At 64.5% G+C, this 111,997-nt stretch carries 113 protein-coding genes, 2 tRNA genes, 1 pseudogene and 1 other annotated feature (2 of these 117 cut by a window edge); of the genes and pseudogenes, 79 read left to right on the forward strand and 37 right to left on the reverse strand.

Features of this window, described 5'->3' with window-relative positions; genetic code table 11:
* From GVL61_RS05050 to GVL61_RS05095, 10 genes are all read left to right on the forward strand, one after another.
* Nucleotides 1-68, forward strand: the end of a protein-coding gene (locus GVL61_RS05050) for a PhoH family protein (RefSeq protein WP_159977639.1). The gene continues 952 nt to the left of window position 1, outside the view; the window shows 68 of its 1,020 coding nt (coding positions 953-1,020); its start codon lies off the left edge, out of view; it ends in the stop codon at nt 66-68.
* Nucleotides 69-129: 61 nt separating this feature from the next.
* Nucleotides 130-624 carry an rRNA maturation RNase YbeY gene (gene ybeY / locus GVL61_RS05055; RefSeq protein WP_159977641.1) on the forward strand — a complete coding sequence of 165 codons (495 nt, stop codon included), beginning with the start codon at nt 130-132 and terminating at the stop codon, nt 622-624.
* Nucleotides 625-642: 18 nt separating this feature from the next.
* Nucleotides 643-1,566, forward strand: coding sequence for a hemolysin family protein (locus tag GVL61_RS05060; protein ID WP_159977643.1), 924 nt, complete (start codon nt 643-645; stop codon nt 1,564-1,566).
* Between the two features lie 54 nt (nt 1,567-1,620).
* The gene (locus tag GVL61_RS05065; RefSeq protein ID WP_200844670.1) at nt 1,621-2,505 is read left to right on the forward strand and encodes a LysR substrate-binding domain-containing protein; all 885 of its coding nucleotides are present in this window, start codon (nt 1,621-1,623) and stop codon (nt 2,503-2,505) included.
* Between the two features lie 200 nt (nt 2,506-2,705).
* The gene (locus GVL61_RS05070; RefSeq protein ID WP_235037530.1) at nt 2,706-3,455 is read left to right on the forward strand and encodes a DUF2059 domain-containing protein; all 750 of its coding nucleotides are present in this window, start codon (nt 2,706-2,708) and stop codon (nt 3,453-3,455) included.
* A gap of 133 nt (nt 3,456-3,588) precedes the next feature.
* Complete coding sequence (gene bioF / locus GVL61_RS05075; protein WP_159977645.1) at nt 3,589-4,764, forward strand: 8-amino-7-oxononanoate synthase; 1,176 nt, start codon at nt 3,589-3,591, stop codon at nt 4,762-4,764.
* A complete protein-coding gene (locus GVL61_RS05080) occupies nt 4,761-5,399 on the forward strand; it encodes an alpha/beta fold hydrolase (protein WP_159977647.1) in 639 nt (212 codons plus the stop codon). Before bioF ends, GVL61_RS05080 begins: the two co-directional genes overlap by 4 nt.
* Entirely contained in the window at nt 5,396-6,187 is a 792-nt protein-coding gene (locus tag GVL61_RS05085) for a methyltransferase domain-containing protein (RefSeq protein ID WP_159977649.1), read from the forward strand. Before GVL61_RS05080 ends, GVL61_RS05085 begins: the two co-directional genes overlap by 4 nt.
* A gap of 7 nt (nt 6,188-6,194) precedes the next feature.
* Complete coding sequence (gene bioD / locus GVL61_RS05090) at nt 6,195-6,827, forward strand: dethiobiotin synthase (protein WP_159977651.1); 633 nt, start codon at nt 6,195-6,197, stop codon at nt 6,825-6,827.
* A complete protein-coding gene (locus GVL61_RS05095) occupies nt 6,824-8,107 on the forward strand; it encodes an adenosylmethionine--8-amino-7-oxononanoate transaminase (RefSeq protein WP_159977653.1) in 1,284 nt (427 codons plus the stop codon). The genes bioD and GVL61_RS05095 overlap by 4 nt, the downstream gene beginning before the upstream one ends.
* A gap of 4 nt (nt 8,108-8,111) precedes the next feature.
* On the opposite strand, the gene GVL61_RS05100 is transcribed toward GVL61_RS05095, so the two are convergent.
* The 3 genes from GVL61_RS05100 to GVL61_RS05110 all read right to left on the reverse strand — a co-directional run bounded on the left by GVL61_RS05100 (nt 8,112) and on the right by GVL61_RS05110 (nt 10,948).
* Nucleotides 8,112-9,152, reverse strand: a complete 1,041-nt coding sequence (locus GVL61_RS05100; RefSeq protein WP_159977655.1) for a hypothetical protein — start codon at nt 9,150-9,152, stop codon at nt 8,112-8,114.
* A gap of 89 nt (nt 9,153-9,241) precedes the next feature.
* The gene (gene map, locus GVL61_RS05105; protein WP_043978963.1) at nt 9,242-10,075 is read right to left on the reverse strand and encodes a type I methionyl aminopeptidase; all 834 of its coding nucleotides are present in this window, start codon (nt 10,073-10,075) and stop codon (nt 9,242-9,244) included.
* Nucleotides 10,076-10,120: 45 nt separating this feature from the next.
* Complete coding sequence (locus GVL61_RS05110) at nt 10,121-10,948, reverse strand: DUF4163 domain-containing protein (protein ID WP_159977657.1); 828 nt, start codon at nt 10,946-10,948, stop codon at nt 10,121-10,123.
* A 49-nt stretch (nt 10,949-10,997) separates the two neighbouring features.
* On the opposite strand from GVL61_RS05110, the gene GVL61_RS05115 reads away from it, so the two are divergent.
* From GVL61_RS05115 to GVL61_RS05145, 7 genes are all read left to right on the forward strand, one after another.
* Nucleotides 10,998-12,380, forward strand: a complete 1,383-nt coding sequence (locus GVL61_RS05115; RefSeq protein WP_159977659.1) for a M17 family metallopeptidase — start codon at nt 10,998-11,000, stop codon at nt 12,378-12,380.
* Between the two features lie 108 nt (nt 12,381-12,488).
* A complete protein-coding gene (locus GVL61_RS05120) occupies nt 12,489-12,797 on the forward strand; it encodes an SH3 domain-containing protein (RefSeq protein ID WP_159977661.1) in 309 nt (102 codons plus the stop codon).
* Nucleotides 12,797-13,720 carry an N-acetyl-gamma-glutamyl-phosphate reductase gene (argC, locus tag GVL61_RS05125; protein ID WP_159977663.1) on the forward strand — a complete coding sequence of 308 codons (924 nt, stop codon included), beginning with the start codon at nt 12,797-12,799 and terminating at the stop codon, nt 13,718-13,720. The genes GVL61_RS05120 and argC overlap by 1 nt, the downstream gene beginning before the upstream one ends.
* A 377-nt stretch (nt 13,721-14,097) precedes the next feature.
* Nucleotides 14,098-14,436, forward strand: a complete 339-nt coding sequence (locus GVL61_RS05130; protein ID WP_043978976.1) for a P-II family nitrogen regulator — start codon at nt 14,098-14,100, stop codon at nt 14,434-14,436.
* 138 nt (nt 14,437-14,574) lie between these two features.
* A complete protein-coding gene (gene glnA / locus GVL61_RS05135; protein WP_159977665.1) occupies nt 14,575-15,984 on the forward strand; it encodes a type I glutamate--ammonia ligase in 1,410 nt (469 codons plus the stop codon).
* A 306-nt stretch (nt 15,985-16,290) separates the two neighbouring features.
* On the forward strand, nt 16,291-16,923 hold the full coding sequence (locus tag GVL61_RS05140) for a lysozyme (protein WP_159977667.1): 633 nt from the start codon (nt 16,291-16,293) through the stop codon (nt 16,921-16,923).
* A complete protein-coding gene (locus GVL61_RS05145) occupies nt 16,920-17,318 on the forward strand; it encodes a DUF1801 domain-containing protein (RefSeq protein ID WP_159977669.1) in 399 nt (132 codons plus the stop codon). Before GVL61_RS05140 ends, GVL61_RS05145 begins: the two co-directional genes overlap by 4 nt.
* Nucleotides 17,319-17,347: 29 nt before the next feature.
* Here the strand turns inward: GVL61_RS05145 and GVL61_RS05150 are convergent, their stop codons facing one another.
* The 3 genes from GVL61_RS05150 to GVL61_RS05160 form a co-directional block, all read right to left on the reverse strand.
* A complete protein-coding gene (locus GVL61_RS05150) occupies nt 17,348-18,838 on the reverse strand; it encodes a SulP family inorganic anion transporter (RefSeq protein ID WP_159977671.1) in 1,491 nt (496 codons plus the stop codon).
* Nucleotides 18,839-18,903: 65 nt separating this feature from the next.
* Nucleotides 18,904-18,959 (reverse strand) — a sequence feature (sul1 is cis-regulatory element that is thought to sense ions involved in sulfur or methionine metabolism; They are found in Alphaproteobacteria).
* 92 nt (nt 18,960-19,051) lie between these two features.
* Nucleotides 19,052-19,888, reverse strand: coding sequence for an arginyltransferase (locus GVL61_RS05155; RefSeq protein WP_159977673.1), 837 nt, complete (start codon nt 19,886-19,888; stop codon nt 19,052-19,054).
* A gap of 215 nt (nt 19,889-20,103) precedes the next feature.
* Nucleotides 20,104-21,360, reverse strand: a complete 1,257-nt coding sequence (locus GVL61_RS05160) for a threonine ammonia-lyase (protein ID WP_159977675.1) — start codon at nt 21,358-21,360, stop codon at nt 20,104-20,106.
* 103 nt (nt 21,361-21,463) lie between these two features.
* On the opposite strand from GVL61_RS05160, the gene GVL61_RS05165 reads away from it, so the two are divergent.
* Entirely contained in the window at nt 21,464-22,372 is a 909-nt protein-coding gene (locus GVL61_RS05165; RefSeq protein ID WP_159977677.1) for an NAD(P)-dependent oxidoreductase, read from the forward strand.
* Complete coding sequence (locus GVL61_RS05170) at nt 22,369-24,135, forward strand: amidohydrolase (protein ID WP_200844671.1); 1,767 nt, start codon at nt 22,369-22,371, stop codon at nt 24,133-24,135. Before GVL61_RS05165 ends, GVL61_RS05170 begins: the two co-directional genes overlap by 4 nt.
* A 140-nt stretch (nt 24,136-24,275) precedes the next feature.
* Here the strand turns inward: GVL61_RS05170 and tatC are convergent, their stop codons facing one another.
* The 10 genes from tatC to GVL61_RS05220 form a co-directional block, all read right to left on the reverse strand.
* Complete coding sequence (tatC, locus tag GVL61_RS05175) at nt 24,276-25,106, reverse strand: twin-arginine translocase subunit TatC (protein ID WP_159977679.1); 831 nt, start codon at nt 25,104-25,106, stop codon at nt 24,276-24,278.
* A 10-nt stretch (nt 25,107-25,116) separates the two neighbouring features.
* Nucleotides 25,117-25,545, reverse strand: a complete 429-nt coding sequence (gene tatB / locus GVL61_RS05180; RefSeq protein WP_159977681.1) for a Sec-independent protein translocase protein TatB — start codon at nt 25,543-25,545, stop codon at nt 25,117-25,119.
* 20 nt (nt 25,546-25,565) lie between these two features.
* Nucleotides 25,566-25,811, reverse strand: coding sequence for a twin-arginine translocase TatA/TatE family subunit (locus GVL61_RS05185; protein ID WP_159977683.1), 246 nt, complete (start codon nt 25,809-25,811; stop codon nt 25,566-25,568).
* Between the two features lie 109 nt (nt 25,812-25,920).
* Nucleotides 25,921-26,547 carry an SMC-Scp complex subunit ScpB gene (gene scpB, locus GVL61_RS05190; RefSeq protein WP_255456481.1) on the reverse strand — a complete coding sequence of 209 codons (627 nt, stop codon included), beginning with the start codon at nt 26,545-26,547 and terminating at the stop codon, nt 25,921-25,923.
* Nucleotides 26,544-27,335 (reverse strand): ScpA family protein, encoded by a 792-nt coding sequence (locus GVL61_RS05195; RefSeq protein WP_235037540.1) that lies wholly within the window; start codon nt 27,333-27,335, stop codon nt 26,544-26,546. The genes scpB and GVL61_RS05195 overlap by 4 nt, the downstream gene beginning before the upstream one ends.
* A gap of 6 nt (nt 27,336-27,341) precedes the next feature.
* The gene (gene nagZ / locus GVL61_RS05200; RefSeq protein WP_159977687.1) at nt 27,342-28,355 is read right to left on the reverse strand and encodes a beta-N-acetylhexosaminidase; all 1,014 of its coding nucleotides are present in this window, start codon (nt 28,353-28,355) and stop codon (nt 27,342-27,344) included.
* Nucleotides 28,356-28,441: 86 nt separating this feature from the next.
* Nucleotides 28,442-29,227 carry an SDR family oxidoreductase gene (locus tag GVL61_RS05205; protein WP_159977689.1) on the reverse strand — a complete coding sequence of 262 codons (786 nt, stop codon included), beginning with the start codon at nt 29,225-29,227 and terminating at the stop codon, nt 28,442-28,444.
* Nucleotides 29,228-29,249: 22 nt separating this feature from the next.
* Nucleotides 29,250-30,005 (reverse strand): SDR family NAD(P)-dependent oxidoreductase, encoded by a 756-nt coding sequence (locus tag GVL61_RS05210; RefSeq protein ID WP_159977691.1) that lies wholly within the window; start codon nt 30,003-30,005, stop codon nt 29,250-29,252.
* A gap of 70 nt (nt 30,006-30,075) precedes the next feature.
* The gene (locus GVL61_RS05215) at nt 30,076-30,852 is read right to left on the reverse strand and encodes a carboxymuconolactone decarboxylase family protein (RefSeq protein ID WP_235037531.1); all 777 of its coding nucleotides are present in this window, start codon (nt 30,850-30,852) and stop codon (nt 30,076-30,078) included.
* Nucleotides 30,853-30,857: 5 nt separating this feature from the next.
* On the reverse strand, nt 30,858-32,330 hold the full coding sequence (locus GVL61_RS05220; protein WP_159977695.1) for an aldehyde dehydrogenase: 1,473 nt from the start codon (nt 32,328-32,330) through the stop codon (nt 30,858-30,860).
* Nucleotides 32,331-32,471: 141 nt separating this feature from the next.
* On the opposite strand from GVL61_RS05220, the gene GVL61_RS05225 reads away from it, so the two are divergent.
* The 3 genes from GVL61_RS05225 (at nt 32,472) to GVL61_RS05235 (ending at nt 35,477) form a co-directional block, all read left to right on the forward strand.
* A complete protein-coding gene (locus tag GVL61_RS05225) occupies nt 32,472-33,191 on the forward strand; it encodes a GntR family transcriptional regulator (RefSeq protein ID WP_159977697.1) in 720 nt (239 codons plus the stop codon).
* Between the two features lie 39 nt (nt 33,192-33,230).
* Nucleotides 33,231-33,632, forward strand: a complete 402-nt coding sequence (locus GVL61_RS05230) for a metallopeptidase family protein (RefSeq protein ID WP_159977699.1) — start codon at nt 33,231-33,233, stop codon at nt 33,630-33,632.
* 66 nt (nt 33,633-33,698) lie between these two features.
* On the forward strand, nt 33,699-35,477 hold the full coding sequence (locus GVL61_RS05235; protein WP_159977701.1) for a bifunctional UDP-sugar hydrolase/5'-nucleotidase: 1,779 nt from the start codon (nt 33,699-33,701) through the stop codon (nt 35,475-35,477).
* Between the two features lie 92 nt (nt 35,478-35,569).
* On the opposite strand, the gene GVL61_RS05240 is transcribed toward GVL61_RS05235, so the two are convergent.
* Genes GVL61_RS05240 through lgt form a run of 3 tightly spaced genes read right to left on the reverse strand, consistent with a single transcriptional unit; the run spans nt 35,570 to nt 38,053 of the window.
* On the reverse strand, nt 35,570-36,079 hold the full coding sequence (locus GVL61_RS05240; RefSeq protein ID WP_159977703.1) for a DUF2306 domain-containing protein: 510 nt from the start codon (nt 36,077-36,079) through the stop codon (nt 35,570-35,572).
* The gene (locus GVL61_RS05245) at nt 36,079-37,143 is read right to left on the reverse strand and encodes a class I SAM-dependent methyltransferase (RefSeq protein ID WP_159977705.1); all 1,065 of its coding nucleotides are present in this window, start codon (nt 37,141-37,143) and stop codon (nt 36,079-36,081) included. Before GVL61_RS05245 ends, GVL61_RS05240 begins: the two co-directional genes overlap by 1 nt.
* 10 nt (nt 37,144-37,153) lie before the next feature.
* The gene (gene lgt, locus GVL61_RS05250; protein WP_159977707.1) at nt 37,154-38,053 is read right to left on the reverse strand and encodes a prolipoprotein diacylglyceryl transferase; all 900 of its coding nucleotides are present in this window, start codon (nt 38,051-38,053) and stop codon (nt 37,154-37,156) included.
* A 213-nt stretch (nt 38,054-38,266) separates the two neighbouring features.
* On the opposite strand from lgt, the gene GVL61_RS05255 reads away from it, so the two are divergent.
* From GVL61_RS05255 to GVL61_RS05265, 3 genes are all read left to right on the forward strand, one after another.
* Nucleotides 38,267-41,020, forward strand: a complete 2,754-nt coding sequence (locus tag GVL61_RS05255; protein WP_159977709.1) for a [protein-PII] uridylyltransferase — start codon at nt 38,267-38,269, stop codon at nt 41,018-41,020.
* A 115-nt stretch (nt 41,021-41,135) separates the two neighbouring features.
* Nucleotides 41,136-42,281 carry a patatin-like phospholipase family protein gene (locus GVL61_RS05260; RefSeq protein ID WP_159977711.1) on the forward strand — a complete coding sequence of 382 codons (1,146 nt, stop codon included), beginning with the start codon at nt 41,136-41,138 and terminating at the stop codon, nt 42,279-42,281.
* 14 nt (nt 42,282-42,295) lie between these two features.
* Nucleotides 42,296-43,075, forward strand: coding sequence for a 3-hydroxybutyrate dehydrogenase (locus GVL61_RS05265; protein ID WP_159977713.1), 780 nt, complete (start codon nt 42,296-42,298; stop codon nt 43,073-43,075).
* A gap of 69 nt (nt 43,076-43,144) precedes the next feature.
* On the opposite strand, the gene GVL61_RS05270 is transcribed toward GVL61_RS05265, so the two are convergent.
* The 3 genes from GVL61_RS05270 to GVL61_RS05280 form a co-directional block, all read right to left on the reverse strand.
* The gene (locus GVL61_RS05270; RefSeq protein WP_159977715.1) at nt 43,145-44,173 is read right to left on the reverse strand and encodes an aspartate-semialdehyde dehydrogenase; all 1,029 of its coding nucleotides are present in this window, start codon (nt 44,171-44,173) and stop codon (nt 43,145-43,147) included.
* Between the two features lie 243 nt (nt 44,174-44,416).
* The gene (gene gltX, locus GVL61_RS05275) at nt 44,417-45,748 is read right to left on the reverse strand and encodes a glutamate--tRNA ligase (protein ID WP_159977717.1); all 1,332 of its coding nucleotides are present in this window, start codon (nt 45,746-45,748) and stop codon (nt 44,417-44,419) included.
* Nucleotides 45,749-45,780: 32 nt separating this feature from the next.
* Entirely contained in the window at nt 45,781-46,950 is a 1,170-nt protein-coding gene (locus GVL61_RS05280; protein WP_159977719.1) for a benzoate/H(+) symporter BenE family transporter, read from the reverse strand.
* Nucleotides 46,951-47,165: 215 nt separating this feature from the next.
* Between GVL61_RS05280 and GVL61_RS05285 the strand changes: the two genes are divergently transcribed.
* From GVL61_RS05285 to GVL61_RS05295, 3 genes are all read left to right on the forward strand, one after another.
* Nucleotides 47,166-47,561: a hypothetical protein gene (locus GVL61_RS05285; protein WP_235037532.1), complete on the forward strand. Its 396-nt coding sequence runs from the start codon at nt 47,166-47,168 to the stop codon at nt 47,559-47,561.
* 99 nt (nt 47,562-47,660) lie between these two features.
* Nucleotides 47,661-49,952 carry a TonB-dependent receptor gene (locus GVL61_RS05290; RefSeq protein WP_159977723.1) on the forward strand — a complete coding sequence of 764 codons (2,292 nt, stop codon included), beginning with the start codon at nt 47,661-47,663 and terminating at the stop codon, nt 49,950-49,952.
* Entirely contained in the window at nt 49,949-51,325 is a 1,377-nt protein-coding gene (locus tag GVL61_RS05295) for a PepSY domain-containing protein (protein WP_159977725.1), read from the forward strand. The genes GVL61_RS05290 and GVL61_RS05295 overlap by 4 nt, the downstream gene beginning before the upstream one ends.
* Nucleotides 51,326-51,622: 297 nt before the next feature.
* On the opposite strand, the pseudogene GVL61_RS25370 reads toward GVL61_RS05295, so the two are convergent.
* Both GVL61_RS25370 and GVL61_RS05305 read right to left on the reverse strand, forming a co-directional pair.
* A pseudogene (locus tag GVL61_RS25370) lies at nt 51,623-51,948 on the reverse strand (Arm DNA-binding domain-containing protein).
* Between the two features lie 118 nt (nt 51,949-52,066).
* A tRNA-Thr gene (locus GVL61_RS05305) sits at nt 52,067-52,142 on the reverse strand.
* Nucleotides 52,143-52,492: 350 nt separating this feature from the next.
* Between GVL61_RS05305 and GVL61_RS05310 the strand changes: the two genes are divergently transcribed.
* From GVL61_RS05310 to egtD, 10 genes are all read left to right on the forward strand, one after another.
* Nucleotides 52,493-53,152 carry a hydrolase gene (locus GVL61_RS05310; RefSeq protein ID WP_159977727.1) on the forward strand — a complete coding sequence of 220 codons (660 nt, stop codon included), beginning with the start codon at nt 52,493-52,495 and terminating at the stop codon, nt 53,150-53,152.
* Between the two features lie 96 nt (nt 53,153-53,248).
* A complete protein-coding gene (locus GVL61_RS05315; protein WP_159977729.1) occupies nt 53,249-54,085 on the forward strand; it encodes an alpha/beta fold hydrolase in 837 nt (278 codons plus the stop codon).
* Between the two features lie 28 nt (nt 54,086-54,113).
* Nucleotides 54,114-54,389, forward strand: coding sequence for a DUF1427 family protein (locus tag GVL61_RS05320; protein ID WP_159977731.1), 276 nt, complete (start codon nt 54,114-54,116; stop codon nt 54,387-54,389).
* A 92-nt stretch (nt 54,390-54,481) separates the two neighbouring features.
* Nucleotides 54,482-56,326, forward strand: coding sequence for an amidohydrolase (locus GVL61_RS05325; RefSeq protein ID WP_159977733.1), 1,845 nt, complete (start codon nt 54,482-54,484; stop codon nt 56,324-56,326).
* Nucleotides 56,327-56,491: 165 nt separating this feature from the next.
* Complete coding sequence (locus tag GVL61_RS05330; protein ID WP_159977735.1) at nt 56,492-57,385, forward strand: glyoxalase; 894 nt, start codon at nt 56,492-56,494, stop codon at nt 57,383-57,385.
* 3 nt (nt 57,386-57,388) lie between these two features.
* Entirely contained in the window at nt 57,389-57,814 is a 426-nt protein-coding gene (locus GVL61_RS05335) for a DoxX family protein (protein ID WP_159977737.1), read from the forward strand.
* Nucleotides 57,815-57,833: 19 nt separating this feature from the next.
* Nucleotides 57,834-59,177, forward strand: coding sequence for an alginate export family protein (locus GVL61_RS05340; protein WP_235037541.1), 1,344 nt, complete (start codon nt 57,834-57,836; stop codon nt 59,175-59,177).
* A 98-nt stretch (nt 59,178-59,275) separates the two neighbouring features.
* Entirely contained in the window at nt 59,276-59,965 is a 690-nt protein-coding gene (locus GVL61_RS05345) for a YoaK family protein (RefSeq protein ID WP_159977741.1), read from the forward strand.
* Nucleotides 59,966-60,242: 277 nt separating this feature from the next.
* Nucleotides 60,243-61,520 (forward strand): ergothioneine biosynthesis protein EgtB, encoded by a 1,278-nt coding sequence (egtB, locus tag GVL61_RS05350; RefSeq protein WP_159977743.1) that lies wholly within the window; start codon nt 60,243-60,245, stop codon nt 61,518-61,520.
* Between the two features lie 2 nt (nt 61,521-61,522).
* Nucleotides 61,523-62,515 carry an L-histidine N(alpha)-methyltransferase gene (gene egtD, locus GVL61_RS05355; RefSeq protein WP_159977745.1) on the forward strand — a complete coding sequence of 331 codons (993 nt, stop codon included), beginning with the start codon at nt 61,523-61,525 and terminating at the stop codon, nt 62,513-62,515.
* 60 nt (nt 62,516-62,575) lie between these two features.
* Here egtD and GVL61_RS05360 read toward each other — a convergent pair whose 3' ends face one another.
* The 7 genes from GVL61_RS05360 to GVL61_RS05395 all read right to left on the reverse strand — a co-directional run bounded on the left by GVL61_RS05360 (nt 62,576) and on the right by GVL61_RS05395 (nt 73,155).
* Nucleotides 62,576-62,878: a UBP-type zinc finger domain-containing protein gene (locus GVL61_RS05360; RefSeq protein ID WP_159977747.1), complete on the reverse strand. Its 303-nt coding sequence runs from the start codon at nt 62,876-62,878 to the stop codon at nt 62,576-62,578.
* Nucleotides 62,875-64,515 carry a cyclic nucleotide-binding domain-containing thioredoxin-disulfide reductase gene (locus GVL61_RS05365; protein ID WP_159977749.1) on the reverse strand — a complete coding sequence of 547 codons (1,641 nt, stop codon included), beginning with the start codon at nt 64,513-64,515 and terminating at the stop codon, nt 62,875-62,877. The genes GVL61_RS05360 and GVL61_RS05365 overlap by 4 nt, the downstream gene beginning before the upstream one ends.
* A 595-nt stretch (nt 64,516-65,110) precedes the next feature.
* On the reverse strand, nt 65,111-66,637 hold the full coding sequence (locus GVL61_RS05370; protein WP_235037534.1) for a hypothetical protein: 1,527 nt from the start codon (nt 66,635-66,637) through the stop codon (nt 65,111-65,113).
* 338 nt (nt 66,638-66,975) lie between these two features.
* Entirely contained in the window at nt 66,976-67,716 is a 741-nt protein-coding gene (locus tag GVL61_RS05380) for a tetratricopeptide repeat protein (RefSeq protein ID WP_159977755.1), read from the reverse strand.
* An 80-nt stretch (nt 67,717-67,796) separates the two neighbouring features.
* Nucleotides 67,797-70,124 (reverse strand): TonB-dependent siderophore receptor, encoded by a 2,328-nt coding sequence (locus GVL61_RS05385; RefSeq protein WP_159977757.1) that lies wholly within the window; start codon nt 70,122-70,124, stop codon nt 67,797-67,799.
* 636 nt (nt 70,125-70,760) lie between these two features.
* Nucleotides 70,761-70,836, reverse strand: a tRNA-Val gene (locus tag GVL61_RS05390).
* 174 nt (nt 70,837-71,010) lie between these two features.
* Complete coding sequence (locus tag GVL61_RS05395) at nt 71,011-73,155, reverse strand: hypothetical protein (protein ID WP_159977759.1); 2,145 nt, start codon at nt 73,153-73,155, stop codon at nt 71,011-71,013.
* A gap of 830 nt (nt 73,156-73,985) precedes the next feature.
* On the opposite strand from GVL61_RS05395, the gene GVL61_RS24730 reads away from it, so the two are divergent.
* Nucleotides 73,986-74,153 (forward strand): hypothetical protein, encoded by a 168-nt coding sequence (locus GVL61_RS24730; RefSeq protein WP_200844672.1) that lies wholly within the window; start codon nt 73,986-73,988, stop codon nt 74,151-74,153.
* A gap of 380 nt (nt 74,154-74,533) precedes the next feature.
* Here the strand turns inward: GVL61_RS24730 and GVL61_RS05400 are convergent, their stop codons facing one another.
* Together GVL61_RS05400 and GVL61_RS05405 are read right to left on the reverse strand one after the other, a co-directional pair.
* Entirely contained in the window at nt 74,534-75,592 is a 1,059-nt protein-coding gene (locus tag GVL61_RS05400; RefSeq protein WP_159977761.1) for a phage portal protein, read from the reverse strand.
* A complete protein-coding gene (locus GVL61_RS05405; RefSeq protein WP_159977763.1) occupies nt 75,589-77,448 on the reverse strand; it encodes a terminase family protein in 1,860 nt (619 codons plus the stop codon). The genes GVL61_RS05400 and GVL61_RS05405 overlap by 4 nt, the downstream gene beginning before the upstream one ends.
* Before the next feature lie 148 nt (nt 77,449-77,596).
* Between GVL61_RS05405 and GVL61_RS05410 the strand changes: the two genes are divergently transcribed.
* The 11 genes from GVL61_RS05410 to GVL61_RS05460 all read left to right on the forward strand — a co-directional run bounded on the left by GVL61_RS05410 (nt 77,597) and on the right by GVL61_RS05460 (nt 83,834).
* Nucleotides 77,597-78,415 carry a GPO family capsid scaffolding protein gene (locus GVL61_RS05410; RefSeq protein ID WP_159977765.1) on the forward strand — a complete coding sequence of 273 codons (819 nt, stop codon included), beginning with the start codon at nt 77,597-77,599 and terminating at the stop codon, nt 78,413-78,415.
* A 62-nt stretch (nt 78,416-78,477) separates the two neighbouring features.
* On the forward strand, nt 78,478-79,560 hold the full coding sequence (locus GVL61_RS05415) for a phage major capsid protein, P2 family (RefSeq protein WP_159977767.1): 1,083 nt from the start codon (nt 78,478-78,480) through the stop codon (nt 79,558-79,560).
* Nucleotides 79,561-79,609: 49 nt separating this feature from the next.
* Nucleotides 79,610-80,407 carry a phage terminase small subunit gene (gene gpM / locus GVL61_RS05420; protein ID WP_159977769.1) on the forward strand — a complete coding sequence of 266 codons (798 nt, stop codon included), beginning with the start codon at nt 79,610-79,612 and terminating at the stop codon, nt 80,405-80,407.
* Between the two features lie 116 nt (nt 80,408-80,523).
* Complete coding sequence (locus GVL61_RS05425) at nt 80,524-81,006, forward strand: head completion/stabilization protein (RefSeq protein ID WP_200844673.1); 483 nt, start codon at nt 80,524-80,526, stop codon at nt 81,004-81,006.
* Nucleotides 81,006-81,230 (forward strand): tail protein X, encoded by a 225-nt coding sequence (locus tag GVL61_RS05430; protein WP_159977771.1) that lies wholly within the window; start codon nt 81,006-81,008, stop codon nt 81,228-81,230. The genes GVL61_RS05425 and GVL61_RS05430 overlap by 1 nt, the downstream gene beginning before the upstream one ends.
* Nucleotides 81,231-81,234: 4 nt before the next feature.
* Nucleotides 81,235-81,579, forward strand: coding sequence for a hypothetical protein (locus tag GVL61_RS05435; RefSeq protein WP_159977773.1), 345 nt, complete (start codon nt 81,235-81,237; stop codon nt 81,577-81,579).
* A 2-nt stretch (nt 81,580-81,581) separates the two neighbouring features.
* A complete protein-coding gene (locus GVL61_RS05440) occupies nt 81,582-82,163 on the forward strand; it encodes a hypothetical protein (RefSeq protein ID WP_200844674.1) in 582 nt (193 codons plus the stop codon).
* Nucleotides 82,163-82,582, forward strand: coding sequence for a hypothetical protein (locus GVL61_RS05445; protein WP_159977775.1), 420 nt, complete (start codon nt 82,163-82,165; stop codon nt 82,580-82,582). Before GVL61_RS05440 ends, GVL61_RS05445 begins: the two co-directional genes overlap by 1 nt.
* Nucleotides 82,569-82,700: a hypothetical protein gene (locus GVL61_RS25245; protein ID WP_255456482.1), complete on the forward strand. Its 132-nt coding sequence runs from the start codon at nt 82,569-82,571 to the stop codon at nt 82,698-82,700. The genes GVL61_RS05445 and GVL61_RS25245 overlap by 14 nt, the downstream gene beginning before the upstream one ends.
* A complete protein-coding gene (locus GVL61_RS05455; protein WP_159977777.1) occupies nt 82,684-83,166 on the forward strand; it encodes a phage tail protein in 483 nt (160 codons plus the stop codon). The genes GVL61_RS25245 and GVL61_RS05455 overlap by 17 nt, the downstream gene beginning before the upstream one ends.
* On the forward strand, nt 83,163-83,834 hold the full coding sequence (locus tag GVL61_RS05460; protein ID WP_159977779.1) for a phage virion morphogenesis protein: 672 nt from the start codon (nt 83,163-83,165) through the stop codon (nt 83,832-83,834). The genes GVL61_RS05455 and GVL61_RS05460 overlap by 4 nt, the downstream gene beginning before the upstream one ends.
* A 34-nt stretch (nt 83,835-83,868) precedes the next feature.
* Here the strand turns inward: GVL61_RS05460 and GVL61_RS05465 are convergent, their stop codons facing one another.
* Nucleotides 83,869-85,104 (reverse strand): acyltransferase, encoded by a 1,236-nt coding sequence (locus GVL61_RS05465; RefSeq protein WP_159977781.1) that lies wholly within the window; start codon nt 85,102-85,104, stop codon nt 83,869-83,871.
* A 271-nt stretch (nt 85,105-85,375) separates the two neighbouring features.
* On the opposite strand from GVL61_RS05465, the gene GVL61_RS05470 reads away from it, so the two are divergent.
* From GVL61_RS05470 to GVL61_RS05550, 17 genes are all read left to right on the forward strand, one after another.
* Nucleotides 85,376-86,281 (forward strand): baseplate J/gp47 family protein, encoded by a 906-nt coding sequence (locus tag GVL61_RS05470; RefSeq protein WP_159977919.1) that lies wholly within the window; start codon nt 85,376-85,378, stop codon nt 86,279-86,281.
* Nucleotides 86,278-86,916: a phage tail protein I gene (locus tag GVL61_RS05475; protein ID WP_159977783.1), complete on the forward strand. Its 639-nt coding sequence runs from the start codon at nt 86,278-86,280 to the stop codon at nt 86,914-86,916. Before GVL61_RS05470 ends, GVL61_RS05475 begins: the two co-directional genes overlap by 4 nt.
* Entirely contained in the window at nt 86,916-87,956 is a 1,041-nt protein-coding gene (locus GVL61_RS05480; protein ID WP_159977785.1) for a hypothetical protein, read from the forward strand. Before GVL61_RS05475 ends, GVL61_RS05480 begins: the two co-directional genes overlap by 1 nt.
* Before the next feature lies 1 nt (nt 87,957).
* The gene (locus GVL61_RS05485) at nt 87,958-90,726 is read left to right on the forward strand and encodes a hypothetical protein (RefSeq protein WP_159977787.1); all 2,769 of its coding nucleotides are present in this window, start codon (nt 87,958-87,960) and stop codon (nt 90,724-90,726) included.
* A gap of 187 nt (nt 90,727-90,913) precedes the next feature.
* Entirely contained in the window at nt 90,914-91,732 is an 819-nt protein-coding gene (locus GVL61_RS05490) for a DNA adenine methylase (protein WP_159977789.1), read from the forward strand.
* A gap of 82 nt (nt 91,733-91,814) precedes the next feature.
* Nucleotides 91,815-92,369, forward strand: a complete 555-nt coding sequence (locus GVL61_RS05495; RefSeq protein ID WP_159977791.1) for a phage baseplate assembly protein V — start codon at nt 91,815-91,817, stop codon at nt 92,367-92,369.
* Nucleotides 92,369-92,710 (forward strand): GPW/gp25 family protein, encoded by a 342-nt coding sequence (locus GVL61_RS05500; protein WP_159977793.1) that lies wholly within the window; start codon nt 92,369-92,371, stop codon nt 92,708-92,710. Before GVL61_RS05495 ends, GVL61_RS05500 begins: the two co-directional genes overlap by 1 nt.
* A 14-nt stretch (nt 92,711-92,724) precedes the next feature.
* Nucleotides 92,725-93,900, forward strand: a complete 1,176-nt coding sequence (locus GVL61_RS05505; RefSeq protein WP_159977795.1) for a phage tail sheath subtilisin-like domain-containing protein — start codon at nt 92,725-92,727, stop codon at nt 93,898-93,900.
* 47 nt (nt 93,901-93,947) lie between these two features.
* Nucleotides 93,948-94,460: a phage major tail tube protein gene (locus GVL61_RS05510; RefSeq protein WP_159977797.1), complete on the forward strand. Its 513-nt coding sequence runs from the start codon at nt 93,948-93,950 to the stop codon at nt 94,458-94,460.
* 84 nt (nt 94,461-94,544) lie between these two features.
* Nucleotides 94,545-94,856 carry a phage tail assembly protein gene (locus GVL61_RS05515; protein ID WP_159977799.1) on the forward strand — a complete coding sequence of 104 codons (312 nt, stop codon included), beginning with the start codon at nt 94,545-94,547 and terminating at the stop codon, nt 94,854-94,856.
* 8 nt (nt 94,857-94,864) lie between these two features.
* Nucleotides 94,865-94,996 (forward strand): GpE family phage tail protein, encoded by a 132-nt coding sequence (locus GVL61_RS05520; RefSeq protein ID WP_159977801.1) that lies wholly within the window; start codon nt 94,865-94,867, stop codon nt 94,994-94,996.
* Nucleotides 94,996-97,431 (forward strand): phage tail tape measure protein, encoded by a 2,436-nt coding sequence (locus GVL61_RS05525; RefSeq protein WP_159977803.1) that lies wholly within the window; start codon nt 94,996-94,998, stop codon nt 97,429-97,431. The genes GVL61_RS05520 and GVL61_RS05525 overlap by 1 nt, the downstream gene beginning before the upstream one ends.
* Nucleotides 97,432-97,434: 3 nt before the next feature.
* On the forward strand, nt 97,435-97,848 hold the full coding sequence (locus GVL61_RS05530) for a phage tail protein (RefSeq protein WP_159977805.1): 414 nt from the start codon (nt 97,435-97,437) through the stop codon (nt 97,846-97,848).
* Nucleotides 97,845-98,867, forward strand: coding sequence for a contractile injection system protein, VgrG/Pvc8 family (locus GVL61_RS05535; RefSeq protein ID WP_159977807.1), 1,023 nt, complete (start codon nt 97,845-97,847; stop codon nt 98,865-98,867). Before GVL61_RS05530 ends, GVL61_RS05535 begins: the two co-directional genes overlap by 4 nt.
* Nucleotides 98,868-99,117: 250 nt before the next feature.
* Nucleotides 99,118-99,777 (forward strand): MT-A70 family methyltransferase, encoded by a 660-nt coding sequence (locus GVL61_RS05540; RefSeq protein ID WP_159977809.1) that lies wholly within the window; start codon nt 99,118-99,120, stop codon nt 99,775-99,777.
* Nucleotides 99,778-99,788: 11 nt separating this feature from the next.
* The gene (locus GVL61_RS05545) at nt 99,789-100,880 is read left to right on the forward strand and encodes a hypothetical protein (protein WP_159977811.1); all 1,092 of its coding nucleotides are present in this window, start codon (nt 99,789-99,791) and stop codon (nt 100,878-100,880) included.
* Complete coding sequence (locus GVL61_RS05550; protein WP_159977813.1) at nt 100,877-101,302, forward strand: type II toxin-antitoxin system VapC family toxin; 426 nt, start codon at nt 100,877-100,879, stop codon at nt 101,300-101,302. Before GVL61_RS05545 ends, GVL61_RS05550 begins: the two co-directional genes overlap by 4 nt.
* A gap of 27 nt (nt 101,303-101,329) precedes the next feature.
* Here the strand turns inward: GVL61_RS05550 and GVL61_RS05555 are convergent, their stop codons facing one another.
* Entirely contained in the window at nt 101,330-101,746 is a 417-nt protein-coding gene (locus tag GVL61_RS05555) for an HIRAN domain-containing protein (RefSeq protein ID WP_235037535.1), read from the reverse strand.
* Between the two features lie 8 nt (nt 101,747-101,754).
* A complete protein-coding gene (locus GVL61_RS05560; protein ID WP_159977815.1) occupies nt 101,755-102,417 on the reverse strand; it encodes a S24 family peptidase in 663 nt (220 codons plus the stop codon).
* Between the two features lie 84 nt (nt 102,418-102,501).
* On the opposite strand from GVL61_RS05560, the gene GVL61_RS05565 reads away from it, so the two are divergent.
* From GVL61_RS05565 to GVL61_RS05620, 12 genes are all read left to right on the forward strand, one after another.
* On the forward strand, nt 102,502-102,831 hold the full coding sequence (locus GVL61_RS05565; protein WP_159977817.1) for a YdaS family helix-turn-helix protein: 330 nt from the start codon (nt 102,502-102,504) through the stop codon (nt 102,829-102,831).
* Nucleotides 102,831-103,322, forward strand: coding sequence for a hypothetical protein (locus GVL61_RS05570; RefSeq protein ID WP_159977819.1), 492 nt, complete (start codon nt 102,831-102,833; stop codon nt 103,320-103,322). Before GVL61_RS05565 ends, GVL61_RS05570 begins: the two co-directional genes overlap by 1 nt.
* On the forward strand, nt 103,322-103,627 hold the full coding sequence (locus tag GVL61_RS05575; protein ID WP_159977821.1) for an ogr/Delta-like zinc finger family protein: 306 nt from the start codon (nt 103,322-103,324) through the stop codon (nt 103,625-103,627). The genes GVL61_RS05570 and GVL61_RS05575 overlap by 1 nt, the downstream gene beginning before the upstream one ends.
* 98 nt (nt 103,628-103,725) lie before the next feature.
* Entirely contained in the window at nt 103,726-103,932 is a 207-nt protein-coding gene (locus tag GVL61_RS05580) for a hypothetical protein (protein WP_159977823.1), read from the forward strand.
* Nucleotides 103,929-104,108, forward strand: coding sequence for a hypothetical protein (locus tag GVL61_RS05585; RefSeq protein WP_159977825.1), 180 nt, complete (start codon nt 103,929-103,931; stop codon nt 104,106-104,108). The genes GVL61_RS05580 and GVL61_RS05585 overlap by 4 nt, the downstream gene beginning before the upstream one ends.
* Before the next feature lie 3 nt (nt 104,109-104,111).
* The gene (locus GVL61_RS05590; RefSeq protein ID WP_235037536.1) at nt 104,112-106,841 is read left to right on the forward strand and encodes a toprim domain-containing protein; all 2,730 of its coding nucleotides are present in this window, start codon (nt 104,112-104,114) and stop codon (nt 106,839-106,841) included.
* A 17-nt stretch (nt 106,842-106,858) separates the two neighbouring features.
* The gene (locus GVL61_RS05595; RefSeq protein ID WP_159977827.1) at nt 106,859-107,359 is read left to right on the forward strand and encodes a hypothetical protein; all 501 of its coding nucleotides are present in this window, start codon (nt 106,859-106,861) and stop codon (nt 107,357-107,359) included.
* Nucleotides 107,360-107,373: 14 nt separating this feature from the next.
* Nucleotides 107,374-107,616, forward strand: a complete 243-nt coding sequence (locus GVL61_RS05600) for a DUF2312 domain-containing protein (protein ID WP_159977829.1) — start codon at nt 107,374-107,376, stop codon at nt 107,614-107,616.
* Nucleotides 107,617-107,812: 196 nt separating this feature from the next.
* Nucleotides 107,813-108,091 (forward strand): hypothetical protein, encoded by a 279-nt coding sequence (locus GVL61_RS05605; RefSeq protein ID WP_159977831.1) that lies wholly within the window; start codon nt 107,813-107,815, stop codon nt 108,089-108,091.
* The gene (locus GVL61_RS25375; protein ID WP_159977833.1) at nt 108,088-108,366 is read left to right on the forward strand and encodes a helix-turn-helix domain-containing protein; all 279 of its coding nucleotides are present in this window, start codon (nt 108,088-108,090) and stop codon (nt 108,364-108,366) included. The genes GVL61_RS05605 and GVL61_RS25375 overlap by 4 nt, the downstream gene beginning before the upstream one ends.
* 4 nt (nt 108,367-108,370) lie before the next feature.
* The gene (locus GVL61_RS05615) at nt 108,371-109,447 is read left to right on the forward strand and encodes a site-specific integrase (protein ID WP_159977835.1); all 1,077 of its coding nucleotides are present in this window, start codon (nt 108,371-108,373) and stop codon (nt 109,445-109,447) included.
* A gap of 222 nt (nt 109,448-109,669) precedes the next feature.
* Complete coding sequence (locus tag GVL61_RS05620; protein ID WP_159977837.1) at nt 109,670-111,463, forward strand: SLC13 family permease; 1,794 nt, start codon at nt 109,670-109,672, stop codon at nt 111,461-111,463.
* 39 nt (nt 111,464-111,502) lie between these two features.
* Here the strand turns inward: GVL61_RS05620 and GVL61_RS05625 are convergent, their stop codons facing one another.
* On the reverse strand, nt 111,503-111,997 hold the 3' portion of the coding sequence (locus GVL61_RS05625; protein WP_159977925.1) for a potassium transporter Kup. It continues 1,341 nt past the right edge of the window; only the last 495 of its 1,836 coding nucleotides appear in the window; its start codon lies off the right edge, out of view; it ends in the stop codon at nt 111,503-111,505.

Consider the following 111,997-nt stretch of genomic DNA (forward strand, 5'->3'; position numbering starts at 1 on the left):
CCGCCGACGTGGTGCGCCACCCGATCGTGGGCCGCATCGTCGAGGCTTACGAGGGTAAGGCGGAATGAACGGGAAGGAAGCGGGTATCCCGCTTCCTCTCACCTGTCCCACCCGCTAAGGGGCCAGCCCATGGACCTCGAAATCGACATCGAAGAACCCTGGGCTCCCGGCACGGACTGGGCCGACCTTGCGCAGGCCGCACTGGAAGCGCTGGTGCAGGTTGCGCCGGAACTGGACAATTCGCGCCTGATAACCAGCCTGCTGTTCACCAGCGATGCCGAGGTTCACGTCCTCAACCGCGAATGGCGGGCCAAGGACAAGCCGACCAACGTCCTCTCCTTCCCCATGCTGGAACGCGGCGACCTGCTGGATCTCGCGGACGATGGACCGCCCGAAATGCTGGGCGATCTTGCCCTCGCCTGCGAAACCTGCACCCGCGAGGCGGCGGAAAAGAACGTGCCGGTGGAGCACCACGCCAGCCACCTCATCATCCACGGACTGTTGCATCTGGCCGGCCTGGATCATGAGACCGGAGAGGCCGAAGCAGAAGCAATGGAAGCTCTCGAAACAAAGGCTCTTGCGATTCTCGGCATTCCCGATCCATATGGGGACCGTTTCATTTAGTAGGGATAATCAAGCAAGATGGCCGACAATGGCCGCCACGCCGAGCAAGGCTCGGGAGAAGGCGACAGTAGCGGCACGCTTTGGCGTGCTTTCCGCCGGCTTTTCCAGGGCGACGGCGACCAGTCGCTCAGGGCGCAGATCGAAGAGGTCATCAACGACCACGAAGGCGACGGCGAAGGCGCATCCGCCTCGAAGGGCGACCTTTCCCCGATCGAGCGCCAGATGCTGCGCAACCTCCTCCATTTCAGCGAGCACGATGCCGACGACGTGGCGATCCCGCGCGGCGAAATCATTGCGATCCCCGCCGCCGCCACCTGGGCGGAAGTGATCGAGGCCTTCGCCGAGCACGGCCACAGCCGCCTGCCGGTCTATGGCGAGACGCTCGACGAGATCAGGGGCATGATCCATATCAAGGACGTGTTCCCGCTTCTCGCACGCGGTACGCCGCCGCCCGAGGACTGGACCTCGCTGATGCGCCAGCCGCTCTACGTGCCCCAGTCGCGCGGCGCGCTCGACGTTCTGGCCGACATGCGCGCCCAGCGCATCCACCTTGCGGTGGTGATCGACGAGTACACCGGCACCGACGGGATCATCACCATCGAGGACCTCGTCGAGGAGATCGTCGGCAACATCGAGGACGAGCACGACGACGCCCCGGAGGATTTGCTGGTTGCAATAGATGCAGGTATGTGGGACGCGGACGCCCGTGTAGAACTTGACGAGGTGGCGCGGCGGATCGATCCGCGGCTCGCCGAAGTCGAGGAAGCCGTCGATACTCTCGGCGGCCTTGCATTCGTTCTGGCCGAGCAGGTTCCCCAGGTAGGGTCGATCCTGGAGCATGGCAGCGGCTGGCGGATCGAGGTGACGGACGGCAACGAACGACATGTCACCCGGCTTCGGCTGCATCCGCCGGTGGAAGAATTGGAGAGAGAGGCAAATTAATCGTCGCCACCGTATTTGCGTGTGGCGGCCATAAGTGAGTGAAAAGACAGAAAATTGCCTGTACGCCGTCTCCCCCCCCTGCGCGCGCTCGAAGCGTTCGTGCGCGTCGTGCGCCTTGGTTCCGCCAAGGCTGCAGCCAATGAGCTTGCGCTCAGCCCTTCGGCGCTGTCGCGCCGCGTAGCCGCGCTGGAGGACTTCACCGGCAAGCGCCTGTTCACGCGCCAGCACCAGGCGATGAAGCTCACCGACGAGGGCCTCGCCTTCTACAACGCCATCGGCCCCAGGCTGGAAGAGCTGGCCGAGGCGGTGGAAGCACAGATCGATCGCGGCCAAGTGCTGCGTCTGCATCTGGGCGTGCCCTCGCTGTTCGGCGGCCAGCGCCTGTTCCCGCGCCTGCCTGAATTGCGTAAACTGCACCCGCGCCTGCACATCGACATCGACACCGGTGCCCATCTGGAAGACCGCGTGGGCGACACGCTGGACGCCGCGATCATCCTCGCGAAGGAGCCGGACCCGCAGTATTACCGGGTCCAGCTGGACCACAACAAGGTCTACGCGTTCACCTCGACCGAGCTGGCCGCCGAACTCGGCCCCACGCCGGATGAGGCATTGCTGGCGCGCCAGACCTTCCTGATCCATCAGGACCTGCCCGACAGCCTTGAGGCATGGAAGGACGCGATCGGCCTGCCGGACCTCGACCCGGCCTCGGTCGACCGTTTCGATTCGGGCCAGCTGGTGCTGGAAGCCGCCGCGCAGGGCCTTGGCATCGCCATCATGCACGACGACCATTTCCGCCGTGCCCATGACACCCGCCTGGCGCGGCTCTACGACATCGACGTCGAAAGCCCCTACCGCTACTGGTTCGTCTGCCGCCCCAAGTCGCTGGAATCGCGCCCTGTACGCATCTTCCACGAATGGCTGCTGCAGGCCGGGCTGTAGGAAGGCTCTTCGCTTCAGGGAGGAGCCCCAAGAAGTCCTCCCTGAAGCCGCGGCTTCAACTCCGCTCATCCTGAACGGAAGGTCGGCAAAAGGCGCTTTTCTCGCCGTTTTTCGACAACCCCTCCTTTTCGTTTTCCCCATGCGCTTAACGGGTTATGCCTAGGCTTTGCCGCGTTCGTGCGATCTTAAGGGGAATATCCGTGATCCGTCCAATGCTTGCCTCCGCCTGCGCGGCCCTGCTTTGCGCCGCCGTTCCGGCCTTCGCGGCAGAGCCCGCCCCGGCTGTCGCTGCTGCATCTGCCGACCCTGCCCGCCTCGCCGCAGCACGCCAGACGGTGGACTACATCTTTCCACTGGGCACTTACGCGCGGCTGATGAACGGCACGATGGACAAGATGATGGACTCCATCATGGATTCCACGATGCAGATGCCGGTCAAGGACCTCACCGGGATCAGCGGCGTCGACACCGACAAGCTGGGCAGCGCCTCGCTGGCCGAGATCATGGCCATCTACGACCCCGCCTACAAAGAACGAATGCGCGTCTCCACCCGCACCATGATGGCCGAAATGTCGATGCTGATGACCGAGTTCGAGCCGGAAATCCGCGATGGTCTGGCCACCGCCTATGCGATCCGCTTCGACGCGGGGCAGCTGCGCGATCTTAACACCTTCTTCGCCACGCCGACCGGCAAGGCCTATGCCGCCGAATCCTACATGATCATGATGTCGCCCGAGGTCATGTCAAAAATGCAGGCCTTCATGCCCAAGTTCATGCAGATGATGCCCACCATCGTCGAAAAGACGAAGGCCGCCACTGCACAGATGCCTCCCCCGCGCCATTACGGCGACCTTTCCGATGCAGAGAAGGGCAAGCTCGCCAAGGTGCTGGGCATCTCGCGCAAGGAACTGGACAAGAGCGAGGCGGCAAAGGCGGCGCCAGGCGAATAAGGCGGGTAAGGGCGCCCGACGGGCATTGGGGAGAGAGAAGCCGGGTAGAAAGCCCGCCGGGCAGCCTCGTGATACCCCGCAAAGCGCGGTCAGCCCATTGTGCCAAGGGCCGGCTTGCCATACCGGGCGGATCATGAGCAGGCTCGATTCACACCTCGAGACGGCGCTGGCGCGGATCGAACGCGCCGGGCAACGCCGGACATTGCGCGCCGCCGCGCTGCTCCCCGAAGGTCGGATGGAACGCGGCGGGCGCACGATGCTCGATTTCTCCAGCAACGATTACCTCGGCCTTGCCCGGCACCCCCTGCTGGTGGAGCGCGCGGGCCAGTGGGCGGCAGCGCATGGTGCGGGATCGGGCGCATCGCGGCTGGTCACCGGCACAAGCGAGCTGCACCTGACGCTGGAAGCGCGGATCGCCGCCTTCAAACACTGCGAGGCCGCCCTGATCTTCGCCAGCGGCTGGCAGGCCAATGCTGCGGTGATCCCGGCGCTGCTGGCGGCCATGCCCAATACGCCCCAGGGCGCGGCGGTGTTCACCGACCGGCTGATCCACGCCTCGATGCATGCGGGCCTCGCGATGGCGGGCACCCGCCAGCACCGCTTCCGCCACAACGACCTCGATCACCTCGAAACACTGCTGGCCGAGAAGGGCGCAGGTGCGTCCGCCCGCCTGATCCTCACCGAAAGCGTGTTCTCGATGGACGGCGACCGCGTCGACATCGCCCGCCTGGCCGAGATCGCCGAGCGCCATGATGCCGCTCTGTTCGTCGACGAGGCCCATGCCACCGGCGTACTCGGCCCCGAAGGGCGCGGCCTTTCCGCACTGGTGCCGGGGCGGGTAGACCTTATCATGGGTACGTTCAGCAAGGCGCTGGGCGGCTTCGGTGCTTATGTCGCCGGCTCGCAGATACTGATCGACTACCTCGTCAACGCCGCCAGCGGCTTTGTCTTCACCACCGCGCCGCCGCCCGCCGTACTGGGCGCGATCGATGCAGCGCTCGACCTCGTACCCACCATGGACGCCGAGCGCGCACATCTTGCTGCGCTGGGCGACCGCCTGCGCTCGGGCCTTGCCCGCCTCGGCCTCGACCACGGTGCATCCTCGACCCAGATCGTACCGGCCATGATCGGCCTCGAGGACGAGGCCATGGCCCTTTCCGCACGGCTGGAACAGGCCGGCTTCCTCGCCTCCGCGATCCGCCCGCCGACGGTGCCGCCCGGCACCAGCCGCCTGCGCCTTGCGCTGCGCGCAGGCCATTCGCCGGCCGATATCGACGCGCTGCTGGCAGCAATCGAGGCGCATCGGTGAAGTTGTTTTTCGCGCATGGCTGGGGCTTCGACCGCACCTTCTGGGCGCCGCTCGCCGCGTTGCTACCCGCCTGGCCCCATGCCATTGACGACCGCGGCTACTTCGGCGCCCCGCATGAGGCGCGCGTCGAAGGGCCCTGCGTGGCCGTGACCCACAGCTTCGGCACCATGCGCGTCCTGGCCGCGCCGCCGCCGGGACTGGCCGGGATCATCGCGATCAATGGCTTCGAGCGCTTCACCGCCCTGCCCGGCCGCCCCGGAGTGCCCGCCCGCGTCCTCGACCGGATGCTACGCCGCTTCGAGATCGAGCCGCGCGCCGTGCTCACCGAATTTCACCGCAGCTGCGGCAGCGAAGCCTCTTTCGATGAGACAGATACCGAGAACGATATCGACCCGGCACGCCTTCACGCCGACCTCCTGCGCCTGCGTGACGCCGCGCCTCCGATCCCGCGCGTGCCGATACTGACGCTGCACGGCGGGCGCGACCCGCTGCTGCCTGCGGCCATGCGCGAGGCCACTTTCGCGGGCGCAAGGGTCAGCCGGATGAACCACGGCTCCGGCGGCCACCTGCTCCCCCTCGAAGCACCGCGGCTTTGCGCAGAGGCCGTGCGCGGCATGGTCGAGGCCTTGGCATGATCCCCCATCCCGACCAGCGCGCGCGCATCCGCAGCGCCTTCGCCGCCGCACCGGACTATGACGGGCACGCCCGCGTCCAGCGCGATGTGGCGGATCGCCTTGCCGCCCGCATTGCCGCGCTGGACCTGCCCGCTGCGCCGCGCGTGCTGGAGATCGGCTGCGGCACCGGCTTCCTCACCGGCGCGCTGGTGGATGCAGGCATCTGCGGCGACTGGCTGATCACCGACATCGCACCCGAAATGGTAGAACGCTGCCAGGCCCGCATGGCGCCGATGCAGCGGGGCCGCTCCTTGCGCTTTGCCCTGCTCGACGGTGAGCGCGGCGTCCCCCAAGGCGGACCGTTCGACCTCATCTGTTCCAGCCTCGCGGCGCAGTGGTTCGACGATGCGCCCGCCGCGCTTGCCCGCATGGCCGGGTGGCTGGCGCCGGGCGGGCACCTGCTCGTCACCACGCTCGGCCCCGGCAGTTTCGCGCAGTGGCGCGCCGCCCACGAGGCGGAAGGGATTGCCGCCGGCACCCCCATCTTCGCCCCCGTCGAAGGTTTCGCCGCGCTGGCGCCCGAAGCACTCATCGTCGAAGACCATATCGAGCGTCACGCCGATCCGCGCGCCTTCCTGCGCGCGCTCAAGGCCATCGGCGCGGGCACTTCGCATCCCGGCCACCGCCCGCTTTCACCCGCGCAGCTGCGCCGCGTCATGGTGCGCTTCGCCCAAATCGCCAAATCCCCCCAAACTGGATGCGAAGTGACGTACGAGGCCGTGACCTGCCACCTCCATCGCCCTAGGTGATCCGATCATGACTACCCGCCCCATCATCGTTACCGGCACCGATACCGAGATCGGCAAGACCGTCTTCGCCGCCGCGCTGGCAGGCGCGCTTGGTGCTCATTACTGGAAGCCGGTGCAGGCCGGGGTTGAGGACGACGGCACCGACGCCATGCGCGTAGCCCGCCTTTCCGGCCTGCCGCGCGGCCATGTTCTGGACGAAGCCTACCGCCTCGCCACGCCCTGCTCGCCCCACCTCGCCGCCGAGATAGACGGCGTGACGATCGACGCGGCAAGGCTTGCCCTGCCCGCAGTCGAAGGCCCGCTGGTGGTGGAGGGCGCAGGCGGCGTCATGGTGCCGATAACCCGCCACGAAACTTATGCCGACCAGTTCGCCCGCTGGGGCGCGCCGGTCGTGCTGGTGGCCCGCACGGTGCTGGGCACGATCAACCATTCCCTGCTCTCGATCGAGGCGCTGCGCGCGCGCGGGGTGCCCATCCTCGGCGTGGCCTTCGTCGGCGACCCGGTGGAGGACAGCGAGGCGACGATCTGCGCAATGGGCGGCGTCAAGCGCCTGGGCCGCCTGCCCCGGCTGGACCCGCTGGAGCCCGCCGCCCTGCGCGCCGCCTTTGCCGCCAACTTCCGGCTGGAGGATTTCACATGACCCTGCCGCCTGCTACCTCGCCCATCTGGCACCCCTTCACCCAGCACGGGCTGGGCGAGCCGATCCCGCTCGTCACCCATGCCGAAGGCGCGCTGCTGCACACCGCAAACGGCCGCACGGTGATCGATGCGGTCTCATCCTGGTGGGTGACCACGCATGGCCACTGCCACCCGCGCATCATGACCGCCGTTGCAGAGCAGGCGCAGAAGCTGGACCAGCTCATCTTCGCAGGCTGGACCCACGAACCTGCCGAGGCGGTCGCCGCCGGGCTGACCGCGATCATGCCGCCTGAACTGACGAGGGTGTTTTTCTCCGATTCCGGCTCCACCAGCGTTGAAGTCGCGCTGAAGATGGCGCTGGGATACTGGCACGTCCATGCCTCGGCAAAGGGAGGCACACCGCGCCACAGGATCGTGGTGATGGAGCATTCCTACCACGGCGACACCATCGGCGCGATGTCTGTCGGCGCGCGCGGAGTGTTCAACCAGCCTTATGAGCCGTTGCTGTTCGACGTGGGCCGCATTCCCTTCCCCGCCGCCGGGGCCGAGCAGGAGACGCTGGACGCGCTTGAGGCCCTGTGCCGACAGGCCGATACCGCCGCGCTCATCGTCGAGCCGCTGGCGCTGGGCGCGGGCGGAATGCTGGTCTACGGCGCCGATACGCTCAAGGCCATGGCCGATATCTGCGCCCGATACGGCGTCCTGTTCATCGCCGACGAAGTGATGACCGGCTGGGGCCGCACCGGCACCCTGCTGGCGTGCGAACAGGCTGGCGTCATCCCCGATATCCTGTGCCTCTCCAAGGGCCTAACCGGCGGCTCGCTGCCGCTAGCGGTGACGATGGCGAGCGAGGCGATCTTCGCCGCGCACTGGTCCACCGACCGGGCGCGGATGTTCTTCCATTCCTCCAGCTACACCGCCAATCCGATCGCCTGCGCGGCGGCGGCCGCCAACCTCGCCATCTGGCGCGAGGAACCGGTGATGGACCGTATTTCCGATCTCGGCCGGCGACAGGCCGCATGGCTGGAGAAGCTCGGCCGCTTCTGCCACTTCGACAATCCGCGTACACTGGGCACCATCTCCGCGCTGGACCTGCGGACACGCGGGCAAGGCGGCTACATGGACGGCCTCGCCCCCGAACTGATGGCCTTCTTCCGCAAACGCGACATCCTGCTGCGCCCGCTTGGCAACACCGTCTACGTGATGCCGCCCTATTGCATCACCGACGACCAGCTGGATCAGGTGTGGAATGCAATCGGGGAAGCCGTGATCTCGTTCTGACGATCTATTCCATGACGCTGGGCTTGCTGGAGCGTTCGACCATGCCAGTCGTGCGCTCGCCGTCCCAGGTGTAGAAGGCGTGGGCCTGCTGGACTATCGGCCAGTCCTTGGGCCAGTCGGGCGGAAGTACATGCCCGCCGCGTGAGCGGGTGTTGGCGAAAGTCAGCCCGCCGATCTCGATACGCCGGCCGTCCACCGTTTCCAGCACGCAGGACACATCCTCGCCGCCGGTCACCAGCTTGCGCAGCCAGGGAATGCCCACGGGCCGCGCGCCGGTGCGGGTGCCGTCCGCATCGATGATCCATCCCTCGCAGTAGCTGGGCGCCTCACCCTCTCGCGGCGGGTAGACGTTGAAGCCGAAGGCGCGGCCGCTCGGGAACACGGCGGACTGCCAGCAATGCCCCCAGAAACCCGCGAAAGCGCGGAAGCCGGTGCGGCGGATGCGAAGCCCGTTAGCCTTGAAGGGCCGTGCCGCGCCGTCAATCGTCAGGGTGCCGGCGGCGCGGAAAAGCTGCTCGTAGCGCGGGCTCATATAGTCGCCCTGCTTGCCGCCCAGTGCCTCTGCCGCTTCGGGCAGGATCGTGCCCGGCTCCCAGGGGACTGCGGCCATGTCCATCTGGATGTCAAAGGAAACCTCGGCCCATTGGCGCTCTGCAAAGCCGGGATTTTCGAGGATTTCCTGCGCGCTGGTGAGGGCCACCGGGCCTTCGAAGCGGGCGGTCCAGCGGCGGAACGGGTCGACGCATTCGAAGCGGATCGGGCCGGTCGCGCGCACCGTGGGCTTGCCGCCGGGGCCATAGGCAGACTGGCTCTCGCCGTCGCCCCGCCGCGAATAGAGGCGGCCATCGGCGAAAGCGATATCCAGCCAGAGTTCGTGACGATCCCACTGCGCGCCTACGGCTTCCACGCCGATACGCATGGCGAAAGCGCCGTTCCCTTCCTCGATCCAGACGTTCACCGCATCGCGAATGCCGTCTTCAGGCTTTTCGGCCACGACATATTCGCGCGTCACCGGAATGCCGCCGGACAGGTCAATCGTCGCCATCGCTCTCTCCCTTTTTACGGGAGGGAAGCTGTCATGGCCCGAGCGCCCGGTCACGCCTGCGACGGCGCGCCCGGGCGATCATTGGCAATTCAGACGTAGGGCGGCTTGTGGCGGCCAGTGGGGCTGGTGGTGAAGATCTCGCAGCCGTCCTCCGTGATGCCGATCGAATGCTCGAACTGGGCCGAGAGCGACTTGTCGCGGGTCACCGCCGTCCAGCCATCGGAGAGCAGCTTCACCGGCGGCTTGCCCAGGTTGATCATCGGCTCGATGGTCATGAACATGCCGGGCTTGAGCAGCGGGCCCGTGCCGGGGCGACCGGCGTGCACCACTTCGGGGGCATCGTGGAACAGGCGCCCCAGGCCATGGCCGCAGAATTCGCGCACAACGCCGTAGCGGTGGGATTCGGCATATTCCTGAATGGCCGCGCCGATGTCGCCCACACGGTTGCCTGGCTTGGCCTGCGCGATGCCGATCATCAGGCACTCATAAGTCACGTCGACCAGGCGGCGCGCCTTCAGCGGCACATCGCCGACAAGGTACATGCGGCTGGTGTCGCCGTGCCAGCCGTCCAGCAGCGGGGTCACGTCGATGTTGACGATGTCGCCGTCCTTGAAGGTCTTCTCGGAAGGGATGCCGTGGCAAACGACGTGGTTGATCGAGATACAGCACGAATGCGCATAGCCCCGATAGCCCAGCGTCGCGGGCACGGCGCCCCCGGCGAGCGTCAGTTCACGCACCTTGTCGTCGATGAATGCGGTGGTGACACCGGGCTGCACGAGCGGCGCGATCTCGTCGAGAATCCGGGCGGCGAGCGCGCCGGCGCGGCGCATGCCCTCGAAACCTGCGGGGCCATGAAGCTTGATGGTGCCGTCACGCAGGAGGGCTTCCTCCTGGCCGGGCTCTACGATCTGGTATTCGGTCATGAGACCCAGATAGTCCCTTTTGCCATAAATTGCGAGATAACAGAGTCAGGGCTGGACGGAAAAAGCACTGCGATATTGCGGCTTCAAGGCGGCCATCACCTTGCCATTCACCGGCAGCGTCACTTCGTAGCTGCCTTCCGCATAAGGCCCCGCCTCGTAAGGCGCGACCAGCACGCCGATGCGGTCGAAGGTGCGGTTGTTGGTCGATCCCAGGATCAGCGTCTGCGCGGTGGGATCGATACATTCGCTGAACATCTGCCCGCTGTCGCGTTCGACCGGTTCGCCGCGCTTTTTCGCGCGCTGCTTGTCGAGTGCATCGCAGAACGAGGCCTGGATCGCACTGCGCAGGGCGTCCTGCCCGGTGAACATATCCGCCGGCTTGCGTGCGGTGTCGGCACCGCGATCCCATACCAGCGAATCGAACACGGTCATCCCATGTGCGCCGCCCGAGAATTCGTAGTGCTGGGCAGACAGCGAAAGCCAGCCGGGCATGTTGGTGACGACCTTCCAGTCGGTCTGCCGTTCGTAGGCGTGATAGGGAAAGCCATCCTTGGCTGCATCCGCCTTGCCGCTGCGCGCCGACGATACGAGATCGCCCTTATCTGCGTCCAGGCGCTGGTCGAGCAGGTCGCGAAGGGCCGGGACTGCAGCGGCCGCATCGGGGTAGGAATAGCCGAAAGCGAAGACCTCGTTCTCTTCCTTTTCGGCCCGCCCCTTGGGCATTGGCGGCGCTTCGGTGGGCGCCTCGGAGGCAAGCTCGGGCTCGTCGGAAGGCGCCGCCACCGAAGCGCTCGATTGCGCCCCCGGATCGCCCGCACCGTTGCACGCCGTCGTCATCAGGGCCACAACTGCAACGAAACCGCCGTATCGCATCAAAATTCCTCTCGCACTCATGCTGGAGGCGAGGCTAAAGAATCAGGGCATGAGCGACAAGAACGCATTGATCCAACCCGATCGCGGTCAGAAAGCCGTTTCCATCCATCTCGTCGACAAGGACGGACTGGAGAAATTCGTCAAAGGCCTCGACATTCCGCAGCGCGCCGCGATCGCGGCCAATCGCTTCGCCGGCGCTGCGAACGACCATGCGATCATCCCCGACGGCGACGGCTGGGCCGTAGTCGCCGGCGTGGCCGACACCGCCGCGCTGACGACCTGGTGCATGGCCAGACTGGCCGAGAAACTGCCCGCAGGCACCTATCGCCGTGCGGGCGGTGAGCCGGGCGCGGCCATGCTGGGCTGGATCACCGGCCAGTACAGCTTCGAGCGCTACCTCTCCGATCCTGACGACGAAGGCCCCCGTGTGCTGCTCACTGGCGAGCCGAAAGGCATCGCTGCGGTAACGGCGGAGGCTGAGGCGATCATGCTGGTGCGCGATCTCGTCAACACACCGGCCGAGGACATGGGCCCGGCCCAGCTCGAAGCCGAAGCGGAGAATCTCCACAAGGCCTTCCGGGCCGAACTTCGGATGACCCGAGGCGACCTGCTGGAGCGCGATTTTCCCATGGTTCACGCAGTGGGCCGGGCCGCGAGCCGCTCCCATGCCCCGCGCATGATCGAACTGGAGTGGGGCGATCCGGCGCACCCGCGCGTCGCCATCGTCGGCAAGGGCGTGTGCTTCGATTCGGGCGGGCTGGACATCAAGCCCGGCGCGGGAATGCTGCTGATGAAGAAGGATATGGGCGGAGCCGCGCATGCGATCGCCCTCGCCCGGCTCATCATGGACGCGGGCCTGCCGGTGCGCCTGCACCTGCTGGTCCCGGCGGTTGAGAACGCCATTGCCGGGAACGCCTTCCGTCCGGGCGACGTGCTGAAAAGCCGCGCCGGCATCTCGGTGGAAATCGGCAATACCGATGCCGAAGGTCGCCTGATCCTGGGCGATGCGCTCACCCGCGCAGGCGAGGAAAAGCCAGACCTGATCATCGACTTCGCCACCCTGACCGGCGCCGCGCGCGTTGCGGTCGGCCCGGACCTTCCGGCCCTTTTCACCCGGCTCGACACCACCGCCGAAGCGCTGCTAGCCGCTGGCAAAGCCCAGGACGACCCGTGCTGGCGCCTGCCGCTGCACGAAGGCTACCGCGAATACCTCAAGTCCGACATCGCCGACATCAACAATGCCGGCTCCAGCGGGTTTGCAGGCGCCAGCACGGCGGCGCTGTTCCTCGACCGCTTCGTACCCAAGGGCATCGACTGGGCGCACTTCGATACCTTCGCCTGGCGGCCTGCCGCCAAGCCGGGCCGACCCAAGGGCGGCGATGCGCTGGGCCTGCGCGCGGCGTGGCACATGCTGCGGGCGCGTTATGCCTGAACTTGCGATCCAGCCGTGACCCGGCTAAGCGCGCCCATCTTTGCTTTTGGAGACGCACCGACGTTGGCACCTGTGGATTCGTATACCCGCCCTCCCCGGACCGAAGGCATGCTTGCCATGACCGGCCCGAGCGTGCGCGCGGATCCCGGCTGCCTTCCGGTGCGCGGTGACCTTGCCCATATCAAGCTGGCCGGACTGTACTTCGTGCCGCATTATGCCGCACCGATGCCGCACGCGCTCAGCGCCGGCGCCGTGCTGCGCGCCACCGGGCGCAATGACGGCGAGGCCGTGATGGACCTGCCCGCCGCCGCGACTTTCAACGTGCTCGACATCTCCGGTAACTGGGCCTGGGGCCAGCTCGGCGAAGACGGGCCGGTTGGCTACGTCGCGCTGTCCCAGCTCGAAAGCGCCATCTGATGGCCGCAAGTGTCTTCATCGACGGCGCCGCAGGCACTACCGGCCTCGAAATCGCCGACCGGCTTGCCGGTCGCAGCGAATTCGAACTGCTCGTGCTGCCGGACGACAGGCGCAAGGACGATGCCGCCCGCGCCGAGGCACTGAACGCCGCCGACTTCGTGATCCTGTGCCTGCCCGACGAGGCCGCCAAGGCCGCCGTCGGCATGATCGCCAACGACCGCACCCGGGTGATCGACGCGTCCTCGGCCTTCCGCACAGCGCCCGACTGGACTTACGGATTCCCCGAGATCGTCGGCCGCGATGCCGTCGCCTCGGCCATGCGGGTGAGCAACCCCGGCTGCTACCCCAGCGGCTTCATTGCTCTGGTCGCGCCCCTGATCCGTGCCGGACTGCTGCCCGCGCAGTGGCCTTACGTATGCCACGCCGTCTCGGGTTACTCGGGCGGCGGCAAGGCGTTGATCGCCCGCTTCGAGGCCGACACCGACATCGCCTTCCGCGCCTATGGCCTGGCGCTCGGCCACAAGCATGTGCCTGAAATGCTGGTCCATGCAGGACTTACCCACGCGCCGATCTTCGCGCCTGCGGTAATCCCGGCGCACCGCGGGATGCTGGTCGAAGTGCCGCTGCACCTTGAAATGATGCCTGATGCCGGCACGCCCGAAGCCCTGCGCGCCGCTCTGACGGAATTCTACGCAGACAGCCCGGTCGTGAACGTCGTCGACGACCAGCCCGATGAACTGCTCCTGCGCGCAGCGATGGACCCGGTCGACAGCCTGACCCTGCGCGTGCTGGGTGCCAAGGACGGCACGCAGGCCCGCCTCGTCGCCATGCTCGACAACCTTGGCAAGGGTGCCAGCGGTGCAGCTGTGCAGAACCTCAACATCATGGCCGGCCTGGACGAAACCGCAGGCCTGCGACTCTGACGCCTGATCGACCCGGATCTGCCGGCCCCGAAGAAGGCAGGCGATCCGGGACCGGCGAATCGGTTTGAGCCCGGTCCTCGCCATCGGCAACTGAACCTCCGCCCCCTGCCCAAAATCCCGCACTGCACAATTTTCAGGCACGGCCTGCCTTAATCTTGAACAGATCTTGTCCATGGCGGGCAGCGGACATTGCCACAGTCTGTCAACCAACGGGACAAATGGTGCAAATCCGGTCTTTTCGCGGTTGCACACTTCGCCTACCACTCGAGTAACGCATTGGCACGATTCTTGATAGGAATCGCGCGCGAGGCATCTGGTTCCCGGACCGGTTCCCTCTTAGAAACAGTCCGGGTGCAAGTGCAGGGGTCCAGGCAGGCGTGAAAAAGATCGAAGCCATCATCAAGCCGTTCAAGCTCGATGAAGTGAAGGAAGCGCTCCACGAAGTGGGTGTATCCGGCATCACCGTCACAGAAGCCAAGGGCTTCGGACGTCAGAAGGGCCATACCGAACTCTATCGCGGCGCCGAATATGTCGTCGATTTCCTGCCCAAGGTGAAGCTGGAAGTCGTCGTTCCCGATGCCCTGGCCGACCGCGTGGTCGAAGCCATCGCCGACGCCGCGCAGACCGGCCGCATCGGCGACGGCAAGATCTTCGTCGTCCACGTGGAAACCGCTGTGCGAATCCGCACCGGAGAACGCGACGACGACGCGCTCTAAAAGCGTTATCTGTTGAATTTACGTCCGGCCTCGGCCGGACCCGGGAATATGCCGGTGGGGGCCGGCTGAATTCCCGAACTGCCCACTCACCCCTATCCTCTTGCGCGGTGCGCACGAGTAACCTGGAGAACCAATACCATGGCAAGTGCAAAGGACGTCCTGAAGAAAATCAAGGACGAAGAGATCGAGTGGGTCGATCTCCGCTTCACCGACCCCAAGGGCAAGTGGCACCACCTGACCATGGTTTCGACGGTTCTCGGCGAAGATGAGCTGGAAGACGGCCTCATGTTCGACGGTTCGTCGATCGAGGGCTGGAAGGCCATCAACGAGTCGGACATGATCCTCAAGCCCGACCTTACCGCCGTCTACGTCGATCCGTTCTCGGCCACCCCGATGCTGATCGTGTTCTGCGACATCGTCGAGCCTTCGACCGGCGAACTCTACGCCCGCGATCCGCGTTCGTGCGCCAAGCGCGCCGAAGCGTTCGTGAAGTCGGCAGGCTTCGGCGACACCGTCTACGTCGGCCCCGAGGCCGAGTTCTTCATGTTCGACGACGTGAAGTTCTACGACGGCTACGACGGCAACGGCTTCAAGATCGACGACATCGAACTGCCGGGCAACACCGACAAGTCGTACGACACCGGCAACCTGGGCCACCGTCCGCGCGTCAAGGGCGGCTACTTCCCCGTCGCTCCGGTCGATTCGTGCACCGACATCCGCGCCGAGATGGTTTCGACCATGCTTGAAATGGGCCTGCCTTGCGACAAGCACCACCACGAAGTGGCGGCTGCCCAGCACGAACTCGGCATGACCTTCGGTACGCTGGTGACCACCGCCGACCGCATGCAGATCTACAAGTACGTCGTGTGGATGGTTGCGCAGGCCTACGGCAAGACGGCAACGTTCATGCCCAAGCCGATCATGAAGGACAACGGATCGGGGATGCACACGCACATCTCGATCTGGAACGAAGGCAACAACTCGTTCGCCGGCAACGGCTACGCGGGCCTGTCCGAGAACTGCCTGTACTTCATCGGCGGCGTCATCAAGCACGCCAAGGCCCTCAACGCCTTCACCAACCCGACCACCAACAGCTACAAGCGTCTGGTGCCGGGCTACGAAGCACCGGTTCTGCTGGCCTACTCGGCCCGCAACCGTTCGGCTTCGTGCCGCATCCCCTACGGTGCCGGCACCAAGGCGAAGCGCGTTGAATTCCGCTTCCCCGACGCGATGGCCAACCCGTACCTGTGCTACGCCTCGCTCCTGATGGCCGGCCTCGACGGCATCAAGAACAAGATCCATCCGGGCGAAGCGATGGACAAGAACCTGTACGATCTGCCGCCGGCCGAACTCGCCGAAGTGCCGACCGTCTGCGGTTCGCTGCGCGAAGCTCTGGACAGCCTCCAGGCCGACCACGCCTTCCTTCTCGAAGGCGGCGTGTTCACCGAGGACCAGATCGAAGCCTATCTCGAACTCAAGTGGCCCGAAGTGCTGCGCTGGGAAACCACGCCGTCGGCCGTTGAATTCGACATGTACTACAGCCTCTGATCCCCGCGATCTGAAGCTGGCGACCAGTTCGCCGAGTGGGGCGCCCGGAGAAATCCGGGCGCCCTTTTTCGTGGGGGTCGCTTCCGTCACCCGGTACAACCGATGACATTTGCCGCCCCGCTGCAACCTCATGCAGAATCCGCTTTCCTACAGACTGCGCTCAGGCTTAATCAAACGGCTGCCCGAAAAGGACCGGTCAGCACTAACGGCGGTAGTGAAGACCGCTTCCAACACATTCGGGCGCACCCGGGCAGTCACTTCTGCCCGCGATACTTCGTGCAGTCATGTCGTGAAAGGAAGTTGTTCATGAACAGAAAGCCCGTTTTCGATGCGGTTCGAAAGATGCTGGGCCGCAGCTTCACCCAGACCGAGGTCAACGCACTGGACAAGGCCATCGACCTTGCAGGCGGCGCCCTCCCCGCCAGCGAAGCCCCGGAACCTGCGCCGACGCCCGCGCTTGCGCCTGCGTCCACCGGCGCTTCGCTGGGCGCACCGGGCGCCAGGCTCATCAAGAAATGGGAGGGCTGCGCCACCCGCCGCGCAGATGGGACTTTCTCCGCCTACCCCGACCCCGGCAGCGCCGACGGCAAGCCCTGGACGATCGGCTGGGGCTCCACCGGCGCGGACGTGAAGAAGGGTGTGATCTGGGACCAGACCCAGTGCGATGCCCGCTTCGACATCGACATGGTCGCCTACGTGAACGAAGTGGCCACCTTCCTCGGCACGGCGGCAACCACGCAGAACCAGTTCGACGCGCTGGTTTCGTTCCACTACAATACCGGGGCGATCCGCAAGTCGACGCTGGGCAGCCTGCACAAGCAGGGCAAGTTCGCCCAGGCGCAGGAACAGTTCGGCAAGTGGATCTACAACGACGGAAAGCCAATGAACGGCCTCAAGTCGCGCCGCGCCGAAGAGGCCAAGCTCTACGGAACGCCATGACCGAGCCAGCCGAGGACCAGAAATCACCCGCCCGGCATATCGACGAACGCATCGCCGAACTGGGCGACTGGCGTGGCGATACGCTGGCGAAAGTACGCGCGCTTGTTCTCGAAGCGCTTCCGGGTGTGGTCGAGGAATGGAAATGGCGCGGCGTGCCGACATGGTATCACGGCGGCATCGTCTGCACCGGCGAGACCTACAAGGCCGCCGTCAAGCTGACCTTTGCCAAAGGAGCGGCGCTCGAAGACCCGAAGCACCTGTTCAACGCCAGTCTCGACGGCAACGTGCGCCGGGCCATCGACCTGCACGAAGGTGACGTGATCGACGAACCGGCGCTGAAAGCGCTGCTGGTGGAGGCCGCAGCGCTCAACGCAGTGAAAGGCAAGAAGCGCTAGGGTCGCCGCCTCCCCGCAATGGAAAAACCTCAGTGCGGGGCGGCGCCGATCTCCACCCCGGTCTTGTCGTGCAGGGCGAAGCGGTCGACGATATCGGCACTGGCTTCGTTGTAGCCAATCACCTCGACGCTACGACCTTCGCGGCGCAGGCGCGCGACGATCTTGTCCAGTGCGCCGACAGCGGAGATATCCCAGAAGTGGGCCTTCGACACGTCGATCAAGATGTGGCCGGGACTGTCTTCGGACTGGAAGGCACGGGTGAAGCGCTCGACCGAGGCGAAGAATATCTGCCCTGAGACGCGGTAGGTCGCGCCTTGGGGCGATATCTCGCGCTCCACTGCGAACATGCGCTGAACCTTGCCCGCAAAGAATATGCCCGAAAGCAGCACGCCCGAAAGCACGCCCAGCGAGAGATCCTGCGTGGCGACGACGACCACGACCGTCACCAGCATCACCACAGAGGACGTCGGCGGATGACGGCGCAGGTTGGTGATCGAACTCCAGCTGAAGGTCCCGATCGACACCATGATCATCACCGCCACCAGAGCCGGCATTGGCACCCGCCCCACGTAAGGGCCCAGCACCGCGAGCAGAAACAGCAGGAAAGCGCCCGCAACGAACGTGGAAAGCCGGCCTCGCCCGCCCGACGTCACGTTGATTACCGACTGCCCGATCATCGCGCAGCCGCCCATGCCGCCCAGCAATGCCGCGACGACATTGGCGCCGCCCTGGCCCATGCATTCGCGCTTCTTGTCGCTGTCGGTGTCGGTCATGTCATCGACGATCTGCGCCGTCAGCATGGATTCCAGCAGTCCGACCGCCGCCATCGTCAGCGAAAACGGGGCGATGATGCGCAGGGTCTCGAACGTCAGCGGCACCTGCGGCAGCGCAAAGCTGGGCAGGCCCTCGGGCAGCTTGCCCATGTCGCCCACGGTGTGAACCGGCAGGCCCATGCCGATGCTGATCGCCGTGAGCAGCAGGATCGAAACAAGCGGCGAGGGCACCGCTTTGGTCACGCGCGGAAACAGGTAGATGACCGCAAGCCCGCCCGCGACCATGGCATACGTCTGCCAGCCCACATCGGTAAGCTGGGGCATCTGCGCCATGAAGATCAGGATGGCGAGCGCATTGACGAAGCCGGTGATGACCGAACGCGAAACGAACTGCATCAACAGGTCCAGCCGCAGCAGGCCGGCGATCGCCTGGAACAGGCCCATCAGAATCGTTGCGGCAAAGAGGTATTCCACGCCGTGGTCACGCACCAGCGGCGTCACCAGAACCGCCACGGAGGCGGTTGCCGCGGAGATCATGCCGGTCCGCCCGCCGATGCAGGCGATGACCATGGCGATCGCCACCGATGCATAGAGCCCCACGCGCGGATCGACTCCGGCGATGATCGAAAAACCGATGGCCTCCGGGATCAGCGCCAGCGCGACGACCACGCCGGCCAGAACGTCACGGCGTACACCGACGCCATTTGTAAACCACTGCCGCCGATAGCGGGCAATCGAATTGGACATGGGAAAATTCCACAAGAAGCCACACGGCACGCATCTGGGCGCGCTTGAAACTGGGTGATGTGTGACGTTGTCCGGCGGATCGGCGGCCGGAATAGCCACCCGGATTTTCACCGGGTCCTTGCGAGTGACGTGCTGTTAGCGGAGCAGCGCGCCGTTTAGCAAGCCATTGCGAGCGTAACGAAGGAATCCAGCCTCTGCCAAGGACCGGGTCTGTCAGCCCTTGGTGATGGCAGGCATACCGTCCTTCGGACCGGCCGCGTCATCGCGGCTGCGGGGATTGGCGACGGCTGCCGCGATCAGGCGGTCCTGGTCGGCAGGGTCGATCCGTTCCCACCCCGAGCGACCGAGCTTTTCCATCGGCCGGTAGCGCACCTTGTACTGCATACGCGGTGAGCCTTCGACCCAGTAACCCAGGTAGACATAGGCCAGCCCCATCTCTTCGGCGCGGCGGATGTGATCGAGGATGATGAAATTGCCCAGCCCCTGCCGCCCTTCGTAGTGCGGATCGTAGAAGGAGTAGATCATCGAGAGCCCGTCGCACTGGCGGTCGGTCAGGCAGGCGCCGACGAGGCGGCCCGGCACGACGCCGTCGACGGAGGGTTCGCGGTACTCGATCACGTAGCTGGTGACGGGGGTGTGCTCCACCATGTCGGCAAAGTCGACTTCGTCCATCGTCGTCATTCCACCTTCGGGGTGGCGCACCGAGAGATAGCGCTGCAGCAACTCGAACTGCTCGCTGGTGGACCACGGCCGGCAGACGGTGGCGATCAGGTCACCATAGGCCTTGAGCGTGCGCTTCTGCGAGGACGAGGCGACGAACTCCCCGGTGACGACCCGCACCGATACGCAGGCGTTGCAGTCTATGCAGGAGGGGCGGTAGGCGACGGTCTGGCTGCGGCGAAACCCGATGCGGCCCAGCGCATCATTGAGCGAATCGGCGTGCGGGCCCTTCAGCTCGGTGAAAACCTTGCGCTCGCTACGCCCCGGGAGATACGGACACGGCGCCGGGCTGGTCACGAAAAAGCGTGGAAATCGAACCGGAGCCGTCACCGAACTTGGTCTTCCTCTTGCGTTATGCCGGCGCGTGGTCCGCCTCTACCCCCGAAATATGCATGCCGCTGCAGCGCGTTGCGAGTCTTTTAACTACAAAAACCGACCGGGCTGTATCCAAATCGCACCAGTCCGGCGGTAATGGCCTGTATCCGTGCCAATTCGGCACGTCGGGGCAGGCTAAAGATTAACTCACTGCCGGCCCCGTGCAAACTCTATTCGGTCTCGACCTGCTTCACTTCGTAGCCCTCACGCCGCAGGGCGGAGACGAGAGCGTCGAGCTGCGCCTTGTCACGCGCCTCGCATTCGATCTCGGTGACGAGACCCTTGGCGGGCAGGTGCGTGAAGATGCGCTGATGGAACACCTCGATGATGTTCACATTGTGCTCATGGAACACCTTGGCGACCTTGAACAGGGCGCCGGCGCGGTCCTGCAGGCCGATTTTGAGGCGGGCGAGACGGCCCGAGCGGGCAAGATCGCGCAGCAGCACGTTGGCAAGCAGGCGGGTGTCGATATTGCCACCCGAAAGAACGATGCCGACCTTGCGCCCCTCGAACAGCTCGCGATTGTTCATCACGGCGGCGAGACCGGCGGCGCCGGCGCCCTCTACCAGAGTCTTCTCGATCTGCAGCAGCAGCGCCAGCGCGCTCTCGATCTGGGATTCACTGACCAGCAGGAATTCGTCCAGCAGGCCGCGCAGCAGCTTGGAGGTCATCAGCCCCGGCACGATCACCGCGATACCCTCGGCCAGCGTATCGCCGCCGATCGGCAGGGTAGTGCCCTTGAGCAGATTGTACATCGAGGGGTAGAGCTGCGCCTCGACGCCGACCAGCCGGATATCCGGCTTGATACCGCGCGCCACGGTGCCCATGCCCGAGGACAGGCCGCCGCCGCCCACCGGCAGCACCAGCGTGTCGAGATCGGGCACGTCTTCCAGCATTTCCAGCGCGACGGTGCCTTGCCCTGCCGCCACATGCGGGTCGTCGAAGGGGTGGATGAAGGTCAGGCCCAGCTCGCCTTCGAGCTTGCGCGCGTGTTCATAAGCCTCGTCGAAACTCTCGCCGTGGAGTACGACCTTGCCGCCCACGCTCTCGGTCTGCATGACCTTCACCGTCGGCGTGGTCTTGGGCATGACGATGGTTACGGGCACGCCAAGCCGGGTGCCGTGATAGCTGAGGCCCTGCGCGTGATTGCCGGCAGAGGCCGCGATCACGCCGCGCGATTTCGCTTCTTCGGGCAGCAGCAGCAGCGCGTTGAGCGCGCCGCGCTCCTTGTAGGCGGCGGTAAACTGGAGGTTCTCGAACTTGAGCCAGATGTCGGCGCCGGTGATCGCGCTCAATGTCGCGCTGTGCAGCGTCGGCGTCCGCACGACCTTGCCCGAAATTCGCTCCGCCGCCGCGCGAACGTCGGCTGCGGTCAGCGGGGCGGCCTCGGCCGCTCCGGGAGCGATGGTGAGCACTGTCTGGTCCATGACGGCGCGACTACCGGAAACCACGGCGAATTGAAAGCACGCTTGCCCGCACGGTAGTGCCTGGGCGGTTTGCTTTTGCCCAAAACCCGCTAGAACGCGTTCCATGAGCGACACCACCATAGAGCGCCGCAAGGTTTCCTTCCTCGGGCTGGGGACGATGGGCGGCGCGATCGCGCGCCACATTGCCGAAGCCGGTCACGAACTGACGATCTACAACCGCTCGCCCGAACGCGCGCGCAAGTGGAATGCCGACAACCCGGGCCTTGCCCACCGCATCGCCGCCAACCCGGCGCACGCCGCGCAGGATGCCGATGTGGTCATCACCTGCGTGGGCAACGACGACGACCTTGCCGACGTGGTGCTGGGCCCCAACGGCGTATTCCGCATGCTGAAGAAGGGCGGCGTGTTCATCGACCATACCACCGTTTCGGCCCGGATCGCGCGGCAGATCTCGGTCGAGGCGCGTGATCTCAAGGTCCACTGCGTCGACGCGCCAATGACGGGATCGCAGATCGGCGCGGAAAAGGGCACCCTTACCCTGATGTGCGGCGGGCGCGACGACGCGATCGAGGCCGCACGCCCGATCATGGAAGGCTATTCCACCCGTATCGTCCATGTCGGCAAGCCCGGCTCGGGCCAGATCGCCAAGATGGCCAACCAGATCTGCATCGCCGGCAACGTCGCCGCGCTGGCAGAGGCCGTGCGTTTCGCGCAGGCATCGCACCTCGACATGGAAAAGGTCTACGAGGCCATTTCCGGCGGGGCCGCCCAGTCCTGGCAGATGGACAACCGCCTCAAGACCATGGACGCCGACGAATTCGACTTCGGCTTCGCGATCGACTGGATGCGCAAGGATCTGGGCCTCAGCCTTGAGGAAGGGCGCGGGCTTGGCGTCTCGCTGCCGGTGGCGGCGCTGGTCGACCAGTTCTTCGCCGACCTGCAGGCGATGGGCGGCGGCCGTCTCGATACCAGCGCGATCATCAAGCGCCTCCCCAAGAAGGGCAAGAAGTGAAGCATAGCATTGCGGCAGCCACTGCGCTGCTCGCCGGGACTGCCCTGACGGCTACCTTTTTCGCGTCTCCGGCCCTTGCCGATATCCTGGTCGACAACGTTGAAGGCGTCAGCGCCGACGGCAAGGGCGGCATTGATCATTTCGAAGGCTTCCTGATCGGCCCTGACGGCCATGTCCTGCAGGTCTTCCACCGCGGCGACAAGCGGCCCAAGAAGGTCGACTATCAGGTCGACGGCAAGGGCCGCGTGGTCGTGCCCGGCATGATTGATGCCCATGGGCACGTCATGGCCACCGGCTTTGCGAAAATGACGCTGGACCTTTCCGCCGCCAAATCGCTGGACGAGGCCCTGTCGCGCGTCGCGGCATGGGTAGCCGCCCATCCCGAGGCGCCCTGGGTGCTGGGCAGCGGCTGGAACCAGGCGAGCTGGAACAAGGACGGCAGCGGCCCCGACCGCATGCCCACCGCCGCCGAGCTGGACCAGGTGACCGGCGGCAAGCCCGCCTGGCTCGTCCGCGTCGACGGCCATGCCGGCTGGGCAAACTCCGCCGCGCTTTCCGCCGCCGGTGTAAGCGCCGCCAGCGCTGACCCGGCAGGCGGCCAGATCCTGCGCACGGCGGGCTCCAGGGCCCCGGCCGGCGTACTCATCGACGCGGCCACCGCGCTGATCGAAGCCAAGCTGCCGCACCCCCGACCCGATGACCGCGATTCGGCGCTGGGCGAGGCGCAGCTTGCGCTGCTCGCCGCAGGCGTCACCACCATCGCCGATATGGGCACCACGATCGAGGACTGGCAGGCCTTCCGCCGCGCCGCCGACAGGGGGGACCTGCGCGTGCGCATCGTCTCCTATGCGGCCGGGATCGATAACATGAGCCTGATCGGCGGCCCAAGGCCGACGCAGTGGCTTTATGAAGACCGGCTAAAGATGAACGGGGTCAAATTCTATCTCGACGGCGCGCTGGGATCGCGCGGCGCCTGGCTCAAGGCGCCTTACGCCGACGACGCCAAGGCGAAGGGCCTGGCCCGGATGAGCCAGACGCAACTGGGCAACCTGATGAGCCGCGCGGCGATCGACAACTTCCAGGTCGCCGTCCATGCCATCGGCGACGAAGCCAATGCGACCGTGCTGGATTCGATCGAAGAACTGTCCGCCACCTACAAGGGCGACCGGCGCTGGCGCATCGAACATGCGCAGATCGTCGACCCCGCCGATATTCCGCGATTTGGCCGCAACGGGGTGATCGCCTCGATGCAGCCCCAGCACGAAGCTTCCGACCGCACCATGGCCGAGGCCCGGCTGGGCCCTGCGCGGCTGGCCGGGGCCTATGCGTGGAAATCGATCTCGGCGGCAGGCGCGACGCTGGCCTTCGGGTCCGATACCCCGGTCGAACCGGCCCATCCCTTCGAGGGCTTCGCGGTCGCGATCAGCCGCACGGGCGCCGACGGTCAACCTGCCGGCGGCTGGCAGCCGCAGGAAGTGCTTTCGCGCGAGGCGGCGCTGGCAGCCTATACCACGGGCGCGGCCTACTCCCTGTTCGCCGAAGATCGCCTTGGCCGCATCGCCAAAGGATACCGCGCGGATTTCCTTTTCGTCGACAACGATCCGATGACGGCAGCGCCGGAGCAGGTCCGCTCGACGCGGGTGCTGGAAACCTGGATCGGCGGCAAGCTGGCATGGTCGGCGGCGCAGGACGGCGGCAAGGCCGGAGTGCGGCGCGAGCGTGACCCGAGGCCGGAACCCGCCAATGGCGCGCAGGGCCGCTAGACCGCAGCAACAGCTGTAGTCCTTCGACAAGCTCAAGATCAGCGGGGCAGGAGCGATTGTCGCCCCGTCCCCGCTGGCCTTATTCCCGTTATTCTGAAATTCCGCTCAGGCTGAGCCTGCCGGGGCACGGACCGGAGCACTTACTCCGCGACGGCCTTGCCGGCTGCTTCCGCGTTCTTCTCGATGGCCTTTTCCTCGGCTGCGCGCTCTTTGGCTTCGCGGCGTTCGGTGAACCACATGAGGACCAGCGTGCCCTCGAACAGTAGCAGTAGCGGGATCGCAAGCATCAGCTGCGAGATCACGTCGGGCGGCGTCGCCACGGCAGCGACGATGAACACGCCGACGATCGCATAACGCCGCGCCGCCACGCACTGCGCGCGCGTCACGATGCCCGCGCGGTTGAGCAGCATCAGCAGCACCGGCAGCAGGAAGCTGATCCCGAAGGCCAGGATGAACTGCATCACCAGCGCCAGATAATCACCGGTGCCGGGCAGTGCCTCCAGCTTGAGCCCGCCCTTCTGACCCTGGAAACCCAGGAAAAAGTGGAAGGCGGTGGGCATGACCACGTAATAGGCCAACGCTGCGCCCATCGTGAACAGGATCGGCGTTGCGATGAGGAAGGGAAGGAAAGCCTTCTTCTCCTTCGCGTAGAGACCCGGTGCCACGAAGGCCCAGATCTGGTTGGCGATCACCGGGAAGCTGACGAAGAAGGCCGCGAACATCGCGATCTTCACTTCGACGAAAAACGCCTCGTAGAGCTTGGTGTAGATCAGCCGGCCCTGCCCCGGCGGAAACGCCTCGGTCAGCGGCCGGACCAGGAACGAGAAGATGTCGCTCGAAAAATAGAAGCACACACCGAACGCCACAGCGAAGGCCAGGAAGGCGCGCAGCAGCCGGCCCCGCAGCTCGACCAGATGTTCGAGCAGGGGGGCCTGGGTTTCGTCGATGTCGGCTACGCGGAACGGCTTCATGGCTTTTGCCTCAAGGCGGCGGCGGAGGCAGGTGCATTTCGGCCTGCCGGGGCTCTTCGCTTGTCGCGTTCGCCCCGTCCCTGACCTTATGGTCCTGCAAAACGGCGTGGTCCTGCGATACCGGATCGTCCTGCATGTACGGAGCCGAATTGGAAGCCACCGGAGCCTGCATGTCGTCGGCAGTCGGGTTCATGCTGGGCAGCTGCGGGCTGGCCTTCATGATCGCCTCGTTCTGCTCCCGCCACTTGCGCTCCATGTCCTCGAGTTCCGCCTCGCGCACCATGGCATCAAGCCCGGAGCGGAAGTGGTTCGAGACCTTGCGCATCTTGCCGATCCAGCGGCCAGCCGTGCGCAAGGCCATCGGCATGTCCTTGGGACCGATGACGACGACCGCCACGATCACGATCAACAGCAGTTCGGATGCGCCAACGTCGAACATCGCCTGTCAGTCCGGCTCGCTCAAACCTGCTCGTTCTTGGTTTCGGTCGGCACCGCGACTTCATCCTGCGGCTTGGCAATCTGCACGGGCGGCGTCGAGGGCGTCGACGAAGCGGCCTTCTTGGCCTCTTCCTCGTTCATGCCGTCCTTGAAGCTTTTGATGCCCTTGCCGAAGTCACCCATGATTTCCGACACGCGGCCGCGTCCGAACAGCACGAGCACGATCACCAGAACGATCAGCCAGTGCCAGATCGAGAAGCTACCCATAACCTCAACTCCAAAACACATGGTCGATATCGACCGTCACGCCCCTCATCTAGGCGCTTTGTCGGCAAGTTGCCAGCCCGTCATGGTTATGACCTGCGCCCGTCATACCTTAGTCAGGATCGGATTCGGGTTCATCCGTCTTGCGGACATTTGCGGGCCCCAGAACCGCCTCGATCATGTCTTCGTCGACGGGATCGAGCAGGCCTGCGGCGCGCAGTTCGTCGATGCCGGGCAGTTCCCTGAGCGTACCCAGCCCGAAGTGATCCAGGAACACCAGCGTCGTCGCATAGATGACCGGGCGGCCGGGCACCTCTCGCCGTCCGGCCACGCGCACCCAGCCCGCTTCCATCAGCACGTCGAGCGTGCCCTTGGCGGTCTGCACGCCGCGAATCGCCTCGATCTCGGCGCGGCTGACCGGCTCGTGATATGCGACGATTGCTAGCACCTCGGTGGCCGCGCGGGACAGGCGGCGCAATTCCTCCTTCTCGCGGCGCAGGAGGTGGGCAAGATCGGGCGCGGTCTCGAAGTGCCAGCGCTTGCCGCGCTCCACGAGCAGAATGCCGCGCCCTTCGTAATGGCGGGCAAGTTCGGCAATGGCGGGACGCACCTGGCCCGCACCCTTTTCGCCGAAGCCGAGGTGGAGCGCGATCTGTTCGGCGCTCATCGGCTCCTCGGCCGCGAACAGCGTGGCTTCCACGGCGCGGACGAGGTCGTCGGGGGCTTCCGCAGCGATCACGGCTTCACCGCCCGGAGCCGCAGAGGTCCGAACGTCTCGTCCTGCACGATTTCCGCCTTGCCGGTGCGCGCCAGCTCCAGCGCCGCGACGAAGCTGGAGGCCAGCGCCGAGCGCCGCAGCCGCGGGTCGGCCCAGGTATCGTGCGCGGGCGGCAGGAAATCGCGCAGGTCCATCCAGTCGATCGCCACGCCCAGCATCGAGGACACCCGCTGGATCGCGCTGTCCAGCGTCATCACCATCCGCTCGCGTACCATGTGGACCACTGGTTCGGAGCGGACCTTCACATCGCCATAAGCCCGCACGAGGTCGTACCAAGAACACTGCCACAGCGACTTGCGATCGACGCGCAGCCCCTCGGGTGCGCCGCGCGCGAAGACATCGCGGCCCAGCCGGTTGCGGCCCATCAGCCGCCCCGCCGCCTCGCGCATGGCGCCCAGCCTTTGCAGACGCATCTGGAGGCGCAGGGCCATTTCCTCCGGGCTGGGATCTTCCGCCTCGTCGCGCGGCAGCAGCAGCGCGGATTTCAGGTAAGCGAGCCAGGCCGCCATCACCAGATAGTCGGCCGCCAGTTCCAGCCGCAGCGCCTCGGCCTGCTCGATATAGGTGAGGTAGGCGTCGACCAGTTCAAGGATCGAGATCGTGCGCAGGTCCACCTTCTGCCGCCGCGCAAGGTCTAGCAGCAGGTCGAGCGGGCCTTCCCAGCCGTCGATCTCCAGATAAAGCGCATCGTCCTGCGCCTCGGCGCGGTCTTCACCGCCCCAGCCATCGAACAGGCCCGGAGCCTCGATCACGCCTCAGGCCGCCCGTAGTGCCAGCAGCGAGTCGCGCTGCGCGATGAGAGTGGCGTGGTCGGCGCCCATGTGCGCCTCGCCAGTTGCCGCCAGCGCCGTGTCCAGCCGGGCGTGGCCTTGTTCGCTCATCACCGGCACGGTCTTCGCGATGCCGACCATGTCGTCCATCTTGGCCCAGCAGTTGAGCGCAAGGTCGCAGCCGGCCGCGATGGCGCCCGCCGCACGCTCGGGAACCGAGCCGGACAGCGCTTCCATGTCGAGGTCGTCGCTCATCAGCAGGCCGGTGAAGCCTATGCGTTTGCGGATCACCTCACCCACGACGAAAGGCGATAGCGTGGCGGGGTTTTCATCGTCCCACGCGGTGTAGCGGACGTGCGCGGTCATGCCGATCGGCGCCGAGGCGAGGGTGCGGAACGGCGCGATGTCCAGTTCCAGTTCCTCGGCGGAGGCGGTGACGGTGGGCAGTTCCTTGTGGCTGTCCGCCATGGCGCGGCCGTGGCCGGGGATGTGCTTGATGCATCCCGCCACGCCTGCACGGGCGAACCCGTCGAGGATCGCGCGGGCCAGCGCGGCGACGCGCATCGGCTCAGACCCCAGCGCGCGGTCGCCCACCACATCGTGTGCGCCCGGCTGGCGCACGTCGAGCGAGGGGTGCAGGTCGACGGTGATGCCCGCTTCGGCGAGGTCGAGGCCCAGCGCATGGGCATTGGCGCGCGCGGCCTCGATGGCGCTGGCGGGGGCCAGGTCGTAGAGCCGGTCGAACACTTCGCCGGGGGGGTATTTCGGCCAGACCGGCGGCTTCAGGCGCACCACGCGGCCGCCTTCCTGATCGACGCAAATGAACAGCCGGTCGCGCCCGTGAAGGCTGCGCAGTTCATCGGTGAGCCCACGCACTTGCTCGCGGCTCTGCGCGTTGCGGCCGAACAGGACGTAGCCCGCCGGATCCGCATCGCGGAAGAACGCACGCTCGTCGTCAGTGAGGGTCAGGCCGGAGAGGCCGAAAAGAGCCGGTACCATGTCCGGTTTGGTCGCAGAAACCGCAGGCGTTCGCAAGGAAGCGGGGTGATCGGGATGTGGATGGCTCGTCCTTTAAGGCCGCTCCTCTAAGGCCGCATCACCCAGCCACCGTCGACGTGCATGGTCTGCCCCGTGATCCACTGCCCCGCCGGCGAGCAGAGCAGCAGCAGCGTGCCGACCAACTCGTCCGGAGCGCCGCGCGGGTTGATGGCGCAAGCCATTTCGAGAAAGCGGATGAACGGCGAATCGTCCGGCACCAGCAGCTTGCCCGCATCCGAGGTGACATTGCCCGGCGCGATGGCATTGCAGGTGATGCCGTCCTTGCCCAGCTGCTTGGCGAGCGTGGTGGTCAGCCCGACCAGCGCCAGCTTGGAGATGCCGTAAAGCCCGCTCGCCGGGAACGCACCGCCGCTGGTCTGGTTGACGATCCGCCCGCCTCCGCGCTCGCGCATCGAGGGGATAACCGCGCGGGCGCAGAGCAGCGCGCCGTTAACGTTCACCGAAAACGCCCGGTTCCACGCGTCCAGGCTCACCGTCTCGCAGTTGTCGTAGCTGATATCGACCATCAGCGCAGCATTGTTGACCAGCACGTCGACCCCGCCGAATGCCTCGCACGCGGCTTTGCCCATGGCGAGGGTGGAGGCCTCGTCGGCAACGTCCACCTGCACTGCCAGCGCCTTGCCGCCGAGGCCCGCGATCTCTGCGGCGACGGCTTCAGCCCCTTCGAGGTTCAGGTCGGCGACGACGACGCTCGCCCCCGCCTCTGCAAGGCCCAGGGCATAGGCCCGGCCGATGGAATTGCCGCGTCCGCCGGCGCCGGTGACCACGGCCACCTTGCCATTGAGGCGGAACTGATCGAGCGTGAATGTCATCTTCGTACTCCCGCAGACCGGCTCAACCGGCCGTGATACCCTTGTCGATGTCGATACAGGCACCGTGGAAACCGCGCCCGGCCTCGGAGGCCAGCAGCAGGACCATGTCCGCCACGTCGTCCACCTCGACCTGCCCGCGCATGCCCGAGAATCGCTTGAGCAGTTCCATGTCGCAGTTTTCGGGCGGGCGGTAATTGAGCGTGATATTGGTGACCATGCCGCCGGGCGCGACCGCGTTGATGCGGATCGGGGCCTTCTGGAACTCCATCGCCATGGCCTTGGTCATGCCCAGGATGCCCCATTTGCTGGCGCAATAGGCCGCGACATAGGCCTCGCCGATGTGTGAGGCGCATGAGGCGACGTTGACGATCGCACCGTTGGTTTCCAGCAGGTGCGGGATCGCGCCCTGCGACAGCACGAAAGGCGCGTCGAGATTGACGGCCATGGTGCGCCGATACTGCTCCTGCGGCATCTCCGGCGTGTTGACGAGGTAGATCAACCCGGCAATGTTGCACAGCGCATCGAGCCGCCCGAACCGCTCCACCGCCTCGGGCACCACCTTCGCGCAGGCTGCTGCATCGGCAAGATCGACGACCTGCGTCGCCACTGCCCGCTCGCTCTTCGCCAGCAGCGCGGCGGTTTCGGCCAGACCTTGCGGGTTGACGTCGACGAGCCAGAGATCGGCCCCCGCCTCGGCCAGCTTGAGCGCGCTCGCCCGGCCCAACCCGGATGCGGCGCCGGTAACAAGCGCGACCTTGCCGGTCATATCGGTATTCATGCTGTTCTCTCCATCCCTGTCTTCCGCATTGTCCAGGCCGCTGGGCGAAGACACCTGCCTGGGTAATGCTCTAGCCGTTCCACGGCAGGCCCTTGGCCACCTTGCCGATCATCTCCTGCACCACCCCATTGATCCGCGAGGCTTTGGGCCAACCCGCGTGGGTGCCGTACTGCAGCACGAATTCGAGCATCTGCTCGCCAGTGCAGTTGCCGCTCGCCATGGCGGCGTGGATGTGGCTGCGGATCGGGATCTCGGCCGCCGATTCGCACACGCCGACCAGCGTGATCCAACGCCGCGAGGCTTCGTCGAGGCCGGGCCGCCACCACATCTCGCCAAAGACGAAGTTGTTGATGCCCTGGAGATAGGGCGAGCTTGGCGGCCCCGGCGGAAAGGTCATGACCTTGGCGAAGGCCGCATGGCCGCGATCGTTGCGGGCCTGCGCATCCCAGGGTTCGGGGCAGATCGCCGGTACATGCGCGGGCGGCAGGGCCAGTTCGCCGGCCATGCGCGTCACCGAACGGTCCAGCGTGCCGCCGTTGCCCCACCCTGCATAAACGGCCAGATGCAGCGCCGCCTCGCGCAGTTCGGCAAGGCTCAGGTGCCCGCCGACCAGAGCGCCGCGCACGAAATCGTCGAGTTGGCTTTCCTCCAGCCCGCAGGTCGCCGCGCTGGCCATGGCGACGATCAGGCGCGGCCGCATCGGCAGGCCGGGACGGGTCCAGACCTCGGCCCAGACGAAGTCGCGCCAGGATTCCTCCAGCAGGCTCGCCGGTTCGCGGGGGTTGCGGGCCGTCGCCTGCGCCTCGGCGGCGAGACCACTGGCGGCGCGGTCTTTGGGATCAAGCATCAGCATCACTCCTGCAGGTTGACCCAGACGTTGCGCACTTGCTGGAACTCGCGCAGCGCCTCGATCCCGCCGAGACGGCCGTGGCCCGAATGCTTCATGCCGCCGAACGGGACGCAGGGCGTCATCGCCTCGCCCGAGCCGTTGACCTGCACCTGCCCCGCCATCATCTGCCCCGCGACGCGGTGGGCGCGGGTCAGGCTGGTCGTGTGGACATAGGCGCCCAGACCGTAATCGCTGTCGTTGGCGAGCGAGACGGCCTCCTCCTCGCTGTCAAACGGCGTGACCACGAGGACCGGGCCGAACACCTCGTTCCGCGCGATGGCGCTGCCCGGCGCGACGTCGGCCAGCACCGTGATCGGCAGGAAGAAGCCGGAGCCATGATCGCCCCCCAGTCGCTCGCCGCCGCAGACGAGGCGCGCGCCGTCGGCGATCCCGCCTGCGACCATGCCCTGAATGCGCTCCAGCGCCGGCTCGGAGATGACCGGGCCCATGATCGTGTCCATCGCCAGCGGATCGCCGACCTTGATGTGCCCCGCCATGGCCGCCAGCATCTGCACGTAAGGCTCGTAGATCGAGCGCTCCACCAGCAGCCGCGTGCCGTTGACACAGCCCTGGCCGTTGGCGCTGACCGCACCGGACAGCCCGCGCTTCGCCGCTGCCTGAAGGTTTGCGTCGGCAAAGACCAGCACCGCCGACTTGCCGCCCAGTTCCAGGCCCACCGGCTTCAGGCTCTGCGCCGCGCTGCCAAGGATCTTGCGTGCCGTACCGCCCGATCCGATGAATTCGATCTTGCCGATGCCGGGATGCGCGACCATCGCCGCCCCCACGTCAGGGCCGCCGGTAACGAGGTTGACCACCCCCGGCGGAAAACCCGCCTGCCCGATGATTTCCATCAGCTTCATCAGCGAAAACGGCGCGTTCTCCGGCGCTTTCAGCACCACGCAGTTGCCGGCCGCCAGCGCCGGGGCCAGACACATCGTCGCCGCGAACAGCGGCCCGTTCCACGGCACGATGATCCCCACCACGCCGTAAGGCTCATACATCACGTAATCGTGGGCGGGACCGCCCCATGTGCTGACCGTGCGGCCCTCGATCTTGTCCGCCCAGCCGCCGAAGTAGCGGAATTTCTGCGCGGCATCGGCGCTCATGTGCGGACCGGCGAGGATGATGGAGCCGTTCTCGATCGAGAGCAGCGGGGTCATTTGCGCGGCATTCTCCTCGATCAGCGCGGCAAGGCGCAGCATCAGATCGCGCCGCTTGTCGCCCGTCATCGCGCGCCATGCCGGGGCGGCTGCCTGCGCTGCGGCGACGGCGCGGTCGACGTCGCCCGCATCGGCCAGCCGCATTTCTGCTGTGACTTCGGCAGTGCCCGGATAGACGTGTTCAAATGCAGCGCCGCTGCCGCCCGCTTCTTTTTCCCCGCCTATGACGAGGGCGTGGCGCGGCAGGACCGACCGATCCGGTGTGAGAAATGCCATCGTTCTTGCTCCCGTCCCAACGCGCCGGGGCGGCTTTGCGGCCACCCGTCTTGAGCAGGATGTTATGTGCGTTTAAATAGGCGCTCAACGGACTTGAATTGCGTTTATCGATGCCGATCTGGCGGAATCGGAGCCTATTATATGCCTGTAATTGACACTCCGCTCAAAGTGCAGCGACGGCGCGGGACGAACCTCGTCGCCGCGACCACCGAAGTTCTGCGCGAACGCATCTTTGCCGCCGCCCCCGGCGCTCTGATCGGATCACTCCATGCGCTGGCCCGCAGCCTTGAGGTAGGCATCGTCACACTGCAACAGGCCGCCCGCGTCCTTGAACACGAGGGACTGCTGGAAGTCCGACGCGGTCCGGGCGGCGGCTATTACGGCGCCCGGCCGGATGATGCCGCGCTGGAACGGGCCTTCGACGCCTATCTGCGGGTCCACCCGGCGACCTGGGAGGAGGCGCTGGACATGACTTCGCTGCTGTTCAACGAACTTGCCGCCGCAGCCGCCGGATGCCGGGACGCGGACCTGCTTGGCGATCTGCGTATGATGGCGGGGCAAGTGGAAACCTGCGCCAGCGACGCGGACCTCGGCGCCTTCGAGTTCGCGTTTCAGGAACTGCTGTTCCGCATGGTCCGCCGCCCGCTGTTCGAAATGCTCACCCGCGTCACCCTGCACTATGCCACCTCCCGCTCCAATGCGCCGGTGCGGACGCTGGAGCATGACATGGAAACCTGGAAGGCAGGCCGCCGGCGCATCATCGCCGCTATCCTCGCCCATGACGCAGCCCTCGCCCGCTTCGAAGCCGAACGCAGCAACCGCGCGGTGATTCTACGGCACCTCAATGCCGCGCGCGTCTGAGGGTTACCCGGCCGCGTAATTGGTGGCACAGTCCGCCCCATGACACGCCGTTTCGGACCTCCCCCCTCGCCCGCCGATTTCGAGGCGCTTGCTCATGCAGCCTTCACGCGCATTCCCGAACCCTTTGCACAGCACCTTGGCGGGATCACCGTCCACATCGAGGAATTCGCCGACGAGGAAACCCTGCGCGCGCTGGATATCGACGATCCGTTCGGCCTCACCGGGCTGTACCACGGCCGCTCGATGGACACCGATTCGGTATGGATATCGGGTGAATTCCCGCCGCGCATCACCCTCTACCGCCAGCCCCTGCTGGCCGAGTGGTGCGAGACCGAAGTGCAGCTGGAAGACCTCGTCGCCCATGTCGTCATCCATGAGGTCGGCCATCACTTCGGACTGTCCGACGATGCCATGCACGCGCTGGAGGACGAAGTGCGCTGACCGTGCGTGCAAAGTTTGCAAAATTCGTCCTTTGAGCGTCACCTTTCCTTGCGATAGAGCCGCCCCATGACCTCCCCCAAGATCAGAGCGCTTCCGCTTCTCACCGCCTCCCTGCTGGCCGCCTGCGCGGCCCCGCAGGCCTCCCACCAGACTGCATCGGTGCCCGGCCCCCAAGCCGCCGCCGCAGGCCCGGTCGAGGTGGGCATCGTCGCCATCAACGACTTCCACGGCGCGCTGGAGCCGCCGGGCCAGTCGGTCAACGTCAAGCAGGCGGACGGCTCGACCCTGCAGGTTCCCGCAGGCGGCGGGGCGTGGCTGGCCTCGGCGGTGGATTCGATCAAGGCGCTGCACCCCAACCACGTCGTGGTGGCGGCAGGCGATCTGACCAGCGCGTCGCAGCTCGCCTCCTCGCTCTATCTGGACGAGCCGGCGGTCGGCGTGATGAACCGGCTGGGGCTGGAATTCAACGCCGTGGGCAACCACGAATTCGATCGCGGCCCGAAGGAACTCCAGCGCCTGCAAAGCGGCGGCTGCGAGAAGAACGGACGGCTCGATCCCTGCCAGCTGGAACAGTTCAAAGGCGCCAGCTACAAGTACCTGTCGGCCAGCACTTTCAAGGCGGACGGCAGCACCCTGTTCCCCGCCACCGGCCTCAAGACCTTCGGGACAGGCGCCAACAAGGTGACGATCGGCTTCGTCGGCCTGTCGCTGAAATCGGTGCCGACGCTTGTCGCACCCGAACAGGTCAAGGACCTGACCTTCGGCGACGAGGCCGAGGCAATCAACAAGGCGATCCCCGTACTCAGGGCCGAAGGCGCCGACGCGGTGGTCGTGCTGATCCACCAGGGCGGCAAGACGCCGGTAGGCGACCCCAACGGCTGCAACGATTTCACCGGCGACATCCAGCCGATCCTCGATAAGCTGAACCCCGGCGTCGATGTGGTGGTATCGGGCCACACGCACTGGTCCTACGTCTGCAACTACAAGCCCGCGAACGGCGGCGCGCCGATCCTGCTGACCAGCGCGGGCGTCTACGGCGAACTCGTCACCGACATCACGCTGAAGATCGACCCCGCCTCGCACCGGGTGGTGTCCTCGGCCGCGCATAACGTCATCGTCCAGTCCACGCCCTACAAGTCCAGCCGGGGAGAGGTCGCCAATACCGACGCCTTCCCGCGCTTCGCACCGCGCGCCGACGTGGCTGCCTACGTCAAGCAGTACAAGGACGCCTCGATCTCGCTGGTCGAGCGGCCGGTAGGCAGGATTTCACAAGGCGCATCCAAGAGCGACGGCGCCGAATCGGGTACCGGCGGCACGCTGGGCAACCTGATCGCCGACAGCCAGCTCGCCGCGACGCGCAGTGCGGGGGCACAGATCGCCTTCACCAACCCCTTCGGCATCCGCGCCTCGCTGGTGCCCGGCGCCAATGGCCAGGTGACCTTCGGACAGCTCTACGCCATCGAGCCGTTCGGCAACGAACTGGTGACCATGACGCTCACCGGCACGCAGCTGCGCGGCGTGATCGAGGAAGGACTGGGCGATGAGGGACCGATGCAGGTGCTTTCGCCTTCGGCCGGACTGATGCTGCGCTATGACCTGACGCGCCCCTCGGGCAACCGCATCGTATCGCTGACCCTTAAGGGCAAGCCGGTGAGCGCGGCGGCGAACTACCGCGTGAGCGTGGTGAACTTCCTCGCCGAGGGGGGCGACGGCTTCACGACTTTCGCCAAGGGCACCGAGCGCACGCGCGGCATGATCGACGTGATGGCGTTCGAAGACTGGCTGAAGGCCGTACCGGTGCGCGAAGTCCCGCAGGAGAACCGCACGGTGAAGGTCGGAAAATAAGGCTGGTAGCCGTCCCGGCATAACGCCGGGACGGCTCCACTTCGCCGCGCATCCCGACACCTCGCGGCGCGCTCCCTATCCGGGGAGCGTTTTCAACTCAGCAACCAGTGGCCCAGCAGGCGGTCGAACGGGAAAGTGAAGAACCCCGCGATCAGCAGCGCGCCGATAATCATGCCGCGCACCGTGCGGCGATGGCGCGCCACGTTGTGCCGGCGGGCATTGAACACCAGCAGCGGCACCAGCACGATGGTCAGGAACGACAGCGCGTGGATGGGGCTGAAATGGCCCGGATTGCTGGTCGTCACGAACAGGCTGTCGACCGCGGTAAGAAGCATCGCCGCGCTCCATACATAGCCGAGCTGGCGATGCCCCGGCGTTCCACGCGGGCGCCACAGCAGCACCGGGGTAAGCGCCAGCGCGGTCATGATCGTGGCGAGGTGCAGCCATATCACCGCCGGAATCGCGGGCCAGTCGTGCATGCCCTTGAACAGGGCAACGACGATGAAGCCCAGCATCACCAGCGCCAGTCCCCCAAGCACCTTTTCCAGCCGGTCGGGCGCGATCGAGCGCAGGGCGGGTGCCTGCGCCGGCTGCGTCGCCATCAAAAGCCCGCGCCGTCCGGCCAGCCCGGCCCGGCCAGGCCCATCACCTTGAACAATTCCCCCATCTGCGCCTCGTCTACCAGTCGATCTCTGGCGGCGAGTATTGCAGAAGATTGCTGCGGCGCAATACCGGCCAGCTGCGCGGCGCGCATGTCTATGCCCAGCGCGCGCAGGAAGGCCCCTTGCGTCACTGTGCCGAGGTGGCGCGCTCCGCCCGCCAGCGCCACTTGCGCGGCAGTGGCGAAATCGACGAGGCAAGTCAGGTCCGCCTCGCCCGGCAATGCGAAGGGGTCGACTTTCGTGTGATCCTTTAGCGCCTGCAGCGTCGATCCGGTCTGCGTCTGCGTATAGCCGTAGTCGATCAGCAGCGCCGCGCCGCCCTGCGCGGCAAGCCGCCCGGCGATCTCGCCGGTGACGGCAGCGGCGCCGGGGCAGGTCTCGATCAGGGTCTGTTCCGGGCTGTTTTTGAGGTGCTCGGGAATCGCCGCGTCCATCGGCTTGTCGCCGGCCACTGGCAAGAAACGGCCGCCTTCGCCGTCTGTATCCTGCCAGTCGACCATACGCTCGCGCCAGCCCTGCGCGGTCTTCACCAACTGGCGTACCGGCAGGGCGTCGAGGAACTCGTTGCCCACGATCACGAGCGGCGCGTCCGTGGGCAGGGTGTCCATGTCGTCGTGCCACTGCGCGTCCGGTACAGCGCCCCGCTGAACGGCCCGCAGCGCGGCGGAGCCTTCGATGAAGTGGACCTGCGGCTCCAGCCCCTGCCGCTTCATCGCCCGCAGCGCATCGTGGGCCAGAGTGCCGCGTCCCGGGCCAAGCTCGACGTAGTGGATCGGCGCAGGGCTACCCGCGCGCATCCAGATGTCGACCAGCCACAGGCCGACAAGCTCGCCGAACATCTGGCTGATCTCGGGCGCGGTGATGAAGTCTCCGCCGCTGCCTAGCGGGTCCTTGCCGGCATAGTAGCGGGCGTTCGATTCGCCCATGTAGTGCTGCAGCGTGATCGGGCCGAAGCTGGTGATCAGCCGCTGGAACACCGCGCCGAGCGATTCGCCTTCTGCCATGAGGAAGCGCTCAGGTAATCTCGATCGGGCGGCGCGTCGCAAGCGCCGGCCGGGCAAGCGCCCTCGCCACCATGAACAGACCCAGCAGGATCAGCGGGATCGTAAGCCACTGGCCCATCGACAGGCCGGTCGACTGCGCGAACTGCGCGAGTTGCTTGTCCGGCTCACGAAAGAATTCCACTGTGAAGCGCGCGGCGGCGATACCTGCGGTGAACACGCCCACCAGCAGGCCCGGACGGAAACGCGCGCGCGTCTTCCAGTACAGCAGCAGCATGACGACGATCATCAGCAGCCCCTCCAGCCCCGCTTCGTAAAGCTGGCTGGGGTGGCGCGGCAGCTGGTCCGGGGCATCGGGGAAGACCATCGCCCAGGGCACGTTGCCTGTGACGACGCGGCCCCACAGTTCGCCGTTGACGAAGTTGGCAAGGCGCCCGAACAGCATCCCGAACGGCACACAGACCGAGATATAGTCCATCACCCGCACGAAGCTCAGCTGGTTGCGCCAGGATACCCAGGCGACCGCCAGCAGCACGCCGATCAACCCGCCGTGGAAGCTCATGCCGCCGTGCCACAGCTGCACCAGCTGACTTGGGTGAGCCCAGAGGCTGGGAATATCCGAACTGCCGCCCGTGTAGAACGTGGCGTAGCCCAGCCGCCCGCCAAGGATGATGCCCAGGGTGCAGTAAAAGAACAGGTCGTCGGCATGGTGCTGCGCCATGGGCGCGCCGGGTGACTTTATCATGCGCGAAAGGTGCCAGTATCCCAGCACGATCCCGGCAAGATAGGCCAGCGAGTACCAGCGCAGCTCAAAGCTGCCGATACGGAACAGGTAGTTCTTGAGGCCCAGGTTGACCCAGTAGATGGGCTCGGACGCCTCGGCGGCGGCTGCGGCAAGCAGTGTCAGGGACAAGTCGTGGACCTCGCGTGCTTCATGTCCGGGCGGCCGGGGCCGGGATACACCCCGGTGGACCCCGCCCTGGCCCTGGATGGCCTTGGTTACGCGCGGCCTTCTGGCATAGCCCGGTACGCGATGGTAGCCGGCAATTCATATCTCTGCTGCATAACCGCGAGATCACCACCTGCGGCTTTTCCTTAGCCCCCGCAGCGTATAGACCCCGAGGCCATGAGCAGCGTGATCCGTATCCCTTCCCCCCGTTCCGTGATCGACCGCCGCGAACTCGCCGCGCGCATCGATGCCGTGGTCGCCGAGCAGGGCGGCGCCAAGGGCCGCAAGGCCATCGTCGAACTGCTGCGCGCCGCGCTGGAAACCGGCCGCGCCGAGATTGCGCGCCGCCTGATCGAGAAGCCTTCTGCAGGGCACGAAGTGGCGGAAGCGCAGGCTTTCCTGGTCGACCAGCTGGTGCGCGTGATCCACGATCACATCTGCGCCAACGTCTATCCGGCCGGCAACCGTTCGAAGGGCGAGCGGCTGACGATCATGGCTGTCGGCGGCTATGGCCGGGGCGAGATGGCGCCGCACTCCGACGTCGATATCGCCTTCCTAACGCCGATCAAGCAGACGCCGTGGTGCGAGCAGGTGATCGAGGCCATGCTCTACTTCATGTGGGACCTGGCGCTGAAGGTCGGCCATTCCAGCCGCTCGCTCGACGACATGGTGCGCATGTCGAAATCCGACCTGACGATCCGCACAGCCATGCTGGAAGGCCGCTACGTCTGGGGCGACCAGGACCTGTACGAGGAGGCGCGCACCCGCTTCTTTAAGGATGTGGTGTCCGGCACCGAGCGCCAGTTCGTCGTCGAAAAACTGGCCGAGCGCGAGGAACGCCACAAGCGCATGGGCGACAGCCGCTATGTCGTCGAACCCAACATTAAGGAGGGCAAGGGCGGCCTGCGCGACCTGCACACGCTCTACTGGATCGGCAAGTACATCCACAAGGTGCGCGATGCCTCCGAACTGGTCAGCGTCGGCCTGCTGACCCAGAAGGAATACCGCTCGTTCCGCCGCGCCGAGAACTTCTTCTGGGCTGTACGCTGCCATCTGCACACCATCACCCGCCGCGCAGAGGACCGCCTGACCTTCGACATGCAGCGCGAAGTGGCGGCGCGGATGAACTTCTCCGACCGTCCGGGCAAGAGCGCGGTGGAGCGCTTCATGCAGATGTTCTTCCTGCAGGCCAAGGTCGTGGGCAACCTGACCGGGGTGTTCCTTGCCCAGCTCGACGAGCAGTTCGCCAAGCGCCAGCCGCGCGGGCTGCTGGCCGGTTTCCGCGCCAAGGAACGCATTCTCAAGGGCTACAAGGTCTTCGGCGGCCGCCTCAAGGCGCCTTCGGACGAATGGTTCGCCGCCGATCCGGTACGCATGATCGAGATTTTCGTGCTGGCCGACCGAGAGCATCTGGATATCCACCCCGAAACCCTGCGCCTGATCTCCCGCGATGCCGTGCTGATCCGCGACGAGGTGCGCCGCGACAAGCGCGCCAACGAACTGTTCATGGAACTGCTAACCAGCCGCAACGACCCCGAAGTTGCGCTGCGCAGCTTCAACGAGGCGGGCGTATTCGGCCGCTTCGTGACCGAGTTCGGCCGGGTCAACGCGCAGATGCAGTTCGACATGTACCACCATTACACGGTGGACGAGCATACGATCCGCGCCATCGGCCTCGTCGCCCGGATCGAAAAGGGCGAGCTGAAGGGCGACCACCCGCTGGCCCACGAGGTGATCCCCAAGCTGCGCTCGCGCCGGGCGCTCTATGTCTCGGTGCTGCTGCATGACATCGCCAAGGGGCGTAAGGGCGACCACTCGGTGCTGGGCGCAGAAATCGCACTCAAGCTGTGCCCACGCTTCGGCCTCGACGAGGATGAAACCGAACTGGTTTCATGGCTGGTCCGCCAGCACCTGCTGCTGTCCGCCACGGCAATGAAACGCGACCTTTCGGACGGCAAGACCATCGCCGACTTCGTCGAAGTGGTGCAGTCGGTGGACCGCCTGCGCCAACTGACCGTGCTCACCATCGTCGACATCCGCGCGGTCGGCCCCGGCACCTGGAATTCGTGGAAGCGCCAGCTCATCGCCACACTCTACGGCGCCGCAGAGGAACGCCTGCGCCTGGGCCATGCCGAATTCGGCCGCTCCAACCGCGTCGCCGCCAAGAAGGCCGCCGTCGAGGCCATGGGCGGCGAGTACCCTGCGCTGATCGCGAAAGTCGGCGGCGTGCTGGGCGATGCCTACTGGATCGCCGAGCCGGATGACGTGATCGCGAAGAACCTGATCGAACTGGACGCTTCGGCAGATCAGCCGCTCTCGATCTTCACCGAATACTACCCGGCGCACGGCGCCACGCTGGTGACGGTGATCGCATCGGACCACCCGGGCCTGTTCTACCGCATCGCCGGCGGCATCCATCTGGCCGGCGGCAACATCATCGACGCGCGCATCCACACTACCCGCACGGGGCGCGCGGTCGACAACTTCCTGGTGCAGGACCCGCTCGGCCGGCCATTCATGGAAGTCAGCCAACTCGAACGCCTCAGCCTCTCGATCGAGAATGCGCTGGCCAACCGGATCAATATCCTGCCCCAGCTGGTCGCCCGGCCCGATGCCCGTCCCCGCGCCGATGCCTTCGACGTGCGGCCGCGCGTGCTGTTCGACAACAAGGCCTCGAACCGTTTCACCGTGGTCGAAGTCAATTCGCGCGACCGGCCCGCCCTGCTCAACCGGCTGGCCTATGCGCTGTTCGAATCGAAACTGATGGTCCACTCCGCCCACATCGCCACTTACGGCGAGCGTGCGGCGGATACCTTCTACGTCACCGACCTCTTCGGCGAAAAGCTGACCGGCACTCCGCGCCTCAAGGCGCTGGAACGCCGCCTGCTGGAAGCGGCGAGCGAACCGACCGGCGAAGAGGTGGCAGCCTGAGGGGCAAGGCGCAATCATCAGGCCGTAAACACAAATCGCGACACATGTACGAGTTGAAACCTCGCCAAGCCGCCCCCAACTGTTGCGCTGCAGCAAACTGGCACAAGGTTATTCCGTGACCCGTCCGCACTCAGACTCCAACCTCCGGCCCCAAAGTGTACTCGTCCTTCAGGGGGGCGGCGCGCTCGGCGCCTACCAGGCGGGGGTCTACGAAGCGCTGGCGAAAGAAGATGCCCTGCCGGACTGGGTGGCGGGCATCTCGATCGGCGCGATCAACGCGGGGATCATTGCCGGCAATGCGCCGAAAGACCGCGTGCCGATGCTGCGCAAATTCTGGAACGGGGTGTCCTCCGAACTGCTCTACCGTATCGACGAGCGCATCGGTTTCGCCCGCCGCGCCTTCAACGAGGGCGCCGCGCAGTGGGCCGCAACGTTCGGCATCCCCGGCTTCTTCACCCCGCGCTTCCCCCTGCCGCTGCCCGAATGGCCCGCCGACCTCAGCCGCCTGAGCTATTACGACACCGCCCCGCTGCGCCAGACGCTGCTGGAGGTGATCGACTTCGACCGCCTCAACACCGCCGAAACCCGCTTCAGCGTGGGGGCAGTCAACATGCTCACCGGCAACTTCGCCTATTTCGACAATACCGAGCGCGCAATTGGCCCCGACCACATCATGGCCAGCGGTGCTCTGCCTCCTGGTTTTCCCCCGGTGGAGATCGACGGCCAGTGGTACTGGGATGGCGGCCTGGTCTCCAACACCCCGCTGCAATACGTGCTCGACAACCGCCCCTCGTGCGAGATGACAGTCTATCAGGTGGACCTGTTCTCCTCGCGCGGGATCGTGCCGCGCACCATGGCCGACGTCGCCCAGCGCGAGAAGGACATCCGCTTTTCCAGCCGCACGCGCCTCGGCACCGACCAGTCGCGCCAGCTGCAGAAAATGTGCGCCGCCGCCAAGCGCCTGGCGAAAAAGCTGCCCGAAGACCTGCTGGACGATCCCGACCTTGCGCATCTGCTGGGCTGCAGGCCCGCCGGCGCGGTGGCGGTGATGCACCTCATCAACCGGCCCGAGGATTTCGAGACCAATTCCAAGGACTACGAATTCTCCCGCGTCACGGTGAACGAGCACTGGGCCACGGGACGCGCCGATGCGGCCCACTCGCTGGCCCATCCCGACTGGACCGGCCGCCGCCTGAAGGCCGATGAAATAGTCACTTTCGACCTCGCCGGCGCCGATCCGGCACATCCTCTGACCGCATGATGGGAGTTAAGTAGATGAAACTCAAGGACAAGGTCTGCATCGTCACCGGCGCCGCCAGCGGCATCGGCAACGCCATCGCTCATAAATACGCCGGTGAAGGCGGCAAGGTCGTCATTGCCGACCTCAACCTCGAAGCCGCGCAGAAGGCGGCGGACGACATCACCGCGAAGGGCGGCATCGCCATGGCCGTGGCGATGGACGTGACCAGCGAGGAACAGGTCAACGAAGGCGTCGCCGCCGTGGTCGCGGCCTGGGGCACGGTCGACGTGCTGGTCTCCAACGCGGGCATCCAGATCGTAAATCCGGTGGAGAATTTCGCTTACGCCGACTGGAAGAAGATGCTGGCGATCCACCTCGACGGCGCCTTCCTCACCTCCAAGGCGGTGCTGCCGCACATGTATGCTCAGGGGTCCGGCTCGGTGATCTTCATGGGCTCGGTCCACTCCAAGGAGGCCAGCCCGCTCAAGAGCGCCTACGTCACCGCCAAGCATGGCCTGCTGGGCCTTTCGCGCGTGATCGCCAAGGAAGGCGGCAAGAAGGGCGTCCGCACCAACGTCATCTGCCCCGGCTTCGTGCGCACCCCGCTGGTGGACAAGCAGATCCCCGAGCAGGCCAAGGAACTGGGCATTTCCGAAGAGGACGTGGTGAAGACCGTGATGCTCGGCCAGACCGTCGACGGCGAATTCACCACGGTGGACGATATCGCCGAAGTCGCGCTGTTCTTCGCCGGGTTCGAAACCAACGCCCTGACCGGCCAGTCGCTGGTGGCCAGCCACGGCTGGTTCATGGAGTAACCCGGTTGCGGTCGATGGACTGAATGCAGACCAGTAACGCGCGCCATGCGGCGCGCGTCACCCGTTCCATCAACCCAGCAGCACTTCAGCGATCTGCACCGCATTGAGCGCCGCGCCCTTGCGCAGATTGTCGCTCGCCACAAACAGCGCGAGGCCGTTGACCGAGGTCGGATCGCGGCGCACGCGGCCCACGAAGACGGGGTCCTTGCCGGTCGCGTCCAGCGGGTTGGGCACTTCGGTCACCACCACGCCCGGCGCCGAGCCGAGCAGTTCCAGCGCGCGCTCGACGCTGATCGGGCGGTCGAACTCGACGTTCATCGACAGCGAGTGGCCCGTGAACACCGGCACGCGCACGCAAGTGCCCGAAACCGGCAGTTCGGGGATGCCCAGGATCTTGCGGCTCTCGTCGCGCAGCTTGATCTCTTCCTCGGTGTAGCCATCGTCGGCGTAGACGTAGTTCAGCGGCACCACGTTGTGCGCGATCGGCACGGCCCACTTCTCAGCCTCGGGCAGCAGCGCGGAAACGTCGCCGCTTGCCAGTTCGCGTGCCTTGTCGCCGACGTGGGCGATCTGCCGCGCCAGCACGTCTATGCCTTCGAGGCCGCCGCCCGACACCGCCTGATAGGTCGAGACGACCAGCTTCTTCAGCCCCGCCTCGTCATGCAGCGGACGCAGCACCGGCATCGCGGCCATGGTGGTGCAGTTGGGGTTGGCGACGATGCCCTTGGGCAGGTTGGCCAGCGCCTGGGGGTTCACTTCGGCCACCACCAGCGGCACTTCCGGGTCGGAACGCCAGGCCGAGGAGTTATCGATCACGATGGCGCCGGCGGCAGCTGCCTTGGGCGCCAGTTCCTTCGAGGTAGACCCACCGGCTGAGAACAGTACCACGTCCAGCCCGGCGAAATCCGCCGTCGCCGCGTCTTCCACCACTACGCCGTCCAGTTCCTTGCCGGCCGAACGGGCCGAGGCGAACAGGCGCAGGGTTGCGATCGGAAAATTGCGCTCGGCAAGGATTTCGCGGATCATCGTACCGACGAGACCCGTCGCGCCGACGACGCCGACATTGAGCTTCTGACCGGGTGCGAACTTTTGAACCATGACTAAGCGTCTCCTACTTTCAAGTGTAGCAGCGCGAGGTTCTAGTTTTTCAGATTGAAAAGCCCCGCCTGCCGTATGCGGGGTCGGTGTTCGGGTGGTGCTTCAGATCACGCACACCACCGACACCGACCGCGCGAAGGCAGTCGGTTTCGGGGTGGTAATAATGATCGGCTTTGCGAACATGACGGTGCCACTAGCGGGATGCGAGGGATGTGTAAACAGTCATTATGTTGCGTTTGACGCTCAACCCACAGCCCGCAGCCGCGCGACGGCCGCCTCACGCCCGATCAGCGGCAGCAGCGCCGCCATGTCCGGTCCGTGGTCCATGCCGGTCAGCGCCCGGCGCAGCGGCAGGAACAGGGTCTTGCCCTTGCGCCCGGTTGTATCCTTGAGCACGGAGGTCAGCGCCTTCCACACCTCGGGAGACCATTCCAGCTCGGCCAGCACGTCCGCGCCCTGCGCGCAGAAGGCCCGGTCGTCCTCATCGATCCCGGCTGCGGCGACCGGCCCGGTCACCACCTGCCACCAGTCCTGCGCCTCTGCCACGCGCGCAAGGTTGGGGCGCACCGCCGCCCATGCGGCCGCGTCCATTCCCTCAGGCAGGCGCGCGGCTACCGCATCGTAGTCCAGCTCATGGACCACGGCGGCATTGACCCGCTCAAGCTCCGTCTCGTCGAACCGCGCCGGCGCGCGCCCAAAGCGCGAAAGATCGAAGGTCGCCGCCAGTTCCTCCAGCCCCAGCGCCGCATCGACCGGATCGCTGGTCCCCAGCCGCCCGAGCAGCGCGGTCAACGCCTGAGGCTCGATCCCCGCCTCGCGAAAATGCGCAGCCCCCAGAGAGCCGAGCCGCTTCGACAGCTTGCCCTCGCTCCCCACCAAAAGCGCCTCATGCGCGAAAGCCGGAACCGCAGCGCCCAGCGCAGTGAACATCTGCACCTGCGTCGCCGTATTGGAAACGTGGTCCTCGCCGCGCAGTATCTGCGTCACGCCCATGGCGATATCGTCGATCACGGAAGGCAGCATATAGAGCCACGAACCATCCGCGCGGCGCACCACCGGATCGCTCATCTGCGCGGCCTCGAACTTCTGGGCCCCTCGAATGCCGTCGATCCACTCGATCGGCTCGTCCCGATCCAGCAGGAAGCGCCAGTGCGGCAGATCGCCCGCTGCGATTCTGGCCGCCTTGTCATCAGCGCTGAGGTCCAGTGCCGCCCGGTCATAGATCGGCGGCAAACCGCGCCCCAGCAGCACCTTGCGCTTGAGGTCAAGTTCCTGCGGGCTTTCCCAGCACGGATAGACCCGGCCCTCGGCCTCCAGCCGCGCGAAGGCCTCTTCATAGATGGCGAAGCGCGCGGACTGGCGCTCCTCGCCCTCGGTCTCCAGACCCAGCCAGGCGAGGTCGGCGCGGATGCCCTCCACGAACTCCTCGCGTGAGCGGGCCGCGTCGGTATCGTCGATGCGCAGCAGGAACCGCCCGCCCGCCTGCTTCGCCAGCAGGAAGTTGTGCAGCGCCGTGCGGATATTGCCGACGTGAAGGTGCCCGGTAGGCGACGGCGCGAAGCGAGTGACAGTCATGCCCCGCGCGTTACGAGGCCCCGCGCATCAGGTCAATTTCGGCGGAAGAATACCGCCTTCGCCGCCAGCGCCGCAAAGCCCGCCAGCAGCCCCCAGAACGCCGAGCCGACCCCCATCAGGCTCACGCCCGAGGCAGTCGCGGCGAAGGTGAGGATAGCTGCGTCCCGTTCCGTCTTCTCGACCAGCATCGCCTCCACCGCGCCGGTCAGCGGCGCAATCAGCGCCACGCCGGTCAGCGCCGCGATCGCCGCATGGGGCATCGCCAGGAAGAACAGTACCAGAGGCGCGGAAAACAGCGCCAGAGCTAGATAGAAGCCCGCGTAGATCAGCCCCACCACCCAGCGCCTCGCCGCATCGGGATGCGCATCGGACCCCGTGCAGATTGCCGCCGTGATCGCCGCCAAATTGATGCCATGCGCCCCGAACGGCGCCAGCAGCAGGCTCGCCAGACCCGTCCCCAGCAACAAAGGTCGAGGCTTGGGCGCGTACCCGGCCGAGCGCAATACGACGAGCCCTGGCAGGTTCTGCGACACCAGCGTGACCAGGAACAGCGGCACGCCCACGCTCACCACGCTGCGCCAGTCGAACACCGGCGCGGCCAGTTCCATCCCGCCGACCAGCGGCCCGGACCCGAGCCCCGCCACGTCCCCGCGCACCGCCAGCACCGCAAATCCCGCCAGAAGCACCAGCAGCAGCGCATAAAGCGGCACCCGCTGCCGGGCGATCACGAAAACGGCCAGAAGCACGCAGACGAGCAAGGCGTCGCTTTCCAAAGTCTTGAACAGCTGCAGGCAGAACGGCAACAGCACGCCCGCCAGCATCGCCGAAGCGACCGATGGCGGTAGCCGCTCCGCCAGCCGGCCCAGCGCGGGAACGAGAGCCAGCACGCACATCATCACCGCCGCCGCCACGAAAGCTCCGACCGCAACCGGCCAGGCGACCACGCCAGTGCTAGCCGCCAGCAAAGCTGCTCCCGGCGTCGACCATGCCAGGACCACCGGCACTCGCATCCACGCCGAAAGCGCCGCCCCGGCCACCGCAATGCCAAGACAAAGCGCCGTAACCGCCGAGCCCACCTGCCCCGCATCCGCGCCCATCGCCTGCATGGCCCTGACGATCAGCGCCACCGTCCCCCCGAAACCGACCAGCGCGGCAATGAAAGCGGACGTCCAAGAAGCGGGCGGCGGGAGGCGAGACAACATGCGGGCGCTATGGCAGGTTTACGGCGGAAGGGAAGGTTCGGGCAGGAGAGCGGCCGGATACCCGCCCAAACACCGCAGACCATAAATACGCCGCCGCACACCCCGCGCCCGCAGCTGAGGGGTCAGGGACGATGGCCCAGTTCTTCCCTTCATCTTACCCTCCTTCCCAAGTGACATCCCGAACCCACCCCGCTAAAGACGCGCTCGTGGGGAAAATGAGGCACTTCTTTCGGGACCGCCCGGCGCTTGCAGCATTGCTGCTGGCGGCGGCTTTGTTCCTGAAAGCCCTGATCCCTGCCGGCTACATGCCTGCCGCCCCTGACACCGGCCTGATCGTCGCACTCTGTTCGGGCACGATGCCTGCGGGCAGCACGGTGACGATCGCGATCCCCAAGAAAAGCTCGCATCAGGACCACACCACGTCCACCGCCGACCATCCTTGCGCCTTTGCTCCGCTGGGCACGGCCATGACCGGCGCGGACTTTGCGCCGCTGGTGCTGGCTGCGCTGGCCTTCGTCTTCGTCACCGCGATCGTGCGCGCGCCGCTTTCCCTGCCCGCCAAGGCAGCGCACTTCCGCCCGCCCAGCCAGGCACCGCCCCGCTTCACCTGACAATATAGCCATGTCGCAGCGCTTTGCGCTGCGGCCAAAATGCTTTGCCCGTGCGCCTGACCCAGAGCGCACCCGGGCCGTTCAGGTGAATTTTCCGCCATGTTTCGTATCATGCTCGCGCTCGGCGCGGCTCCGCTTGCCCTGTTTCCAACCATCGCCAATGCCGCCGAGGCGGACGATGCCCCCGGCGACACCATTCTGGTCGTCGGCCAGCGTGACCGCGACATCAGCCTCGATGCGCGCGGCCTTTCGGTCAGCCTTGGCGACGAGCAGTTCGCCGGCGTCAACGCCCGCAACGTCGAAGACCTGATGAAGTACGCGCCCGATTTCTTCGTGCGCACCCGGTATGCAGGCGATTCCAACGGCGTGCCGGGCTTTCGCGGCACCCACTCCACCCAGAGCGCCCGGACGCTGGTGATGGTGGACGGCTTCACCGTGTCGAATTTCCTCGGCAACTCCTTCGCCTATGCCCCCAAGTGGGGCGTCGTCGGCCCCGGCGAGGTGGAGCAGTTCGACGTCGTCTATGGCCCCTATTCCGCGCGCTATGCGGGTAATTCCATGGGCGGCGTGGTCAACATCACCACCCGCTCGCCCGAAAGGACCGAGGCTTTCGCCACCGTGCAGGGCATGGTCCAGCCTTACGACCAGTACGGCACCCATGACACATATTGGGGCTATTCCGCCGAGGCCGGTTTCGGTTTCCGGCAGAAGGACGGGCCGTGGTCGCTGCGGGTTTCGGGGCGGCATTTCCGCAATACCGGCCACCCGCAGATGTTTCAGGGCCTGACCCGCTCGGCCAACACCGCCGCTGCCGTGCCGGTGACCGGCGCAGTGATCGACCCCGCACAGGCGATAACCGGCGCGCCCGGCACCGCCGCCAGCCCGATCTTCGCCGCGCAAAGCCCCGCGCAGATCACCCAGGACCAGGCCAAGCTGCGCCTCGGCTATGACGGCGCTTCGGGCGTGACCGGCGAATTCCTGCTTGCCTACTGGCACAACCTCGACAGCCAGACCGCGCCCGACTGCTACTTGCGCGGAGCAGACAGCAACACGGTATGCGACGGTCTCGTCTCCATCGGCGGGCAGAAGTACACCGCCAGCGGCGCCAACTGGTCGCGCACCGTGCGCGACGAACTGCTGGCGGGGCTGAAAGTCTCCGCGCCGGTCTCCGACGACGTGACCGTGCGGGCCAATGTCTCGGCTTACCAGATCCTCCGCTCGGACGGTTTCACCTCGAAGGGCTACGATGCCGGCGCGGCAAACGGCGCGGGCACACTGGCGCGGCAGGGGCCGACTTACTGGTACACCGGCGAACTGGCACTGACGGCGCAACTCGGCGGCGCCGAACTGGCGGGCGGCGGCAGCGCCAACCTCTACAGCACCGACCTCACCAACTACGCCCTCACCGACTGGCGCAGCGATAGCGGCAGGGCCTTCACCACCCGCACCTTCGGCAAGACCCGCACCCTCGCAAGCTGGGCCGAACTACGCGTGCCCTTCGATCCCATAACACTGACACTGGGCGCCCGGTATGAGGACTGGCGCGCCTTTGACGGCGGCCTCGCACGCCTTGGCACCGCAGGAGCGGCAGTCACCAACCACTACGCCAGCCGCCATGCGGGCGGTTTCCAGCCCAAGGCATCGCTCGACTGGGCGGTCGCCCCCGATACCCGCGTCCAGCTCAGCCTCGCCAAGGCCACCCGCTTCCCCACCGTGGGCGAGCTGTTCCAGGGCAGCCTCAACGGCGACGGCAGCTTCAACCGGGACAGCTTCGACCCCGCACTGAAGCCCGAACGCTCGACCGACGCGAACCTGCTGGTCGCCCATGACTTCGGCCCGGTGAAGCTGACCGCATCTGCATTCTGGCAGCGGGTGAAGAACACGATTTTCTCGTTCACCGGCTTCAACCAGAACGGCGTGACAACCTCCAGCTACAAGAACATCGACCGCACCCGCCAATACGGCCTCGAACTGATCGCCGAGGCCCGCGATGTGGCGATCCCCGGCCTCGACCTGGACGCCAACGTCGCCTGGATCGATTCGGTAACCCTGCGAAACGACGCTGCCCCCGCAGCCGAGGGCGTGCAGTTCCCTCGCATCCCGCGCTGGCGCATCAACGGCAACTTGCGTTACCGCGTGGCCGATCCAGTGCTGGTCTCTATCGGCGTGCGCTATGCCAGCCGTCCCAACACCGACCTGCTGGGCCTCCAGCGCGGCGATACCTACGGCTACACCTCCGAACTCTTCGCACTGGACGCGCGGGTCAGCTGGGACGTGACGCAGGCCCTTCGCGTCAGCGTAGGCGTGGACAATATCACCAACGACCGCGCATGGGTCTACCACCCTTACCCGCAGCGCAGCTTCCTGCTTGAAGCGGGGTGGAAGCTGTGAGCCTTGCAGAACCACGCACCGAACGCTGGTATCGCGCAGTCTGGCGCTGGCATTTCTACGCTGGACTATTCTGCGTGCCCTTCGTCCTGTGGCTCTCGGTGACGGGCGGCCTTTATCTGTTCAAACCGCAGATCGAGGCCGCACTCTACGCCCCCTACCGCAATGTCGCGGCTGGGGCAGCGCCCCTGCTCTCCCCCGATGCTGTGGCCGCGCGGGCGGCGGCGGCAGTGCCGGGATCGCTGCTCCACAAGTACGTCCTGCCCGAAAACCCGGCCGACGCGGTGCAGGTACTGGTCGGCAAAGGTAGCGAAGAGTTTCGCGTATGGGTTCACCCGCAGACCGGCGCCGTACTCCATCAGGCAGCGGAGGAAGACCGCCTGATGCGCGTGGTCTTCCGTCTCCACGGCGAACTGCTGGCCGGAGACCGCGGCTCGGCGCTGGTCGAGATGGCCGCCTGCTGGACGATCGTCATGCTCCTGACCGGCCTGTTCCTGTGGTGGCCGCGCGGAGGAAGCGGCCTTGCCGGTACTCTTTACCCCCGCCTGAGGCGAGGCCGCACCCTGTTCTGGCGCGACATCCACGCCGTAACCGGCCTTTGGATCACGCTGGGCGCGTTGTTCCTGATCGCTTCGGGCCTGCCTTGGGCGAACGCCTGGGGCGATTACCTGCGCCAGGTCCGCACCATCACCGGCACCGCCGCAGGGCGCCAGGACTGGTCCGCCGGCACCGCCGCCGAGGCCCTCACCCGAGCGAAAGCAGATGCCGGAATGCGGGCGATGATATCCGAACACGCCGAACATCACGGCATGGCGATGCACCACATGGCGCCGCCGCCCGCCGCAATGGACGCGGTCATCGCAAGAGCCGAGACCCTGAACTTCGCCGCCCCTGTCGAAGTAAGCCCCCCGACCACGCCGGGTGCGCCGTGGCAAGTCCGCAGCCAGGCCGAAAACCGCCCCCGGCGCGACAGCGCAGAAATCGCCTCCGACGGCAGCCTCATCGGCATCCAGCGCTTCGCCGACCGCCACTGGATAGACCGCGCCGTCGGCTACGGGGTCGCCATCCACGAAGGCGCGTGGGCCGGCATTGCCAACCAGTTCGTCAACCTTGGGGTGCTGCTGGGCCTCGTGCTCCTGTGCGTGTCGAGCGTGGTCCTGTGGTGGCGCCGCCGCCCGACCGGCAAGCTGGGCGCGCCGGCAACCTTGGCACCGCTGCGCCATTCCTGGGCACTCTTCGCTCTGGTCATGGTACTGGCATTCGCGATGCCGATGTTCGGCCTGTCACTGGCCGCAGCCGTCGTCCTCGAAGCGGCAACCAAACGCCTGGCCCCCCGCTTACGTGAATGGATGGGCTGGCGGGCCGGGAGAGCGTAACGTCCATCGCCCGCGGTATGACTCGCAGCCGTCGCTATCGCGGGCGAACCCAGCTGACCGATGCGAACAGGCGGAACGCCCACCGCGCACGCTTCAGTGCAATTGCGAAATGCGCTCCGTATCCCAGGGACGGGGCGCCAACTTTGCTCGCCTCGCACCGAGGCTATCGTCCAATATAGTCCCCAGCGCGTTGTCCAGCACAAACGCAAAACCCTTGGCAAGCAAAGCTATGACGCTTCCGGCTTCACCGCAATGAAGTCCACCGCCACAGACTGGAAGGTATTGCCAGCACTTACCTTAAGCGGCGATCTTCGCCATCTTCCGTTCGTCAGCGGGATCGACGCCTGCCGACAATTTCGCCTTGGCCTCATCCCGCGCCTTGCGGGCTTCGGACAGGCTCATTTGGGGGTATTTCCCCAGCGATAGCAGCTTTTCGCTACCCCAACCCGAAACTTGAGACGCCATAGCTTCCCGCCTACTTGCGTTACAAACAGGAACAACCCGCCACTATCCGAGAGTTCATAGGGCTTAACGCCCGGCTTGGCGGTGCGGAGAGCAACGTCGGTAAGTGCTATAACAACCAGCCCATTGATGGCCGAGTATGTTCCGATACCCCCAGACATACCCCAACTTGGGGTAGCCACCTGCGAATGCAAGTGAACACTTGCGAACAGCAGGGAGTTAAATATCGCAGATTTCTGGGGTTTTAAGGATGTTGGCGCCCCCCGCGATCGGGGAAGGTGGTGCCGCTTACAGGATTCGAACCTGTGACCCCATCATTACGAATGATGTGCTCTACCAACTGAGCTAAAGCGGCGTGCCTTGCGGGCAGGCGGGCCATTTACATGGCGAAGGGGGGATAGGCAATCGCCTTTCGTGCTTTTTTGTGCGGGCTGCTCCCGGGTGCCGTCAACTGCGCCGGATCTCCTGAAAAACCACATCCGGCCGCGTTGTCCTGCACCCTCGAAGATAGGGTATACCAACGGTTGATAGCGCCTGCGGCGTAGGGCGGGGTCATACGCCGCATGGCTGCATTGTCCTGATCGGCCATACAGCTTTTCTATTTTATCGAACACAAACCTCGATCTTATCCGTCTTTATCGAAGTCCAGATTTCCACGAGAAAGATTGCACCGGGCAAGAGCGCCCCTCACCGAGGAGTTTCAACATGACCATCACCGCCACCGCCACCCCCGGCAAATCACTCATTTCTCCTGATAACCACGCCCTTGTCCTGATCGATTTCCAGTCGCAGATGGCTTTCGCCACCAAATCCATCTCGGCCGAACTGCTGCGTAACAACGCTGCGCTCATCTCACGCGGGGCCAAGTCGTTTGGCGTGCCCACCATCCTCACCACCGTTGCCGAGAAGAGCTTCTCGGGCCCGATGTTCGACGAGATCACCGATGCCTTCCCCGGCCAGGAACTGCTCGACCGCACGTCGATGAACACCTGGGAAGATGCCGCCGTGATCGAAGAGATCAATCGTATCGCCAAGCCCCGCATCGTCTTCGCCGGTCTGTGGACTTCGGTCTGCATCGTGGGCCCCGTGGCATCGGCCATCGACCAGGGCTTCGAGGCCTACTTCATCGCCGATGCCTGCGGCGATATCTCGGACGAAGCGCATGAGATCGCCGTCCAGCGCATGATCCAGCTTGGCGCCGTGCCGATGACCTCGCTCCAGTACCTGCTCGAACTGCAGCGCGACTGGGCCCGTACCGAAACTTACGACAGCACCACCGGCATCGCCAAGGTCTGGGGCGGTTCCTACGGCCTGGGCATCAAGTACGCCAAGACCATGTTTGGCGCTTCGGAAGGCGCAAACTGAGTTAAGCTCGGCACCGGCGGCGCATTGCTCCAATTTGCCGCCACCGGTTCCACGCTGCCACGGGGGCTTCCCCACTCTCATCCAAGGATCAGCATCATGGCTTATGTAACCACCACCGACGGCGTAGAAATCTTCTACAAGGACTGGGGCCCAAAGGACGCCCAGCCCATCGTTTTCCACCATGGCTGGCCGCTGTCGTCGGACGACTGGGATTCGCAAATGCTGTTCTTTCTTGCAAAGGGCTACCGCGTCGTTGCGCATGATCGCCGGGGCCACGGCCGTTCGTCGCAGGTGAGCGATGGCCATGACATGGACCACTATGCCGCCGATGCCGCGGCCGTGATGGAGCACCTCGACATCAGGAATGCTGTCCACATCGGTCACTCGACCGGCGGCGGCGAAGTTGCCCGCTACGTCGCGCAGTATGGCATTCCGCAGGGCCGGGTCGCCAAGGCGGTGCTGGTCAGCGCCGTCCCGCCGATCATGCTCCAGACCGAGCGCTATCCGGGCGGACTACCCATCGCGGTGTTCGACGGCCTTCGCGCCGCGCTTGCGGCCAACCGCGCGGAGTTCTTCCGAGACCTCGCCGCCGGCGCGTTCTACGGCTTCAACCGCGAGGGCGCGAAGGTCATCCCCGCCGTCATCGACAACTGGTGGCGCCAGGGCATGATGGGCAGCGCCAAGGCCCATTACGAGGGCATCAAGGCCTTCTCCGAGACCGACCAGACCGACGACCTGCAAGCGATCACCGTCCCCGTGCTCGTCCTTCAGGGAGATGACGACCAGATCGTCCCTTACAAGAACGCCGCCGAGTTGCAGGCCGAGATCCTGCCCGACGCTACGCTCAAAATCTACCCCGGCTTCTCGCACGGGATGCTGACCGTGGACGCCGAAGTTATCAATCCCGACCTGCTCGCCTTCGTGCAGGCCTGACGCAGGCAGAACGCCGAGGAGACAAGACATGAAACCTTACCTTATCTCGCTTGCCGCCGGGCTTTTGGTAGGCGTCGTCTACAGCTTCCTCGGCGTTCGTTCGCCTGCCCCGCCGATGATCGCATTGATCGGCCTGCTGGGCATCCTGCTGGGCGAACAGGTGGTGCCGCTGGCCAAAAAGGCCTTTGCTGGCACCGAGGACGTCGCCCACTTCGTCCAGACCGACTGCCGCCAGCATGTGCTGGGCCGCCTGCCGGGTGACAAGTTCCCCTGCCGCGCCGCCGCCGACAAGGCCGAGGCGTGATTACCCGCCGCCAGACCATCGCCGGAGCGGCGGCCTCCTCGCTGCTGCCCGCCATGCTTTCTGCTCAGACGACCCGATCAAAGGATAGCCCAATGACCGACACGATCATCATCAACGCCAAGATCACCACGCTGGACCGCGAGAACCCGCAGGCCGAAGCCGTGGCGATCCGGGACGGCAAGTTCCTGGCCGTCGGCAGCGAACAGGAGGTGCGCGCCGCAGCGCCCGAGGCCACTGTGATCGACGCGAAAGGCCACCGCCTGATCCCCGGCCTGATCGACAGCCACATGCACATCATTCGCGGCGGCCTGAACTTCAACATGGAGCTGCGCTGGGACGGCGTGACCAGCCTGTCCGAAGCGATGGCGATGCTGAAGGCCCAGGTCGACAAGACCCCCGCCCCGCAGTGGGTGCGCGTGGTCGGCGGCTTTACCGAACACCAGTTCGCCGAAAAGCGCCTGCCCACGATCGCCGAACTGAACGCGGTGGCGCCCGATACCCCGGTGTTCATCCTGCACCTTTACGACCGCGCGCTGCTCAACGCGGCGGCGCTGCGGGTGGTGGGCTATACCAAGGACACGCCCAACCCGCCCGGCGGTGAAATCGTGCGCGATGCCCAAGGCAACCCCACCGGCCTGCTGCTGGCCCAGCCCAACGCGACGATCCTCTATTCGACGCTGGCGAAGGGGCCGAAACTGCCGCCCGAATACCAGATCAACTCGACCCGCCACTTCATGCGCGAAGTCAACGCGCTGGGCGTCACCGGCGTGATCGACGCGGGCGGCGGCTTCCAGAACTACCCCGACGATTACGAGATCATCGAGAAGCTGCACGCCGACGATCAGCTGACGGTGCGCATCAGCTACAACCTGTTCACCCAGAAGCCGAAGGAAGAACTGGCCGATTTCCAGGGCTGGGTGAAGCAGGTGAAGCCCGGCCAAGGCGACGATACCTACCGCCACAACGGCGCGGGCGAGATGCTGGTCTATTCCGCCGCCGACTTCGAGGATTTCCGCGTAGAGCGCCCCGACATGGCGCCCAGCATGGAAGGAGATCTCGAACCCGTCATCCGCCTGCTGGCAGAGCACCGCTGGCCCTGGCGCCTCCACGCCACCTATGACGAAACGATCGGCCGCGCACTCGACGTCTACGAGAAGGTCAACCGCGACATCCCGCTCCAGGGCATCAACTGGTTCTTCGACCATGCCGAGACGATCAGCGACCGCAACATAGACCGCATCGCGGCGCTGGGCGGCGGCATCGCCGTGCAGCACCGCATGGCCTATCAGGGAGAAGACTTCGTGGCTCGCTACGGCGCCAAGGCAGCAGAGCGCACCCCGCCGATCGCAAAGATGCTGGCCGCCGGCATCCCGGTGGGCGGCGGCACCGACGCCACCCGCGTCGCCAGCTACAACCCCTGGGTCTCGCTGTCCTGGCTGGTGAGCGGGCGCACCGTGGGCGGCCTGCGCCTGTACCCCAACGCCAACCGCGTCAGCCGCGAAAAGGCGCTGGCGATGTGGACGCACGAGAACACCTGGTTCTCCAGCGAGGTGGGCAAGAAGGGCCAGATCAAGGCCGGTCAGCTTGCCGACCTCGCGCTGCTCTCGGATGATTTCTTCGCCGTGCCCGAGAACGAGATCGTCCACATCCGCGCGATCCTGACGATCCTGGGCGGCAAGGTGGTCCACGGCGACGGCGACTTCCGCCCGCTCGCCCCCGAGCTTCCCCGCCCGATGCCGGACTGGTCGCCGGTCGCCACGTTCGGCGGCTATTACCAGACGCCCGAAGCGAAGGAAAAGCTGGCCTCTGCCTGCGGCTGCGCCAGCAGCTGCGGCGTCCACGGCCACGACCACGCGGCCGCGCTGGGCGCCAATGTGCCGGCAGCGGATGTCCAGACCTTCTGGGGATCGCTGGGCTGCGGCTGCTGGGCGGTTTGAACCTGTACGGCCCCTCCCGATGGGGAGGGGCCACATCGCCACTATTCAATAATATCGAACGTTTCAGTCTAGATTATTCGGATCGATAGATTTTCGAGTGCCCCCTACACGGGTCTCGCACCATCGACCGAGCGGCACTGCCCCTCTCCCATCGGAGCCACAGACATGAAGACCTTCACCCTGATGATCGCGGCCGCCATGGTGGTCGCGGGCCCTGCAGTCACGCCCGCGTACGCCGCCACCACGGCCGACTATGCCGTCGGCGCGCAGTACGACACCACCCACGTCTACGTGCCGCAGGACCAGTTCGACACGTTCGTCGCCAGCTTCGTCGCCACGTTCGGCGGCACCACCAGCAAGCAGGGCGAATTCCAGGTCACGCCCACCCCCAGCCTCACCAAGTCGCAGCTCGTGCTCACCCCTTCGGGCACGATCTCGGTGTTCGGCTTCAAGACCTCGATCCCCTACCCCTTCGGCGATGAGCGCACCGGCTATCTGACGACCGATCTCGACGCTGCGGTGAAGTCCGCCGTTTCACACGGCGCAGTGCGCCGGCTGGAAAGCTTCCCCGATCCCATCGGCCGCGATTCGGTGATCCAGTGGCCGGGCGGCGTCAACATGCAGCTCTACTGGCACACCGCGAAGCCCAGTTACGCCCCGCTAACCACCGTGCCCGAGAACCGCATCTACCTGACCGCAGACGCCGCGCCCGCGTTCCTCAAGAGCTGGACCGACTTCGCCCACGCAAAGGTCGTGGCCGACGACAAGGCCGCTTCGGGCGCCGAGATCGGTGAGCCGGGCAAGACCATCCGCCGCGTTTCGCTGGACAGCGGCTACGGCAGGATGGTGGTCTACGTCTCGGACGGCCAGCTCCCCTGGCCCTACGGACGCGACATGACCGGCTATGAAGTGACAGACCTTGCCGCCACGCTTGCCAAGGCCAGCGCAGCGGGCGTGGAAACGCTGGTCGCGCCGTTCGCTGTCGGACAGCGCCAAAGCGCGATCGTGCGCTTCCCCGGCGGTTACATCGCCGAAATCCACTCTGGTAAGGTGGGCTGAGCCATGGGCACCGATACCCCCCGCTTCGTGATATCGGTGCTGAACTTCGCGCCGACGGGTTTCCTCGCCCGCCTCCTGCTGGTGGGCGCGTATCTCGTCGGCGGCGTGACCAAGCTGGCAGACTGGCCCTCCGCATTGGCCGAACAGGCGCACTTCGGGCTGACCCCGCCCGCGCTCTGGGCCGGGCTGACGATCGCGGTGGAACTGATAGGCCCGGCTCTGATCCTGACAGGCCGGCTGGTCTGGCTGGGCGCCGGGATGCTGGGCGTGTTCACGTTCCTCGCCGCGCTGACCGCCAACGCCTTCTGGGCCATGCCAGCAGGTGCGGAGCGCTTCGCCGCGACCAACGCGTTCTTCGAGCACATGGGCCTGATCGGCGGATTCGTCCTCGCTGCGATCCTGAGCTACCGGGCCAAGCAAAGTGGCTGACGGTGCAACCAAGGTAGCGCTGGCGCTCGCCCTTGCGGTTTACCTGCCCACCGCCTCCCACGCGCAAACCACCGAGGCATGGCAGGCCCCCACGCTCACCATCACCCGCTACGACGAAAACTGGTCCGACCTCGCCGAAGCGGATGAGCGCGCCGACCACTGGACCGGCCCGTTCAAGTACATCCCCCTAGGTGATGATGCCTGGCTCTCGACCGGCCTGGAACTGCGCGCCCGCAGCGAGAACTACGATGACAACCTTTGGGGCGGCGCCGATGCCCCCAACGACGGCTACGTCTGGCTACGCGCCATGCCCTATGCAGACCTCCACGTCGGCAACCTGCGCGCCTTCGTGCAGCCGATCGCGGCGACCTCGATCGGCGTTGCGCCTTCCCCCGGCCCGGTGGACGAAACCGGCATCGACCTGCTGCAAGGATTCGTGGAAGCCGATCTCGGCCCCGTTACCCTACGCGGCGGCCGGCAGATGCTTTCGCTCGGCACCGAGCGTCTGATCGGCACCCGCTACGGCCCGAACGTTCCGCTCGCGTTCGACGGACTGCGCGCCGATGTCTCGTTAGGTGACGCCAGGGTCAGCTTGCTGGCGGTCCGCCCGGTGCAGCCCGGCAAGGGCGATTTCGACGACCGCACCTCGCCTGACAAGGCCTTATGGGGCGCCTATGCCGCCCTGCCGCAGCTGGACCTCTACTACCTCGGCTACCGCAATGACGCCGCCCGCTGGGCCGCCCGCACCGGCGCGGAAACCCGCCACAGCCTGGGCGCACGCTGGCACGGCGTCCGCGAAAACTGGCACTGGAACGTCGAGGGCGTGGTCCAGTTCGGCCACTTCGCAGGCGGCCAAATTCGCGCCTGGACACTGGGCACGGAACTGGGCCGCGCCTTCCCGGACACCCCACTGGCACCGGATTTCACCCTGCGCACCAACGTGGTGAGCGGCGACACCAACCGCTCCGACAACCGCCTCGGCACCTTCAACGCCCTGTTTCCCAAGGGAAAGTACTTCGGCGAACTCTCGCCGGTCGGCCCCTACAACATGATCAACGTGAACCCATCGGTCGGCCTGCAACTGGCCCCCGCCGTCTCCGCCAGCATCGGCGCCGCAGCGTTCTGGCGCTACTCCCGCGCCGACGGCATCTACGACATCCCCGGCAACCTGATCCGGGATGTAGGAGACAGCCACGCCCGTTTCATCGGCAAGGAAGTGGAAACCACCGTGGCCTGGCAGGCCAGCGCCGAACTCGAACTCTCGGCCTCGATCTCCGCCTTCGCGCCGGGCGCCTTCATCCGCGAAACCGGCAGCGGCAAAACGATCCACATGCTCGGCCTGGAAAGCAATTTCCGCTTCTGAACTTTTCAGTTTCATCGAACGAATGGAGTGATCTTATTCGGATATTCGGGAACGCAATGCCCCATTAAGCCAGCGTCATAGCCCATTCGGAGACCGTCATGACCCCCACCTCATCCACCACACTGCCCCGGCTACTACTGCTGCTGTCCGCCACCACCGGTCTTGTCGATGCCGCGTCGGTGCTGGGGCTGGGCAAGGTCTTCACCGCGAACATGACCGGAAATGTCGTATTCCTGGGCTTCGCGGCCGCCGGGACGCCGGGCTTCAAGGTCATCCCCGCCGTCCTCGCGCTGTTGTCTTTCATGGTCGGGGCCTGGGGCGCGGGGCACCTTGCCCGGCGCCATGTCGAGCGTCCGCTGCGCCGCTGGCTGCTGTGGGCCGCGCTGATCGAGGGCGGGCTGCTGTGGATCGCCGCTCTGATCGCGCTCAAGATCGACGTCGCCTCGCAGGCGCCGGAACTGGCCGTTCTCACGGTAATCGCGCTGACCGGCTTTGCGATGGGCCTGCGCAATGCGACCGTGCGCCAGCTCAAGGTGCCCGACCTCACGACGACCGTGCTGACCCTCACCATCACCGGTATCGCCGCCGATCGCGCCGACGGGAAATCTCCCAACCTCGTCCGCCGCTTCGGTGCGGTGCTGTCAATCTTCGCCGGAGCCATGATCGGCGCGTTGCTGCTACGCCACGGCGGCCTGTCCCTGCCGCTGGCGCTGGCCGGAACCGTGGTGCTGGGCGCAACCCTCATCTTCAACCGCGACCCTGCCTCGGCCCTCCCGCACCGGCCGTAAGGCGCGCGCCGCAGCGGCAATCGAGGAGCGTTTAACGACCCTGACCCTGCGTGAGCAAAGGGTGATGGGCCGCGTGACGCACAGGCTGATGCCTCGGCCCGGATAACGGGCGCCTCGACTGGCCGCGCTTTTGCTGCGGCCATGGAACCTTGGCGCCTTCCGCGCACTAAACACACTCATACATTCGTATCGTTCAGCCTCGCGCCTGCACTCGATAGCGCGGCGCCTGTCTGGCGAAGACCGGGCGTGCTCACGTGGGCAGCAAGGAGGAGTGACGATGAGGGACCAGTCGGATGCAGTCGCCGGATCGCGTGCCCAGGGCGCGATTCTCGAACGCTTCCGCCGGACACGGGACCTCAGCCGCGATCTCGTCCAGGGGTTGAACGAGGCAGACATGACGGTGCAGTCGATGCCCGACGCCTCGCCCGCCAAGTGGCATCTGGCGCATACGACCTGGTTCTTCGAAACGTTCCTGCTGCGCGATCAAGTGTCCGGCTATCGCCTGTTCGACGAGCGCTGGCCGTTCCTGTTCAACAGCTATTACGAGGCCGAGGGCGCACGCATGGCCCGTCCCGAGCGCGGTCTGCTGACTCGCCCGACAGTAGCCGAAATGCTGGCTTATCGCGAACATGTGGACGAGGCCATGACCGCCGCGCTGCCGCGCCTGATGGAGCGGCACAGCGACCTCGTCGAACTGGGCATCCAGCACGAGCAGCAGCACCAGGAATTGCTGCTGACCGACATCAAGCACCTGTTCTCGCGCAATCCGCTCGGCCCGGCTGCCTACGCCGCCGCCGGTGACGGCGCTGCGGGCGCGGACGTCCCGCTGCGCTGGATCACGGGCGCCGAAGGGCTGACCGAAATCGGCAGCAACGCAGAAGGCTTCGCTTTCGACAACGAATTGCCGCGCCATCCTTCCTGGCTTGCGCCCCATGCGCTGGCCAACCGGCCGGTAACCAATGGCGAATGGATCGAATTCATCGCCGACCAAGGCTATGCCACGGCCTCGCTCTGGCTGTCGGACGGCTGGGACTGGGTGCGGCGTGAAGGCATTGCCGCCCCGCTCTACTGGCGCGGGCAGGACGGCGCGTGGGAGCATTTCACGCTTACCGGCTGGCAGCCGCTCGATCCCCGCGCGCCCGTAACCCACATCTCGTTCTACGAAGCCGACGCTTTCGCGACATGGGCCGGTGCCCGCCTGCCGACCGAGCAGGAATGGGAAGCCGCCGCGCAGTTTCGCAATCCGCTGAGCGGAGTCCAACTGGACCGGGCCGAGGGCATCACACCGCGGGCCGAGAGCAAGGATGGCGCCTTCGCCTCGCTGTTCGGCAACGTGTGGGAATGGACCGGCTCGGCTTATCGGCCCTGGCCCGGCTATCGCCCGGCGGCGGGCGCAGTGGGCGAATACAACGGCAAGTTCATGTCCGGCCAGTTCGTCCTCAAGGGTGGCAGCTGCGCCACTCCGCGCGGTCATGTCCGCGCCTCGTACCGGAATTTCTTCCATCCTCACCAGCGTTGGCAGTTCACCGGCCTACGCCTTGCAAGGAGCCTATAGGCATGCTGTTCACGCCGACGCGCCCCGAAGATGAAATCCGCCGCGATACGCCCGCGACCGACCCCGCCTTCCGCACCGACGTACTGCGCGGGCTGGGTCAGGCCGACAAGGCGATCCCCGCCCGCTGGTTCTACGACATGCGCGGATCGCAGCTGTTCGAGGCAATCACCCAGGTTTCCGAATATTACCCCACCCGCACCGAGACAGCGCTGCTCCACGCCCATGCCCCGGCCGTGGCGCAGACGGTGGGCGCGGACGCTACGGTAGTCGAGTTCGGATCGGGCAGTTCGATCAAGACCCGCATCCTGCTGAAATCCATGCCGCGCGCCACGTATGTGCCGATCGACATCTGCGGAGAGTTCCTCGACGAAGCCTGCGCGGACCTTGCGGCGCTGTTCCCGCATCTGCGGATCGTGCCGGTGGAAGCGAACTTCATGAACCCGGTGCACCTGCCGGTGCGGCAGGGCGGGCAGGCGATGCTGGGCTTCTTTCCCGGATCGACCATCGGCAACATGACGGCGGCCGCAGCCGTCGACCTGCTACGTTCCATGCGCCAGACGCTGGGGCTAAATGCGCATCTGCTGATCGGCATCGACCGGGTGAAGGACCCAAAGCGCCTGATCGCTGCCTATGACGATGCGCAGGGGGTGACGGCGCTGTTCAATCTCAACCTGCTCCAGCGCATCAACCGGGAACTGGGCGGAACCATCCCGGTAGGCGAATTTCGCCACCTCGCCCGCTGGAACGAGGATGCGAGCCGGATCGAGATGCATCTCGAAGCCCGCCGCGCCATCCGTTTCGAGGTGGCCGGCCAGTCCTTCCACATGGACGGCGGCCAGACCATCCATACCGAGAACTGCCACAAGTACCGCCCGAGCGAGATGCGCCTGCTGCTGGCGGCCAGTGGCTGGAGCCAGCTCGAGCATTGGACCGATCCGCAGGAGGATTTCTCGCTGATACTGGCCGGGGCCGAAAGCGACCAGCAGACGCCCTGAGCCGCGATCAGGCACGGCAGTACCGGCTTACTCCAACAGCGGCCTCCAAGGACTGAAACGTCAGTAGAACCGGGGTATCGGGCCCCATTGTCGGGTCTGGTCGGGCAAGTCTACCTGCACCCCGTCCACCCAGCACCAGCCCCAGCCTTCTGGCGGGTCGTAGCCTTCGATGATGGGATGATGCGTCTCGTTAAAATGGGCGCGGGCGTGGCGGTGCGGGGATTCGTCGCAGCAGCCGACGTGGCCGCAACTGCGGCACAGGCGCAAGTGAACCCATGGACTGCCGATCTTCAGACACTCCTCGCAGCCCTTCGCGCTGGGGGTGACTTGGGCGATTGTCATGCTGTGCGAGCAGCCGGTCATGGCGTTTCCTTCCGGTTGGCGGCGAACATCGTATGGATCTGGGAGACCACCGCAGCGCCTTCGCCCACGGCGGCAGCGACGCGCTTGGTCGAACCGGCCCGCACGTCGCCGATGGCGAAGACACCCGGCATCGCGGTTTCCAGCGGGAGATGCCCCCTGCCGGTTTCGACGAAGCCCTTGGCGTCGCTTGCCACCCCTGGCGGCAGCCAGCCCGAATTCGGATCTGCACCGATGAACAGGAAGACATGGCGCAGGGCCCGGTGGTGGAGCGCACCGTCTGCGTTGTGCCGGATCGTCGCGCCGGACAGCCCGCCCGCCACATCGCCCTCCAGCGACACGACTTCCGCGCCGACATGAAGCTCGACGTTCGGCAACTGGGAAATCCGATCGACCAGATAGCGCGACATCGTCTCGGCAAGATCGCGGCGCACGATCATGTGCAGCTTCTTTACCTGCGGCGCGAGGAAGACCACCGCCTGCCCGGCCGAGTTGCCGCCGCCGACAAGGGCGATATCCTCGCCTGCGCAGAGCCGCGCCTCGATGGGTGAGACCCAGTAGGACACGCCCGCGCCCTCGAAGCGGTCCAGCCCCTCCACCGCAAGGCGCCGGTAGCGCGCGCCGGAGGCAACCACCACCGCGCGCGCCTGTACGCCGTTCCCGCCCGCAAGTTGCAGATGCAGATGGTCGCCGCGCCGCTCCAGGTTTTCCACTTCGGCCGGGATCGCCATCTGCGCCCCGAACTTGAGGGCCTGATTGAAAGCCCGCCCCGCCAGCGCCTGCCCGGAAATACCGGTGGGAAAGCCAAGGTAGTTCTCGATCCGCGCCGAGGCTCCGGCCTGCCCGCCCATGCTGCGCGCATCGAGCACGACCACCGACAGTCCTTCAGAAGCGGCATAGACCGCAGCGGCAAGCCCCGCAGGACCGGCGCCGACGATCACGACGTCGCTCACCGCATCGGGATCGATCTGTGCCGAGAGGCCGAGGCAGGCCGCCAACTCCGTCTCGCGCGGGCAGCGCAGGATCGGGCCTGTAGGGCAGACGACCAGCGGATATTCCGCCGGGGCCACGCCCAGCCGCTCCACCAGCGCCTTGCCCTCGCCGTCCTCGCTCACATCGAGAACGAGGTAGGGATAACCGCTACGACGCAGAAATTCGCCCAACCGGACCACGTCCGGGCTGCCCGGCACACCGATCAGGACCGTGCCGGCCCCGCCTTCCTCGATCAGCCCGACGCGGCGCAGGATCAGGGCGCGCATGACCGTCTCGCCCAGTTCGGCCGAGCCGATCATCAGGGCCCGCAGATGCGCGGCATCGATGGGGATCGCTGTGCACCCGTCCGGCCCGGCGCGCCCGCCGGCGATCGAGGGGCGGCCTGCCAACTGGTTGATCTCGCCGGTGAACTGGCCGGGACCATGCATGGTGACATGCGCTTCGCGGCTCAGCCCGTCACGGCGCACAACCTCGATATGGCCAGCGACGACAAGCCAGGTAGGAGCCTCGCGGTCGCCTATGGCATAGACCTGATCGCCGGGGGCGAAGACGCGTTCCGGCCCGCTGGCAAAGCGCCGCGCGGCCGCCACTTCGGCTGCACCCAGCACCGGAAACATCTGGTATTCGCGGCTTGCGATCGTGCTCATGCCAGTTCTTCCTGTTCACGCCAGTTCTGCCTGCCGTGTTTCCAGTCGATCCCGAATGCCCCGTCGAAGGGTATCCGGTGCCTCGTTGTCGGGCGTTCCCGCATCGCCCACCAGCATACACTGATTTATGGCAGCTTCGAAATCGGCGGACCAGGCAGGCGAAAAGACGGGCATGCCGGCCCAGCTCACACGGCGGCTCAAAAAGGAACGCCGAATACCGGTGGCTTTCCAGTTCGAGGCGGGCTGCTGCGATGTTGTCGCCGGGCGGCGATAGAAGGTCGCCTCAGGCACCGCGCCTGCTGGAGCGCCGCCCACCGACCTGGGCGCCGCTGCCAAGTGCGATATCTCCGGCCGGCTAAAGGCGCTGCCGACAAACGAAAGCGGGCGCACGACCCGGCGGTGATCGCCGGGCACATGCGCCCTCGAAGCAGGTGATGTCTCCCCTCTCCCGCGACTGGCATTCTCCATCGCGGAAGTTGGAGGAGGCGGCCCACGGCAAGGGCCGCCTCCTCCCCGACCCCGTCAGACGGAGTCGGGTAGCGGCGTGTCCGACCTGGGGGAGGGCAACAAGAGCGGTGGACACGCCATCCTTGTTTCAGCTCCCCGTGAGGCCTCCCAGCAGCCCGGTCACCGGCGAAAGCAGGGAAGCGGTTCCTGAGCCCGTCCCCCCACCGACACCGCCGAGCAGACCACTGACGACACCGGTGACCGGAGCAAGCGCACTGCCCGCACCGCTGCCGCCACCGACGCCGCCCAGCAGGCCGCTCACCACGCCGGTCACCGGAGCAAGCGCACTGCCCGCGCCGCTGCCGCCACCGACGCCGCCCAGCAGGCCGCTCACCACGCCGGTGACCGGAGCAAGCGCACTGCCCGCGCCGCTACCGCCGCCGACGCCACCGAGGAGGCCACCGACGACCCCGGTAACGGGCGACAGCACTGAGCTGCCGGTCTCCCCCGCACCGAGGCCGCCGACCACTTGGCCGACCACCGGACCAAGCGCCCCGTTCACGGCGCCAAGCACCGGCGAGGTCACCGTATCCACCACAAGAGTTACGGGCGCCACGACCGGAGCCAGCCCGTTGGTAACCTGGGTCACCCCGCTGCCGACCTGCGCGCCCAGAAGCGCACCGGCAAGGTTGCCGACAGGCGCAAGGCCCTGCGCCACGCCCGCGGCCGTCGTCGGCAGCGTAACGTCCAGCACCGCGCCATCAGAGAGCACGTCGGCCGTCACCAGCTGCCCCGAGACGAGGCCCGGATTGTCCGACAGGACATTGACGCCCGCCAGGGTGCCGCTGGTGCTCGCGCCGGTAAGACCGTTGTTGGCAAGGTCCAGTCCGACCAGCGGACCGGTATACGTCGGCGCCGTGCCGGAACCGCTGCCCGGCAGGCTGCCGGTGATGCCGCCTACAAGGCCGCCCAGCTGTCCGGTGAGCGGTGCCAGCACGCCGCCCGAACCTACCACCGGGGCCAGCACGGTATCGACGGCCCCGAGCAGCGGCGTCGTCACACCGCTGACGGTCGAGGTCACGGCGGCGACCGTGGGCGAAAGTCCGTTGGTGACGCCGGTCACGGTCGATCCGACCTGTTGGCCCAGCAGTGCCCCTGCCAGAGCGCCGACCGGGGCGAGCGCCTGCTGCGTCTGCGCCGCCGTGGTCGGCAAGGTCACCTGCACAACGCGGCCATCACCCGTCAGCACATCGACGACGATGCTGCTGCCACTGCCTCCGCCACTGCCGCCGGTCGAGCCGGTGGGCGGGGCGACATTGACGTCGATCAGACTGCCCGGACCGCTGGGGCCGAGAATGGGAACGCCGCCGACACTCACCCCGGCAGCGGGGCCAGTGAGGCTGGTCGTGCCGGTCGGCCCCGAGGGACCGGTGGGACCGGTGGGACCGGTTGGTCCAGTCGGCCCGGTAGGTCCCGTCGGACCGGTGGGGCCTGTCGGACCAGTAGGGCCGGTGGGGCCGGTGGGTTCGGAAGGGGTGGATGGCCCCGACGGCCCCGCAGGCGTACCCGCATGGAAACCGACGCTATCCGCGCAGGCACCCAGCAGGAGCAGCGGGATAGTCGTTGCGCAGAGAAGGGCTTGCCGTGCCGTCGGGCGCAGTTCGCTGTTGGTCATTGTGTTGTCCTCCGTGAATTGCCGTATGCGCAAAGCGTCAGGCACTTCGGGAGAATAGTCTCGGCCAGAAGCAGCCGCTTCGGCCCTGCGCAACGGCTCCGCTTCCGGCACCGCGCGGGACAATTTCGGGCAAACGGCAGGATGCCCCGGAACGGACCGCGCCGGGCACGCAATCCACACGCAAGCCGGCACGGCCCGCACGCAAAGGCCGGAAAACCGGGCATGCGCATACGCAAAACGACTGCTGAGGCCCGTTTTGAGCCTTGGTGCCGGGTCGGCGGCAATTGTAACCAACCCGGCGCGACGCCGTCCCGGGAAGCACCTGGTGGCAGGGCTCCTCAGGCAGGCTGGCTGCGAATCTCCGCTGCGGCAGCCCGCAGTTCAGACTCGGGACGAGCGGCCAGCCAGCCCGACACCTTGCCCAGAAACGCCGGGGTGGCGCTTGCCTCCAGCTTGCGCAACCATACGAGCGCTTCGTCGATACAACCTGCCTCGATCAGCATCCGCGCATGGTTGAACTCGCCGCGAAAGTCTCCGCCCTCAGCGGCGCGGCGGTAGTGGTCGGCGGCGACATCCATGTCCCGCATGACCACCCAGCCGTCCTCGTGAAAGCCGCCCAGCAAATTGATCGACTTGACGTGCCCCGCCCGCGCCGCCCGGCTGTAGAGGCGGAAGGCCGCCTCGCGGTCGAGCGGGACACCCTCGCCCAGGCAATGCAACGTGGCGAGGTTGTACATACCCCAGTCGAGCCCGCGCTCCGCCGCCGCCTCGTACCACTGCGCCGCCCGGACCTTGTCGACCGGAGTGCCCCAGCCGTGTTCGCAGCAGCGTCCGACCATATTCATGGCCATGACGTGACCGGCCTGTGCGCTTGACGAGAACCAGCGCAGGGCTTCCTTCTCGTCGCGCGGGATGCCTTTGCCGTCGAGCAGGATCTGGCCGTAAAGCGCCTGCGCCTCGGCCAATCCGGCTTCGGCGGCGACTTTCATGATGCCGGCCACTTCGGCGTCGGAAGCGCTCAGCCGCTCACGCGCTTCCTCGGCGCTCCAGCTTTCGATCTCCGCGAATGTCAGCGTCATGCGATATCCTCCCCTTGAAAACGAGCAGGGCCCGCCCCCCGAAGGGAGCGGGCCCTGCCCTGTCACCGAGAACCGAAGGCTCAGTACTTCAGCGAGAGCGTCGCGAAGGCCGAGCGGCCCGGTGCCACGGTCGCGAAGTGCGTCGAGTACGTGCGGTCGTAATACTTCTTGTTGGTCAGGTTCTGCACGTTCACCCGCACCGATACGTTGTCGGTGAGCGTAGCCGAAGCCGTCGCATCGAAGCGCCAGTAACCGTCGATAGAGCGGACAACAGTGTTGTTCGAACCATCGGCGAACACGACGTTGCTGAAGCCCGCATACTGCTTCGAGTTGTAGATCGCGCCGCCGCCGATCTGGAAACGCTGGGCGATGTCGAAGGTCGTCCAGGCGGTGAAGCTGTGCTTGGGCGTGTTAGGGAACGGCTTGCCGAGGTTGACCAAGGTCGCCGCAGTGAGGACGTTGCCGACATCGGTGATCTCGGAGTCCATGTAGGTGTAACCGCCGAAGATGCTCCAGAACGGGAGCGGCTTGCCGTTGAAGCCCACTTCGAAGCCCTGGATGCGCCGTTCGCCGACATATTGGGGTAGAAGGTCCGCGCCGGTGGTGCGAGCGTTCTTGGTCTCGGTACGGAATGCGGCTGCGCTCAGCCCGAAGGCGTCGTCCATGAACGACCACTTGGTGCCGATTTCATAGGACTTGGTCTGTTCGGCCTTAAGGGCGTTCAGCGTCGTCAGTGCAATGGCGTTGCCTTCCTGCCCTTCGCCGACAAGGCTGCCGGGAGGAGTGGTCGACTTCGCGTAGGACACATAGATGCTGCCGTTGGACATCGGCTTGAAGATCAGGCCTGCCTGATAGTTCAGGAAGTTGTCCTTCTTTTCCAGGACAGGCGCCGCAGCCGTTGCCGGGATCGTGGTCTGGACCGTGTTGTACCAGTCCTGACGGATACCGACGTTCAGCAGCAGCTGATCGGTGATCGTGATCGTGTCGAGGGCATAGATCGCGTAGGTCGTGGCTTCGGTCTTGGCGCTGATCGCGTTGCGGGCGACCGGAAGAACGCTGCCGTTGATCTGGACATTCTGCCACGGGTCATTGGGGTTCGGGTTGGTCAGGCTGGTGCAGTTGTAGGCAGCCTGGTTGGCTACGCTGCAGCGCGCCGAAGCGGCGGCGCTGGTGTTGGTGTTCACGTTGAACGTGCCGCGCTTGGACTGTTCCCAGCTCGCCTCGGCGCCGACCGAGAACGAGTGCTCGATGCCGCCGGTGTCGAACGTGCCCGACACGTCGAACTGGCCGACCATCGAATCGACGTTGCTCCAGCGCGTGTTCGCACGGCGCCAGACCAGGCCGTTGACCACGTTGCCCTGGCTGTCGTCGGGCTGGGTGATGATGTAGGACTGCTTGACGTTGGCATACTTGGCCGTCGCGCGAACCTTGATGCGGTCGGACAGGTCATGCTCGGCGCGCAGGAACAGTTCGTCGACGTTGGTCTTGCGGAAGTCGCGGTTCTTGAGACCGTAGAAGGTGTCGCGGTCCACGTCGGCCGGGCCGATCTTGAGCTGGTCGGCGGTCTTCACATACGTGGCGTTGCCGGGGCGCTCGAACGGAATGCCCGGATCGGGCATGTCGTCGCTCTGAAGGTGATAGTAGTTGATGAAGGCGCGGGTCGAAGTGCCCAGGCCCAGCGCAGCCGAAGGCGAGATGCCCCAACGGTTGTAGTTCACCACATCGCGCCCGGCGACATCGGCGTCATGCCACATGCCGTTGACACGGATCGCGGCGGTGTCGCTCACCTGATAGTTGGCGTCGACCGTAGCGCGCTTGTAGTCGTCGGTTCCGTAGCTGAAATCACCAAGGATGCTGGTGCCCAGGTGCGGCATCTTGCTGACGAGGTTGAGGCTGCCGCCGGCGCTGCCGCGTCCGCCCATGGTCGAATCGCCGCCCTTGACGACTTCGATCTGCTCGATCGCGAAAATCTCGCGCGACTGCCCGCCGATGCTGCGAACGCCGTCGATATAGGTGCTGCCCTGTGCGTCGAAGCCGCGGATGAACGGACGATCGCCCTGCGGGTTGCCGCCTTCACCGGCGCCGAAGGTGATACCCGGTACGGTGCGCAGCGCCTCGGCGAAAGTGGTCGAACCGCTCTCGCGGATGACCTGCGAAGGCACCACGATCACGGTCTTGGCGGTGTTGAGCAGCGGCGCCGTGTACTTGGGCGAAGCGGCTTCATCGACCTTGTAACCGGATTCATCGATCGCGGTATCGGAGACGGTCACCCCGCCCAGGCTGGGGGGCGTCGCATCGGCGGCGGCATCCTGCGCCATGGCGGGCGAGGCCGCGAAACCGACGCAGGACAGTGCCAGATAAGCCGGCGCGACCGTTGCCGACGAGTTACGAAGACGAGATAGAGACACTCAAACCCCCCTTTTATTGCAAATGCGTATCAATTCGCGGCGCTAATGCGAATGATTCGCGTAAAATGCAAGGAGAATTTTGTCGGACCAATTCAACCAGAAACAAAAATCATCGGAAAATTGTCGAGGCATGAAAACAAACCATGGCATACCACATCGCCACCAACCATGAATTATACATTCATAATTTCTGTATTTTCATTATAGAAATATAAATCAATATTGATAATATTTTCTATTTATTAATTAAGTTTTCGAACATAATACCCAGAAACCACCTTTCACGCCAGATTTATTTGCAAATAAATATCACAATTCGATGTGAAATAGCGATTGGGAGAAACTCGCTAAACCGTTTCATTTCCCGTTCGCAAACAGGCGCAACAATCTCAGCCTTGCGCGCGCCGGGTTGTCAGCGGTTTGATCATCCCACTTCTGGTCGATAGCGGCCCGGCGTTCCCTTTCGCTGCGGTCAGCGCAATGTCGCCCGCAAGATCATGGTCCACCCTCGATCCGCAAATACGCACATTCGCTCTGTCCAGGTTCGCCTGCATCAGCGCACAGGCCCAACCGAAACAGAAACGCCCCGCCAGGCGGAGTGCCTGCGAGGTAAGGGAAATTCCGTATTTGGAGGAATGGTGGGCGGTGAGGGGCTCGAACCCCCGACCCTCTCGGTGTAAACGAGATGCTCTACCAACTGAGCTAACCGCCCGGCACGCCGGAAGCTGTGCCAATAAGCCATTTTCCGCCTGCGTCAACACCCCCTTTCACGGAACGAAACGGGCTCAACCAGAACAGATCGGGTCCCCGAGTCCCGACATAGTCCCGACCAAACTTGGATGGCCGATAATGCGTTTGCGAGCCCGAACACCAGCTCATTAAATGCTCAATAGGAATCTCGGATAGCGTCGAGAATGTCGTCTAGAGGAAGCGTATCTAGGGCATTAGTCTTTGACCTTTCATCGTTAAGGTGATCGCGTATGCGCCGCTGTACAATCGCCTCCGGTACGTCGTGATTGTCCGCGCGGATGGCCTCCAAGGCCTCGATCATTTCGGCCGGGAGCGGTTCAATGAGGGCGTCCGCGTAAATCTTTGCCAGACCGGCACCAGTGAGATCTACCTTCTCTCGGTTTGGCCCAAAGGCCAGATACCGGAGCAAAAAATCCAGCGAGATAACCGGGCCAGTATTGATCTTAGGAACAAGGTCAGGCTCAATTCGCGACAGTAGAGACCTTGCGGACCGATCAAGCGTCAACCACCAATTGGAATAACCTAAAGGCGCTCTGCCCCGCTGCCCTATTCTTGAAGACAGTACGTGGAGGAAAGTCTCGGAATCGTGACTAGCCAATCGCAATGCGTGGGTCGTGTCACCCGACATCTTGGCACGCCGTTCGACATGAATGTTCTGCCATTCTGTTTCCACTGCTCGTGCCAATTCCTCGCTCACATTCGTGTGGTCATCAGCCACTTCAAGGCGGATGGAATGATCAGCGCGCAGGTAATCTGCGATGTCTTGAACCGGGTCGTTTTTACCGACGAATGTCTCCACCCACGCCGCGAAATGCCCTTCCTTCCCGCCAAAACGCAAGTAAGAGGCCAGCAAATATGGAACAGGGCCATTCCATGAGTCGCTCCGAATGAAAGTAAGGCATTTATTTATATGACGTTCAAGTTCCTCTAGCACGCCAGCGGTTACTAGCAGCTTAAGCCCAGCAGAAATACATTGTCGATAGATTTGCGTGAAGGAGGTTTGACTTGGTGGCGCACCCGTTTCGGCGAAGAGCGGGAGAATAACAGATGTATCAAGCCATATTTCTCCCGATCCAAACATCTGCATCGTTGCTTTCTGCACGTCGGGTGTCGCGGCCAGAAATGCAAATAACGTATAGCTTTCCAGAAGACTCTTTAGGTATGCTGCTGTTTTCTCGGTAGGAGAATTTAGAACCGATTGAAGTACATCGGCCATAACAATTATCTTATTTTCCCCTGAAAACCCGAAATTAAGCGTACTTTTTCCGATGACTATTTCTTTTAATGTTACCTCATCAAACTTGTGATCCTCGGAAAATACCGCACTTTTAGCAAATTGTTCGCCTTTTTTCAGGAAATATGTTTCAACTATATTTCGGGCCGCTTTAGAAAATGCTCCGGAATTTTGGATGGTTATGGTTTTGAGCGTCACCAGCTGGCTCAGAAGATCTGAATCAAAATCATCTTTCATGCCTGCCAGCGCGGAGATCGAACCCGCCACCCGTGTTCGTTCGGTATCAGTGAGATGAAACTCATCCCCATCCCTGCGATGTCGAACGGCCGTCCCCGATAACCTGTTTAGGGCGGCGTCAACGCGTTGGCGAACCAGCACTTCGGAATGGCTGGGAAGAAACGAGTGCACGTCTTTATATATATGTGCCCGAGATTTTCGGTTGGCCGTGGAGGTGGCACGTAAGGACGCCCGTACCAGGGCGTCATAAGACGATTTCGTCAGTCCATAGCCTGCCTGAGAATCCTGCATCTGCATTTCTAGAAAAATTAGCGCAGTTTTCGCTTCATCGGCCTTCAATGACGAGACGAGGTCATTATCCAGCAATCTCTCGGACACAAGAGGGTCGACAAACTGTTTTGAAAGTTCTTCTGCGGCCGATTCTCGCGAAAACGTAGAATTGGCCCTCTCGATAAACCAAGACCTATCATAAACATCTAAGAAGTATTTTTCGCGACGAAGATCGGCTTTTATTTGATCGGCCTCGGCCCCAATAGGCTGATTTGTAACATAAATTAGACTGCTAGTATTTGGAAAGCTTTCTTTTAAACGGCGAATTGTGGTGCGTATTTTTGGGGACCATTTTTCGGTAACGGAATATTGAAAGGCTAGCGAATCGTCGCCTTCTTCACAGAACAGTGTGGCGTCTCGCCCACCGTCTCCGGACGGAGATGCCATCGTACGGAGCGCCGGGTATTCGCTGGAAAGGAACACGGAAGCCAGTTTCTCGAAAGTTTCCCAGTCTCCCGGTCCGAGCTGATCGAGCGCCATCCTAAACCGTTCAGAGCGTATTGCCATTTCGCCTCACCATCATTCCTGCAAGAGGATAGGTGGATCACCCGCCTCCAGAAAGCGAGAGATCAACCGTGGAAACTGCGGATAGGTTGGCAAGGGTTGCGATAGCGAACGACCTGCCAAACCACGTGGGGAGTACCGGAAAAAACGTAACAAACGTAACATGTGGCAGATTTCTGCGGTTTTTGACGTAACCTAAAGCGTAACCTCTGAGTGATGAGATTACCTTTTTAAAACGTAACTTTTTGAACTGAAAAACCCTAGGATTTCTGCGGGGATTACCTTTCTCGCTCCGCGAAGTTGCGCTAGATTACCTTCCGAACGTAACACGGAAAATCGCTTAAATTCAGATGGTTGTCATGGCGGCGCCACCAGAGGTTACGCATGTTACGCTTCTCCGGTACCACCCACCGCAGCGAGGGGCCTTCACACAGATTTTCCAGAGATTGCGCCTCGTTCCGAAAAATCCGTCCAGCTGCATCAAATTGCAACGCGGCGAGGGTATCTGAGGAGCGCACCCAGCCTAGGACCTAGGCCGGGGGAAGGGAAGTCGTAGTGGTGCATCAAAAGGGACATATAAAGTGCGCGGGCGAGGCGGGGGATTAAGCGCGCGCTCGGGGGTGGCAGCGAATGCGGAAAATCTTGGCGCAATAATATTGCGCGTCGAAGAAATATTCCTGTCTACGCAATAATATTACGCCAAACCGACACAAATTTTCGCGCCTTTTATGCGATGGATCGAGGCGGCAAATCGTTGACCGACTCGGTTTCTGTTCTTCATATGTTCCGATTAAAGGAGCAATCTGATGAAGATCGAAGACATCCGCCGCGCCGTAGCCGACACGCTCGAAGCCCGGGGCCTCAACAACCGAACATTCCTGCGCGAGATCCGCACCGGCAAAAGGGATGATGGACCGTACATGATCGGCGCGCTCGCGTGCGTCGCCTTGCGCGGTGCTCAGCCGGCCGAGTGACGTGGGCCGCCTGGCAGATGGCATGCAGGCCCCAACGACCTTCTTCGAAGCCGCTGCCTGGGCGTACACGATCAAGGCGACGTGCGAGTGCGGGCATGCCGCCGTATTTCACCCGCATGCCCTCTGGTGGCGCTTCCATCGAGCAGGCCGAGACGGCACGCTGGAGACGGCCCGGTCGCGGTTCTACTGCGCCGTCTGCTGGCATACGCACTGCCGAAGGGTCCGCCCAGCCAGTTTCCTGCCAAGTAGGGATCAGCCGACCGTGGACCTCCCCCTGCCGGACGATCGGGAGTGGAAGCGCGCGGTGAACCATTACCGAGGGTAGAACGAAAAAGGGCGGCCCGATTGAGCCGCCCTTCGTGGGTCTGACATGTGGAAGGTCAGGCCGCAGCCTTTACCCTCTCACGAAAAAGCACCGCCTCGCGGCCCAGCGTGTCGTTCAATTCGAGGAACACGGACTGTAGCGGCATGATCTCCAGTTCGAAGAAGCTGTCGAGCGCCTTGGCCGGATCCCCGAAGCCGCCAGCGTTGGCCGGGATAACCCCCAGAAGCTGCGGCGGAACGCGATGCGCGGCCAATACGTCATCGCGCGTGGTGTTCTTGATGCCAAGGAACTCATCCTTTGCGCCCACCTCGGCGATCGGCAGGATCTTGATCCCGGTCTCTTTGCCCTCGGTCGCATGCACGAAGAGGTTGCGAAAGTTGCCCGGCCCTTTCGAACGCTTGAGCGCGTCGCGCATGGCATCCACGTCGCCATCGGCGAACATCCCGGTGGCGTAGAGGATGTAGCCCGCGTGGCTCCCGTTCTCGTAGTACCTGCGGCGAAACAGCGTGGCGTTCTCGTTCAGCAATGCGGACTGCAACGCCGACAGGTATTCCGGCAGGCCGTAGATCTCCTGATTGATATCCGGCGCCATGATCTGGTGGACGGTGCCCGCGTCGAACTCCACCTCGTTCTGATAGCCAGGCACCCACCAGAAGCTGCCCTTCGCGACACCGCGCCGCGTGTACTTGGCAAGGACGTGATCGAGGCGCAGCAGGCCGCCGAGGCGGTTACGAACTTCCTGCACATAGCAATTCCCCAGCACGAGGTAGTCCTGCACCATGGCAGCGAAGTCCCGCCGGCTGATCAGCGATGCTGGGTCGAGGCTGGCGGCCAGCAAGTTGCGCTTTAGGATGATGGCGCTCGAATGATGGGGCGAGGAACGGAACGACCGGGAAAGGCCGTCCAGCGAGATCGGCGGTTCATACCAGCGCTGGTTGTGCCAGCATTCCAGCATATCGAGCATGGTCGCCCGGCTATTGACCGGTTCGGGTTCCCCGAAGGTGAACGCCTCGATCGAACGGCTGCGGTTGTCGTTGACCGGGACGATCGCGCCGCCTGATGCAGCGGCGCTCTCCTGACGGCTCATCCTGCGGGCACGGCTACGCTTGCTCATTCGATAATCTCCATCGTGCCCTTGGGCTTTTCCTTGCCGTCGAGCGGCTCGTTCATAAGGATGTGCATCGCGGCCCAGGCGAGATCGGCATGTCCATCATTGCCCCCGCGCCCGGCCTTGAAGGTGACGTTGCGGCCGCTGGTGGTCAGCGTCTTCTTGATCGAGACGAAGGCCGAGACGATGTCGAGATAGCTGCTGTCGAATAGCAGGCGGCCCCGGCGGATCACATTCTGCGCCTTCATGATCATGCCGGCCTTCACCTCCAGCGAGTATTCGATCTTGGCGACCGAACAGCCGGGCATCTCGCCCACTTTCGCGAGCAGCTGGTAGACGCCCGCGCCGACACCTTGCGCGTCAATGCCGAGATACGTGCAGTTGTAGCGGCTCAAGACTGCCTTGATGAACTCGGCCTGCTGCTGGAAATCGAGGCCGCGCAGCTGGTGGCGTTCGAGGATCCGGAACTTGCCGCCTTCCTCCAACGGCGGCGCGGCGATAACCAGCGCCGCATTGTCACCGGTCTCGCTTTCCTGCGGATCATAGCCCGCCCAGACCGCGCGATTACCGTAGGGCCTTGCCGCCTCGATGTTGAAATCGGTCCAGTCGACCAGGCTGTCACAGCCGCAGGCGATCATGTCGTTGAATTTGAAGGCCGACATGCTGTCGTCGACGAAATCGCACATGAACAGGTTGGCGAATTCGTCTGGCGCGTATTCGTCCTCCAGCTCCGCAATGTCGAACAGGTCGCATCCGCCCGCTTCGGCGTCGCGGATGTTGACGATGTGGCGCCAGATGCGATCAGGCCCGACGCTGCCCTTTTCCGACAGCGCGGCATGGCTGACGTCGATCTCGACGCGGTCTTCCTTCTTGCGTCGGCGGTTGCGGCGCTCTCCGGTCCAGTATGGATAGGCGGGATGCGCGACGGTGGACGGCGTGGAGAAGTAGGTTTTCCGCCACTTCTTGTGCGTCGCCATGCCCGAGGCGACCTTGTTCAACTCCTCGAACGAATGGACCCAGAAGAACTCATCGAAGTAGAAATTGCCGTGCCGGCCCTGCGCCGTGCGGAAGTTGGTGCCGAGAAAGTGCATCTCGGCCGCCGCTTCTTCCTCAGGCCTGAGGTCCGAGGTGATGAGCATCGGATCGCCGGTCAGGGCAACGCCGACCAGCTTGGCGAAGCTGACGATGTATGACCGGAATTGGTGCGCCTGTGCCTTGGAGGCTGACAGGAATATCTGGTTGCGGCCCGTCTCGATCGCGTCGATCAGCGCTTCAAACGCGAAATAGTAGGTCGCGCCGATCTGGCGCGACTTCAGGATCATGCGGGTGCGCTGGCTCAGCGCGTTCCACCACGTCAGCTGGTAGTCGTAGCAACCTTCAAGGAAGATGCGCTTAAGTTCGGCCGCCTGCTCTGCGGTGAAGTGGTTCTTCTTCGCCTTCTTGCGCGGCCCAGCGTTCCGGTTGCCGACCTTTTCGTTGATGTCACCGCTATGGCCGCCCGGCTGCTCGAACCGGCGCACGCGGGCGAGACTTTCGATCTGCCTGGACAGCGCCTCCATTTCGACAAGGTCGCCGCTGGTCTTCTTCTCCTTCGCGATCAGCGTGAGGAGGCGGATTTCCAGCCCGTCTTCGATTTTCCGGATCGAGGGCGCGTCATCCCACTTGTCGCGCTGCTTCCACGCCGCGATCGTCGCGCGCGGTATCGCCCCGCCCGTGTCGCCCTTGACGCCGTGCAATTCGAATTCGTCGGCAATCTGCTGAACGCCCCACCCGCGCCAGTATAGGCTGCACGCATGGCGGCGGGGATCGAACTGCCATGCGTTTGTGGGTGCGCCGGGCTGGGGGAGGAATGGGCCAGTCATGCCGCAACCATGGCGCGCGCTTTTCGCGCCGATCACCGCCGTCCATTTCGCTGAACACTAAGCGAAATGCATGCCCTTGAGAGATTGCCTCCGACCGTCCCTTTCTGGCCGCAACACGCTGCCGAACCTCAAGGGAACCGGACCGATCATGGCCAAGAGCAAATTTTTCCGCGTCGCCGTCGAAGGCCCAACCGTCGACGGACGTGTCATCGAGCGCGAAATGCTCGTCCAGAGCGCCGCAAGCTACGCGCCCGCGACCTACGCCGCACGCATCAACTGCGAGCACATCGCCGGCTACAGCCCCGACAAGCCGTTCAATGCCTATGGCACAGTGCTTTCACTCAAGACCGAGGAAGTCGCGCTCGTCGTCAACGGCGCGACCAAGAACCTGCTCAGCCTGGTTGCCGAGATCGAAGCAAACGATCAGCTAGTGGCACTCAACAAGGCGGGGCAGAAGCTGTTCACCAGCTGCGAAATCCATCCCAATTTTGCCGGTGAGGGCAAGGCCTATCTGGTCGGCCTTGCAATCACGGACACTCCCGCCTCGCTGGGAACCGAGCCGTTGAAATTCGCGGTTCAGTCCAGGCCGAATGTATTCTCTTCGGCTTACGAGACCTCGATCGAACTCACTGCAGCCCCGCTCGACAGTGACGCCATCGGCCAGGGCATTGGCCGCTCGCTCCTCGACTTCTTCCGTAAGGAAAAGAAGGAAGAGCTGGCCACGCCGCCCGCCGTGCAGGTTATCCCGCCGGCCCCGGCCAACGACAACGTGTTCGATGTAGAGCAGTTCGCCGCGATCATGGGCCGCGAGATCGCTGCCGCCGCCAAGCCCGCCAATGATGCCGTTGCGGCGCTGGGCGCCCGTTTCGACGCGCTGGAAACACAGCTGGCGGGCACGGAGCAGCCGCAGACCTTCAAGCGCGCCCCGGCCACCGGCGGCACCGGCTCCATCGTCACCGACTGCTGATCGCCGCCGCCGTTCCCCGATCCGCCTGCCCACGCCCTACGCCCCTTCAGGAGCCCACGCACATGCGTAACGAAACCCGCCTGCTGTTCACTTCGTATCTGGGCCAGATCGCCCAGCTGAACGGCGTAGCCGATGCCACCGTGAAATTCAGCGTGGCGCCGGCAGTCGAACAGAAGCTGGAAGAGAAGATCCAGGAATCGAGCGACTTCCTCGGCCAAATCAACATCGTCGGCGTGCCCGCTCAGTCCGGCGACAAGGTCGGCGTCACTGTCACTCGCCCGCTGGCGAGCCGCACCAATACCGGCGCCGGCAACCGCCGCACGCCCGGCGATCCGACCGACACCACGGACGATGGTGGCTATTTCTGCCGACAGACCAACTACGATCACGCGATCAAGTATTCGAAGCTGGACGCCTGGCGCCACAAGCCCGAATTCCAGACGCTGCTGCGCGATGTCATCCTGAAGCAGCAAGGCCGCGATCGCATCATGATCGGCTTCAACGGTACCTCCGCCGCTGCAACCACCGATATCGTTGCCAACCCGCTCCTGCAGGACGTCAACGTGGGCTGGGTCCAGAAAATCCGCCTGCACGCGCCTGAGCGGATCATCGATGACGGCGACCTGACCGCCGGTGCGACCAAGGCCGTCTATGTCGCGGCCAGCGTGGAGGTCGTCGACGGCGATGTCACCAACGTCGACACCGCCGAAGCCGACTATGCCAACCTCGACGCGCTCGCCTTCGACATGCTCGACCTGCTCGATCCCTGGCACCGCAGCGATACCGATCTTGTCGTCATCGTCGGATGGAAGCTGGTCAAGGACAAGTACATGTCCTTGCTGCAGGCCGCTGGCGATACTGCGACCGAGCGCGAGGCCGCGCACCGCATCCTGACGCTGCCCATGCAGCTGGCGGGCAAGCGCGCCATAATCGTACCGTTCTTCCCCGAAGACGCGATGCTGGTCACCAGCCTCGATAACCTGTCGGTCTACTGGCAGGAGGAAACCCGCCGCCGGCAGGTCAAGGACGAGCCTGCGCTCGACCAGATCGAGAACTACGAATCCGTCAACGAGGATTACGTGGTCGAGGACTATGGCCGCTGCGCCTTCGTCGAGAACGTCGTCATGGGCAAGAAGCCCGCCTGACCGGCGCGCCGTCTGCCCCCGAAATCCGCGCCACTCACAGGACACCACCATGAGCCTTGCTCGTCGTAAGCGTAATCGCATCCTCGCTGCCCAGACCATCACCGCAGCGGCTGCACCTGTGCGTGGGGCGGACCCCGCCCCCGTTGCCGTCCTCTCCCCGGCAGCGGGGGCGAATACCTCTCCGCCCGCCGCCCGCGCTGCGCGCGAGATCGCCCTGCGTCTAACGCACGATCTGCGCCGTCTGAAAGAAATCCGCTCGATCGACCGGAAGATCGACGCCAAGCGCGAGATGCTGCCTGAGTACAAATCGTGGGTAGAAGGCATCGTCCAGGCTGATGCGGGCATCGGCACCGGCATCGCCGCCGATGTGGTGCCGACATACATGGTCTGGCTGCTCGACGTCGGCGCCTTCGATACCGCGATTGAACTCCTTCCCTTCCTGCTGCGCCACCGCGTGGAAATGCCGAAGCGCTACGCGCGCGACGTTCCAACTATCGTCGTCGAACTGGTGGGGGATGCGGCCGCCAAGGCGCAAAGCGCCGGCCAGCCTTTCGACCCGGCGGTTCTCGATAGCGTCGACAATCTGACCACGGGCATCGACATTCACGATGAGGTGCGTGCCAAGCTGCTGAAAGCTATCGGCATCGAACAACTGCGCACGGCCGAAGACATGCCGGCTGAAAATAGCCGCATCGTCCTGGAAAGCGCTCTCTTCAACCTTCGCGAAGCCCAGCGCCTGCATGACCGCGTAGGCGTCAAGGACCGTATCAAGCGCGCGGACAAGCTGCTGGCCGCTGTCAGCGCTGCGACGCCCGTAACGGAAACCGGCGGCACCTCTGCCGCCTGACAAGCTGCCCCCCGGCGCTCAGGGGCGGATCGCGCGCTGCGGGAGGCTTTCGGGCCGTAGGGCCGCCAGCTGACCCGATCCCCACCCCTGTAGCCGGCGGGCCGCTGGGAGATATCATGACCTTCGTTGCCACCCCGCCCGCATCCGAGATCGAGCAGCCTGCCGCGCCCGAAACGCCGGTGATCAACGATGGGTTCTTCCCGGATGTTGATCCCGCCGCCGTGCGCGCAGCAGCGAGGATCCCGACCAGCATCACGCCCGCTCGCCTCCGGGCCGCGATCCTTGGCGCTATCATGACCGTCGGGATCGACGTTCAGCAATTCGCCACCATCCAGATCGCCGCCGGCCATGCAACGCTTGCCGCTGTCCCCGCGCCGCATCTGGACGGCGAGAGTGTCCAGCTGATCCGTTACCAGCGTGCCGTCGCGCTCTACGCCAAGGCCGAACTGATCGAGCGCCACCGCGACTTCGACACGACGGCGGCCGGCGGCAGTCAGGCGGATGAACTTACGCCATCGATCGGCGAACTGCGGCGCGATGCACAGCACGCCGTCCGCGATTTGGTGGGGCGCGGACGAACGGTCGTGGACCTGCTCTGATGGCCGGGGCGCAGCGCCTTGTCGCCTTGCAGGGTGACACGCTGGACCAGCTGCTAGCGCGCGAGGCGGGCCTCGGCCCCGGCGACCTCAGCCGCGTGCGCGACGCGAACCCCGGCCTCGCCGCTCTCGAACCCATCCTTCCCCTTGGCACCGCCGTCATCGTCCCCGCCACGGCGGACACCCCGGCGCCGGCCACCCTGCCGCTTATCCAACTCTGGAGCTGACCCCATGGACCTGCGCACTCTCCTCCACGCCGTTTCCGAATGGGGCATCGACCTGCTCGGATCACTCGCGCCCTCGCTGATCGGCTCGGCCATCGCACAGGCATGGAAACCCGCCATGCCGTGGCGTCAGCGCGTCCTCCAGTGGGTCGTCGGCTCAACCGTGAGCTACTATGCCACGCTTGCGATCATCGCCGTTACTGACTGGAATGGCTTCGTCGCGCAGTCGATCGCCTTCGGCATTGCCCTGCTGGCGTTCGACGCCACGCCCCGCGTCGCCAAGGCAACCATCGAAACCCTCGCATCGATCCCCGGCCGCATCGCCGACCGCTTCCTGCCGAAGAAAGGCTGATCATGGCCACCGCCCCTCGCACTCGCTCGCTTGGCGATGCCGCCAGCTTTTTCACGGCCCTGCGTCAGGTCACCGGCGGCGTGACGCAGGCCCAGGTCAACATCCTCAACCTGCTGCTGGTCGCAGCCGGCGGCGCGGGCTGGCCGATTGGCTGGCTGGCCTACGGCCTCGCCACCGCCTGGCACGAAGCGCGATTCCTGCCGCAGGCCGAATGGGGCCTCGGCAAGGGGCGACCCTACGCCAGGGCGGGAAAATACGGCCAGTCGCAATACGGTCGCGGCCTCGTCCAACTGACATGGGACTTCAACTACGAGTGGGCCGACAAGGTGCTGGGCCTCAATGGCCTCCTGCTGCGAAACTTCGATCTCGCGCTCGATCCCGCCATCGCCACCCGCATTTTGATCAAGGGCATGGAAGACGGCGCTTTCACGGGCCGCAGGCTTGGTCAGTACATCGTCAACCGCGGAACCCCGGAGGCATTCGAAAACGCCCGCCGGATCATCAATGGCACCGACAAGGCCCAGCTGATCGCCGCCTATGCCGAACGCTTCCAGGCTGCACTAGACAAGGGCCGCTGGGCGTAATGATCGGCGCGTCCCACCTCGCTCTGGCCGGGGCGCTCGCCGCCTGCCTCGCTGGCATCGGCGGGTTCGCCTACGGTGTGGGCGTGGGGGCGACGGAGGAACGCGGCGCGCAGGCGCGCGCGGATGCGGCGGCCGGCAAGGTGCGTGATGAACTCCAGGCCCGAATCGATACCTCGGCCCTGCGCCACCAGTCCGCCGAATACGCCCGGCAAACGAACGTCAGGGAAATCTACCATGAATCGCAGAAGGTCATTGAGCGCCCGGTCTATCGCAACGTGTGCGTTGATGCTGATGGCGTCGGCCTGCTCGACCGCGCCGCCGCCATCGCGAACGGCGAAGGTATCGTCGCATCTGCTGGCACCGCCCCCGGCGCTGCCGCCGGTCCAGCGGACCAGCGCGGGCGAGATGACCGGCGCTGACGCCCAGATGAGCCTGCAGGCGCTCTACGACATCGCGGGCCATATCCGCGCCGCGTTCATCGAACTTCAGGACGAAGTAAGCCTGCAGCTGGGAGGCACCGATGCGAAAGGCCGATAGCCTGCGCCGCTGGCTCACCGCCTACATCCCCGACATGAAGACCCACCCCGATCGCATGCAAATCTATGTGGAGGGCGGCACGATCGCGTCCAGGCAGTCGCGCACGTTGTCGTATGTCTACCAGTACACGCTCAAGGTGCTGATCTGCGATTTCGCGGGCGATACCGATACGCTCATGGTCCCTGTGCTGGCATGGATCGCGAAGGAACAGCCGCAGCTGCTGCGCCGGCAGGACAGCGCGCCCTTCACATTCGAAGCCGAATTGCTGGACAGCGAAACCTCGGACATCGAGATCTCGATCGACCTCACTGAAAACCGCGTGGTCACCGCCCGGCCAAACGGCAGCGGCTACGACATCGAGCGGCCCGAAGAACCCAGCTTTGTCGACGCCTTCGAAGGGGTGAATGCCAGCTTTTCCGGCATCTTCGCCGGTCACGAAACGCTTGTGCCCGATCCCGGCGTATGACCGACGATCTGGCCGAGGTCGAACGTATCGCGGGCGCTCTGCTGCGGAGCCTTTCCTCCGGCCAGCGCCGCAATGTCATGCGCCGTATGGCCCGCGAACTGGCCATCAGCCAGCGCCAGCGCATTACCGCCCAGCGCCAGCCTGACGGCACCCCGTTCGCGGCGCGCAAGCCCAAATCGCAGCCGATTTCCGGCCGTGGCACCGCTTGTTTCATGTACCCCTCGGGTGGCAGCGGCGAACCGCGCCGGGTCATCATGAAAAGCTTCACCTGGGCGACTGGCCGCATGATGACCGGCTTCGATATCGAAGCGCGCGCGATCCGCTCATTCGAATTCGACAAGATCGTCAAATGGTTGCCCGTACCGGATGAATACCGCAACGCGAGCGGCGGGCGCCTGCGCCGCCGTGGCGGCCTGCGCCGACGCGCAATGTTCCGCAAGTTGGCCAGTTCGAAATTCCTCAAGACCGGGACCGACGATCAAGGCTTTTGGGTCGGGTTTTCCGGCAAGATCTCCCAGATCGCGAGCGTGCACCAAGGCGGATTGCGCGATAAGCCTTCACTGCGGGCGAAGTCCGTCTCTTACCCGAAGCGCGAACTTTTGGGAGCTACGGCCGCTGATCGTAATAAGCTGCTGGACGTGATGTATGAGGCCCTAGTTGCGATCTGACCCACAAATGGGCCTTATAGCGGCCCCACATTGACTAATTTGGTGAGCTAACTGCGTTCGGGGCGGTCTGTGTCTCGGAGCGTTTCGTTCTGATCAATTGCATCACCGGCTTTTCGATCAGCATCCAACTCAACCATCCGCATACGCATGAAATGACCCAAGTTGCAGCAATCATAATGACCAGGGAAGTACCAGGGAACCACCAGTTGAGCACCTTCGTTATGGGCCACGCATACAGATAAACACCATACGATATATCGTTCTTATTATTGATCCTCGCCAAGAAACCTCCCGCGCCCAACTGAGCAAATGCAAGAATCAAGTAGCTTCCGAAAAGCATCATGCCAGCTACGGCTGAAACGTTGAAGCAGAGGCTCAGAATGAGCCCAATAGCCGCGACCAAAATTCGCTTTGCCGAAAAAACTATGGCGTGCCGGTAGGCATAAAAACATGCCCCTGCGAGAAATACCGCTGCAAGTCTGAAGTCTTGGCGAAGGTTGCCGATCAACGCGTTCCGAAAATCCTGCAAGGAATAGCCTGCCATCGTCGCTGGCGGAACGGGATCAGTCGCCTGCCAAGCTTCATGAGTTGGAATCGGGAAAGCCAATGATGCGGCAAGGCAAAGCAGCGTCACTGTCAGAAGACAAGACGAACGCTTAAGAATTCCTGTAATTCCCAAGACGACAACTAGAAGATAGCATCGAAATTCGTACGCGATTGTCCACAGCGATCCGTTCAACGACGGGTAGGGCTGGCCATCAAATGCCCCGGAAACCGTCGGCTTTTGCAAAAACAAACAATCGTGCAGTAATCTTCCCAACACACTCAAGTTCGAAGGAATATCTGCACCGCCAATCGGTGCCACCACGAACGCACATAAGACGAAAACGACAATGAAACCAGGGTATATACGTGCAACACGGCGCTTCATGTACGATGATATCGACGAACTATTTAGGTAACTTGCGCTAATCAAATAGCCGCTGACAATAAAAAAACAATTTACAGCAAAGTCCCCGAAGGAAAGTGTGCCATAAATAAATGTCAAACCATCCCGCGATCGGTTACCGTCAATTATCTCTGCAGTGTGTGAAAATATGACCAGCGATGCAAAGAGAAGTCGCAGAAAACCAAATGCATTGTCGTGATTTCCAAATCTCTTCGGAGTGTTAACCAGTTCCATTGCGCCGCCCCGCTTGTTGCCAAGCGCGCTGTAGCAAGCAATTTCACCTAGGGCAATTTCGCCATCTGTTGAAGAAAAAGTCGCCATCCGTCATTTCGACGCATCAGTTTTTCCACTATGTCACACACGGAATGTCGGCGGACTTCGACGTTGATATGCAGCACTTGGGTATCGAGCGAGTCTGCAAAGTGCACCGATAGCCCTAACGCTCATCGGCAAAACTCTCCCACCCTGAAATTAAAGTTCATCGCCCTCGATTGCCGCCAAAGGCATCTATGTGAGACTTCGCATTTTGCTGAGCGTCGAGCGAAATGCGGGGGGATAGCGCGGGCATACGACTGCGCCCGACATGGCCGGCATGGCCGATCCTACCTTCACCGCTGTCGATCTATCGCGCCTGCCCGCGCCGGACGTCATCGAGACGCTCGATTTCGAGACGCTGCTTGCAAGCGCGGTGGCGCGCTTCAAGGCCGAGATGGCCGCGCTGGGCGTCACCATCGAAACGCGCGACAGCGATCCGGCGATCAAGCTGCTTCAGACCTTCTCCTACCTCGCCCAGCTGCTGCGCCAGCGCGTCAACGATGCGGCGCGCGCAGTGATGCCAGCCTTCGCGGTCGATGCCGACCTCGATAACATCGCCGCCACGTTCGGCATCGTGCGCAAGGTCATCGCGCCTGCCGACGATGCGCAGGGCACCGCCGCCGTGATGGAAAGCGACACCGAGTTCCGCCGCCGCATGGTGCTGGCCCCGGAAGGATACTCTGTCGCCGGGCCCGAGGGCGCATACCTCTTCCACGCCCTGTCCGCCGATGCCAAGGTCCTCGACGCCACCGCCACCAGCCCGTCGCCGGGCATGGTCATTGTCTCGATCCTGTCCCGCGTCGGTGACGGTTCTGCGTCGCAAGCGCTGATCGACACCGTCCAGGCCTACGTTTCGGCAGACACCCGCCGCCCGCTGACCGACTTCGTCACCGTCCAGTCGGCCCAAATCGTGCCGTTCGCCGTGGATTATGATCTGACGACGTACAATGGCCCCGATGGCGCCCTGGTACTGACCGCGTCGCTTGCCAGCGTACAGACCTATGTCGAGGAATCGCACCGCGTGGGCCGCGATGTCACTATGTCCGCGCTGTTCCGCGCCGCGCACGTCGAAGGCGCCCAGAACGTCCGGTTCAACGCGCCTCTCTCCGATATCCCGATCACCCGCCTGCAGGCACCGTTCTGCACCGGCGTCACCGGCCGCCTTGCAGGCACCAACGAGTGATCTATCCATCGATCCTTCCCCCGGCATCGACGAAGCTGGAAAGAGCGCTCGAACAGGCGGGCGCGGCCCTGCTCGATTTCGACGCGCCCATCCGCGACGTGTGGTCCCCGGCCAACTGCCCGGCCGGGCATCTGCCCTGGCTCGCATGGGGCCTCGCGATCAGCCACTGGAAGACCAGCTGGACGCTTGAATACAAGCGCGCGGCGGTAGCGGACGCGATCCCCTTCCACCGCCGCAAGGGCACCCGCCGCGCGGTGCAGGAAGTTCTCGAACGCTACCACCCCTCGCTGTCGATCGTCGAATGGCACGAAGCCAGCCCGCGCCGGGAGCCGCACACTTTCGAAGTCCGCGCCCCGGCGCTGGAAATCCCGGCCAGCTTCCTGAGCGCTGCAATGACCGACGCCATCATCGCCGACGTCGCGGTGGCCAAGCCAGCGCGGGCGCACTTCGATTTCGTGCAGGTGCTGGAATCGCAGGCGACCCTGTTCATGGCCGCAGGCGGCATGACCGGGTCGATGTTCCGCGACGACTTCACGGCCGAGCATGACACGAGCCGCGACTGGTCGAAACTGCTGCAAAGCGACGACGGTGAACCGCTCCGCGACGAAAACGGTAATTTTCTGGAGGACGAATAATGGCCGCGCTTGCCCTCAAGCTGACGGATGCAGGGCTGGCGGCCGTGCAGGGCGCATCGGGAGCAGACCCGGTGCTGCTCTCGCACCTTGGCCTCACCGTCACGCCGTTCGACTATGCGCCCACGCTCACCGCGCTTCCCGGTGAGTTCAAGCGGATCGAGGTGGCCTCGGGCGTGGCTGCATCCCCGAACGTGACCCACCTGACCGCCTACGACACTTCCGCCGACAACTGGTCGATCACCGGCTTCGGGCTCTTCATGGACGACGGCGTGCTGTTCGCGGTCTACACCAGCCCTGACATCTTCATGACCAAGGCCGAGCTTGCCTTCGGCCTCATGGCTTTTGATATCGCCTTCGATTCCGACCTCGCGGCCAATATCGAATACGGCAACGCCGTCTTCGCCTACCCGCCAGCGAGCGAGACCATGCGCGGCGTGGCGCGCCTCGCACGGCAGGCGCGCGTCGATGCCGCTCTCGATGGAGAGGACGACGCAGATACCATCGTCACGCCCAAGACCCTGCGGGCACGCCTGAGTGCGGTTCTCTCGACCGTGAACGCCAGCTTGAACGCGCTCAGTACGGCACTCGACAATGGCTTGGAAACGCTGCGCCAGCGTCGCATCGTAGGCGCTGGCCTCATTGTCGGCGGCGGCGACCTTTACGCCGATCGCACGCTGACCGTCTCCGAGGCAGACCCCGCAGATATCACCTCTGGCACTTCTGGCAGTAAGGTGATCACGCCGCGCCGGCTCGGCCCCATCACCATGCTGCTGGAGCAGAACGGCTTCATCCGGTTTTTCGGCTTCCAGATGGCGTGGGGGCGTTTCACCGCGCAGGGCAACGCGTCGACGCCTGTCGCCTTCGCGCAGGCGTTTCCTAATGCATGTTTTGCGGTCACCGGCGGGGGCAGCAGCGAAGGCCTGGACGCGAAGGACAACTGGCCCAGCATCGACACCTCCACCATCACGCGGAACGGCTTCTCGGTCCAGGCGGCTTCAGACGATCCGGTAGATTGTAGCTACATTTCGGTGGGGTGCTGACATGGCCAAGCTCAGCACCATCGCGGGGGTCGCTGCCCTGCTCGACTACGACGGCACCCGCAAAGTCTCCGACATGCTGGCGGGCGGCTACCAGACCGCTGCCGGCATTGCCGCGCGCAATGCCCTGCCGGCTGCGCGCCGCAGAAACGGCATGCTTGTCCGCACCGCCGACAGCGCCCTGACGTGGGTGCTGTCAAAGGACAACGCCAACGCGGCGGATGCCGGGACGTGGATGCTGTGGAACACGGACGGGCTGGCAAACCTGCCGGCGGCCGATCAGGCGCCTACCGATACCTTCGTGCCGGCCGTGGGCACCTCGGCATTCTACAACGCGCCCGTTCGCTCCATCGCCTATTCGATCGAACCGGGCGTTGACGTTCCGGTCGGGCGCGAAATGCGCGCGCTGGGCGGCTACATGATCGCCTCCCCGGATGCCGCTGTGTCGCTGATGCGCGTCTATCGCCGGGCCATGACTTCGGCCCAGATCAACGCCGCTCCCGGCGCTGCCGGCGATGTGCTGATAGACGAGGTCTCTGCCACGGTCGCTGCACTGGCGCTGACCGTTGGCACGCGCACACTGGCGTTCATGCCGCTTTCAGGCCCGATCGTGGCCCGCGCCGGGTTCATCTACGTCGTTGAGCACCTGATGCTCAATGCGCTGGGAGCGGCGGTGCAGATCGGGTGGCAGGCAGTCCAGAACGCAGCCGCCATGGACCAGCGCCGACGCGGTTGGTTCAGGACTACCGACCCGCAGAACGTTGTCTCCCCGTCCCTCATCCAGTGGTACGTGCGCCATACCGCCACGGTCACTTCAATCGCGGTGGCCGCCCGCGATGCTACGGCAACCAGCGCCGCTGCCGTGGCCGGTCTTGCAACCACCGTGAACGCGCAGGCGCCCCAGGTTTCAGCCGTGCGCGATACCGTCGGCGCGCTGGCGGCGGCGGATCGCACCGAGACTGCCTACCAGCAGCCGGCTGTGGGCACCTTCGCATTTACCGATGTCACCTGCCGGGCCGTTGCCTTCTTCCTGATGCCGGGGGCGAACCTGCCGGTCGGCCAGGCGCTATCCCAGATCGGTGGGCGCATGGTGGCCACCGCCAATGCGGTCACGGTCAGGGTACGGGTCTGGCGCCGTCCGCTGAATTCGGCCGGGCTCAACCTCTATCCGGGTCTTGCCGCTGATGATTCGCTGGTAGGTAGCGGCACCGCCAAGGTGACGGACCTCAACCTGCAGGTCGGCACGCGCACCGATGGCTTTGTGCCGCTGGTGAACGCGCTTCCGATCGAGGAGGGCTACGGCTTCGCTGTCGAGATGGTCATGCTCGACGCGAATGGCGCACCCGTGCAGATCGGATGGGGCGCCGGGCAGGATGCCAGCTTTGCCGCGCAGTATCAGCGTGGGTGGTGGTTCAGCTCGGCTGTGCAGGCCTCGGCCGCGCCGAATTTCTTCCAGTCGTTCGTGAAGTTCAAGACCACGCTGGCCAGCATCGCCAAGCGCGCGCTTTCCCTTGCACAGAGCGGGGCGGGTAACCCTGCCAAAGCGCTGCAGGCGCTGTGCCCCTCGATCGGCATGGAAGGGCTGCGCCTGATCGGCGTGGCGGCGGGGGCGAACGACAACAGTACGCCCCAGACTTTCCACGCTGTGATAGAGACCGCGCAGGGCTTCGACGCAATCCGCCTGGTGTTCTCCAATTCCAGCACGTCGCAGCCGGTGGTCGTCGCGGGATGCAAGGTCTCCACGCGCGGGGACATGGATACCGGCTTCGACAACAACAACGCCGCCTCCTGGGTGGCCGTGACCTTCGGAGGAAACGCATCCGGCACCGCGCCTGTCGTCGTCGGCGACCAGCGCAACACCTATCTCGTCTCCGACTGGATCATGATCAGTTCGGCCGATCGCACCGATGGCCGCCGGGGCGGCATTGTCGTCGCCCGTGCTTACGTGTCGAACCCCGTCAGCCTGCTGGTCCCCGATTTTGAAGACGTTGCCGCAGCTGCGGTGCGTACCACCGGCTATGCCTACTCGTTCCGCCGCGCGACCGGTGATGCGGTCTCGGTCACCGGCGGTTTCGGGGCTGCGGCGCACAACCGCTCGACGGTCTTTGCCGGCGTCAGTTACGCGGCGCGGGGCAAGGTCTGCAACTTCCTGACGGTGGGCGACAGCACCGTGGAAGGCTACGCTGACACCGTGCGTTCGGATGCCTATGCCGTGCGCACGGCCCGCCACTACAACAATCCGGACGCGATCGCCTGGGAAGCCTCCAACATCGCGTGGACCGGCTCCACCACGGCGCGCACCTTCGATCGCTGGCAAGCATTCTTCGCTACCGGCTTGCCGGCATCGCTCGTCCTGTATCTTGGTGGATCGGCCAATGATCACGGGGTCGCGGCCAGCGCCAATCCGATCGCGCTCACGCCTGCAATCGTCGCGCCCATGCGCCAGCGCCGTATCCGTGCGGGGCAGATGATGCGCGAACGCCAGATGACGCCGATCTTTGCGACGTGGGGACCGTATTCGGCGGGCACCTTCAACTACGGCGCGACCGACGCAGTTCGTCAGGCTGACTGCGCGGCGATCATGACGATGGGCGGGGTGCTGGCCGTTGACCTCGCGGCCGGGCTCTACGGCTCCACGGCAGCGAACGGCCAGCAGGAAACCAACCCCGCCTACGCAACCGACCGCGTTCACGCGATCGGCGCCGGTTACGATGCGCTGGTCGATGGCTGGATCGTCCCGCTCATTGATCGTCAGCTGGGCCTCACCGCGTGAAACCCGGCCTCTAGTGTACATCGGCGCCTTCACAGCGCCGCAATGCCCCTTTACGGAAGGGGGTTCGGATGTCCCCACATCCCAAAACCAGCGAGCCTGCACTCGCACTTCATGGGCAGCGCGCCTGCCCCATCAAGTACCCTTCCGCGTCTCAGGCGCGGAAGGGGCATCGTGCAGGAAATCCAACATGTCTACCCCTTTTGTTCTCGTTTCCCCAACCTCTCCCGTCGCCGGTTACATCGGCGGAAAACGCAACCTTTCCAAGCGCGTCTGCGCCATCATCGAGCGCACGCCCCACACCAGTTATGCGGAGCCTTTCGTGGGCATGGGCGGGATTTTCCTGCGCCGTAAGACCCGTCCGCGCGCCGAGGCAATCAACGATATCTCGGGCGACGTGGTCGGGCTGTTCCGCTGCCTTGCTGAGCACTACCCCTACCTCATCGACATGCTGCGCTTTCGCGTCACAAGCCGAGCCGAGTTCCAGCGGCTGCTTGGGCAGGACCCCGACCGTCTCACGGATCTTCAGCGCGCCGTGCGGTTCCTCTACGTCCAGCGCCTGGCATTTGGCGGCAAAGTTTCTGGCCGAACCTTCGGCGTGGATGCGTCCTCGCCGGCGCGCTTCGATGTCGGCAAGCTGGAGCCGATGCTCGCTGATCTCCATGACCGCCTGCAGTCTGTCGTCATCGAGCGCCTGCCTTACGCGGACTTCATCCGCCGGTATGACCGTGACGGCGCGCTGTTCTACCTCGATCCGCCCTATTGGGCCTGCGAGACGGACTATGGCTGCGACGTCTTCAGCCGGAAGGACTTCGCTGCGCTTGCCGATCAGCTGGCCAGCATCAAGGGCAAGTTTCTGATCTCGCTGAACGACAACGAAGGTGTGCGCGAGACGTTCGGCCGCTTCACCATCGCCGCGATCGACACGACCTACACTGTCGGCGCGAAGTCGCGGCCGGCCCGCGAAGTGCTGATCAGCAACTACGCGCTCCCCGCCAACGACAACTGATCGCATAGCCCCTGCATTTCGCTAACCGTTCAGCGAAATGCAGGGGCGCGAAAGTCTCTGCGCGCCGCGCCAAGGTATCACCATGGCGCGAACTGCAGACCCTGAACAGCTTACCGGCGAAGTGATCCAGCTGGGTACCGTGGCCGCCGTCGACTACGGCGCAGCCACGTGCACTGTCACGATTGGCGATCTCGTTACCGGCGAACTGCCGTGGTTCGCCTGGTCTGCTGGCGGTGTCCGTATCTGGGCAGCGCCTACGCCGGGCGAGCAGGGGGCCGTGCTGTGCCCCGAGGGAGATCTCGACAACGGCCTGTTTCTGCCGGGCATCTATTCGGATGCCTTTGCGCCGCCATCGAACGATCCGAACGTCGTGCATATCCAGATGCCGGACGGCGCGTTCATCGCCTACAACCACGCCAGCCATGCGCTGACGGTTACGCTCCCTAGCGGCGGCACCGTTACGCTCGACGCACCCGGCGGCGCGACCATCAATGGCGATGTCACCATCAATGGCAACGTCACGATCGCCGGAAAGGCTGAAGCGTCAGAGGACGTGGTCGGCGGCGGCATCAGTCTGAAAGGCCACAAGCACAGCGCTGTTGCTGCCGGCACTGCGCAGAGCGGCGGGCCGGTCTGATGACAGGCATGTCACGCACCGCAGGCACCGCGCTCGATGGCGGCGATCACCTCTCGCAATCCGTGCGCGATATCCTCGGAACGCCCATCGGCACGCGCGCCGGTCGCCGCACTTACGGCTCACAGGTTCCGCGCCTGATCGACCAGCCTTTCACCGCCGCCAACGTGCTGCGCATCTACGCCGCCTCCGCCCTAGCGCTCTCGCGCTGGGAAGATCGCCTGCGCGTTACCCGCGTCAGCCTCGCCCCCGGCTCACGGCCCGGCGCCGCGACCATCACCGTCGACGGGCAGCGGACTGACACTCCCGTGGCCATCGCCGCCCGCATCGCCGCCTCTCTCTAGCCAAGGATCAACGTATGGCCTTCAAGCATGGAATCACCGTCACCGAGATCAACGAAGGCGCCCGCACGCTGACGGCGATCTCCACGTCTATCATCGGCCTCGTCGCGACCGCGTCGGACGCAGATGCCGCCACCTTCCCCCTCGACAGGCCCGTGCTGGTCACCGACGTGGAAACCGCCATCGGCAAGGCCGGTATCGCGGGCACGCTCGCCACGTCCCTGCGGGCAATCGCTGATCACACCCGGCCCATCCTCGTCGTGGTGCGCGTGGAAGAGGGCGAGACGGACGCGGAAACCGCCAGCGCCGTCATCGGTACTGTCACCGCCGAAGGCGTGAAGACAGGGATGCAGGCGCTGCTGGATGCCAAGTCGCTGCTGGGCGTGAAGCCGAAGATCCTCGGCACGCCCGGCCTCGAAACGCAGGCGGTTACGACCGCTCTTGTCGTGGTGGCCCAGAAGCTGCGCGGCTTCGCCTATGCCCGCGCGATCGGCGCGACCATTCCCGACATGATCGAATACCGCGAGAATTTCAGCGCGCGCGAACTGATGCTGCTGGCGCCGGACTTCCTCGCCTGGGACACCGCCACCAGCGCGAACGTCACCAGCTACGCCGCTGCCCGCGCCATGGGCCTGCGCGCCCTGATCGACGAACAGACCGGCCCGCATAAGTCGCTTTCGAACGTCGCTGTGGTCGGCGTTGTCGGCGTCAGCACCCCGATCCGCTGGGATATCGAGGACCAGTCCACCGAGGCGGGTCTGCTCAATGCCTCGGAAATCACCGCGCTCGTGCGCAGCGATGCCGGTTTCATCTTCTGGGGCAACCGAACCACGGCCGAGCCTGACAGCGCGTTCGTGTTCGAAGGCACCGTGCGCGTCGCCCAGCTGCTGACCGACACGATCGTGCAGGGCATGCAGTGGGCGAACGACAAGCCGCTGACGCCCAGCCTGGCCAAGGACATCATCGAGACCATCAACGGCCTTGGCCGCAAGCTGAAGGCGTCGGGCGTTCTGCTGGGCTTCAACTGCTGGTTTGACGAGGCGAACAACGACATCACCAGCCTCAAGGCCGGCAAGCTGCGTATCGACTACGACTACACCGTGCCGCCGCCGCTCGAAGACCTCGGCTTCAACCAGCGCATCACCGATAGCTACTTCGCCGATTTCTCGGCCCAGCTGGCGCAGGACGTCTGACGGGCACCCTGCCCGTCCCGCACCCTTCACGATCATAGGAGCCAGCCATGGCAATGCCCCGCACCCTTAAAGACCAGATGATGTTCAACGAAGGCCTCGCCTATCAGGGCGATGCCAAGACGGTGGGGCTGCCCACGCTCACCCGCAAGACCGAGGGCTATCGCGGCGCCGGGATGAGCGGCGAAGTCAGCATGGACATGGGCATGGAGGCGATGGAGATTTCGTTCACCTGCGGCGGCCCCATGCGGCAGGTGCTGCGCCAGTGGGGAACCCCCACGGTCGACGGCGTCTACATCCGCTTCGCCGGCAACTACCAGTCGGACGACACCGCTGACATCGACCACATCGAGGTCATCGTGCGCGGCCGCTTCACCGAGATCGAGATGGGCGATCAGGAAGTGGGCGAGGCGTCCGAGTTCAAGACCACGATGGCCGTCGCCTACTACAAGCTGATCTGGAACGGCCGCACGGAAATCGAGATCGACCCGCTCAACATGATCGAAGTCGTAAACGGCATCGATCTGCTGGCCGAGCGCCGCGCCCTCCTCGGCATCTACTGAGCAACCCGGCCCGGCCGCGCGCCGGGCCGCTTTCCTACCCGATAGCACGAATGCGGGGCCTGCCCCCGGAACTGGAGATTTACCGTGTCCGAAGCCAACACCCCCGAACTGCGCACCGTCACTCTCGATCAGCCATTCAAGCGCGGGGAAGAGACGATCGGCACCGTTCAGGTCCGCACGCCGCGCTCCGGCGAACTGCGCGGCACCAACCTCAACGCCCTGCTCAACCTGAACTACGATGCGCTGGAGATCGTCCTGCCGCGTATCACCGTGCCCATCCTTTCCAAACAGGATGTCGCCGCGCTGCACCCGGCCGACCTGACGCAGTTCGCTACCGAGGTCATGGATTTTTTGCTGCCGAAGGGCGCCAAGGCGGGGCTCTCCCAGCATTCGTAGACGATGCGATGGCGGACGTGGCGGCGGTGTTTCACTGGCCGCCCGCCGCCATGGACCCCATGCCCGTCTCTGAACTGATGGGCTGGCGCGAACGGGCGCGAAAGCGCTCGCAATCCCCTGAAAGTAGCGGGAAGCGGTAATGTCGGACAGAAATCTGCGAATTCGTGTGCTGATGGAAGGCGCTGACCGCCTCACCCGGCCCATGCGCGATGCCGCCGCCGGCTCATCACGCTTGGCGCAGACCCTGCGCGCTACCCGAGACCAGCTCAAAGGGCTGGAGCGCGCACAGGCGGACATCGCCGAATTCCGGCAGCTGCGCGGCGGCGCCCGCGATCTCGAACGCCGGATGCAGGAAGCGCAGGCGCGCACCTCGCAGCTGGGCCGCGCGATGGGGCAGGCCGCCAATCCCACCCGAACCATGCGGCGGGAATTCGAGCAGGCCCGCCGCGAATCCGAACGCCTGACCAGCGAGCATCGCCAGCAGTCGACCCGGCTGCAAGACCTGCGCACGCGACTGTCGGCCGCAGGCATCTCCACGCGCGATCTCGTCTCCGGGGAGCGCCGCCTGCGCGATCAGGTGCGCCAGACGACGGAAAGTCTGCGTGATCAGGATCGGCGCTTGCAGGAGGTCACCCAGCGCGCCCAGCGTTTTGCCGATGCGCGTGATCGCTTCTCCCGCGTCCAGGGCACTGCAACCGGCCTCGCTGCCGGCGGCGCCGCCGCGATCGGCACCGGCATGGTCATCGCCCGTCCGCTGGAAGGCGCGGCGGAAGATGCCATGCAGTTCGAATCGGTGATGACGGACATCAACCAGAAGGTCGATCAGGCGCGTAATGCGGGCTATTCGATGGGCCTGGACATGCGCAAGACCGCTTTGCTGGTCAATCAGATGCCGGCAGACCTACAGAAGGGCGTGGACACCCTGACGGGCTTCGGTCTTGGCGCGCGCGAAGCGGTGAACATGATGACGCCGATCGGCCGCGCCGCCACCGCCTACAAGGCCGAGATCGACGATCTGGGCAAGGCGACGTTCGCCGCGCACGACAACCTTAAGGTCTCGATCGACGAAACCGGCAAGGCGCTCGATGTCATGGCGCAGGCGGGCAAGCGCGGCGCGTTCGAAGTCAAGGATATGGCGCAGTACTTCCCGGCGCTGACGGCCAGCATGCAGAGCCTGGGCGGGAAAGGCGTGCCGGCCGTCGCCGATCTGGCTGCTGCGCTTCAGATCACGCGCAAGGGCGCGGGCGATGCGTCCACCGCCGCCAACAACCTCCAGAACCTGCTGTCGAAGATCAATTCCGAGGATACGGTGAAGAACTTCGCGGAATTCGGCATCGACATCCCGAAGGCGATGAAAAAGGCCGCTGCCGAAAGCCGCAGCCCGATCGAGGAAATCGTGCGCCTCACGCAGCAGGCCACCGGCGGTGACCAGTCGAAGCTCTCCGCCCTGTTCGGGGACATGCAGGTCCAGCAGGCCCTGCGCCCGCTGATGTCCGCCTTCGCGGAATATCAGTCCATCCGCGCCGATGCCATGGCCGCAAACGGCACGGTGAACACCGACTTCGCCGACCGCATGAACGACAGTGCGGAGAAGGTGAAGCACCTGAGCGTTGAGAGCAAAGACCTCTCCATCACGATCGGCAACCAGCTGCTGCCGTTGATCGCCTCGGGCTCGGAAACCCTGTCGCGCTGGGGCAACCGGCTTGCCGGCATTGCAGAGCGCCACCCGCAGCTGGTGCGTGCGCTCGCAGTCGGCGCCGCAGCGTTCGCAGCCCTGTTCCTCATCCTGGGCGGCGGCGCGATCGTCCTCGCTGGCATCGTGGCGCCGATCGCCGTGCTGGGCGCAGCGGCGACCGCGCTCGGCATTGGCTTGCTTCCACTAATCGGCATTGCCGCTGCCGTGGTCGCCGGCATCGCCGCGCTCGCAGCGGTTTCCTACTGGCTCTACGAAAATTGGGGTAACTGGCCTGCGATCATGGCGGGCATCTTCTCCGCGATCAAATTCTACTTCCTGAATTTCAACCCGCTCGGCATGCTGATGAGCGCCTTCAAGCCTGCGCTCGATTATCTCCGCTCCCTCAACATGGCGGACATCGGCCGTTGGATGATTCAGGGCCTGATCGGCGGCATAAAGGCTATGATTCCCGGCCTTGGCCTGATCCTCTCTACGGTCGGCGACATGATCCCCGACAAGATCCGCAAGATACTCGGCATCCATTCTCCTTCGCGGGTTTTCGCAGAGATCGGCGGGCATGTCATGGGTGGCCTCGATCAGGGGCTCGCCGCCAATGCACCTGGACCGATCGCGCGCATCAACGAACTGGCGGGGCAGATGACCCGCGCCCTTGCAATCGGCGCGGGCGGCGCGGCGATGGCCGCCGCGATGCCGGCATCGGCGCAGTCCGCCGGCAGTGCCGCGCCTGCCTCGGCCGCCGGTGCAGCGCCCGCGACATACAACTTGCACTTCCACGGCGTCACCGGAGATCCGCAGGACATCGCAGATGTCGTGCGCAGGGCCATGGAGCAAATCGAGCGGGAAAAACGTGGGCGCGCCTTTGGCGATGATGGAGCCTGACCGATGCATCTGATGGCCCTGGGCATGTTCCTCTTCGAACTCGGCTCGCTTCCCTTCGACGAACTGCAGCGCAAGATGGACTGGCGCCATGCCCGCTCCCCGCGCATCGGCGCCCGCGACGCCACGCAGTACGTCGGCCCCGGCGACGAGGCGATCAGCCTTTCCGGCGCGGTCTACCTCGAACTTTCGGACGGCATCGTCTCGCTCGACGATCTGCGCGCAATGGCAGACGAGGGCGAAGCATGGCCGCTCGTCTCGGGCAGCGGCCGGGTCTACGGCAACTTCGTCATCACCGCGATCGACGAACGGCAGGCCTACCTGATGGCGGACGGCACCCCGCGCCGCATCGACTTCGGCATCGATCTGCTGGGCGTGGATGATCCGGCCGCCGCCGCTGCAGAGCAGGCCTCGGCATGACCCCGGCCGTGAACAACATCCCCGACTGGCGCGTGACGCTGGAAGGCGTGGATATGTCCGACCGCCTGCGCCCGCGCCTGATCTCGCTCACCCTCTCGGAAAAGCGCGGGGACGAGGCCGACCAGCTGGACATCGTCCTGAGCGATCACGACGGCATGCTGGCCATCCCGCCGGAGGGCGCCGTGCTGCGCCTGCAACTGGGCTGGAAGCAGGGCCGCGACGTCACGCCGGGCCTGATCGACAAGGGCAGCTTCAAGGTCGACGATGTCAGCCACAGCGGCCCACCCGATCAGATCACCATCCGCGCCCGCGCCGCAGACTTCACCAGCGAGATCCGCAACCGCCGCGCGCACAGCTGGACGAACACGACGCTGGGCGCTGTCCTGACGGAGGTGGCGGGGCGCAACGGCCTCACCCCCCGGATCGCGCCTGCTCTGGCATCGATCGCGCTGCCGAGCGCCACGCAGAGCCGGGAAAGCGACGTCGCGTTCCTGCGCCGCCTGGGGCGCCAGAACGACGCGGTCGCCACGATCAAGGACAAGCACCTGATCTTCGCCCCGAAAGGCGGCGGGCAGACCAGCGATGGCCGCCCGCTCCCCACGCTGACGATCCGCCGCCGCGACGGCGATGGCCACAACTGGCAGCGCCAGAAACGAGACGGGCAAGGCGGCGTCACCGCCAAATGGCACGACCGCAAAGCAGCAAAACAGCAGACGGTGACGGAAGGGAAGGCGGAGGGGGCAAAGAAGCTGCGCAAGGTCTACTCCGACGAAGCATCGGCGAAGCGCGCTGCGGCGGCAGAGAACGCCCGTTTAAAGCGCGCACCGGCGACGTTCGAGATAACGCTCGCGCTCGGCCGGGCCGATGCGTACCCTGAAGCGAGCGTTAAGGTTGCCGGGTACAAGCCAATGATCGATGGCACATGGCTAGTTTCGGAAGTCACTCACCGCCTAGATAAGAGCGGTGGTTTCAAGACCGACTTGCGAATGGAAGTAGGGGCGCACTCGTCTGACGATTGACATTGCGCATGCATGCATGCAGGCATGCGGGCATGCAGCACAAGTTGCCCGGTATCGTAGCGAGCAGGGCCCGCCGGCCCAATCAGGAAGAGAAGGAACCTTTACAGGTTCGCATCCCTGCCTCGGTGAAGCGCAGGTTCAAGACCTTTGCAGCCATGCAAGGCTTGGAACCCAACGAATTGTTCGTTGAGGTTTGGCAGCACTACGAGAAGACCAAACTTACAGATAATCCGGCATCAGGAGGCCGATAATGACCAATCCCTCACCAAGTCCGATCTTGGAATTCCAGAAGGAGCTTGCGGGTAAACGGTTTGGGACGGTTCTTGCCGACCCGCCGTGGCGGTTCATAAATCGAACGGGAAAGGTCGCGCCAGAACACCGTCGGCTTGCCCGCTACGAAACCATGAGCGTAGATGAGATTTGCGCGCTGCCTGTTCAAGAACAACTGGCACCTACAGCGCATCTCTACCTTTGGGTCCCTAACGCGCTGCTTCCGGATGGGCTGGCCGTGATGCAAGCATGGGGATTTCAGTATAAGTCTAACATTGTTTGGCACAAGCTTCGAAAAGATGGTGGCAGCGATGGTCGCGGTGTGGGCTTTTATTTTCGAAATGTCACAGAGTTGCTGCTGTTTGGTGTGCGGGGCAAGAATGCACGTACACTTGCCCCTGGACGGAGTCAGGTAAATTACCTCGGCACCCGTAAGCGGGAGCATTCGCGAAAGCCCGACGAGCAGTACGACCTTATCGAACGTTGCAGTTCAGGTCCGTTCCTTGAGATGTTTGCGCGCGGGGTCCGTCCCGGATGGACAACTTGGGGGAATCAGGCTGATGATAGCTATGAGCCTACTTGGGATACTTACTCCCACAATTCTGCGACGGATAAGCGTCTTTCCGCTGTGCTTCCATAACGAGGCCTAGAATGCCAATATTCAACGGGCCTTGGCTACCGGGTAGCTTCACGAAGAATTTTTCGTGGGGCAAAGGGCAAGGTCTTCGTAGGTTACACGAAAGCATCAACGTGGGCTTCAACGGTGAGTTGAAGCCCGTGCTGCGAGACGAATATCGTGCCCGTGTAGCAAATTTAGGCAGGCCAGATTTCATACCTTTAAACTTTTTCCTCTTCAATTCTGTTAAGGAAGGTAAGAGTTACCTTGCGGTCGATGAACTGATTTTTCAGGCTTTGACTGCGCCTCATAGTGAACGTTTCGACAAACTCGCGCTGTTTGCATTCAACCTAAGCATGGTTGGGAGTTGGAAGGGTGCACAAGCGGGTCAGCGCTACCCGGCTTTGTGGGCCCGAGCTTACATTGCCGATAGGCTAGCTGAGGAGCTTCAATGGGATACCGCAAACGTTTCCGCGACTGACATTGAAAAGTATTTGTCGGGCAGCGGCAAGTTTCAGGCAGAAACAACCCGCAAAGTAGCTACTAATCTGAATTATCTTTATAAAACAGGGGGGCTTGAAGGCCTCGCCTCAATCAGAATAAATAGATGGTGGGTTGATGCTCTTTTTCTTGCAATCGACCGTTTGATTGCAGATCGAGAACTCGACGGCGACAACACATCTGCGTCCGAACTGCCCTCACTCCTGCTGCAGTCGAAGTTTGCAGAACTCGCCGGTCCCAAAACTACAGAAAAATCCTTTGCGATGGCTCATTTGCTGTCGCTCTACCAAATATGTGGCGGCAAGCGGCGATTCGACCCCGACAGCGTTAAAGATCGCATATCGGTTATAATACCAGACTATGTTGCGGCGGCACCAAATGATCCCAGACCTCAAGGCGCGCTACACCCGACCAACCCCAGAATTCTCAAAACCATTCCTAGAGAATGCGCTCCTCTCGCGCAGGCGGTTGGTTTTCAAATCATCTGGGCAAGCGACTTGGAAGCTTTCAACCCGGAGGATTTCGTGCGCGATAGGGCGACACAAGCGATTACTAATCTTAGTCAACAAGGGGTCGTACCTCGGCTGACTGCTGAACAATTGCACAAGTTGACGAGGGGCGAATGACAGCTTTCTTTGACACCAGCGCTGTTATCGCGTTGTCGGACCCGCAGGAACCAAATCATGCTTGGTCTATGTCCGAGTTTACCGCTCGGCAGGCAGAAGGGCCGATCGTAATTAGCGATGTGATCTATGCCGAGGTTTCGGTGGGAATGAACGCTCGGGAGGATGTCGACGCTATCATTCAACAGTTTGGTCTCGAAAGGGCTGAGCGCGACGACGGCGCATTATTCGACGCCGCTAAAAGGTTTCATAAATACAAGAAAAAAGACGGAGGCCCTAAGTTGAACGTACTCCCTGATTTTTTCATTGGTGCGGCCGCGCGATCTTTAGATATCCCTCTTGTCACCGCAAATCCAAAAGATTTTCGGCACTTCTTTAGCGGCTTACGAATTGTCCATCCCAATGGGGAAGAAGTGGTACCTTAACCATCTCCGTCGAGCGTCCCGCATGTTCTAATCATCCGGCCAAATCTCATCTGGATAGAAATCTGGCTCGGGATCGAACAGAGGAACGTCTGGATCATCCGGCTCAACCAGCATGGCGCCTGTCAGCTGGGGTGCTGCTCCGTCAAACGATACGCGGATCCAAGCACCGAAATCAGCCTTTCGCTGGAACACAGCCTGGGCATCGAAACTTGAGATGAGCGCCCCCAAGCGGGGTGCGCGCTCAGCACTGATGTAGCCGATCTGCACATCACGGATGGAAAAAACCGCGATGGCATGCGGGTCATTCTTGTTGCGGGGCTCGGGCACCAGCGTGACCGGCTCGCCGGCTTGGCACAGCAGCGTTTCGAACTGCCGATTGGAACCGTCAGCATTGGGAAAAGCAGCGCCTACAACCGCAAGCGACATTGATGGCGGGGTAGTCATCGCTCGGCTCAGGTTCTGCGGAATACCCCGGCCACGCGGCCGATGATGTAGACGTCGCTCGGGTCGACAATCTCCTCCGGCACCTGGGCGTTGTCAGCCATCAGCTTGTATCTGCCGTCCGGCATCACGCGCACGCGCTTGATCGTGCCGAAACCGCCGAAGTCCAGCGCCCAAATTCCTTCCTGCCGGTCGAAGGTGCGCTGCGATCGGTCGATCAGTACGATGTCGCGGTCGTTGATGGTCGGGTACATACTGTCCCCCATCGGCTTGACGATGGACAGTTGCGCGCCCGACGTGTGGGTGAAGTTACTAACCCATTCTTCCGGAATCCAGCGCGCAACCCTTTCGACGTGCGATCCGTCAAGAAAGCCAGCGCCCATCCCGAGAGAAAGATCGATTTCCTCGACCTTCACCAATCCCATCTGCGCAGCGATCTCTTCGGGTGACGGCGGGATGAACGCGTCTTCCGCAGGGTCGTCAACCTCACCTTCAAGATAAGCCGCCGTAGTTTGCAGCAGGCGGGCAATCTTATGGAGGTAGCTCGACCCCGACGAATGCCCGGTGACGATCTTGCCGATTGTCGCCTGACTGACGCCTACAGCGCGCGCAAGCGAGGACTGAGAATAGCCCATAGCCTTCATTCGTTCGGCGACACGCTCGGCGTTGATCATGCTCGCACTCTACAACTTTGGTCATATTCCGAAATCATACAATTCCTATTGACCAGTCTATAGCGAAGGTTGTAGTTCGATCTCATGGACAAGGTAGTCACCCCATTTGAGGCATTGCAGCACGGCGTTGCGATTGCTGGCGGACAGTCGGCTACGGCTCGCATATGCAAGGTTTCTCAAACAGCTGTCTGGAAATGGCTGCAAAGCGGAAAGCGGCTTCCCGCAGAACATGTGCTGCCAATGTCTGCGGCAACGGGCATCTCGCCCCACACTTACCGCCCCGACATCTACCCGCTTTCCCTTGTGATCGAGGAACCTGACTACACCGAAGAGTGTGGGCCAGTCCTAACCACAAAGGTGGACCCCGTCGTTTGCGATCATCCGGCGAAAGCGCAACGGAAAGACGTCGCCTGATGACGAAGCTCCGCACACCCCTGTCATTCTCCCTCGCGATCACGACCGTTGCTGGCGCGATCGGTTGGAAAGCTGCCGCCAAGGTAACGCGCCGTTCTGTGCGCACCGTGCGCCACTGGAGCGAAAGCGACCGCCATGGAACGCCCACCCTCGATCAGGCTATCGCCCTGGACCGCGCCTTTATCGAGGCCGGCGGCGATCATGGGCCGATCCTGGCTTGCTACGGCCTGCAACTGGACGTGGCGATGGTCGACGCCGTCGCCTGCCGCGCTGCCCTGGCAGAAGACGTTGCTCTGTTCTCCCGCGAAACCGGCGAAGCTGTCGGCCGCTGCATTCAGGCCCTCGCGCCGGGCGCTTCGCCTGCGATGATTCAGGCCGCCATCCTTGAGACCGAAGAAGCTGACGCGGTTGTTCCGCGCCTCCTCGGCCGTCTGAAAGCACTTCTGCCCGGCCATGGGGCCGGGCGTGAAGCCAATGGGGTGATCAAGTAATGCGCGGTCAACGGGTTCAACTCCCGCACGTCAACTGCCCGGCCTGCGGGGGCAGGGCATTTGCGCAGACGGTAGGCAAGAAAAGCCTGCTGTTTCGCGAACTCTACTACGCATGCCGCAACCCGGATGCGTGTGGCCATGTGTTCGTCGTCGAAATGATGGCGACGCGGACCACGAAGCCGAGCCGGTTTCCGGCGCCGCTCCACAAGCTGCCGATGACGACGTGGCGCGAAGCCGCGAACGACCGTGCAGCCAACGATGATGGTCCCCCCGACGAACCGGAATCGAGCGCGACCGTCACCTGAACTGACGGCCGCGCCGAACTGACCTTCTGATCCTGATGATTTCGAACCCGGCTCGCTTCCGGGAACGCCCCAGCTTTGCCTACTCACCGGAGCCCTCAATGCATCTCCCAAACCATAGCCAGTTCAGCGCGGCGCTCCAGCAGCCCCGCCAGCGGCCGGCCTCAACACCAACTCTGTTCGCCGCATGGCGCGCCGTGTGGCGCGAAGCCCCGGCCGAAGTGCAGCGCGATCTCCTGCGCCTCGCCTTCATGACGCCTGCCATGCTGGAGGTGTTCGTGCTGGTCTGGTGGATGACACCGGCATGATCCGCTCCAGTGAGATCGTCCGCGAAGGCCGCGACGCTGTGGTCGCGGAGAAGTTCCGCGGCGAGCGCCCTGCCGCCAATCCCTACAGCCGCGCGTCGAAGCGCCACATGTTCTGGCAGCACGGCGCTGATCAGGCGCGCGTGGCGGCTGACCGCGTCCTGCAGATCGGAGCCTGACCGATGGACATGCGGGACGATATCCGCCGCGCCTTGATCCCGCTGCTCAAGGCCGATTTCAAATGGAAAAAGGAAACCGGCACTTGGCTGCGTCAGGGTAAGTGCCCGGACTGCAACGAGGCTTCGGTTTTCACCCATGAGCAAAGCCCGTGGGTGCTCAAGTGCGAACGCACCAACAAGTGTGGCTGGGAAGGCTCGTCCCGCGACCTTTATCCCGAGATCTTCGATACGTGGTCGAACCGCTTCAAGAAGACGCCCGAGAACCCTGCCGCCGCCGCCGACGCGTACCTGAGTGATGCGCGCAGGCTCAACCTGCTCGGTATGCGCGATGCGTACTCGCAGGAGTACTTCCACGACGAAGCCCGCAAGATCGGCTCGGCTACCGTGCGCTTCCCGCTGCCCGGCGGCAGCTGGTGGGAACGCCTGATCGACCAACCCGGCCGGTTCGATCGCAAGGCCCGCTTCGCTTACGGCAAAACCTACAAGGGGCAGGCCTGGCAGCGTCCAGACGTGTCGATCGAGGACATGGCCAACGCGCCCAGCATCTGGTTTGCCGAAGGCATCTTCAACGCCTGGGCGCTGGAGCAGGCCGGTCAGCGCGCCGCGTCGACCATGTCGAGCAACAACTACCCGGCCGAATTCCTCAAGCATTTGCGCACCCACATCGCAGCCTCCGACACGCCGTTCCGCAAACCCAAGATCGTGTTCGCGTTCGACGTCGGCGCCGCCGGCACGAAGGCGAGCCGGGAATACGTCGAGAAGGCGCGCGGCGAGGGCTGGGATGCCACTGCCGCGCAGCCGATGGGCGAGGACGAAAACGGCAAGGAACTCGACTGGAACGACCTACTCGTCTTCGACCGCTTAGGCGAGACGCACCGGGCCGAATACCTGTGGCACGGCCGGGTGCTGCTCGCTGCGACAGCGCAGGAAAAGGCGTTCCTGATCTGGGATAAGCACCGGTGGAACAGCTTCAATTTCACCTTCGGCAACCGGACGTACTGGTGTTCGATCGACATCTCGATCGTGCAGGAGAAGATTGACGAGTACCGCCGGGGCCGCACCCGTGAATTGAAGGAAATCGACAAGGACGAGGAGGCGACGATCCGCGAGGAAGCCTCCCGCGAGGCCCTGTCGGTCGAAGAAATCGCCAACTGCGCCTTCCGCGTCCTCTACCGCCAGCGTGACGAGGCGACAGACGAGACGAAGTTCTTCCTCAACATCACCTATCCGAGCGGCAAGCGTCCTTCAGCCAAGGGCGATTTCACCGCCGCCCAGCTGCGCAAGGCCTCGAACTTCGAGGACCGTCTGTTCGCTTTCGGCGGCGTCTGGACCGGCAACGCCCACCAGTTGACCCGCATCCTGCAGCAGCAGACGCCGGATCTGCCCGATGTGCGCCCGCTGGGCTTCACGGGCTACGACCGGGAATCGCAGGCCTACATCTTCGGCCCGATCGCCGTCTTTGGTGGCCGGGTCTACAAGCCAAACGAGAACGAGTTTTTCCAGATCGGCAAGAAAGCCCTCAAACTGGGCACGTCTGAAAAGCTTCTCGATATCGACTATGATCCCGACCACCTGGACGTCAGCTGGCTCCCGTATCTGTGGACCGCGTACGGTCCCAAAGGCATCGTCTGCCTGACCTTCTACTTCGCCTCCCTGTTCGCGGAACAGGTGCGCGGCGAGATGAAGAGCTTCCCTTTCCTCGAAATGCACGGCCTGCCCGGCACCGGTAAGACCACGCTGGTCGAGTTCCTGTGGAAGCAGCTCGGCCGCGAAAATTACGAAGGGTTCGACCCTGCCAAGGCCACGCCGGCAGCAATGGCCCGCAACCTCGGGAAGGTGGGCAACCTGCCCGTCGTCCTGATCGAGGGCGACCGGCGCGAAGAGGCCACCCATTCCAAGCGGTTCGAATGGGAGGAACTGAAAACCGCCTACAACGGCCGGTCGGTGCGGTCGCGCGGCGTGAGGAACGGCGGGATGGAAACATTCGAGCCGCCGTTCCGGGGCGCCATCATCATCGAACAGAACGAACCTGTGAACGCCTCACGCGCGGTGCTGGAACGCATCATGTCGCTTGGCTTCGACATGGCGGGCTGGTCGGCCGACACGAAGGCGGCGGCAGAGCGTCTGGAGCAATGGCCGATCGAGAAGATATCCGGCTTCATCGTCCACGCGGCGAAGCGCGAGACCGAGATCATGGCCCGGTTCCGCCAGGCTTTCGCGCAGTACGAAGCCGAACTGCTGGCGCTGCCGGCGATCCGCACCAACCGCCTCGCCAAGACGCACGGCCAGCTGCTCGCCTTCCTTGATGCGATCCGTACCATAGTGCCGCTCAGCGATGATCAGCAGGCCGCGACGGCCCGCTTCATCGTCGAAATGGCCACCACGCGCCAGACGGCGATCAACAGCGAAGACCCTGTCGTCAGCCTGTTCTGGGAACGCTTCGATTACCTCGAGGAAAACGAGGATGCGTCGGGGCTGTCCGGTCACATCAACCATCATCGCCGCCACGACGAAGGCCTGATCGCCGTCCGCTTGAACGAGATGGAGGCCCGCTGCGCTGACAAGCGCCTGGCACTGCCCACCCACGCCGAACTCATCCGGGCGCTGAAAACCTCGAAAAACCGCCGCTTCATCGAAGTGTGCCCGGTCAATTCCCGAAACGACAACGTCGGCGCCGTGCGCTGCTGGATCTTCAAGGACAGCAACCGCGCCGCTGGCGACCGCAAATCCTGAAATCGAAAGGACGAACCATGCGTACCGTTCCCTCGCTTCTGTCCATGCTGGACGATCCTGCCGCTGCGCCCGAACCGCTCGCGCCCGTCGTGATGCCCTGGGACTATATCCAGATGCGGCGCCTCTCTGCTGGCCTCTCGATTGAGGATGCGTCGAAGCCCTTCTGGCACCGCCCCGAACACCGCGCCGATGTCGAACGCAACATGAGCCAGATCGAGACGGTCGGCTTTCGGGTGAAGCGCCTATGGGACATGTCGCGGTCATTCCGCCTGAACCTGACGGTCTACCGCCAGCTTTGCGACACCCCGCCCGACACGCACCCGCGCCTTTGCCTCGCATGCGGTTGGGACGAATGGTCCCACCAACTCGATGCCGAGGGCTTCGATTGCGCGTGGTCCGCCGCAAATCCGGAAATCTGCACCCTCTGCGAACAGATCAAGCGGGCGAAGTTCAAGCCCCGGCCCGCGAACACCCAGCCCCATTCCCATACCGCCCGCGCCAGCCAGCGCGCCGCCTGACCCAAGGAAGTCCCATGTCCGAGACGAATTCCACCGAAGACCGCCTTCGCCTGCTGATCGAGCGCGTCGAGCGCCTGGAAGAAGAAAAGAAGGGCATCAGCGACGATATTCGCGATGTCTACAGCGAGGCGAAAGCCGTCGGCTACGACACCAAGGTCATGAAGGTTATCGTGAAGCTGCGCCGTATGCAGCCCGACGATCGCCGCGAAATGGACATGATCGTTGATACCTACAAGAACGCGCTGGGGATCGACTGATCATGCGCCGCCAGCCCACCGACGCCGTCCACGGGATCGGGTGCAATTGCCGCCGCTGCGTTCCGCCTACGCGCCGTGACCTCCGCATACAACGCGTCATCAAGATCGCCGCGCGAGCCGCATTCGTAGTGGCCGCCGTGATCGCGATCCCATTCATCATCGTCATCGCCCTGTCAGGTGCGAAAGGAGACAATCGATGAGGTTCTTATACCTCGAACCCGCCAAGGACTGGATCGACCAGTCGGTGGCAGAGCGTATGCGCCTGTGCGCGGAAGCGCTCTACGCCCACCATCTGATCAGTCTTCGCCACTTCAACCGCATAACGTCGAGCATCAGTCAGACCGCTGCCCGTCAGCTCGACTTGCGCAGTCGCAATCGCAGACGGACTTTTGAGTGCCGGCGATGTGACGACACCGGGTACGTCGATCATGCGGGCTTTGCGCAGGAACCGTGCGATCATAAGGTCGGGCCATGAATCGGGAGCCGCTTCTTCTTACTGAGGCCGAGGCGGCTTTGCGCCTGCAGGTATGCACTCGCACGCTACGGAAGGCTCGACACTCGGGCCTTCTGCACTACGTGTTGATCGGGCGCTCCATCCGTTACACCATGGCGGATCTCGAATCGTATATCGAACGTTTACGTCAGGTTCAGCCGAATTGCCCGCTCAAGGAGCCTACCCGCCGCATATCGCTACCCTCTCGCAAGGGCGGCGAAATCGTGCCGTTCACGGAGCGCAACCGGCGCCGGTGATCGCGTGACCGTCTACAAGCCCAAAGGCAAGCCGCACTACCATTACGATTTCCAGTTCCGGGGCCGGCGGTTCTATGGATCCACCGGCTGCGACACGAAGCGCGCCGCCGAGGCGTTTGAGCGCCGGGAACGCCATCGCGCCGCGAACCCTGATCTTCAACGCCCTCCGATCACGCTCGATCAGGCGGCCAGCCTTTACCAGGACCACGCCGAACTTCTGCCCAGCTGGCCCACCATCAAGTATCTGATCGCGGAATTGATCTCGGGGCTGGGCGGCAACAAGCTCCTTTCGGAGATCACCCAGCGCGAGTTGCAGATATTCTTCGCGCGCCGCCGCGACGGCCGGTCGAGCGCGTCCATCAACCGCGAGATCGAGAACGCCCGAGCCGTCTGGCGCCGTGCCCAAGGCACGAAATATGACATCGGTGAAATGCCCGACTGGAAGCAGCTACGGCTCAAGGTTCCCGCATCACCCCCGCGCGAACTGCAACTCCTAGAAGAGGACAAGCTGCTGCTGGCGATGCGCAACGATGTGATCGATGCCGTCGACTTCCTGCTCAAATCCGGATGGCGGCGCGGCGAAGTGCTGGGTCTGTGCTGGGCCGATGTCAACATCCCCCGCAAGGTCGCCGTCACGCGGATCAAGGGAGGCGACATCGTCACCCGCCCGCTGACCACCGCTCTTGTCGAGATCATCGCCCGGCAACCGCAGAGCAAGGACGAGAACGACGAGATTGTGCCGTTCGTTTTCACCTACGTTTGCCAGAAAAGCCGGGGCGCGCGCCGCAAGGGCAAGCGCTACCCCCTGACACCGACCGCATTGCGCAAGCCGTTCGCCCAGGCGCGCACTGCCGCCGGTGTCGAGAACTTCCGCATCCACGATCTACGCCACACGCGCGGCACCCGCATCGTGCGCGCCACCGGCTCGCTGGCGGCCGCCAAGGAAGCCCTAAAGCACAAGCGCATCGAAACCACGCTGCGCTACGCACACGTCCTTGACGACGACGTCAGAAACGCGCTCGAAGCAAGCGAGTCCCGACATAGTCCCGACCAAGCGGAACAGGTGAAGAAGAAAGCCTAGAGATTGTGCGGGTTACGGCCCGTTAGACGGTCGCCGTGTAAACGAGATGCTCTACCAACTGAGCTAACCGCCCGCTTTCGCGATGGCGGCGCTATTGCTGCGTTTTCGCGCTCCCGTCAATGCCCGAAGATGTGAACGATATTATACCGTGCCCGGCACCGGGCGGCTTGCCGTGCATTTCCCGTCGATTGAACTGCATTTTCCCCTGTCATTCGAGGCTTGATGAATTTTCACCAATGGCTGTCCATCGCCGTTCTGGCGGGCATGATGGCGCTCTTCATCTGGGGCAGGTTCCGCTATGACGTGACGGCAGTGATTGCCCTGCTCGTCGCCATGGCACTGGGGCTGGTCACACCGGAGAAGGCATTCCTGGGCTTTTCCGACGATATCGTCATCATCGTAGCTTCCGCGCTGGTGCTTTCGGCAGCGGTGCAGCGGTCCGGGCTGGTCGAAAAGGCAGTGGCCTGGGCTGGGCAATACCTCAAGCGTACCGGGTCGCAGCTACTGGTGCTGACCGCCTCCGTCGGCATCGCCTCGGGCCTTATCAAGAACATCGGAGCGCTGGCGATGCTGATGCCCGCTGCCGGACAACTGGGTCGCAAGAGCGGGACCAACCCTTCGCGTTTCCTTATGCCGATGTCCTTCGCGGCGCTGCTGGGCGGGCTGACCACGCTGGTCGGCACATCGCCCAACATCATCGTCAGCCGCGTGCGCGAGCAGATGATCGGTGAGCCCTTCACCATGTTCGATTACCTGCCGACCGGCCTTGGCCTGCTGGTGATCGGCCTGATCTTCCTGCGCCTGTTCTACTGGCTTCTTCCCGCCGACCGGCGCGCGGCGGCAACCATGGGCGAGGCGCTCAACATCTCGGACTACACCATCGAGGCACGGGTGCGCGAGCAATCGCCGGTGGTAGGCAATACTGTGGCCTCCTTCATGAAGGAGCACGACGGCGAGATCGACGTCACCGCCGTACTGCGCCGCGGCCTGGCCGGCGATGTGCGGCCCGATCTCGTCATCGATGCCGATGACGTGCTGATCCTTGCGGGCGATCCCGATGCGCTGGAACGCGCCGTAGCCGCCTCGCAGCTCGACCCGAGCGGGCACGGCGAGGACGACGGGGAGGAGGGCGACGACAAGGCCGCAGACCCCCGCGACGATGTGGGCGTGATCGAGGGCGTGGTCACCGCGCGCTCGGCGCTGGCGGGCAGTTCGGCGGGGCGGCTGATGCTGCGCGACCGGCTCGGCCTGAGGCTCGTGGCGATCTCACGCGAGGGTGAGAGCCTGCGTAACAAACCCGCCAGCATCGTGATGCAGCCGGGCGACGTGATCGTGTTGCAGGGCATTCTCTCGGCGATGCCCGGACGGCTCAGGCAGCTTGGCGTGCTCCCGCTGGCAGAGCGCCAGATCAGCCTTGGCATGACCCGCAAGGGCTGGCTGGCGGTGGCGATTCTCGCCGCCGCGATGCTGGCGACGGCAACCGGGCTGGTCCCGGTCGCGGCTGCGTTCTTCACTGGTGCAGGGCTGGTGATCATCACCGGCGCGCTGCCGGTGGACGATGCCTACGAGGCGGTGGAATGGCCGATCCTCATCATGCTGGGCGCACTGATCCCGGTCAGCGGCGCGCTGCAATCGACGGGTGCCTCGGACGTGCTGGCGACGCAGCTGGCAGCGCTGGCGTCGGACCTGCCGCCCTGGGGGGCGGTAGCGCTGGTACTGGCAGCATCGATGGCCGTAACGCCGTTTCTCAACAATGCCGCGACGGTGCTGGTCATGGCGCCGATCTCGGCCGTGTTCGCGGGCGACCTGGGCTATCGGCCGGATGCGTTCCTGATGGCGACGGCGATCGGGGCAGGCTGCGATTTCCTCACCCCGATCGGCCACCAGTGCAATACGCTGGTGATGGGACCGGGCGGTTACCGCTTCGGCGACTATGCGCGGTTGGGAGCGCCGCTATCGCTGCTGGTGCTGGTGCTGGGTACACCGCTGATCATGCACTTCTGGCCGGTCCATTGACCTCCCTTCCTCCCCTCCCCGTTTCAGGGAGGAAGGAGGTCAGATTTCCAGCTGGCTGCCCAGTTCGATCACGCGGTTGGTGGGCAGCTTGAAGAATTCCATCGCGCTCTGGGCATTGCGCACCATCCAGGCGAACAGCTTCTCGCGCCAGATCGCCATGCCCGGTCGGCTGGACGCGATCAGGGTTTGGCGTGAAAGGAAGTAGCTGGTTTCCATCGCCCGGAAAGGCCCGCCCGCACGGTGCTCGGCGGCGAGTTCGGCGGGAACGTCGATCTCGTCCATGAAACCGTGGCGCAGGACCACGCGGTAGAAGCCCTGCCCCATATCCTCAACGCTGCAGCGCTTCGGCGCGGAAACGTGGGGGACTTCCAGTGTCTGGACGGTGAGGATCACAACCCGCTCGTGCAGGATGTGGTTATGCTTGAGGTTATGCAGCAGCGCGTGCGGCACTCCCTCGGCGGCGGAGGAGAGGAATACCGAGGTGCCGGCGACGCGGCGCACGCGCTCTCCCACGGACTTCAGGAACAGGTCGAA

Origin of the sequence: Novosphingobium sp. 18050 (assembly GCF_902706195.1) — a bacterium.
Lineage (GTDB): Bacteria > Pseudomonadota > Alphaproteobacteria > Sphingomonadales > Sphingomonadaceae > Novosphingobium.

What these genes read in the sequence shown, in the direction of transcription:
- ybeY (WP_159977641.1), top strand. Translation starts at nt 130, where the DNA reads ATGGACCTCGAAATCGACATCGAAGAACCCTGGGCTCCCGGCACGGAC.
- GVL61_RS05060 (WP_159977643.1), top strand. Translation starts at nt 643, where the DNA reads ATGGCCGACAATGGCCGCCACGCCGAGCAAGGCTCGGGAGAAGGCGAC.
- bioF (WP_159977645.1), top strand. Translation starts at nt 3,589, where the DNA reads ATGAGCAGGCTCGATTCACACCTCGAGACGGCGCTGGCGCGGATCGAA.
- GVL61_RS05085 (WP_159977649.1), top strand. Translation starts at nt 5,396, where the DNA reads ATGATCCCCCATCCCGACCAGCGCGCGCGCATCCGCAGCGCCTTCGCC.
- bioD (WP_159977651.1), top strand. Translation starts at nt 6,195, where the DNA reads ATGACTACCCGCCCCATCATCGTTACCGGCACCGATACCGAGATCGGC.
- GVL61_RS05095 (WP_159977653.1), top strand. Translation starts at nt 6,824, where the DNA reads ATGACCCTGCCGCCTGCTACCTCGCCCATCTGGCACCCCTTCACCCAG.
- GVL61_RS05100 (WP_159977655.1), bottom strand. Translation starts at nt 9,152, where the DNA reads ATGGCGACGATTGACCTGTCCGGCGGCATTCCGGTGACGCGCGAATAT.
- map (WP_043978963.1), bottom strand. Translation starts at nt 10,075, where the DNA reads ATGACCGAATACCAGATCGTAGAGCCCGGCCAGGAGGAAGCCCTCCTG.
- GVL61_RS05110 (WP_159977657.1), bottom strand. Translation starts at nt 10,948, where the DNA reads ATGCGATACGGCGGTTTCGTTGCAGTTGTGGCCCTGATGACGACGGCG.
- GVL61_RS05115 (WP_159977659.1), top strand. Translation starts at nt 10,998, where the DNA reads ATGAGCGACAAGAACGCATTGATCCAACCCGATCGCGGTCAGAAAGCC.
- GVL61_RS05120 (WP_159977661.1), top strand. Translation starts at nt 12,489, where the DNA reads ATGCTTGCCATGACCGGCCCGAGCGTGCGCGCGGATCCCGGCTGCCTT.
- argC (WP_159977663.1), top strand. Translation starts at nt 12,797, where the DNA reads ATGGCCGCAAGTGTCTTCATCGACGGCGCCGCAGGCACTACCGGCCTC.
- glnA (WP_159977665.1), top strand. Translation starts at nt 14,575, where the DNA reads ATGGCAAGTGCAAAGGACGTCCTGAAGAAAATCAAGGACGAAGAGATC.
- GVL61_RS05140 (WP_159977667.1), top strand. Translation starts at nt 16,291, where the DNA reads ATGAACAGAAAGCCCGTTTTCGATGCGGTTCGAAAGATGCTGGGCCGC.
- GVL61_RS05145 (WP_159977669.1), top strand. Translation starts at nt 16,920, where the DNA reads ATGACCGAGCCAGCCGAGGACCAGAAATCACCCGCCCGGCATATCGAC.
- GVL61_RS05150 (WP_159977671.1), bottom strand. Translation starts at nt 18,838, where the DNA reads ATGTCCAATTCGATTGCCCGCTATCGGCGGCAGTGGTTTACAAATGGC.
- GVL61_RS05160 (WP_159977675.1), bottom strand. Translation starts at nt 21,360, where the DNA reads ATGGACCAGACAGTGCTCACCATCGCTCCCGGAGCGGCCGAGGCCGCC.
- GVL61_RS05165 (WP_159977677.1), top strand. Translation starts at nt 21,464, where the DNA reads ATGAGCGACACCACCATAGAGCGCCGCAAGGTTTCCTTCCTCGGGCTG.
- tatC (WP_159977679.1), bottom strand. Translation starts at nt 25,106, where the DNA reads ATGAAGCCGTTCCGCGTAGCCGACATCGACGAAACCCAGGCCCCCCTG.
- tatB (WP_159977681.1), bottom strand. Translation starts at nt 25,545, where the DNA reads ATGTTCGACGTTGGCGCATCCGAACTGCTGTTGATCGTGATCGTGGCG.
- GVL61_RS05185 (WP_159977683.1), bottom strand. Translation starts at nt 25,811, where the DNA reads ATGGGTAGCTTCTCGATCTGGCACTGGCTGATCGTTCTGGTGATCGTG.
- nagZ (WP_159977687.1), bottom strand. Translation starts at nt 28,355, where the DNA reads ATGGTACCGGCTCTTTTCGGCCTCTCCGGCCTGACCCTCACTGACGAC.
- GVL61_RS05205 (WP_159977689.1), bottom strand. Translation starts at nt 29,227, where the DNA reads ATGACATTCACGCTCGATCAGTTCCGCCTCAATGGCAAGGTGGCCGTG.
- GVL61_RS05210 (WP_159977691.1), bottom strand. Translation starts at nt 30,005, where the DNA reads ATGAATACCGATATGACCGGCAAGGTCGCGCTTGTTACCGGCGCCGCA.
- GVL61_RS05215 (WP_235037531.1), bottom strand. Translation starts at nt 30,852, where the DNA reads ATGCTTGATCCCAAAGACCGCGCCGCCAGTGGTCTCGCCGCCGAGGCG.
- GVL61_RS05220 (WP_159977695.1), bottom strand. Translation starts at nt 32,330, where the DNA reads ATGGCATTTCTCACACCGGATCGGTCGGTCCTGCCGCGCCACGCCCTC.
- GVL61_RS05225 (WP_159977697.1), top strand. Translation starts at nt 32,472, where the DNA reads ATGCCTGTAATTGACACTCCGCTCAAAGTGCAGCGACGGCGCGGGACG.
- GVL61_RS05230 (WP_159977699.1), top strand. Translation starts at nt 33,231, where the DNA reads ATGACACGCCGTTTCGGACCTCCCCCCTCGCCCGCCGATTTCGAGGCG.
- GVL61_RS05235 (WP_159977701.1), top strand. Translation starts at nt 33,699, where the DNA reads ATGACCTCCCCCAAGATCAGAGCGCTTCCGCTTCTCACCGCCTCCCTG.
- GVL61_RS05240 (WP_159977703.1), bottom strand. Translation starts at nt 36,079, where the DNA reads ATGGCGACGCAGCCGGCGCAGGCACCCGCCCTGCGCTCGATCGCGCCC.
- GVL61_RS05245 (WP_159977705.1), bottom strand. Translation starts at nt 37,143, where the DNA reads ATGGCAGAAGGCGAATCGCTCGGCGCGGTGTTCCAGCGGCTGATCACC.
- GVL61_RS05255 (WP_159977709.1), top strand. Translation starts at nt 38,267, where the DNA reads ATGAGCAGCGTGATCCGTATCCCTTCCCCCCGTTCCGTGATCGACCGC.
- GVL61_RS05265 (WP_159977713.1), top strand. Translation starts at nt 42,296, where the DNA reads ATGAAACTCAAGGACAAGGTCTGCATCGTCACCGGCGCCGCCAGCGGC.
- GVL61_RS05270 (WP_159977715.1), bottom strand. Translation starts at nt 44,173, where the DNA reads ATGGTTCAAAAGTTCGCACCCGGTCAGAAGCTCAATGTCGGCGTCGTC.
- gltX (WP_159977717.1), bottom strand. Translation starts at nt 45,748, where the DNA reads ATGACTGTCACTCGCTTCGCGCCGTCGCCTACCGGGCACCTTCACGTC.
- GVL61_RS05280 (WP_159977719.1), bottom strand. Translation starts at nt 46,950, where the DNA reads ATGTTGTCTCGCCTCCCGCCGCCCGCTTCTTGGACGTCCGCTTTCATT.
- GVL61_RS05285 (WP_235037532.1), top strand. Translation starts at nt 47,166, where the DNA reads ATGAGGCACTTCTTTCGGGACCGCCCGGCGCTTGCAGCATTGCTGCTG.
- GVL61_RS05290 (WP_159977723.1), top strand. Translation starts at nt 47,661, where the DNA reads ATGTTTCGTATCATGCTCGCGCTCGGCGCGGCTCCGCTTGCCCTGTTT.
- GVL61_RS05310 (WP_159977727.1), top strand. Translation starts at nt 52,493, where the DNA reads ATGACCATCACCGCCACCGCCACCCCCGGCAAATCACTCATTTCTCCT.
- GVL61_RS05315 (WP_159977729.1), top strand. Translation starts at nt 53,249, where the DNA reads ATGGCTTATGTAACCACCACCGACGGCGTAGAAATCTTCTACAAGGAC.
- GVL61_RS05320 (WP_159977731.1), top strand. Translation starts at nt 54,114, where the DNA reads ATGAAACCTTACCTTATCTCGCTTGCCGCCGGGCTTTTGGTAGGCGTC.
- GVL61_RS05325 (WP_159977733.1), top strand. Translation starts at nt 54,482, where the DNA reads ATGACCGACACGATCATCATCAACGCCAAGATCACCACGCTGGACCGC.
- GVL61_RS05330 (WP_159977735.1), top strand. Translation starts at nt 56,492, where the DNA reads ATGAAGACCTTCACCCTGATGATCGCGGCCGCCATGGTGGTCGCGGGC.
- GVL61_RS05335 (WP_159977737.1), top strand. Translation starts at nt 57,389, where the DNA reads ATGGGCACCGATACCCCCCGCTTCGTGATATCGGTGCTGAACTTCGCG.
- GVL61_RS05345 (WP_159977741.1), top strand. Translation starts at nt 59,276, where the DNA reads ATGACCCCCACCTCATCCACCACACTGCCCCGGCTACTACTGCTGCTG.
- egtB (WP_159977743.1), top strand. Translation starts at nt 60,243, where the DNA reads ATGAGGGACCAGTCGGATGCAGTCGCCGGATCGCGTGCCCAGGGCGCG.
- egtD (WP_159977745.1), top strand. Translation starts at nt 61,523, where the DNA reads ATGCTGTTCACGCCGACGCGCCCCGAAGATGAAATCCGCCGCGATACG.
- GVL61_RS05360 (WP_159977747.1), bottom strand. Translation starts at nt 62,878, where the DNA reads ATGACCGGCTGCTCGCACAGCATGACAATCGCCCAAGTCACCCCCAGC.
- GVL61_RS05365 (WP_159977749.1), bottom strand. Translation starts at nt 64,515, where the DNA reads ATGAGCACGATCGCAAGCCGCGAATACCAGATGTTTCCGGTGCTGGGT.
- GVL61_RS05370 (WP_235037534.1), bottom strand. Translation starts at nt 66,637, where the DNA reads ATGACCAACAGCGAACTGCGCCCGACGGCACGGCAAGCCCTTCTCTGC.
- GVL61_RS05380 (WP_159977755.1), bottom strand. Translation starts at nt 67,716, where the DNA reads ATGACGCTGACATTCGCGGAGATCGAAAGCTGGAGCGCCGAGGAAGCG.
- GVL61_RS05395 (WP_159977759.1), bottom strand. Translation starts at nt 73,155, where the DNA reads ATGGCGCTCGATCAGCTCGGACCGGGAGACTGGGAAACTTTCGAGAAA.
- GVL61_RS24730 (WP_200844672.1), top strand. Translation starts at nt 73,986, where the DNA reads ATGAAGATCGAAGACATCCGCCGCGCCGTAGCCGACACGCTCGAAGCC.
- GVL61_RS05400 (WP_159977761.1), bottom strand. Translation starts at nt 75,592, where the DNA reads ATGAGCAAGCGTAGCCGTGCCCGCAGGATGAGCCGTCAGGAGAGCGCC.
- GVL61_RS05405 (WP_159977763.1), bottom strand. Translation starts at nt 77,448, where the DNA reads ATGACTGGCCCATTCCTCCCCCAGCCCGGCGCACCCACAAACGCATGG.
- GVL61_RS05410 (WP_159977765.1), top strand. Translation starts at nt 77,597, where the DNA reads ATGGCCAAGAGCAAATTTTTCCGCGTCGCCGTCGAAGGCCCAACCGTC.
- GVL61_RS05415 (WP_159977767.1), top strand. Translation starts at nt 78,478, where the DNA reads ATGCGTAACGAAACCCGCCTGCTGTTCACTTCGTATCTGGGCCAGATC.
- gpM (WP_159977769.1), top strand. Translation starts at nt 79,610, where the DNA reads ATGAGCCTTGCTCGTCGTAAGCGTAATCGCATCCTCGCTGCCCAGACC.
- GVL61_RS05425 (WP_200844673.1), top strand. Translation starts at nt 80,524, where the DNA reads ATGACCTTCGTTGCCACCCCGCCCGCATCCGAGATCGAGCAGCCTGCC.
- GVL61_RS05430 (WP_159977771.1), top strand. Translation starts at nt 81,006, where the DNA reads ATGGCCGGGGCGCAGCGCCTTGTCGCCTTGCAGGGTGACACGCTGGAC.
- GVL61_RS05435 (WP_159977773.1), top strand. Translation starts at nt 81,235, where the DNA reads ATGGACCTGCGCACTCTCCTCCACGCCGTTTCCGAATGGGGCATCGAC.
- GVL61_RS05440 (WP_200844674.1), top strand. Translation starts at nt 81,582, where the DNA reads ATGGCCACCGCCCCTCGCACTCGCTCGCTTGGCGATGCCGCCAGCTTT.
- GVL61_RS05445 (WP_159977775.1), top strand. Translation starts at nt 82,163, where the DNA reads ATGATCGGCGCGTCCCACCTCGCTCTGGCCGGGGCGCTCGCCGCCTGC.
- GVL61_RS25245 (WP_255456482.1), top strand. Translation starts at nt 82,569, where the DNA reads ATGACCGGCGCTGACGCCCAGATGAGCCTGCAGGCGCTCTACGACATC.
- GVL61_RS05455 (WP_159977777.1), top strand. Translation starts at nt 82,684, where the DNA reads ATGCGAAAGGCCGATAGCCTGCGCCGCTGGCTCACCGCCTACATCCCC.
- GVL61_RS05460 (WP_159977779.1), top strand. Translation starts at nt 83,163, where the DNA reads ATGACCGACGATCTGGCCGAGGTCGAACGTATCGCGGGCGCTCTGCTG.
- GVL61_RS05465 (WP_159977781.1), bottom strand. Translation starts at nt 85,104, where the DNA reads ATGGCGACTTTTTCTTCAACAGATGGCGAAATTGCCCTAGGTGAAATT.
- GVL61_RS05470 (WP_159977919.1), top strand. Translation starts at nt 85,376, where the DNA reads ATGGCCGATCCTACCTTCACCGCTGTCGATCTATCGCGCCTGCCCGCG.
- GVL61_RS05480 (WP_159977785.1), top strand. Translation starts at nt 86,916, where the DNA reads ATGGCCGCGCTTGCCCTCAAGCTGACGGATGCAGGGCTGGCGGCCGTG.
- GVL61_RS05485 (WP_159977787.1), top strand. Translation starts at nt 87,958, where the DNA reads ATGGCCAAGCTCAGCACCATCGCGGGGGTCGCTGCCCTGCTCGACTAC.
- GVL61_RS05490 (WP_159977789.1), top strand. Translation starts at nt 90,914, where the DNA reads ATGTCTACCCCTTTTGTTCTCGTTTCCCCAACCTCTCCCGTCGCCGGT.
- GVL61_RS05495 (WP_159977791.1), top strand. Translation starts at nt 91,815, where the DNA reads ATGGCGCGAACTGCAGACCCTGAACAGCTTACCGGCGAAGTGATCCAG.
- GVL61_RS05500 (WP_159977793.1), top strand. Translation starts at nt 92,369, where the DNA reads ATGACAGGCATGTCACGCACCGCAGGCACCGCGCTCGATGGCGGCGAT.
- GVL61_RS05505 (WP_159977795.1), top strand. Translation starts at nt 92,725, where the DNA reads ATGGCCTTCAAGCATGGAATCACCGTCACCGAGATCAACGAAGGCGCC.
- GVL61_RS05510 (WP_159977797.1), top strand. Translation starts at nt 93,948, where the DNA reads ATGGCAATGCCCCGCACCCTTAAAGACCAGATGATGTTCAACGAAGGC.
- GVL61_RS05520 (WP_159977801.1), top strand. Translation starts at nt 94,865, where the DNA reads ATGGCGGACGTGGCGGCGGTGTTTCACTGGCCGCCCGCCGCCATGGAC.
- GVL61_RS05525 (WP_159977803.1), top strand. Translation starts at nt 94,996, where the DNA reads ATGTCGGACAGAAATCTGCGAATTCGTGTGCTGATGGAAGGCGCTGAC.
- GVL61_RS05530 (WP_159977805.1), top strand. Translation starts at nt 97,435, where the DNA reads ATGCATCTGATGGCCCTGGGCATGTTCCTCTTCGAACTCGGCTCGCTT.
- GVL61_RS05535 (WP_159977807.1), top strand. Translation starts at nt 97,845, where the DNA reads ATGACCCCGGCCGTGAACAACATCCCCGACTGGCGCGTGACGCTGGAA.
- GVL61_RS05540 (WP_159977809.1), top strand. Translation starts at nt 99,118, where the DNA reads ATGACCAATCCCTCACCAAGTCCGATCTTGGAATTCCAGAAGGAGCTT.
- GVL61_RS05545 (WP_159977811.1), top strand. Translation starts at nt 99,789, where the DNA reads ATGCCAATATTCAACGGGCCTTGGCTACCGGGTAGCTTCACGAAGAAT.
- GVL61_RS05550 (WP_159977813.1), top strand. Translation starts at nt 100,877, where the DNA reads ATGACAGCTTTCTTTGACACCAGCGCTGTTATCGCGTTGTCGGACCCG.
- GVL61_RS05555 (WP_235037535.1), bottom strand. Translation starts at nt 101,746, where the DNA reads ATGACTACCCCGCCATCAATGTCGCTTGCGGTTGTAGGCGCTGCTTTT.
- GVL61_RS05560 (WP_159977815.1), bottom strand. Translation starts at nt 102,417, where the DNA reads ATGATCAACGCCGAGCGTGTCGCCGAACGAATGAAGGCTATGGGCTAT.
- GVL61_RS05565 (WP_159977817.1), top strand. Translation starts at nt 102,502, where the DNA reads ATGGACAAGGTAGTCACCCCATTTGAGGCATTGCAGCACGGCGTTGCG.
- GVL61_RS05570 (WP_159977819.1), top strand. Translation starts at nt 102,831, where the DNA reads ATGACGAAGCTCCGCACACCCCTGTCATTCTCCCTCGCGATCACGACC.
- GVL61_RS05575 (WP_159977821.1), top strand. Translation starts at nt 103,322, where the DNA reads ATGCGCGGTCAACGGGTTCAACTCCCGCACGTCAACTGCCCGGCCTGC.
- GVL61_RS05580 (WP_159977823.1), top strand. Translation starts at nt 103,726, where the DNA reads ATGCATCTCCCAAACCATAGCCAGTTCAGCGCGGCGCTCCAGCAGCCC.
- GVL61_RS05585 (WP_159977825.1), top strand. Translation starts at nt 103,929, where the DNA reads ATGATCCGCTCCAGTGAGATCGTCCGCGAAGGCCGCGACGCTGTGGTC.
- GVL61_RS05590 (WP_235037536.1), top strand. Translation starts at nt 104,112, where the DNA reads ATGGACATGCGGGACGATATCCGCCGCGCCTTGATCCCGCTGCTCAAG.
- GVL61_RS05595 (WP_159977827.1), top strand. Translation starts at nt 106,859, where the DNA reads ATGCGTACCGTTCCCTCGCTTCTGTCCATGCTGGACGATCCTGCCGCT.
- GVL61_RS05600 (WP_159977829.1), top strand. Translation starts at nt 107,374, where the DNA reads ATGTCCGAGACGAATTCCACCGAAGACCGCCTTCGCCTGCTGATCGAG.
- GVL61_RS05605 (WP_159977831.1), top strand. Translation starts at nt 107,813, where the DNA reads ATGAGGTTCTTATACCTCGAACCCGCCAAGGACTGGATCGACCAGTCG.
- GVL61_RS25375 (WP_159977833.1), top strand. Translation starts at nt 108,088, where the DNA reads ATGAATCGGGAGCCGCTTCTTCTTACTGAGGCCGAGGCGGCTTTGCGC.
- GVL61_RS05620 (WP_159977837.1), top strand. Translation starts at nt 109,670, where the DNA reads ATGAATTTTCACCAATGGCTGTCCATCGCCGTTCTGGCGGGCATGATG.